This window comes from Sagittula sp. S175, assembly GCF_049800975.1.
Lineage (GTDB): Bacteria > Pseudomonadota > Alphaproteobacteria > Rhodobacterales > Rhodobacteraceae > Sagittula.
This window is the reverse complement of sequence record NZ_JBNAGB010000003.1, coordinates 109,286-222,333: the sequence shown is the minus strand read 5'-3', so window position 1 is coordinate 222,333 and position 113,048 is coordinate 109,286. Positions and strand designations below refer to the sequence as shown.

Here is a 113,048-nt window from a genome sequence, read left to right as displayed (position 1 = left end):
CCGCACCCCGCAAGGCCCAGTTGCGGTTTCGGGTGTGGCTTGGGCAAGGCCCACCGGCGCGTGCCCTGCAAGGGCACGCGCAAAGCGGCCTTTGGCCGCTTCGGAGGCTCTGCCTCCGAACCTCCGCGGTATTTGGGTCAAGATGAAGGAGAAGCGCCGCGTCGGCATTCTGACATCTCAAAAACTTCGCCACAAAACCGTCGCCACTTCCAGCCAAATCTACGTTCCCGCACACGAACGCCGCGCCTTACCTTCATCTTGATCCAAATACCCTCGGGGGTGAATTGGCCGAAGGCCAAGAGGGGGCAGCGCCCCATCCCTCAAATCAACGCCATGTAACGCCAGTGCTTCACCAGACTTCGTAGCGCACATGCGCGTCCAGCGATGCCGCGCGTGCCCACCCCCGCGCTTCCAGCTCCGGGCGATCGAACAACTCCGAGACATACCCCACACACAAGTATGCCACGATCTCCACATGATCTGGCAACCCGAGCACCGGCCTCAGCTCCGCCGGATCGAAAATGCTGACCCAACCGACGCCAACCCCCTCTGCCCGCGCTGCCAGCCACAGGTTCTGCACCGCGCACACGGTTGAATAGAGGTCCATCTCGCGCTGGTGCGTCCGCCCGAGGATCACGGCACCGCCCCGCGTCCGGTCGCAGGTCACCACGATGTTCAGAGGCGCCTTCTCGATCCCCTCCAGCTTCAGCGCCGCATAGGCGCTGCGCTGCTCCGCCGGAAACATTTCCTGCGCATCGGCATTCGCCCGGTCGAACGCCCGCTTCACCTCTGCCCGCCGCACCGGATCGCGCAGCAGAATGAAGTCCCAGGGCTGCGACAGCCCCACCGAGGGTGCCGCATGCGCCGCCCCGAGAATGCGCCGCAACACGTCCTCCGGCACCGGATCCGGCAGGAACTCGTTGCGCACATCCCGCCGGTGCGCGATCACGTCGTAAAGCGCTTGGCGCTCGTCTGTGGAAAAAACGCGCGCCACCACCGGCGCGCAGTCGGACAAAAGGGTCACCTCGGCCCTCCCATGGCAATCGGCGCGCCCCTGCTGTCCAGGCAGGAACGCCATGCCGTCAGGCCGGTCTTCTGGCTTCGGATCATCCGGCAGGGACGCCTTCCCGGTTGCCCAGTGGCCGTTTGTCCCTTCCGTCCCCGTCACAGCGGCGGGCCCGCGCCGGTTCCTCCCCGGCTTCCCGATTCTCCCCGTCGCCGGGGCACCTGACTCCACCCTGATGGCAAAGGAAAACCCCCGGCGCAAGGGCGCACGGGAGTCGTTTCGCGTAGGTCGGGGCTGTGCCCCGACTCCCTTGCGAGGTCAGCGCGACTTCAACGCGTCGCGGATCTCCAGTAGCACGTCCAGCTGCGACGGGCCTGCCGGGGTCGCCTCGGCCGCCTGGCCTTCCTCGCGCTCGCGGATCGCCGCCGCCTTGGCCCGGTTCACCATCTTCACCAGCATGAAGACGACAAAGGCGATGATGAAGAAGTTGATGACCGCCATGATGAACTTGCCGATGGCAAAGACCGGCGCGCCCGCATCCGTCGCCGCCGAAAGCGAGGCATATTCATTGCCGTCCAACGAATAGAACCAGCCGGAAAAATCAATCCCGCCGGTGAACAGCGCGATGATCGGGTTGATGATGTCACCCACCAGCGACTGCACGATCGCGGTAAAGGCCGCACCGATGATGATACCCACGGCCATGTCCATGACATTGCCCTTGGCGATGAAGTCCTTGAATTCGTTAATCACTGTCCTGTTCCCCACTGTGATCTGCACCGGCTCACCCGTCCGGCTGCGCGTTATAGTTAACGTGGTTTGCATTATCGCACAGTATTCTTTCTGTGCCTGCGGGAAAATCGGCGTAGCTTTCACCCCAACGCAACCGAAAGGCCCCCGCATGACCGATCTCGCGACCCATCCGATCACCGCCCGCTGGCCCGCGCAACACCCGGACCGCATCCAGCTCTACAGCTTTCCGACGCCCAACGGCGTGAAGGCCGCCATCATGCTCGAGGAAACCGGCCTGCGCTACGAGGCGCACCGCGTGACGCTCAACGACGCGGACGTCAAAAGCGACGCCTTCCTTTCCCTCAACCCCAACAACAAGATCCCCGCCATCATCGATCCGAACGGCCCCGACGGCCAGGCGCTGACGCTCTTCGAAAGCGGCGCGATCCTGCTCTATCTGGCAGAGAAGTCCGGCAAGTTCCTCGGCCAGACCGCCACGGACCGGCACCACATCACGCAATGGCTGATGTTCCAGATGGGCGGTGTCGGCCCGATGTTCGGGCAGCTGGGCTTCTTCTACAAGTTCGCCGGAGCCAAGGTCGAAGATCCCCTGCCCCGCGACCGCTACATCAACGAAGCCAAGCGCCTTTTGAACGTCGTGGAAACCGCACTCGACGGACGCGACTGGATTGCCGGCGACTATTCCATCGCCGACATCGCGCTTGCGCCTTGGTTGAATGCGCTCGACTTCTACGGCGCACGCGAGGTTGTCGGCTGGGCGGATCACCCGCGCGCCAACGCCTACGTCGCGCGCTTCATGGACCGCCCCGCCGTGCAACGCGGCATGAACATCCCGCCGCGCGAAGGCTGAACCAAGCGCCCGCGCCTCACCCGGGCAGGCGGCCGGTCAGAACGTAGTCAAGGATCTGAACCACCTGCTCGGGCGTCCGCGCCACCGCCAGCGCGGCGGCGTCGACCTCTTTCAGGGCGTGGTCATGCTCGGGCGGTTGCAGGATGATCAGCGACTTGCCCAGCGCCGCCGCCATGCCCGCGTCAAACGCCGCATTCCACTGCTTGTACTTGTCGCCAAAACGCACGACCACCACGTCCGCGCCCTCGATCCCGCGCCGCGTGCGGATCGCGTTCACCTGAGCCCCCTTGCGGTCGTGCCAGAACTTGTCCGCCTCCGCACCAAGGATCGCCACCCCGCAATCGTCGCTCGCCGCGTGATCCGTCACCGGCGCGTCAAAGCTCACGTCCAGCCCCGCGGCCCCCTGCATGATCTGCTCGCGCCAATCCGTGTGGATCTCGCCCGACAGGTACACTTTCAACGTCATCCGGTTTCCTCCGCTGTTTGCGTCGAACCTAAGCCCCGCATCCCCCGCCGCAACCGCAATCCCTGCGCCTGCGACCATTCCGCCATTCCCGAAGCGCCAGTTGCGCCATGCCGCCACTGGCGCATCAGCGCCGCCGGACACGCATGTCCCCTGTCACCCTCCGGCGTGTTGCCACCAGATGGCTCCGACACTTCAACAGGAGTTCCACCATGCAGATCCTCTCCGCCATTCCCCTCTGGGTCTTTCCCCTGCTCGCCGCCCTCATCGCCATCGGCCTGCGCACCAGCCGCGACCGCAGCGCGCCCGTCTGGCTGTATTACATCCTCCCCGCCCTTGCGCTTTTGTCGCTGCTGCGGGCCCTCGCACTTGGCCCCGTCGCCGTGACGGCCCTCGGCGTGGCCTGGCTTGCGGGCATCGCCCTCGGCCACAGGCTGCAACCCCGCTGGACCATCGCCCGCCAGGGAGCACGCGTAACCTTGCGTGGCGAATGGGTGACCATGGCCACCGTCCTCTCCCTCTTCCTCGCCAACTTCGCGGCCGGAATGACACAGGGCATCGCACCGGCCCTCGCCCAAGGCCCGACCTTCGGCCTGATCTACGGACTGTTTTGCGGCACGGTTTCAGGCAGCCTCGCCGGGCGCAGCCTCTCGCTTTTGCGGGCGTGACACAAAGGGAACAGCAGCACCGACGGAAAACACCTTCATACACGTTCAGCAATCAGAATGTTTACGGAGACCCCCAATGCCGAAACTGTTGAAATCCGCCCTCGCCGTCAGCCTCCTGTCGTTGCTGTCCACCCCGGCTGCGGCCATGACCCGCGATCAGGCCGTTCGGGCTGCGCTCGATGACGAATATGGCGCGCAGGCCACCTATCAGGCAACCATCGAGACCCACGGTGCCGCGCGCCCCTTCACCAATATCCTGCGGGCCGAAACGATGCACGAAGCGATGCTTAAGGACTACGCCGCCCGTCACGGCATCACGGTCCCGACGAACCCCTACATCGGCCAGCTCCCCGCTCCGGCCTCGCTGGCCGAGGCCTGCGCCACAGGCATTCAGGCCGAGATCGACAACGCCGGCCTTTACCGCAACCGCCTGCTCCCCGCAGCACAGGGCGACACCGAGCTGACCGCGATCTTCTCCAAGCTGATGACCGACAGCCAACAGAAACACCTGCAAGCCTTCCAGCGCTGCGGCGGCACTGGCGGCCAGCAAGCCCAAAGGCAACAACAGGGCAGAGCACAGGGCCGAACACCAGGCAAAGGCCACGGCCCCCGCTGGAAATCCTGAGCCGCACCGTCCCGACGCACGCCCCCTCCCTTCATCTTGATCCAAATACCCTCGGGGGTTTGGGGGCAGCGCCCCCATCCGTCAGGCCAGGCATGACAAACGACAGTGGGGTGCGGGCAACGCCCCACCCGTCACACAAGACCTGCCCCCCAGATCCCGGCCAAAGGCGCGGCCCGAAGGGACGCGCCGGTCGCTTTGGCGCAGCCAAAGCGAAACCCTTCCGAAACCCGCCGCGCTGCACTTGCAAACACCCCCGCACCGGGACTAGCGTGGGCCATGCAAATCTACCTGCCGATCTCCGAAGTCGCGGTGAACGCCTTCCTGCTGCTGGGCCTCGGCGGCATTGTCGGCATCCTCTCGGGCATGTTCGGCGTCGGCGGAGGCTTCCTGCTCACGCCGCTCCTGTTCTTCATCGGCATCCCGCCCGCCGTGGCCGTGGCCACCGGGGCCAACCAGATCGTCGCGGCCTCCTTCTCCGGCCTGCTCGCGCATCTCAGGCGCAAGACCGTGGACCTTCGCATGGGCACTGTCCTTCTGGCAGGCGGTCTCGTCGGGGCGGCAATCGGCGTCTGGCTGTTCAACTACCTTAAAACCCTGGGCCAGGTCGATCTGCTCGTCCGCCTCTGCTATGTCGTCTTCCTCGGCATCATCGGCGGGCTGATGTTCATCGAAAGCCTCAATGCCCTGCGCAAGGCCCGCCGCGGCGCGCCCCCGAAACGGCGCAAGCACAACTGGATCCACGCCCTCCCGCTGAAGATGCGCTTCCGCACCTCGGGCCTCTATATCTCCGTCATTCCACCCGCCATCGTCGGCTGCGCTGTGGGCGTCCTCGCCGCCGTCATGGGCGTGGGCGGCGGCTTCATCATGGTGCCCGCCATGATCTACCTCTTGGGCATGCCCACCAAGGTCGTCGTCGGCACCTCGCTCTTCCAGATCATCTTCGTCGCGGCCTTCACCACCCTGCTGCACGCCACCACAAACTACACCGTCGACGTCGTCCTCGCGGTGATGCTGATCCTCGGCGGCGTGGTCGGCGCGCAATTCGGCACCGCCCTCGGAACGAAGCTCAAGGCCGAACAGCTGCGCATCCTGCTGGCGGGCATGGTCCTGCTCGTCTGCGCCAAGATCGCGCTGGAACTGCTCCTCACCCCGTCCGAGCTCTACTCGCTCGCAACCGTGGCGCACTGACCATGCGCTGGCTCCTCGCGTTCGCCCTGCTCGCCCTCCCCGCCCAGGCCGAGGAAGTCGTGCTCGGCCTGTCCCACGACGCCGTGAACATCTCGACCGACTTCGACGGCTCCGAGATCCTGATTTTCGGCGCGATCAAGCGTGAAACCGCCCTCGACGCCGATCCCCTTCAAGTCATCGTCACCGTCGCAGGCCCGGACCTGCCCGTCACCGTACGCCGCAAGGACCGCCGCTTCGGCATCTGGATGAACACCGCCACGGTCGAGGTCGATGCCGCGCCGACCTTTTACGCCATCGCCACCTCGGCCCCGTGGGAAGACATCATCACCGACACCGAGGACCTGCGCCATCACATCTCGATCCCGCGCGCCATCCGCTCGGTCGGCGCGCCCATGTACGTGCAGGACAGCCAGTCCTTCACCGAGGCCGTGATCCGCATCCGCGAGAACGGCGGCACCTACCAACTGCTTGAAAACGCCGTCACCTTCCGCGAGCAGACGCTCTTCGACACCAGCATCTCCATGCCCGCCAACCTGACCGAGGGCGCCTACCCCACGCGCATCTTCCTCACCCGCAACGGCCGCGTCGTCTCCAGCTACGAGACAGAAATCGACGTGCGCAAGGTGGGCCTCGAACGCTGGCTCTACGTGCTCTCCCGCGAACAACCGCTGCTTTACGGCCTCATGTCGCTGGCGCTGGCCATCGCCGCAGGCTGGGGCGCCTCTGCCGCCTTCCGCGCCATCCGCTCGTCATGAGGAAACCTCCCGGCACCCGCGACCAGTACCGCGCCTTTCGCGCCATCCCGACGCGCTGGAAGGACAACGACGAATACGGCCACATGAACAACGCGGAATACCTGTCCTTCTTCGACACCGCCGTCTCGCTGTGGCAACTCGAACAGGGCATCCAGATCCGTGGCCCCGACGCCCACCGCTTTCTCGTCGTCGAAAGCGGCACCCGCTACCACGCAGAGGCAGGCTTTCCCGACATCCTCCACGCCGGCCTGCGCATCGGTCACCTCGGCTCCTCCTCGCTGCGTTTCGAAATCGGCCTTTTCCGCAACGATGACGCCACAGCCTGCGCCGAAGGCTTCTTCACCCAGGTCCTGACCGACACGGACGGTCGCCCCAAACCCATGCCCGAGCCTATCCGCGCAATCTTTGCCCAACTCCAGCTCTCGTAAAAATTGTGCGAATCCAGTGTCATCTGCTTGACAGGGAACGCCGCCACCGGAACACTGGACGCCTAGGGTCATGGTACTGTCACGACCAAAGGCATACGCCGTGCACCCCTGAACAGGGCGCGCCACGCCCGACAGGAGGATCGTTGGCCGAGGATCACCGGAAACCGTCGCCCGCTCCCCAGCCGTCAGGACTCAGGGGGCATCCATGATTTCGCACGACTTCCGCGAGGCTTTCGCGATCAATGTCGTCGACAAACCCGAAAACCTGCGCTGGAAGAAACGCAAGGTGCTACGTGCCCTGCGCGAAGTCTATGACATGGAGGTCGCCTTCATCTCGCGCTTCCGCGACAACGAGAGGGTCTTCGACGAGGTCGACATCTCTCCGGACGCCCCTCCCTTGCCGCTGGAACGCGGGGCGGCAAGTCCGCTGGCCTCCAGCTACTGCTACCGCATTTCCGAACAAACCGTCCCCAACGTCATCATCGACGCCCGGACACTCCCCGGCGTCGCCGACATTCCCGAAACCTTCTCCTGGCCCATCGGCGCCCATATCAGCGTCCCTATCGTCCTCTCGACAGGCGCGACTTACGGGATGCTCTGCGCCTTCTCGCGCAGGGTCGATCCGAACCTGTCGCGCCGGGACCTCGCCATGTTCACACTCTGCGCCGACCTGCTCGCGCGGGACATAGACGCCCGGACACCTCTCGTGACATCCGACGCCAACCTCCTGCAGGACGCGATCACCAAGGGCCGTTTCGACTTTTACCTCCAGCCTGTCGTCCAACTCCCCGATCGGCAGCTGATCGGATACGAGCTTCTGACCCGCTTCCCGCCCGACGTCGGCCGCACCGAGGAAATCTTTCAGCGCGCCAGATACCTCGACCTCGTCACCTCCATCGAAGAGGTCATCGCCCGCAAGGCCTCCATCGTTCTGGATCGCCTGCCCCCGGAGGTCATCCTCTCCATCAACTTTTCCGTGGCCTCCGTCGAGGATCTCGATTTCGCCGCCATCTTCCCTGAGGCAGAGCGCCATCGCATCGTCATCGAACTGACCGAGCACGAGCAGGTCAGCAACTACGAAACCTTCCTTCAGGCCATCGACGGGCTGCGACGGCTGGGCTTCCGCGTTGCCATCGACGACGTTGGCGCGGGCTATTCCTCGTTCCGCCACGTCATCCAGCTGAAGCCCGAAGTCATCAAGATCGACCGCTCCCTGATCGCGGGCATCGACCACAGCGCCGAACGCGGCAGCCTTGCCAACGCCCTGCGGGAGTATTCGGAAATCCACGGCGCCTGCCTGATTGCCGAAGGGGTGGAAACCGCCGACGAGCTCGCCAGGGTTCAGGCCCTCGGCATCCCCTATGCACAGGGCTATGCCATCGCGCGCCCGGCCCCCTTCGAGGCCCTACTCGGGCCGTCCCCTCAGGACTCGTGGAAGAACGCGTAAATCCGCTCGGCCAGCGCCTCTGACACGCCTTCCACGGCCTTCAGGTCGGCGAGGTTCGCGCGACTGACGGCTTTCGCCGATCCGAAATGCTGAAGCAGCGCGCGCTTGCGGGATGCACCCACACCGCTGATCTCGTCCAGCGGGTTGGCCATCTGGCTCTTGGCGCGTTTCGCCCGGTGCGTGCCGATGGCGAACCTGTGCGCCTCGTCCCGCAGCCGTTGAACAAAGTACAACACCGGATCGTTGTGGCGCAGCGCAAAGGGCCGCTCGCCGACACGGTGGAACTCCTCCTTGCCGTGGTCGCGGTCCACGCCCTTGGCCACGCCCACGAAGGGCACGTCATTCACGCCCTGCTCGCGCATGATCTCGGCCACCGCCGACACCTGCCCCGCGCCGCCGTCGATCAGCATCAGGTCGGGCCACAGCCCCTTGTCACGGTCCGGGTCGTCCTTCTTCAACCTTGTCAGGCGGCGCGTCAGAACCTCCTTCATCATGCCAAAGTCGTCCCCCGGCACCAGGTCCTCGCCCTTGATGTTGTACTTGCGGTACTGGTTCTTCATGAACCCGTCCGGCCCCGCGACGATCATCCCGCCCACGGCATTCGTGCCCTGGATATGCGAGTTGTCGTAAACCTCGATGCGCTGGGGCGGCCCGTCGAGGCCAAAGGCCTCCGCCAGCCCCGCCAGCAGCTTGGTCTGCGTCGCGCTCTCGGACATTTTGCGCGCCAGCGACTCCTTGGCGTTGCGCAGCGCACCATCCACCAGCTCGGCCTTCTCGCCCCGCTGCGGCACACTGATCTCGACCTTACGCCCAGCCTTCTCGGCCAACGCCGCGCACATCAGGTCCTCGTCCTCGATGCCGTTGGACAGCAGCAACAGCCGCGCCGGCTCCTTCTGGTCGTAGAACTGGCCAAGGAAGGCCTCCATGACCTCGGCCGCGCCCACGTCCTCGCCGACGCGCGGGTAAAAGTCCTTGTTCCCCCAGTTCTGGTTGGCGCGGATAAAGAACACCTGCACGCAGGCCTGCCCACCCTCCATGTGCAGCGCGATGACGTCCGCCTCGGCGGTGGTCTGCGGGTTGATCCCCTGCGCCGTCTGCACCTGCGTCAGCGCCCGGATCCGGTCGCGCAGGGCCGCCGCCCGCTCGAACTCCATCTCCTCCGAGGCCTTCATCATCTCGGCGCCCAGCTTCTCCTGGATCTCCGTCGACTTGCCCGACAGATACCGCCCGGCATCGCGCACCGCCCCGGCATACTCCGCCTCGCTGATGCGACCGACACATGGCGCCGAACACCGCTTGATCTGCGCCAGCAGGCAGGGCCGCGTGCGCCCGTCGAATTCCGCATCCGTGCAGTTGCGCAGCATGAAACCGCGCTGCAACTGGTTCAGCACCCGGTTCACCGCCCCCGCGCTGGCGAAGGGCCCGTAATACTGCCCCTTCTCCTTCTTCGCGCCGCGATGCTTCTTGATCTGAGGAAAGGCGTGGTCGGTGACGAGGATATTCGGGAACGACTTGTCGTCCCGCAGCAGCACGTTGAACTTCGGCTTCAGCTGCTTGATGAGGTTCTGTTCCAGGAGCAGCGCCTCGGTCTCGGTGCGCGTGGTCAGGAACATCATCGAAGACGTCTCGCGGATCATCCGCTCGATCCGGCGCGAGTGTCCGCCCAGCCGCGCGTAGTTCGACACGCGCGCCTTCAGGTTCCGTGCCTTGCCGACATACAGCACCCGGCTCTGGTCATCGAGCATCCGGTAGACACCCGGTGATCCGTCCAAAGTCCGCAGGTAGGACTGGATCACCTCGACGCCCTTCGGAGCGGCCTTATCCCCTGTCGTCTCGTCCATCTTCCGCCGTTTTGTTAACCATGGGTCGCCGTTTTGATTCCCGGTCTCGCTGCAATGCCGCAGCGCCGGATACAAGCGGGATTACATCCACCGTTTCTGTGGATAACTCTGCGGGCAAATAAGGGGCATCCTCAAATTTCCCTTGAATCTTGGCCACTTCGTGCCGATGCACAAAAATTATGCAGCCAAATAAGACACTGATTTCATTTAAGAAAATATTCAAAACAGCACAAGCCCTTGAGAGTCTTAGCCTTTTCGTAACGCTTTTGTTAAGACTTTGTGACCCGTGCAAAACCACCGCCGCAGACATCATTCAACCCCGATCACGTCCGGTGTTTGCCAGGTCAAGTGTTGGCCGCCATCCACACATATAAGCTGTCCCGTGACCGCCTTTGCACGCAAAAGGTAAACAAGCGCAGCGGTAATGTCCTCAGGGTCAGACCCGCGCCGGAGGACTGTCGCAGAGCGTTGCTCGGCGAAATCTTCCTCGCTCTGGCGCCCGCCCCGCAACGTCGGTCCAGGCCCGATCCCATTCACCCGCACACGCGGTGCCAGCGCCTGTGCCGCCGTCCGCGTCATGGTCCACAGACCGGCCTTGGCGATGGTGTAGGAGGCGAACTCCGGCGTCAGCTTGCGCACGCGCTGGTCGATCATGTTCACCACCACGCCCTGCGCCACCGGCTCGCCGCGCCCGTCGGTCAGCGGTTCCGGCACCTGCTCGGCAAACCGCTGCACCAGCACGAAGGGCGCCCGCAGGTTGCTCTCGATCGCGCGGTCCCAACTGTCCCGCGTGGCCGTGCCGTAATCGTCATGCTCAAAGATCGAGGCATTGTTCACCAGCACCGTCAGCGGCCCGCCCAACGCCTCGGCGGCGCGGCCCACAAGCCCCTGTACCTCGTCCTCGACCAGCAGGTCCGCCTGCACCGCCACGGCATCGCGGCCCATGGCGCGGATGCGCCCCGCCACCTCTTCGGCGGCCTCCTGCGAACCCGAGTAATGCACCGCGACGTCATGGCCCTCTTCGGCCAGCGTCAGCGCCATGGCGCGCCCCAGCCGCTTGCCGGCCCCGGTGACCAGTGCCCGTCCCTTGCTGCCCATGCCTGTCCTCGCGTGTCAAATCAGTACGAGGATAACATAGCCCACGTAGAGCGCGGACAATAGCACGCCCCAGACCTTGTTCAGGTCCCTCCTGAGGAACACGAAGGGGATCAGCAGCAGCGACGCCACCAGCATCACGCCAAGGTCAAAAGTCAGCTCCGGCAGGTCGAACGGCATGGGCGCGATCATCGAGGCGATGCCGATGATGGCCAACAGGTTGAACATGTTCGACCCGATCACGTTGCCCAGCGCCACATCCGCCTGCCGCCGGATCGCCGCCATCACGGTGGTCGCCAGTTCCGGCAGGGACGTCCCCACCGCCACCAGCGTCAGCCCGATCACCTCGTCCGAGACGTGGAACATCCGCGCGATCTCCGTCGCGCTGTCCACCAGCAGGTCCGCCCCCAGCGGCAGGCCGATCAGGCCCAGCACGATGAAGAAGCCGATCTTCCACCACGGCATGTCCGGGTCCGCGCCTTCGGGCTCTTCCAGTTCCGCGTCCGCTTCACCGGCACGCCGATGCGCCAGCGCATCGCGGATCTGGTCGAACAGGATGTAACTCAGAACGACCAGCAGCACGATCCCGGACTTCCAGTCAAAGGTCTCGCGCAGGGCCAGCGCGATGAACAGCAGCGTCGCGCCGATCATCTGGAGGTAGCTCTTGCGGGTATCATGCGCCGAGGTATGCAGCACCGTAATCAGCGCCGGAATGCCCAGCACCAGCAGCACATTGGCCGTGTTAGACCCGATCACGTTGCCCAGCGCGATGCCGGGCGCGCCACGCAGCGCCGCCTGTGTCGAGATCAGCAGCTCCGGTGCCGAGGTGCCAAAGGCCACGATGGTCAGCGACACGATCAGCGCCGGGATCCCCACGCGCAGCGACAGGTTCACCGCGCCCTTCACGAGGGCATCGCCCGCCAGCAGCAGGATCAGCAATCCGAGGACAGCATAGACAAAGACCATTCAGCGTTTCCCCTTGCGGCAGTCGCAAGGACCCTTGCCGATGTTGTACCGCCCGCAGTCCGGGCATTTCGCGGCACTCAGCCGGGTGGTCTTGCCAAGGTCGCGCAGTCGGCGGGCGGACTTGGTCTTCCAACCGCCCAACATGCCGATCACGCCCATGACGAGCAGGAAAAGGAGAACCAGCTTGGCGATCACGACAGGCCGAACCGCGCGTAATCTGCGCGCTCCTCGATTTCGTTCAGCGCGCCCTGCGCGATCTGCAGGCCAAAGCGCGGGAACAGCGGCTTTTTCGCCTCAAAGCGTTTGAAGGAGACCTTGTCGCCGTAAATCTGCTTCATCTTGGGCACCAGATGCGCCACACCGTCGGCCAGCCCCTGATCCACTGCGCCCTGCCCGATCCAGATTTCGCCGGTGAACAGGTCCGGGTTGTCGGCCAGCTTGTCCCCACGCCGAGCCTTGACCTGCGCAATGAAAGTCTCGTGCAGCTGCCCAAGCAAGCGGTCCAGACGCGCGACGTCTTCCTCGGTCTCGGGACGGAACGGGTCGAGCATCGACTTCGACTTGCCCGCCGTATGCACGCGGCGTTCGATCCCCTGCCGTTGCAGGAACACATGCGCCCCGAACCCCGAGGAGATCACCCCGATGCTGCCCAGCATCGACGAGGCATCGGCCCAGATGTGATCCGCCGCGCTGGCGATCCAGTAGCCCCCGGACGCCGCCACATCCTCGACAAAAGCGTGGACGGGCACCTCGTGCTCTTCGGCCAGCCGCCGGATTCGCGCGCCGATCAGCGAGCTTTGCACTGGCGAGCCGCCGGGCGAGTTGATCTCCAGCGCCACGGCATCGGGTTTCGAGCGGAATGCCTTTTCCAGCAATGGCGCGGCGGTGCGGTCACTGAGGTTGCCGCGCGCGGGAACGGAAATGGCACCCTGCAGGCGCACGACGGCAACCCGGGGCGGGGTTTTGACAAAGGGGATCCAGCGTCTCATGTCTAGGCATGTAGAGGCGCGCGTTGACGGGGACAAGCGGCGGCGAAGATTTCCCTTGCCGAGCGTGTGGTTTCGCCCTGCCTTCGGCCCGGCGACTGGCGCGCGGGCTGCGCCTGCGCGCCGAAAGCGGCCCATGGCCGCTGCGGAGGCTCTGCCTCCGGACCTCCGAGGGTATTTCGAAAACCAAAGAAGCAGGGGCGTGGGTCAGAAGAACGACTGCGGGTCGATGTCGATGGCGAGGCGCAGGTCGCCCTTGAGCTTTACGTTCCGGGTCCATTCCGTCAGGGCCGGTTGCAGCATCACTTCCTTCGGGCCCCGCACCAGCAGGCGCACCCTGTGTCGGCCCCGCACGCGGGCGACGGGCGCGGGTGCGGGCCCGTAGACCTGTGCGCCAACCCGGCGCAGCGGCCCGTCGTTGCGCGCCAGCCAGTTGCCGAGGTCAAAAATCTCTTGCACATCCGGCCCCGACAGGATGATCCCCGCCAGCCTGCCAAAGGGGGGCATCCCGCCAATGCGGCGCTCATCCGCCTCCGCCCGCCAAAAGGCCTCTTCGTCGCCCGCCAGGATCCCCCGGATCACCGGGTGTTCCGGCTGGTAGGTCTGCAAAAGCGCCTGCCCCGGTTTCTCGGCCCGGCCTGCGCGCCCCGCCACCTGCCGCATCAGCTGAAAGGTCCGCTCGGCGGCGCGCAGGTCCGATCCTTGCAGGCCAAGGTCCGCGTCGATCACCCCCACCAGCGTCAGGTTGGGGAAGTTGTGCCCCTTCGCCACCAGCTGCGTGCCGATGATGATATCGGCGCCGCCCTGCGCGATTGCCTCGATCTGCGCCTTCAACTCGCGCGCCGTGCCGTAAAGGTCCGAGGACAGCACGGCGACACGGGCCTCCGGAAAGGCCTCCTGCGCTTCCTCCGCCAGCCGTTCTACCCCCGGCCCCACGGCGGCCAGCTTGTCCTCGGCCTCGCAGCTGGGGCACTTGTCGGGCATCGGCTTGGTCTCGCCGCACTGGTGGCAGACGAGCCGTTTCAGAAAGCGATGCTCCACCATGCGCGCATCGCAATGGTCACAGCCGATCTGTTGCCCACAGGCCCGGCACAGTGTCACTGGCGCATAACCGCGCCGGTTCAGGAACAGCAGCGCCTGTTCGCCCCGCTCCATCCGCTGCTTCACCGCCGTCGCCAGCCGCGGCGAGATCCAGCGGTTCGACGGCAACTCCTGCGTGCGCATGTCGATGGTCTTCATCTCCGGCATCACCGCCGGACCAAAGCGCGAGGTCAGGATCAGCCGCTGGTACTTGCCCTGATCCGCGTTCACCCAGGACTCCAGCGAGGGCGTGGCCGAGGCCAGCACCACCTGCGCCCCAAGGATCGAGGCCCGCAGGACCGCCATGTCGCGCGCGTTATACAGCACGCCCTCTTCCTGCTTGTACGAAGTGTCGTGTTCCTCATCGACCACGATCAGCCCAAGCTGCTGGAACGGCAGGAACAGCGCCGAACGCGCGCCCACCACCACCTGCGCCCGCCCCTCGGCCACCATGCGCCAGACCCGTCGGCGCTCGGTCATGGTCACACCGGAATGCCATTCGGCGGGGCGCGCACCGAACCGCGCCTCCAGCCGTTGCAGGAACTCGCCCGACAGCGCGATCTCCGGCAACAGGACCAGCGCCTGCCGCCCCTGCCGCAGCGCCTCGGCCACCGCCTCCAGGTACACCTCGGTCTTGCCCGACCCGGTGACCCCCTTCAGCAAGACCGTGCCATAGCGCCCCGACCGCTGCCCTTCGCAGAGCACCGCCGCCGCGCCCGCCTGATCGTCGGTCAGCGCCTTGCCGCCATACTCCGGGTCCAGAACCGGAAAAGGCGAATCCTTCGGGCTTTCCTCCTCGACGATGGCCCCGGACTTCAGCAACCCCTTGACCACCGAGGACGTGACCCCCGCCGCCTCCGCCAACTCTCCAAGCGTCAGCGACAGCCCGCCCATCTCCTCCGAGGCATCCAGCACCCGCGCCCGCGCATCGGTCATCCGGTCCGGCTCACCCGTACCGCGCCGATACACCTTGCGCATCGACGGCGGATCACCCAGCCCCGGCGCCCGCGTCGCCAGACGCAGCATCGCCGCCATGGGCGTCAGCGTGTAGGCACCCGCCTTCTCGAGGAAAACCAGCATCTCCTCGCGCATCGGCGCGGCATCCAGCACCCGGATCACACTGCGCAGCTTCGACGCATCGAACCCGCCCGCCCCCGGCCCCCAGACCACCCCCAGAACCTTCCGCGGCCCCAGCGGCACCTCGACAAAGGCCCCGACAAAACAGCCCCCCTCCGGCGCGCGGTAATCCAGCACCCGGTCCAGCGGCTGTGTCGTCAGAACGCCAATGCGTTCGCCTTCGGCAAAGAACTCCTGCATCCTTCCCAGATGGCCCAAGCCGGGGGCGCGCGCAACGCCTCTGCTTCATCTTGATCCAAATACCCTCGGGGGAGTCGCTCCGCAGGAGCGGCGGGGGCAGCGCCCCCTTCCCTGAATCCGTTAGCGTTAACGCAACCCTTTCCGCGCAGGCCCCCTTGCGCTACAAGGCCCGCGAAGACTCACCCAGCCACAGGGGATCCTGATCCATGAAATTCTTCGTAGATACCGCCGAAATCGATGCCATCCGCGAGCTGAACGACCTCGGCATGGTGGACGGCGTCACCACCAACCCCTCGCTGATCAAGAAGTCCGGCCGCGACATCCTCGAAGTGACGAAGGAAATCTGCTCCATCGTCTCCGGCCCGGTCTCCGCCGAGGTGACCGCCACCGAGGCCGACAAGATGATCACCGAAGGCCGCAAGCTGCGCGAGATCGCCGACAACATCGCCGTCAAGGTGCCGCTGACCTGGGACGGTCTGAAGGCCTGCAAGGTGCTCTCCGACGAGGGCACCATGGTCAACGTCACGCTGTGCTTCTCCGCCAACCAGGCGGTGCTGGCGGCCAAGGCCGGCGCGACCTTCATCTCTCCCTTCGTGGGCCGCCTCGATGACCTGAACCTCGACGGCATGGAGCTGATCGGCGACATCCGCACGATCTACGACAACTACGGTTTTGAAACGCAGATCCTCGCGGCCTCGATCCGCTCCGCCAACCACATGAAAGACTGCGCCCTGATCGGTGCCGACGTCGCCACCGCGCCGCCCGCCGTCATCAAGGCCATGGCGAACCACGTCCTGACCGACAAGGGTCTCGACCAGTTCCTCAAGGACATCGCCGACGCGGGCATCAAGATCGTCTGACCCCGGACCCCACATCGGGCGGGGCCATCCCCGCCCGATACCCCAGTTCGCCGACCCAAGTACCCCTCTGCTTGCCAGACCACCGGCCCGATGGCACGCTCGACGCCATGGCCATCAAACACCCGGACCTCGATCAGCATTTCACGCCCCCCGCGACATGGGCCGGGGAACTCGCAGCCCTGCGCGCCATTCTCCACGACACAACCCTCATCGAGACGCTGAAGTGGAACAGCCCGGTCTACAGCTGGGACAACCGCAACGTCGCCATCCTCTGGGGGTTCAAGGAGGCCGCCACGCTGGGCTTCTTCAAGGGCGTCCTGCTGAACGACCCCGACAAGCACCTTCAGGCCCACGGCCCGAACTCCCGCTCCTCGCTGTCCCTGAAATTCCACGACACAGCCTCGGTGCACGCCGCTGAACCCCTCATCCGCGACTTCGTCGCTCAGGCGATCCAGCTGGAAAAGGACGGCAAACAGGTCCCGAAACCCGATGGCGACCCCGACTGGCCGCCAGAGCTGGAGGACCGCCTCGACGCCGACCCGGCCCTGCGCGAAGCGTTCGAGGCCCTCACCCCGGGCCGCCGCCGCGGCTACATCCTCCACATTGCCGGGGCCAGGCAGTCAAAGACCCGTCACGCCCGCATCGACAAGCATGCCCCGCGCATCCTGCAAGGCAAGGGAATGCACGACGATCCCTGAGCGCGGACCATACATCGGAACGACTCGCCGTCCAGCCACGTTTCCCCCCTGACACCAACCGGGAGAGAGAGACATGACCACCCTGCGCAGCCTCGTCACCACCACCGCCATCCTGTTCGCCGCAACCGGCGCCACGGCACAGCAAAACACCTCCAGCCTCGATTGCGATGCCATCGCAGAGGCCATTCAGCAGACCGAGAACCCCGAGAAACACGCAGCCATGATGCAGGACGCGGGCCAACCCGGTGACTGCGACGTGACGCTGTCACAGGCCAAAACCGCCGAAACCGTCAAGCCCGACGCCAATGACGCGGCTGACGAGGACGGCATCGACGACCAGCCCTATGTCACCGCCGGCGAAGCCGAGCCCCTGGCGCCGGGCGGCACCAACGACCCGCGCGCCGCCACCGCCGAGGCGAAGATGGTGACCCTGACCGTCGCGGAACTCACAGGCCTGACCGTGCAGGCCACAGACGGCGAGATCGGCACGGTCCACATGGTCTCTGCCGACGCCAGCGGTGCCCCGGAGGCCGCGCTGATCGACATCGGCGGCTTCCTCGGGATCGGCGAAACCACCGTCGCCCTGCCGCTCGACGACCTCACGGTCAGCCGCGACGGCGATGACATGTGGCTCGCCACGGACTACACCCGCGAGGCGCTGGAGCAGATGCCGCGCTTCTAACGCCGGGACCCGCTTTTAGACAACACCAGCGAGAAGCGTAGGTCGGGGCTATGCCCCGACTCACCCCTCAGACGTTCGGCTCGCCCTGCAAACCCAGAACCTTGCGGAACCCGGTCCAGTAGCCCGGCAGCTTCGGTGCCTCCGCCATGCCGGGCAGCGCCTCCTCGGCCCATGGCTTCATCTCACGCGCAACAAAATCGCGCCCCCAGGCCAGGTAGGCCTCCGCATCGTCAGGCCGCAGCCGGCAGGCCGAACCCACCATGCCCACCACCGTCTCGGCGGGCGAATACCATTCGTCCTGAATGCCCGTCACCTTGCGCTGCAAAAATGGCCCCACGACCCGCATCAGCCGCTTTTCCGAGAACTGAAGCAGCATCCGCCCCATCTCCTCGCGCGAATAATGGATCAGCGGCGGGAACGTGTCGAAGAACACCGCCTGCCCCTCCACGATCGCGAAATTCCGGATCGAGGGGTGAAAGCCGATGCGCCCGTCGAACCCCTCCGCCCAATGCCAGAAGCGCGCGATCACCTGCCCCGCCGCCTCCATCATCTCCAGCGTCTGCTCCACCGTCGAGCTTTGCATCAACGGACGCATCAGGCACCGCGCATCCAGCGCCTGCTGCACAACGACCGGCGTCACTTCCCCGGCGATCTCCACCAGGTGAAATTCCGTCTCGGGCATCGGCACGCCCGCATCCAGCAGCGCCTTGACGTAATCCGCGTGACATTCCGCCAGCCGGTCCGTCGCTGCACGTGATCCCGCGCCGCGATAGACCTTGATGACCCGGTCCGCCAAAGGCCCCGACGCAGGCCGGAATGGCGCGGTGAAATACCCCAGCTTTGAAATCGGCTGGCCCTCTGCACCGCGAAAGGCAGCAATCGCGGCGAGGATGTCGGCGTGGTCGGCGCGCTGGCTCATGGGTCACTCCCTTGGTTCAGGCCCGCCTTACCCCGCTTTCAGCCGCTCCGCCACCTCTGCGACCAGCGCCGTCACCTCGTCGCGCGCCGGACCCTTCGCCTCGACCGCGCCGCGCCCGTGGCCCATGGCCTCGGCATAGCCGACACGCTGCGCCAGCATGGCCTTGGCCACCGGCGCGCCCAGTTCCTTGGCCGCCTCGACCACCTCGGCCCCCAGCCGCGTGCCCGAGCGCGTCCGGTTCATCACCAGCAGCACGGGCTTGTCCTCCCGCGCGGCCAGATCCATGACCCCCTCGGTCGCCCACAAATCCATGTGACCGACCGAAATCGGCACAACCACCAGATGCGCCACCCGCAGCGCGGGCCGCAAATCGCTGTCCACCTTCGGCGGCGTGTCGACGATTACCACGTCGCACAGCCCCGCCATCTTGCGCACCTCCATCGAGATGCCCCAAGCGCTCGACGTGGCGAACTCCAGCCCCTGACAGGCGGCCTCGTCGCCTTCGAACCGCGTGACATACCAGCGCCCAAGGGACCCCTGCGGGTCCAGGTCGATCAGCCCGACCGTCTTGCCCTCTGCCCGGAACCCCAAGGCCATGTGCGCCGCCAGCGTGGTCTTGCCCGACCCGCCCTTCTGCTGCGCCACCGTGATCACTTTCCCTGCCATTTCCATCCCCCGGCAACTCACCCGCGATTGTGCACCTGCAGCATCGCAGACACCAGTCCTCTTGACGCGTGCGGAAACCATGTCGCGCCGCGCCGATTTTCTCCTGCCCTGTCCGAGGTTTAACCCTGTCTTAACCAAGACCGGGCCATGCTGGACGGGCCTCCCCAACCCCATTGTGCCCCGATGCGCGCCGTCCTGACAGCCCTTTTCCTCCTGACCGCCACGCTTGTCCCCTGTGCCGCACGGGCCGGGGCATGGCCGCGCGATGCCGGGTCGGGTTTCTTCTCGGTGGCCACGCGCCTCAGCTGGCCGCAGGAGATCGCGCAATGGACCTCGATCGAGCCGACCGAGGATTACCATACGCTTTACATCGAATATGGCATGACCGACCGGCTCACCCTCGGGCTGGACGTGGGGCGCTCCGTGTCTGGTGGTGGCAAGTCCGTGGCCTTCGTCCAGTTCCCCCTGCTGGACCGCGACACCGGGCCAAAGGTCTCGGCCCAGCTTGGCTTTGGCACCATCGCCGGTGAAAATATCCTCCGCCCCGGCCTTTCGGTGGGCTGGGGGATGCCAAACGGCTGGCTCGCCTTCGACGGCGTGGCCGAGATGCACCGCTCCGGCGATACCGACGTCAAACTCGACGTCACATGGGGCCGCAACCTGCCCAAGGGGCGCAAGCTGATCGTCCAGCTTCAGACCGGCCTGCAGGAAAACGACCCCGCCTTCGCCCGCCTCGCGCCCTCGCTCGTCTTTCCCATGCGAAAGAAGATGAACGCCGAACTTGGCGCCACCTACGGCCTGAAAGGCGACGACTCGATGGGGCTGAAATTCGGGCTCTGGCTCGACTTTTAGCCACTGGTCAGCGCCGCTTACGGGATTCCATACTTTCACCCCCCCGCTAAAACGCTACAACTTTGCAGGCAGCCAAAACGCATGCCTCATGATGTATCGTAACCTGGCCCGCGCCCTCTGCGCGGCCTTTCTGGTAATTGGACAGACGCCCATGGCCCGCGCCGAGGAATATCTCTGCTCGCCCATGACGGGCCAACTGGTGACGCCGCAGGGCGTGCCGGTGCCTGATACGCCTGTGCGCCGCGCGTGGTTCTGGCGTGGCAAGCGCGGCGAAAGCGCCACCACCACCGATGCCGAGGGGCGGTTCACCTTTCCTGCCGTGCCGCCGAAACGCGGCCTTTTCGAACGCATCCCCGCGCGCGAGGCCGTCATTCAGGACTTCTACGCCGACCTCCCCGACGGTCCGTTCCAGTTCCTCTACCTGTCGACGCGCGGCCTGTCGCTGAACGCCGAAACGCTGGGCAAGCCCTTCAACGTCCGCTGCCGTATCGGCGTCGAGCCCTACGCCGACGACATCCACTTCGGCACCTGCACCCTCATCGACCCGGAGGCGTCATGACCCTTCTGACCGCCTCGCAGGCCGCGACCTTCGCGGACCTGGCCTATGACACCGCCGCCTCGGGCGACACCGCCTCGACCACTTGGCGGGCCAAGGCATCCCTTGCCGCGCTCCAGAAAAACGGCCCCACCCCCGCCGACATGTCGGATTTCACCACCCTCTCGGGCTTCACCGGGGCCTCGGGGGCGTTCGGCCTGCGCGATGTCACGGGTTTCGGCGCGGCTTTTGAGCGCAAGTCGTCAAAACGCGAACTCATCATCGCCTTTCGCGGCACCGTCTCCGCCTTCGACTGGGTGTCGAACTTCAACATCGGGATGGAGCCGGGACCGGGCGGCGCCATCGTGCATTCCGGCTTCAACCGCGTCTACAACGCCCTTCAGGACGAGCTTTACGCCCTCATCGCCAAGGCCAACCCCGAAATCCTGCATTTCGTCGGCCATTCGCTGGGCGGCTCCATGGCGACGCTGGCCATGGCCGATTTCGGCCTCAGCGCCAATGGCCGCACCTGCCACCTCTATACCTTCGGCACCCCGCGCATCGGCGGTTTTGCCCTCAACAGCCAGCTGCGCAGCGTGCTGACACCGTCTTCCGTCCGCCGCGTTTATTCGGTCTCGGACCCGGTGCCGATGATCCCGCTGCTGCCGTTCCAGCACTTCACTGCCGGGGCCACGGGCCTCGACTTCGGCTTTGCCCTCATCACGCCCAAGGCGCATGACCGCATCACCTACCGCAACCGGATGCCCGCCGACGGCTGGCCCCCCATCACACCGCTGGCGGTGAAAAGCGACCCTGCCTACTGGCTGGGCATGGCGGAACGCGCACAGGGCTTCTCGACCATGGGCTACCACGCGCTCTCCATGGCGCTGGCCGGGATCATGTCCATGCTGAACATCGGCGGCCTCGCCCTGTCCGGCGGCATCACCGTGCTCGACCGCCTGGCCGAAGCCCTCGTGAACGCCGCCCACATCGCCCGCAACATGGCCGAGATGACCCTGCGCTTCGTCAAGGCCGCCCTGCGTCTTGTCAACCGCGCCGCCATCGGTGCCGCCGTCACCACCGCCGACCTGACACAGGACTTCCTGCGCCTCGTCCTCGACATGCTGATCGCCCCCATCCAGCGCGCCGCCCGACAGGCGCTGGCCTAAAGGCCGGCCCGAAAACCGGCCCGGAAACGCGCATGAAAAAGGGGCCCGAAGGCCCCCTTTCCCGTCACTTGTCCGACCGCATCGTCACGGCCACGTCACCCAGCATGGGCTCGGGCCAGATCAGCTGCACCTTGTCGCCATTCGACCCGATCTCGGCCTGCGTATAGGGCATGGCGTAATTCGACACGTTCGACGCATTGCGCGGCCGCGAGGTCGTCACCACGCTGTCCACCTGCATCGCCCGCCCGGCAAAGGGCAGCCGCTTGAGGCTGTCGATCTCCCAGACCTGCGCATGGGTGTTCTGGCTGTGCTTCACCACCAAGGGGTTCTGCGCACCGCTTTCGACGTTGTGATAGGTGTTCCCGGTAAAGGAAATCCCCCGGAACCCGTTCATCACCATCTGCGCATACGACGTATCCACCCGCTCGCCGCGCTGGATCACCAGCCCCACGGCGCGGAAAGTGTTCCCCGACACGTTCATCCCGTTGACATAGTGCCCCGAGCCATAGGGCTTCACCACGATAAAGCTGAACAGCGTCGACACGTTCGAACACAGCATCACGTTGTCGGTGATCGACAGGCCCGCGAACCCGAAGCCCCCGGTGAAATCCGGCTCCGGCTCGCGCTCGTTGGTCCACTCGATGTGGCAGTTGTCGATGTAGTTGCCGCTGATCTGCGTGTTGCAGGCGCGCAGCGCAATGACGATCCCCGCCGTGCGCACCCCCGCCGTCGCCGGGTCGCCCTGAAAGAAGTGGTTCCCCGTGATGACACTCTGCGCCCCCGAGATCACAGCGAAATGCCGGAACTGCGAGGCGCGGCAATTGCGGATCTTCACGTCGTTGGCATTGGTGACGATGGCCACCGTCTGGCGGTTCTGGCTCAGTTCGCCGCCCTCGTGGCTGATGAACTGGCAATGGTCGATCAGCGCGCCCTGACAGCCGTCGCCGATGGACACCAGCCCGCGATGGCCGGGCCGGTTGAACACGCAGTTGCGCACCACGTTCACCGTGCCATATGCGGGCCAGGCCATGCCGCTGGCCAACTCGTTGCACTGGAACTCGATGCCTTCCAGCTCAAAGACGTTCAGCCGCTCGAAGCCGGTGAAATCCAGCATGAACTTGAAGCGGGTAAAGGTATAGACCTGCTGCCCCACTGCGTCCGACAACGGCTGCGACAGGGTGATCTCGGCAGCACCGACATTGATCGCCCGCACATAGACCTCGCGCCCAACGCCCGAGGCGGTGATCAGCGAGCCCACCTTGATATTGGCGATATTGGTCACATTGGTCAGCTTCCAGCCGTTCGAGGCACTGTAGGTCGCGGTCGAGGTCACCGTCTCCGGCGCCCAGTTGCCGCTGTCCTCAGCCCGCAGCTGGCCGTTCCGGATGACCCGGCGCTGCGCATAGGACGTCCGGTTCGGTACAATCGCCGCCACGTCGATGGGGCTGAAAATCGACACGCGCCGCCCGCAAAGGTCGAGGCTCTCGTGATCCGCCCCGTTCATCAGCGACTGCACCGCCTTCTTGAACGCCATCTCCTCGTCGCCGCCAAAGGCATCGATATAGGTCGGCAGGTCGTAATCCTTGGTCAACGACAGGATCGCATCGACCGGCATGGTCACCTTGCCCTCAAAGGTCACGCGGCTCTCCAGCGTGACCGAGGATGCGAGGTGATATGTCCCCGCCGACACCAGCACACGCCGCCCGTTCGCGGCAGCATCCGCCGCAGCAAAGGCCGCCGTGTCATCGGTGACCCCGTCGCCCTTCGCGCCATAGTCGCGCACGTCGACCCAGTTCATCAGGTCGCGCAGAAACACCCCGGTGATGTCCTCGATCTCGATGTCATCGACCCGCACCACGCCGCCGTTCGGCCCTGTCAGGTCGATGCCGAAATGCCCGTAGACCGCCGTCGTGCCCCAGACGAGGTCCACCCCGCCCCGGTCGCCCGCGCCAACGATGGCCGAGACCTCGACCACCTCGCCGTAGTCCGTCAGCGCCACCGTCTCGCCCACGGTCGTGACACCGGCCACCGCCGTGCCATTCGCCTGCGCGGCATAGCCCGCCACCCGCACCGACGGCAGCGCGCCCGACACCGCCTTCACCCGCACGGTCACCCGCAGGTAACATCCCAGCGGCAGCGGCGTCTGGCCCATGTAGCGCAACTTCTGCGTGGCCTCGGTCTTCTGGATCTCCAGGCAGCCCGCGAAATCCTGATCCGCCGGAACGAAAGCCGCGCTGGCCAGCCCCGCGTAGGTGGTCGAGCCGGGCACCCCGTCGCCCTTCGCAAACAGACCAAGATTGTCCGCCGCAAACGCGGGCGGCATAAAGACCAGTCCGTCGGTGATCGCCTTGTTCATCGAGTTCCCTTTCAACACGAAGAGGCCTTCGGCCCCGCTCGGGAAAGGGAAGTATCAACGCCCGGTTAACGGTCTGGAACCGCAGCGTACGGTGGTCGGCGCGCGCAAAGGGGCTCCGCCCCCGCGCCTTCGGCGCTCCCCCGGAGGTATTTGGACCAAGAAGAAGCCCAAAGGGCCGCTCCCTGCTTCTTCTTGGGACAAATATCTCCGGGGGTCTGGGGACAGCGCCCCCAGTCATGCAAAGCATGACAAACGTCAGCTGGACAATGGAAGCAACAGGCCCGGCCTCGCCGTCAGACCCCCACGTCCGGCGCCGGGATCACCTGCACACCGGCGATGCGCCACTCGCCCAGCACCCGCTCCATCCGGTAGGCGAGCCCGAACCGCCGCCCCTGCTGGTCCTGTATCAGCACCTCCTGCCACAGCACGCCATCCTCGTCGTGCAGCCGTCCGAACCGCACGTCGCCAGGCCGCCAGACCATCGGGTAGCCGTTCTTCACCATCGCGCCAAAGCGGTCCGGCGTGCCGAACATCCCCTGTATCCCCGGGCTTGCGAACATGAACGCGGTCGAGAAATCGTCCACCCGGAACGCCGCGATCTGGTCCGAGATCGCTGCCTCGATCCCCGGTTCGCGCGGCACCTCCTCGGCGCGCAGCCCCAACCCCCAGACCATCAGCATCAAGACAAAGAAAAAGCGCATGGCGTGACCCTCCTCTGGTAACAGAAGTAAGCCACGTCCACGCGCCGTCAAAAGTTTCAGCCCCGGTCGATAAACCGGATCACCAGATCAGGCCGCCAAATCCCCGGCCAGCCCCTTCTCGATCAGCTCCACCGTCTCGGCCACGCCATAGAGCGCGATGAACCCGCCGAAGCGCGGACCCTGCGACTGCCCCAGCAGCACCTCATACAGCGCCTTGAACCAGTCGCGCAGGTTCTCGAACCCATGCTCCTTGCCCACGGCAAAAACCGCCGACTGCAAGGTCTCGTCGTCCGCCGGACCCTCCCAGGCCCGCAGCCGCGCCGCCAGGTCTTCCATCGCCGCCCGCTCCTGCGGCTCCGGCGCGCGGAACACCTTGGTCGGCTTCACGAAATCCTCGTAGTACTTCACGGCAAAGCCCGCCGCCGCGTCCACATCCGGATGCGTCTCGGGCGAGGCATCGGGTGCGTAACGGCGGATGAAGGACCACATCGCCGCCTTGTCCTCGGCATGGGCCGCGCTTGCCAGGTTCAGCAGCATCGAGAACGGCACCACCAGGGTGCTCTCCGGGACATCGCCGCCGTGGATATGCCACACCGGATTCGCCAGCTGCTGCGTCGCGTCCTGCGTCGGGTAGGCACGCAGCTGCTGGTGATATTCGTCCACCGCCTTGGGGATCACGTCAAAGAACAGCCGCTTGGCGGTCTTGGGCTTCTGGAACATGAAATACGACAGCGACTCAGCCGAGGCATAGGTCAGCCACTCGTCGATCGAGATCCCGTTGCCCGACGACTTCGAAATCTTCTGCCCCTTGTCATCGAGGAACAGCTCGTAGGTGAAATGCTCCGGCGCCTTCGCCCCCAGCGCCCGGCAGATGCCGTCATAGATCGGCGTGTTGGTCGAGTGATCCTTGCCGTACATCTCGAAATCCACACCCAGCGCCGCCCAGCGCGCGCCGAAATCCGGCTTCCACTGCAGCTTCACGTTGCCGCCGGTCACCGGCAGCGTCCACTCGCGCCCCTCTTCGTCGTCAAAGGTGATCTCGCCCTTCGCCGCATCGACGTTCTTCATCGGCACATACAGCACGCGGCCCGTCTCCGGGTGGATCGGCAGGAAGATCGAGTACGTCGCCGCCCGCTCATCCCGCAGCGACTTCAGCATGATCTTCATCAGGTCGTCATACCGCTCCGCCGCGCGCAGCAGCACCGCGTCGAACTGGCCGGACTTGTAGAACTCCGTGGCCGAGTAGAACTCGTACTCGAAGCCAAACGTATCAAGGAACCGCCGCAACATCGCGTTGTTGTGGTGGCCAAAGGACTCATGCGTGCCAAAGGGATCGGGCACCGCGGTCAGCGGCTTTTGCAGGTGCTCGCGCAGCATCTCCTGTTGCGGCACGTTGCCCGGCACCTTGCGCATCCCGTCCATGTCGTCCGAAAAGCAGATCAGCCGCGTCGGAATGTCGGAAATCTCGTGGAAGGCCCGGCGGATCATCGAGGTCCGCGCCACCTCGCCAAAGGTGCCGATATGCGGCAGGCCGGACGGGCCATAGCCGGTCTCGAACAGCACATAGCCCTTCTCCGGCGGCGCCTTCTCGTAGCGTTTCAGGATCCGGCGCGCCTCTTCGAACGGCCAGGCCTTGCTGTTCATGGCGGCTTCGCGCGTATCGGACATGTTCCGGACTCCTTGGTAAGAACGCAGCGCTTCCTATTGCGGCAACGGCCAAGCGTCAATAAATTGCGCTGCAACGCCGCATTAATGGACGGAAAGAGGCCCATGACCGAAGTTTCCCACCCGCTGAGCCCACAGGACTGCCTTGTGGCGGTCATGATCGCCGTGTCGATGTCGGACGAGAACATCCGCACCGCCGAACTGGTCAAGATTGATTCGGCGGTCAACATGCTGCCGATCTTCGCCGAGTATGACGGCGATCGCGTGCGCGTCATGGCCTCCATGGTCGCCGACCTGTTCGAGCAGGAGGACGGCCTCGACGCCCTGTTCGGCCTCGTGCGCGACAACCTCCCCGAGCGCCTGTTCGAAACCGCCTACGCGCTGGCCTGCGACGTGGCCGCCGCCGATGGCACGCTTCAGGAAACCGAACTGCGCCTGCTCGAAGAGATTCGCTACGAGCTGAACATCGACCGCCTGCACGCCGCCGCCATCGAACGCGGCGCGCGCGCACGTCACCTGTCGGTCTAAGCGCCAAGCGCCCGAAATCACCGAAGAAATCAAGCGATGTGGGGATTCCCTGCATCGCTTTTTCTTTAAATCGTTCAAAGGTCAGGATTACCGGACTCGCAGGTCGTTAACCCCGTTGTATCGTCCCGCAGGCACAATTTTGCCGATGCGCTGCCATAGCCATTTTCTGGAGGGACCCGATGAACCGCATTCTTTCCGCCGTATTTGCCACGGCGCTCAGCATTCTCACCCCGATTGCCGCCCTCGCCGCGCCGCTGGTGGCCAAGGTCGACATCTCAAGCCAGACCATGACCGTGATCTACAACGGCGAAATCGCCTACCAATGGCCGGTCTCCACCGCGCGCAAGGGCAAGTACACCCCGCGCGGCCAATGGTCGGCCAAGTGGTTGTCGAAGAACCACAAATCCAGCCTCTATGACAACGCGCCCATGCCCTATTCGATCTTCTTCAACGGCAATTACGCGATCCATGGCACCAACCAGATCTCGCGCCTCGGCCGCCCCGCCTCGGCGGGCTGCGTGCGCCTGCACCCGGAACACGCCGCCGTACTGTTCAACCTGACGCAGCAGGTGGGCAAACAGAACATGCGCGTCGTCATCCAGAACTGAAAAGGTCGGGGGGCAACCCCGACCTACGCCCTCTCACGGGTGCGCGCCCTGTCCAATCCGTAGGTCGGGGTTACACCCCGACTCCCCCGGTCGACGGATCACGCGGCGTACAGCACGCCCCAGCGTTCGATCAGCTTCTGCTGCAGGGTCTTCGCCCGCACGTTCCAGCTTGCGCCCCCTTCCGGGCTCTCGCGCTCGTCCATGCTCAGCGTCGCCCGCCGGTCCAGATCGGCGGTAAAGATCGCGAACACCAGCTCCGTCCCGTCCGGCAGATCGGCAAAGCCCGCCAGCCCGCTGACAAAGTTCAGCGTCCCCGTCTTTGCATGCACCTTGATCGGGTGGTTCTCGATGACCTTGCGGTTGGCGTCCCGCATGGTGAATTCCTTCAGGATCGGCTTCAGCATCCTGTCGCGATGCATCGCCGCCAGCGCCGCCATCATGTCCGAGGCCTTCACCCGGCTGCCGTCGCCCAGCCCCGAGTGATCCACCAGCGCCAGCCCGGGCACGCCCAGCGACTCCGCCGCCCATGTGTTCAGCTGCGCCGCGGACTCCGACAGCGAGGCCGGCATCCTGCCCAGCCGCCGCGAGGTCGCCGTCAGCCCGACAAGCTCTGCCGTCAGGTTGGTGGACCACTTGAGCATGTCGTGCAGCACCTCGCGCAGCGGCGCGCTTTCCAGCTTGGCCCATTCCTGTGCGCCCGCCGGCATGGCATCCACCACCTCCGGCGCCTTCAGCGTGATGCCGTTGGCCTTGGCAAGGCTCTGGAACACCTCGCCCGCATACAACTGCGGTTTGCGCACCGGCAGCCAGCGCGACCCTGCCTTGCCCAGCGCCGATTTCGCCACGGTCCATTCGTCCCGCCCGCCCGCGTCGGCATAGGTGTAGATCGGCAAAGACCGTGACGCGACGGCCATATGCGCCATGCGCACGCCCGGACGATAGGTCTCGGTCCGCGCCTCCATCGACACGTTGTACCCAGCCCCCGCCTGCCGCCATTCGAAATGCACGCGGTTGTAGTTCAGGTTCAGCCCCGAGACCGCCGGGTTGTAACCCACGTGGTCCGGCTGCTCGGCGTCGATGCCGCGCACGTAGGGGTATTTCCCGCCCCAGACCTTGAAACCGCCCTTGACCCCGGTGATCCCCACCTCGGCCAGACGCTTCGCCAGCACCGCCAGCCCGTCCGTGTCCAGCGCCGGATCACCGCCGCCCGCCAGCACAAGGTCGCCCTGCACCACGCCCTCGATCACGCCGCCGGTCGCCAGCACCCGCGTCTCGAACCGGAAGTCCTCGCCCAGATGCGCCAGCGCATAACCCGCCGTCAGCGCCTTGGCGACGCTCGCTGGCGGCAGCCCCTGTTCCGCGTCATGGCTCTCAAGCAGCTTGCCCGTGGCGGTGTTCGCGACACAAAAAGCCACCGTGCCGTTCAGCTTCGCCGCCGCGATCAGCTCCTCGATCGAAGGTTGCGATGACTTCAGCAGGTCATCCTGACGCCCCACGGGCCGCAGCGACACCTTCGGCGCGTTCGCCATGCCGTAGGATGGCACCAGCGCCGCAGCCGCCGCGCCCAGGAAAAACCGTCGTGAAATGCGTTTGGTCATGGCACCGATCTACTTGATTCCGCGCGCGCCCCGCAACAGGGCAATCTCCTTGCCCCGTTCACGTTTTCGCCGCCTCCGCAGCCCCTGCCCGCAGGGCCGAACTGCTGATCCGCCGCATCGGCATGTTGACGAAACACCAAGCCGGAGGCACCGCGCCCCCCAAGGCCCGCGCCTCCCGCGCCGGCAGCCGCGCATCGGCATAGACCCGCGCCGCCTTGGACCCCAGCGCGCGCCCGCGCACCTCGGGCCGGGCGAGCACGCCCACCGGCACCATCTCCATGATCCCGCGCCAGTTTTCCCAACGATGGAACTGCGCCAGGTTGTCCGCTCCCATCAGCCAGCAAAACCGCACCTGCGGGTACAGGCCGGTCAAAGCGCCGAGCGTTTCGGCAGTGTAGCGCGTGCCCAGCCGCGCCTCGATGTCGCTGACATGAATGTGCGGGTGATCGACCAGAGCGCGACAGGCGGCCATCCGCGCCTCCAGCGAGGCAGGCGCATGCGCCTTCAGCGGATTGCCGGGGCTCACCAGCCAGACCACCGCGTCCAGCCCAAAGCGCTTCAGCGCCTCACGCGACAGGTGCAGATGCCCCTCGTGCGGCGGATCGAAGGACCCACCGAGCAGCCCGATCCGTGCCCCCGGCCGGAACACGCGCCGATCACCGCCCCTGACATCACCCTCCACTTGCGTCTTCCTCCGCCGCGCAAATCCCCACGAAACCTAGAGTTTTCGCAGGGACAAGGCAAGCGGAGGGCCTTGGCGGCCTCAGAAATCCTGCCAGATCGTGACATCGCCGATCAGGGTCTCGGACCGCGCCGCGCCCCCTTGCCCTCCGGCAGCCGCCCCGACGACCTTACGCTCTGGCCGGGCCACGGGCGCTGCCGCGCGCGCGGCGATGGGCAGGGCGTCCGCGCTGTCCCACCCCAGATCCGAGGTATCGGCATGAACCTTCACCGAGGCCGGTTTTGCCGCCTCTGCCCGCTTCCGCCCTGCCACCCCGACAGCGGCAGTCACCGGCTCCGTGCGCCGCGTCGCCCCCGAGGACCCGTCCCCGGACTGCGCGCCCCTGCCGTCGGTGCGGAACTGCGCCACCAGATCGCGCAGCGACCCGGCCTTGCCCTGCAACGCCCGGCCCGCGGCGGCGCTTTCGTTCACCATGGCCGCGTTTTCCTGCGTGACCTTGTCCAGCATGGCGATGCCGTTGTTGATTTCGCCGATGCCCTGCGCCTGCTCGGACGCGCTGACAGAGATATCCTTGACCTGGTCCGACACCGACACGACTTCCTGCAGGATGCTTTCCATCGCGGTGCCCAGTTCGGACACCAGCCGCACGCCGTTCGACACATTGGCACCGGACTCGCTGATTAGCGTGCGGATCTCGGCTGCGGAATCCGAGGACCGCTGCGCCAGGGCCCGCACCTCGCTGGCCACCACCGCAAAACCCCGCCCCACGTCGCCCGCCCGCGCGGCTTCGACCCCGGCGTTCAGCGACAACAGGTTGGTCTGAAAGGCAATGTCCTCGATCACCTTGATGATCTGGGCGATCTTGCCGGATGACACCTCGATGGCGCTCATCGCCTCGACTGCGCGGCTGCGCACGTCTTCCCCGCGCTGCGCCTGGTCGCGGGCCTGCCCCATGGCGCCGACGATCTCCTTGGCGCCACGCGCCGTTGACGTCACGCTTTCCGAGATCTGGTCCATCGCGGCGGCCGTCTGTTCCAGCGTGGCCGCCTGGTTTTCCGTTCGTGACGACAGCGCATCCGTCCCGGCCCCAAGTGTGCGCGCATCGGTGTCGATCGCCTCGGCGCTTTCGCGCAATTCGCCGATGATTTCGCGCAGGCTGTCGACGGTGCGATTGAAGTGGGTGCGCAAGGGTTCGTACTGCTCGCCCAGAGGCTCGTCGATCCGGCAATCCAGGTCACCCCCGGCAAGGCGCACAAGGGCCGAGCGCAGGATTTCCACCACATGCGCCTGCTGGGCGGCTTCGCGCGCGGCGGCTTCCCGGTTGGTCTCGATCTGCGCCAGATCATCCTTGAACCGGTTGAGCGCCCGCGCGATGTCACCGATTTCGTCGCCCGTCTTCGTCTGGTCCACGGTCGTCTCGAAATCCCCCTGGGCGACGCGCTCCACGCTTTTCGCGAGTGCGGAAATCCGGCGCGTCAGCAGGCCCGACACGAAAACGCAGGTTCCCAGCACCAGCAATGTCACGAGCGAGGATTCCGCCAGCGTGCGCAACAGCAGCGCGGTTTCCTGCGCTTCGACCTCTTCCCGTGACCGTTCCAGCAGCAGGTGCCATTCCTGCCCTCCGTGCACCGCCTTCTTCACGAGGCTCTCCACCTGCTCTCCGTTCAGGCCCGGCACGTCGGACAGGTCAGCCCCGGCGGGCGAGATGGCCTCCCCGATCTGGGTCAGGCTCGGAAGCATGTCCAGAACCTCGTAATCCGTGATCCCGGGTGGCAGCGACAAGGCGCGACCATCCTCCCCTACGGCGTAGATATAGCCCGATCCCTGCAACAGCGTGCTGTCCGACAAGAACTGCGCCGGGGCGTCGATATTGATCTGCAACGCGGCGACCCCGATACGGTTGCCCATCGCATCAAAGACCGGGCTCGCCACGAAATTGGCCGGTGCCCCGGCGCTTGGTGCGTAGGCGGCATAGCCGGAATAGCGCACCTCGGACGCGTCCAGCGTCATCGCCTCGCGGTAGACCCTGCCAAGCCCGGAGGACGCATATGGCCCGTCGATGAAGTTGGTGGCAAAATCCGCTTCCTTGAAGACCGAGTAGACCAGGTTTCCCTTCAGATCGAACAGGAACAGGTCGTAGAATTCGCCAAGCCTCTGGAAACTGCGGAACCCTTCGTGGAACCGGGCGTGGTGCCGACTCCAGCCCGACGTATCCTTGGCATTGACCAACAGGTCCTTTTCACCGACCGGATTGGGATTGTCCGTGATGTAGAGCCGCGTCAGCGTCTCCCCCGCCGCAGGCCCCAGCGCGTCCCACCCGCCCGAAAAGGCCGCGATCGCCTCGCGTGCAGAGTTGCTGGTGGCGAGCTGAAGCATTTCCTTTTCGATGGACGCGAACCAGACCTCCAGCTCGTGCGTCTTTTGCACCAGCAAGGCACGGCTCGTGTCGGCCCGCGCCTGAAAGAACTCCTCCGACCCCTTCACGTAGCTGTACAGCGACAAGGCGATCGTCATCACGATGGTCGGGATCGCCACCATCACCGGCAGTTTCCAACGCAAGGTCAGCCTTTTCCACGGGTTCCGGAGGAACGTCTTCTTTGGCTGCGCGGTCATTCCTGCTCTCCGAAGGCATGCGGTCGGTCGGGCCTGCGCGCCAGACCCGACGTGCGGCGACCACAGATATCTGCAAGAGTTCTGAACATCCGATTAAAGCCGGACCCGACGAGGCGATCATCTCTCTACAGCCCTAACAAGCCGTCACCACGTCTGCGCATTGCACGCAGGCCCCGGACACTATATTTCGCAGCCAAACCGGCTTTTCCGAGGGAGCACTCGACATGGCATCTTACCAGTACGTTTATCACATGGACGGCGTGTCCAAGACCTACCCCGGCGGCAAGAAGTGCTTTGAAAACATCCGCCTCTCCTTCCTTCCGGGCGTGAAGATCGGCGTCGTCGGCGTCAACGGCGCGGGCAAATCCACGCTGATGAAGATCATGGCCGGCATGGACAAGGACTTCACCGGCGAGGCCTGGGCCGCCGAGGGCGCCAAGGTCGGCTACCTCCCGCAGGAGCCGAAACTGGACGAAAACCTCACCGTCCGCGAGAACGTCATGCTGGGCGTGGCGTCGAAAAAGGCCATCCTCGACAAGTACAACGAACTGGCCATGAACTACTCGGACGAGACCGCCGACGAGATGGCCAAGTTGCAGGACCAGATCGACGCCGAGAACCTCTGGGACCTCGACAGCCAGATCGACGTCTCGATGGAGGCGCTGCGCTGCCCGCCCGACGACGCCAATGTCGCCACCCTCTCGGGCGGGGAACGCCGCCGCGTCGCGCTGTGCAAACTGCTACTCGAAGCGCCCGACATGCTGCTGCTGGACGAACCGACCAACCACCTCGACGCCGAGACCATCGCCTGGCTGCAACAGCACCTGATCGACTACAAGGGGACCATCCTGATCGTCACCCACGACCGTTACTTCCTGGACGACATCACCGGCTGGATCCTCGAACTCGACCGCGGCCGCGGCATCCCCTACGAGGGCAACTACTCCGCATGGCTGGAACAAAAGGCCAAGCGACTGGAGCAGGAGGCCCGCGAGGACAAGGCCAAGCAAAAGACGCTGGAGCGCGAACTGGAATGGATGCGTCAGGGTGCGAAGGCCCGCCAGACCAAGTCCAAGGCCCGTATCGCCGCCTACAACGAGATGGCCTCCCAGTCCGAGCGCGAAAAACTCGCGCGCGCGCAGATCATCATCCCCAACGGCCAGCGCCTTGGCTCCAAGGTGATCGAGGTCGAGCATCTGACCAAGGCCATGGGCGACAAGCTGCTGATCGAAGACCTCTCCTTCTCGCTGCCGCCGGGCGGCATCGTCGGCGTGATCGGTCCGAACGGCGCGGGCAAGTCCACGCTCTTCAAGATGCTGACCGGGCAGGAACAGCCCGACTCCGGCACCGTCGAACTGGGCGACACGGTGCAGCTGTCCTACGTCGACCAGTCGCGCGACGACCTGAACGCCGACGACACCGTCTGGCAGGCGATCTCCGGCGGGGCCGAGATCATTAAACTCGGCGATGCCGAGCAGAACTCCCGCGCCTATTGCGGGGCGTTCAACTTCAAGGGCGGCGACCAGCAGAAGAAGGTCGGCCTGCTGTCGGGCGGTGAACGCAACCGCGTCCACATGGCCCGCCTGCTGAAGGAGGGCGGCAACGTCATCCTGCTCGACGAACCGACCAACGACCTCGACGTGGAAACCCTCCGCGCTTTGGAAGACGCCCTCGTCGACTTCGCCGGCTGCGCCGTGGTCATCTCCCACGACCGCTTTTTCCTCGACCGCATCTGCACGCATATACTCGCCTTCGAAGGCGAAGCGCATGTGGAATGGTTCGAAGGCGGCTTCACCGACTACGAAGAAGACAAGAAGCGCCGCCTGGGGGCGGATGCCCTGGAGCCCAAGCGCCTGAAGCACAAGAAGTTTACTCGGTGAGGACTAAGATACTATGGTCGGAACGAAGGCCGTGCCGCAGAACGTAACGCTTTGACAATGCGAGGACGTTCCCTTTGAACTTTCGCTCTCACAATACGCGCAAGAAAATCACATCTGGCACATTAACTAAAAACGCAACCTTTACGCCTTGTTGACAGTTTGCAACAATGCTACGGGCGCCTGCGTCTACAGGAATCGGGCGCAAACTGGAGGTATTTTTGTCGTGACTACATCATTCGCATGGGCTCAGGTTCTCGAAGCTAGACGACTAGCTTTAAAAAATCCTGAGTATAACCGTATAGGGTCTAACCGGGTTCCAGAAGATGATCCTTCGTACAAAGAAAATCCGAATGCCGTTGCTGCTCGGATAGAATTCATTGTTGCCAACTCAATGATGTGATACTGCAATCCATCGACTTCACTAGAATAGATAAACAGACAGAATGTCTGATGGATTGAAGACCCGTTTAAACATTTATCTGAACGATCCAGAAGCTCTCGGATACGAATTAAGTATGCGAGCGTCTCGCATTGCTTTGGCCACCGCAGACATCCCACTAATTGAGAATGAAGAGGGCTTGGCCGAAGCCGTCTCCAAGTTCCAGAGCACCTGTAAAAACTACTGGACTAAACTTGGAGTGGAGTCGCCGAGCCATCTCAAGATATTCGGCAGCCTGTTGCACAGCTTAACGCAAGCAAGGGGTTGCAATGGTCAACGCCCCGTATTTTGGGGCGTCTTGCCGAGCGCCAAGGACACTGTGGATGCTAAAAATCACATCTTAGTAGACTATTTTCATGAGTATTGCAGCTTTATTGTGGTCTACGAAATGCTCTGCAGCACTCAGCGTCAGAGGCGTGAGCCATTGAAATTTGACCCTCTTAAGCCCCCTAGCAATCCTCGCTTCACTCGGAGCATGGTGGACTATTTACGGGAGTGGCCTGCAGAGCCTTTGAAAGGCGACAGAACCCCATACGATTTCTACATGGTGTTTAAAGCTATGGATTTGTACGGAGTGGAAACAAATTACTGCTAGGATCGCGTCGGACCAAGCTGGATTTGGTGCATGACTGGTTCGGCTTGGACACTAAGAAGCAAATAGCCAACGCCGCCCCTTGCCCCGACTCGCCAAACCTGTCATACGCGCCCTCGCTACCGTTACCCAGACTCGCCTCCCTGTCTGCCTTTCCGGCGACAGAGCACCGATTTTGCTCTGACCTACGCCGCCCCGCAGCAATCCAGCGTGCGGATATTCAAGGAGACACACGATGGCCACTGGCACCGTGAAATGGTTCAACACCACCAAAGGCTACGGCTTCATTCAACCCGACGCGGGCGGCAAGGACGTGTTCGTGCACATCTCTGCAGTCGAGCGTTCCGGCCTGACCGGCCTGGCCGACAACCAGAAGGTTCAGTACGAGCTGCAGACCGGCCGTGACGGCAAGGAATCCGCAGGCAACCTCGAGCTGCTCTGAACCGCGCCACGGGCATCTGCCCGATGCGAAATCTTCGGATGGTCCGGTCCCGGTCCATCCCTCCCTCCGGACGGAGGCGCAGCCACGAGCGGTTTCCCGCGCTCACGGCGCTGTTAACACAACGTTAACGCAATCGTTCTTGCTCCGACTCACCGGACATGAGATAAACTGGGCCTGCTAAGTTACCACTATCGCTACCTGTCTGCCCCATACGGCGACAGAGCAACCCGATACTGCTCTGACCGACGCCGGGCCGCTGCACTTCCGCGAGCGGCAAATGACAGGAGTATCCACGATGGCCACTGGCACCGTGAAATGGTTCAACACCACCAAAGGCTACGGCTTCATTCAGCCCGAGGGCGGCGGCAAGGACGTGTTCGTCCACATCTCCGCGGTCGAGCGTTCGGGCCTGACCGGCCTCGCCGACAACCAGAAAGTCAGCTACGAGCTGCGCGAAGGGCGTGATGGCAAGGTTTCGGCATCGGACCTCGAGCTGCTCTGAGCGGTTCTCATACGGGGCGCAAGCCCGCGATCAGGGGCCTTTCCGGGCCCCTTTTTCATGCCTGATCGATGGCGGCGCGGCCAAAGGTTAACATGTGGCCACATTCCCCCCTGTTTGTGGTCACGACTCGGGTTAACAAATCCTTGCACCGCTTTGATTAACACACCGCTCGCCGCATTAATCCCTTGCGCAGACTCACCCTCTCGCGTTCACATGGCGGCATGCTCAGAAACATTCCTCCGATCCTCTCGCCCGACATCCTCCACAGCCTGCGCGCCATGGGGCACGGCGATGTCATCGCCATCGTCGATGCAAATTTCCCCGCCTATTCCGTGGATTGCACCCGCGTGCACCGGCTCGACGGCATCCCCGCAACCGACGTGCTGGAGGCCGTCCTGACCCTCATGCCGCTGGATACCTTCATCCCCGACCCGGCCTACGTCATGCAGGTCGTCGGTGACCCGGACGCCGTTCCCCCGGTTGTCGAGGAATTCCAAGGCATTATCGACCGCGTTAGCGACAACCCAACCAAGATTAACAGCTCCGAAAGATTCGCCTTCTACGACCGGTCGAAAAGTAGTTTCGCCGTGATTCAGACAGGGGAAACAAGGCTTTATGGCAATATCCTGCTGACCAAGGGCGTCATTCCGCCAAGCTAGGCAGGGTCTGGAAATCCCCCTCTGGCGGAACCATGCGGGCGAGCATTAGTTGACCTCATGAAGGAGGTGCCAACATGGCTCGCAAAACAACCAAACCCCGCCCGCAACACCCCATCGTGACGAAGCCGCAGAGCTGGCGTTTCACAGACTGGGCCATGCTGTAGACGCCCGTTAAAGACCGGCAAGCTCCTGGATCTTTTCGATAATCTGATCCGCTCCCTTGCCATCGCGCAGCGAGGTGAAAATAAAAGGCCGCCCCTCACGCACCCGTGACGCGTCCCTCTCCATCACCTCCAGCGACGCCCCGACATACGGCGCAAGGTCGGTCTTGTTGATGACCAGCAGGTCCGACCGCCGAATGGCCGGGCCACCCTTGCGGGGGATCTCTTCTCCGGCAGCAACATCAATGACATAGACGGTAAAATCGGCCAGTTCCGGGCTGAACGTGGCGCTCAGGTTGTCGCCACCGGATTCGATCAGGACGACCTCCACATCCGGGTGCCGCTCGACCATTTCCGCCACCGCAGCAAGGTTGATCGACGCATCCTCGCGGATCGCCGTATGCGGGCAACCCCCTGTTTCCACACCGATAATCCGGTCCATTGGCAGGATCTGCATGCGCATCAGCGCCTCGGCGTCTTCCTGCGTATAGATGTCGTTTGTGATGACGCCGACCGACCACCGCGCCTTCATCCGCTCCGCCAGCCGCGCGGTCAGCGTGGTTTTTCCAGCCCCCACAGGCCCACCAATCCCGACCCGCAGCGGCCCATTCATCTTTGTCACGATTGAAACACCCTCGTTTCCAGAATTTCATGCCGCATCGAGGCGATATCCGACATGTAAGCGTTTGAAAACACGTCGCTCTCTTCGGCGACAGCGGCCTGCGCGGACACCTCCGCACAGACCACGGAAAGCCGCGCCACGATGCCCTGCGCCGCCGTCTGCCCCAAGGGCATCAACCGCTGCGCCGCCGCAGCCAGGTTGGCCACAACCCCTTGCAAATACAGGGCAATGACCTGCTCAGCGTCGAGATCAAGCACCTGCGCGGCCTCTCCAACAGCGACCGGCAGCAAGCGCGCCGACAGGTCCAGCGCCCAGACATCCGAGGTGATGCGGGCAAAGGCCTCCCCCTGCCGCCGCGCCTCGCGCAGCCGCTCTCCCGAGGCCGCATAGGCACCGCACAAGGCATCCAGCTCCGTCACGGGCCGCGCCCCCCGCGCCGCCAGCCCGATCCAGACCGCATCAGACCAGCCTGAGCCCGATGTCAGAAGCGCCGACAACCAGTCCTCTAGCCCCTCGGTATCGACCACGCGACGCTCCGCGCAAGCAGCCTCAAGCCCATGGGAAAATGCAAAAGCTCCAATGGGATAGGCGGGCGAAAGCCATTGCGTCAGGATCAGCAGCCGGGGATCAATGGGCATGCGCCGTGTGTCCATGCTCGTGACTGTGCGTGCGCCCATGGCCATAGGCCCCGCCCTCAGGCGTGAAGGGACGAACCGCCTCTGTGACCTCCGCCCCGAGATGCTCCAGCATGTGCCGGATCACCGGGTCGCGCTGGATCACCAAGTGGTCCGCACAGACCTGACAGGGCGTATGGCGATTGCCAATATGCCATGCCAGCCGCGCCAGTGGACCGCGCACCTCCAACACATCTTCCGCCGCCGCCTGAACCGCCACGCGGGTGCCGTCAGACAATTCCAGCGCATCGCCATCGTCCAGCGAAGTCGTATGCTCCAGGTCCACGACAAAGGCCGCCCCGCCGGTCGTCACCAACCGCTTTCTGCGCAGGAACCGCCCCTCGTAATCCAGTACGACGGCATCCAAAGACTCGGATGCCCCGCCGCGGTGCACAGTCTGCGCCAGTGGCAATTCGCTCATTTCACGACCTCGATCGAATGGTAGGTATAGGTATCGGTCTGCCCGTTCGCCGTGCTTTCGGTGAAATAGGCCAGCCCAAGATCCGGCAAGTAATTCAACACGGTAAGCCCTTGCCCATTGTCCGGGGCATAGCGCACCTCGATGGGGATCATCGCGTAGCGACACTCCCCGAACGTGATCTCGGTGGCCTCGCCAAAGCTGTACATCTGCATTTCCTGTTCCAGCGTGCCGCCTGCATTGACCAACACGCCAAGATTGGCGAACCCGCCCGGCTCGGGCAGCGGCAAGGTTTCGGGCGTCATGGCAAAAGCGTAGACCGAACGGCTGTCCATATCCGGCTTGCCCTCCACGATGTCGGTCCATTCCAGAAGGTAGATGCCCTGCCCCAGAAGGTTGCGATATACGGTGCCATCAGCGGCAACAAACGTGCTTTCGATCACGCCCGGCCGCATCTGGCGGAACGTCTCGAAATCACCGTCATCCACGCCAAAGCGGATGCCCGTGGCGAGGTCACCACTGACCGGACATGCCAGCGCGGACTGAGTTGAGAGCAGCGAAATCGCCACAAAGTTGAAAACCTTCATCTTCGTCTCCCCTTTTCCGAAAATAAACTCCGGATGCACAGAATTTTTACCTTGGTTGCGCGCCCTGATAACCAATCATTTACCACGGAGAATTTACCAAGAGGACATGCCGAGCAAACTGAACATATCCCGCATCTCCGCGTCACTGGACTCCATCCGTTACCAGATGGACCTCCTCAAGGCGCAGCATGACTGACTGGCTGGAAGTGCCGCGATCATGCGGCACAACCGAAGCCTTGCCACGCACATCCCATTGACGGAGGAGGACCCCGACGAGCGGGCGACTCCCCTGACGCCGCCGCCGAAACACAAACCCAACTGACGGGTTCAGAACAGGAAATAGCGCTGCGCCATGGGCAATTCCGTCGCCGGCTGGCAGGTCAGCAGTTCTCCGTCTGCGCGCACCTCGTAGGTTTCTGGGTTCACCTCGATCTGCGGCAGCGCATCGTTCAGTTTCAGATCCCGCTTGCCGATGCCGCGCGTGTTGCGCACCGCAAGCGTCTCCTTCGCCAATCCCAAATGCCCGCGCACCCCTTCGGCCTGCGCCGCCTCCGAAACGAAGACCACGGCCGAGCGTTCGACATTGCGCCCATAGGCCCCGAACATGGGCCGCGAGTAGACCGGCTGCGGCGTCGGGATCGACGCGTTCGGATCGCCCATCTGCGCGCAAGCGATCGAGCCGCCGATCAGCACCATCTCGGGTTTCACGCCAAAGAAGGCCGGGTTCCACAGCACGAGGTCGGCGCGTTTGCCCACCTCGATGGACCCGATCTCGTGTGACAGGCCATGCGCGATGGCCGGGTTGATCGTGTACTTCGCGATATAGCGACGCACGCGGAAGTTGTCGTTTTCACCGGTTTCCTCGGCCAACCGCCCGCGCTGTTTCTTCATCTTGTCGGCGGTCTGCCAAGTGCGGATCAGTACCTCTCCGACACGCCCCATGGCCTGGCTATCCGACGCGATGATCGAAAACGCCCCCATGTCATGCAGGATGTCCTCGGCGGCAATCGTCTCGCGCCGGATGCGGCTTTCGGCAAAGGCCACGTCCTCGGGGATAGATTTATCAAGGTGATGGCAGACCATGAGCATGTCCAGATGCTCTTCGATCGTGTTCACCGTGAAGGGCCGCGTCGGGTTCGTGGACGACGGCAGCACGTTGGCGTCACCGCAGATCTTGATGATGTCGGGCGCATGACCGCCGCCTGCCCCCTCGGTGTGGAAGGCGTGGATCGTCCGCCCCTTCATCGCCGCCACGGTATTTTCGACAAAGCCACTCTCGTTCAACGTATCCGTGTGGATCATGACCTGCACGTCCCAGGCATCCGCCACCCCAAGGCAGCAGTCGATGGCGGCAGGCGTCGTCCCCCAGTCCTCGTGCAGCTTCAGCGCGCAGGCACCGGCGCGGATCTGTTCCTCCAGCGCACCCGGCAGCGACGCATTCCCCTTCCCGGCAAAAGCCAGGTTCATCGGAAAGGCATCCGCCGCCTGCAACATCCGCCCGATATGCCAGGGTCCGGGGGTGCAGGTGGTCGCCAGCGTGCCATGCGCCGGACCGGTGCCGCCGCCCAGCATCGTCGTCAGGCCGGAATGCAGCGCATCCTCGATCTGCTGCGGGCAGATAAAGTGGATGTGGCTGTCAAAGCCGCCCGCCGTCAGGATGCGCCCTTCGCCCGCGATGGCCTCGGTCCCCGGCCCGACGATGATGTCCACGCCCGGCTGCGTATCCGGGTTCCCCGCCTTGCCGATGGCCGCGATCCGCCCGTCCTTGAGCCCCACGTCCGCCTTGTAGATGCCGGTCCAGTCGACGATCAGTGCATTGGTGATGACCGTGTCCACCGCGCCTTGCGCCCGCGTCGTCTGCGCCTGCCCCATGCCGTCGCGGATCACCTTGCCGCCGCCGAATTTCACCTCTTCGCCATAGGTGGTGAAATCTTTCTCCACCTCGATGATGAGGTCGGTATCGGCCAGCCGCAGCCGGTCGCCGGTGGTGGGGCCGAACATCGCGGCATAGTCGGAACGTTTGATCCTTGCGGGCATCGGACGGTGTCCTCTTCAGCGTTTCTTCAGTCCGCGGCTGGCCAGCCTGCGGGAATTCGATCGTGTGGCAGAGCGGAACGGCACCACTGCAGCCGAGGCGATCTCGGCCGGAGCCTTGCCCCTCAGAAAGGCCTCCGTCGCCTCGCCGTTGGCACGGGTCAGGGCGCGGCTCTTTTCATCCACCATCTGCCAGGCCTCGCTGGGCGGGATCGACCAGACCCCGGCGAAACCCATCATGCGCATGGAAATGACGCTGGCCGCCTCGGCGGCCATCATCGCCATGTTGACCTGCAGGCTCATCAGCCCGGCCATGTCCCCCAAGGGGTCAAAGCGCTTCATAGCGCGCCCATGACCTGCTGGTTGAAGCCATAGATCTTCCGCGCCCCCGAGATCGGGATCAGGTTCACCTCGCGCCGCTGGCCCGGCTCAAAGCGCACCGCCGTGCCGGCGGCGATGTCCAGCCGCATCCCCCGCGCCGCGGCGCGGTCGAAATCCAGCGCCGGGTTGGTCTCCGCGAAATGGTAGTGCGAGCCCACCTGCACGGGCCTGTCGCCGGTATTGGCGACCATCAGCACCACCACCTCGCTGCCCTCGTTCAGGACCAGTTCGCCCTCGACCGGGAACAGCTCGCCCGGGATCATCGCTGCCTCCAGGCCACCAGCCCCGCCAGGGCCACCAGCCCGACCGCCAGCGCCATCCAGCCTTCGGAGCCATGCGGATGCACATGCACCCCGGCCTCATGCGCCAGCACGGGACCCGCCATCATCACGCCCGCAACCGCCAGAACAACCTTTTTCATCTTACGCACCTTTCTGCTTCTTCTTGGTCCAAATACTCGAATCCCAAGCCCGCCAGATCCGCGACTCTCCGGGCATCGCGTAGGTCGGGGCTGCGCCCCGACTCCCCCCGCCCGCCTCAGCGGATCGGGTTGTGTACCGTCACCAGCTTCGTCCCGTCCGGGAACGTCGCCTCCACCTGCACCTCGTGGATCATCTCGGGGATGCCCTCCATGCACTGCTCGCGCGTGATGACCTCGGCGCCCGCCATCATCATGTCGGACACCGACCGCCCGTCCCGCGCGCCCTCGACCACCGCATCGGTGATCAGCGCAATGGCCTCCGGGTAGTTCAGCTTCACGCCACGGGCCAGACGCTTGCGCGCCACCTCGGCGGCCATGGCCACCAACAGCTTGTCCTTTTCGCGTGGGGTCAGTTGCATCTCGTCACAGTCTCCATGATATCGGCAAACCCTGCCCGGACAGCCTGTCCAGAGCGGGCAAAAGCGTCTGACGAAGGGCAAAGCCATCCTCGGCCAGCACCCGCGCCACCAGCACGTCAGGGCGCAGCAGCGACGCGCCCCCGGTCTCGGGCAACACGGCCCGCAGCGGCGCCAGATGCGCCTCCGCATCCGCGCCCACGTAAACCACGCAAGCCATCGCCCCGGCCCCGCCGCCCAGCGCCGGGCGCGCCATCTGCGCGGCAAGGTCGCCCTCCATGCGCAGGGCATCGCAATACAGCGGCGCGCCATCGCGCCAGATCTCGATCCGGTCATGCAGGCCCGCGTCGCGCAGCACCTCGCCCATGGCCGCGCGGCCAAAGATCACCGGCTCCACCAGCAGCATCCGCGCGTCGCCGGTCAGGTCCGCCCGCAAGGACCGCATCAACCGCGCCCCCTCGAACAGGATCAACTCCTGCGGCAACCAGTCCAGCCGTGCGCCCTCGGCCACGGTCAGCCGCGTCTCGACCCGCGCCCAGCCGCCCGCCGAGCGATAGGCCCGTTCCGCCGCCTGCGTCGTCAGCACCAGCCGCGACCCCGCGCCCGCCGCGCCGCTCAGCGACAGACGGTCGCCGCCGGTCAATCCGCCCGAGGTATTGATGCAGATCGCCTCGACCCCGTCGGCGCGGCGCGGAAACAGCGCCTTCATGCAGCCTTGCGTACGAAACCCGTCAATACAGGACAGCGCGCCGCGCGCCTTGGACGACAACATCAGCGACCCGATCGCCCTCGGCTGGACGCCCTCGGCGGCCCCGGTCGTCAAGTCTTCTCGCTGGTGGAAGGTCACGCAGGTCCCCGTCGTCTTCTTGCTCAATTCCTAGACGCCCCACGCAGGACGGGACAGCGATTCCCGGCAAAATCGCCCAAAACCGCGCCCAAATGCACAAAAATTAAACATGCATTAAAAAATCAGCCCAATATTTAATCAAAACCGGTCACGCCCGGCAAAGGCCCCTCTGGTCAATTGACCCCACGACCATCTCGTTATCGTGATGTCGCTACCTGCTGCCAATGGTCGCCAACAGACCGAAGGCGGGTGTGTGACGACCCTTTCGACTTGGACCTCATCAGGGCCGCCACACGGGATGCAACAATAAGCTGCGGGGGAGGATCTATGCGTTTGTCCGATCACGAACAAGCACCCCGCGAGGAGACACGAATGACCCGTTTCACCAAACTGCTCACCGGTGCTGCCACCGCCGCCCTGCTCGCAGGGGCCGCGCACGCCGAGTGTGAAGCCCCCATCAAGGTCGGCGTGCTGCACTCGCTGTCGGGCACCATGGCGATTTCCGAGACCACGCTGAAGGACACCATGGAAATGCTGGTGGCCGCGCAGAACGAAAAAGGCGGCGTGCTGGGCTGTGAACTCGAAGCGGTCGTCGTCGACCCCGCCTCCGACTGGCCGCTCTTTGCCGAAAAGGCCCGCGAGCTGCTGACCGTGCACGAAGTCGACGTGATCTTCGGCAACTGGACCTCCGTGTCGCGCAAGTCCGTGCTGCCCGTGATCGAAGAACTCAACGGCCTGCTGTTCTACCCGGTGCAGTATGAAGGCGAAGAAAGCTCCAAGAACGTCTTCTACACCGGCGCCGCGCCGAACCAGCAGGCGATCCCCGCCGTGGATTACTTCCTGAACGAACTGGGCGTCGAGAAATTCGCCCTGCTCGGCACCGACTACGTCTACCCGCGCACCACGAACAACATCCTCGAGTCCTACCTGAAGGACAAAGGCATCGCCGCCGAGGACATCTTCGTGAACTACACCCCCTTTGGCCACTCCGACTGGGCGACCATCGTGTCGGACGTCGTGGCACTGGGTGAGGACGGCAAGCAGGTCGGCGTGATCTCCACCATCAACGGTGACGCCAACATCGGCTTCTACAAGGAACTGGCGGCTGCTGGCGTCTCTGCCGACGACATCCCCGTCGTCGCCTTCTCGGTCGGTGAAGAAGAGCTGGCCGGTCTCGACACCTCCAACCTCGTCGGCCACCTCGCCGCGTGGAACTACTTCATGTCCGCCGAAGGCGAAGCCAACGCCGAGTTCATCAAGCAGTGGCACGCCTTCATCGGTGACGAGAAGCGCGTGACCAACGACCCGATGGAAGCGCACTACATCGGCTTCAACATGTGGGTGAACGCCGTGACCGAGGCAGGCACCACCGATGTGGACGCCGTGCGCGAAGCGATGTGGGGCCAGGAATTCCCGAACCTGACCGGCGGCACCGCCGTGATGGGCGTGAACCACCACCTGTCCAAGCCGGTCCTGATCGGCGAAATCCGCGCCGACGGCCAGTTCGACATCATCTCGCAGACCGAGCCGGTTCCGGGCGACGCGTGGACCGACTTCCTGCCGGAATCCGCGGTGCTGAAGTCCGATTGGAAAGACCTCCAGTGCGGCATGTACAACACCGAGACCTCGACCTGCGTGCAGATCAAGTCGAACTACTAAGGGGATCGGCGGGGCGGTTCACCCGCCCCCCACACCCATGAACACGCAGGGCGGGATCATTCCCGCCCTGCCCTTGAAGACCCTCCAGACATAGGCCGTGCCATGCTCCGAACCCTTCTCGCGGTTCTCCTCCTTCTCGGGCCCCTCGCGGCCACCGCGCAGGAGAGCGACCTCCAGACCATCCTTCAGGAGCATCAGGCCGACATCGCCAAGCCCTCACGGTCCTCGGTCGGCCCCGCCCTCGACGCGCTGAAGGCCTCCGGCCTGCCCGAAGTGCCCGCCTTCCTCGAAGACTGGCGCGACAAGAACGTCTGGTACGACGCGGACGGGCTGTTCTACATCGTCGACCAGAAGAAGATCGCCGATGTCACCACCCGCGATCCGCTGCCTTCGGTCGAACTGGCCAGCCTCACCCAGATCAAGCCCAACGGCGGCGTCCGCAAGGTCATCTCCGAGGCGCTGGTGGACTTCCAGCTTTCCGATCCCGACATCACCCGCCGCACCGCCGCCCTGGACGCCATCGCGCGCAACCTCGACCCCGCGCAGGCCGGACCGCTGGCTGCGTCCATCGAGAATGAACCGGACGCCGCGCTCAAGCTGCGCAAGGAGCGCCTGCTGAACTACCTCACCGCCCGCTACGGCGACACCGAGGAGGCCCGCATCGCCGCCATCGAAAGCCTGTCCAACGACCTCTCCGTCGATGGCCGCGCCGTGCTGTCGCAGATCCTCTCGACCAAGACGCAGATCGCCCAGACCATCCCCGAGGGCGTCAACCTCGCCCGCGTGCTGAAGCCCGGCACCGACCTGCCCCGCGAACAGGCCTACGCCCAGATCGCCGCCGTCGCCGACCTGCCCCCCGTCCTCTCCGCCTCCGACCTCAAGTCCGCGCTGGAATCCCAGGTGCAGGACGGCAAGATCGCGGGCGTCTCGATCAACACCCTGTCCGAGGCCTCCGCCCGCGAAGCTGCCTACGACCGCCTCGCCGCCGAGGGCAAGCTGGCCCCTCGCGCCACCGAGGACAGCATCACCGCGACCCTCGCCGCCTATTCGATCTTCGACACCTACGACGAGCCGTCCACCGCCATCACCGACGCCGCCCGTGCCACGCAGGACGCGGTGAACACCCGCGTCGGTGCATCGCAAGCCGCCGACCTCGCGCTGGACGCCGTCTCACTGGCCTCGATCTACTTCCTCGCCGCCATCGGCCTCGCCATCACCTTCGGTGTCATGGGCGTCATCAACATGGCGCATGGCGAATTCATCATGATGGGCGCCTATACCGGCTTTGTCGTGCAGCAGTTCATTCCGAACTACACCGTCTCGCTGATCGTCGCCCTGCCGCTGGCCTTTGCGGTGACTTTCGCCGCAGGCGTCGCCATGGAGCGCCTCGTCATCCGCCACCTCTATTCCCGCCCGCTGGAAACCCTGCTGGCGACCTTCGGCATCTCCATCGCGCTGCAACAGCTGGCCAAGAACATCTTCGGCACGCAGGCTCGCCCGCTGACCTCTCCCGCATGGCTGGACGGCAACCTCGCCTTCAACGAGGTCATCTCCATCAGCTACATCCGCATCGCCATCTTCGTTCTGGCTCTGCTGTTCCTCGGCCTGCTGCTGTTCATCCTGAAAAAGACCCGCCTCGGGCTCGAAGTTCGCGCCGTGACCCAGAACCCGCGCATGGCGGCTTCGATGGGCATCAACCCGGACAAGATCAAGATGATGACCTTTGGCCTGGGCTCCGGCATCGCGGGCATCGCGGGCGTCGCCATCGGCCTTTATGCCAAAGTCACCTCCGAGATGGGCGCCGACTACATCGTCCAGTCCTTCATGACCGTGGTCGTGGGCGGCGTCGGCAATGTCTGGGGCACGCTGGCCGGTGCGGGTCTGATCGGCTCGCTGCAAAAGGGCATCGAGTGGCTGAACCCCTCGAACACCCTCGCGGCCCAGACCTACATGATCCTCTTCATCATCCTCTTCATCCAGTTCCGCCCCAAGGGCATCGTCGCCCTCAAGGGCCGCGCCGCCGGAGATTGATCCATGCAGATCGCCATCCTCCCCGCCCCCACCCCCGCTTTCGAAGACTTGGTGAACACCCACACCGACTTTTGCGACGGCACCGCCCCGGCAGAAAGCTGCCACCGCCTGCCGGTCTCGCGCCTTTTCACCCCCGATATCACCGTCTGGGTGGCGCATGAGGGCGACGCCCTCACCGGCATGGGCGCGCTCAAGGTCCTCTCCCCCACCGAGGGAGAGGTCAAATCCATGCACACCCGCGCCGCCCAGCGCGGCAAGGGCACGGCGCGGGCGATCCTGCGCACCATCATCGACGCCGCCCGCGCCAAGGGTCTCACCCGCCTCTCGCTGGAAACCGGCACCAACCCGCTGTTCGGGCCTGCCGTGGCGCTCTACCGCGCCGCAGGTTTCTCCGATTGTCCGCCCTTCGGCGACTACGTGCTCGATCCGCACAGCCTGTTCCTGACCCTCGAACTGACAACAGCAGAGGCCCCAGCATGACCAGAAGCATGAACCGCAGCTTCCTCGCCCGGAACCCGTCCGTCATGTGGTTCCTCGCCCTCCTCGGCCTGTTCACGCTGGTCGCCACGGTACTTTCACCCGGCCTAGGCGTCGGCTTCATCTCGACCTCCTTCGTCAAGACGCTGGGCAAGACCCTCTGCCTCTGCCTCATCGCCGTGGCCATGGACGTGGTCTGGGGCTACTGCGGCATCCTCTCGCTCGGGCATTTCGCCTTCTTCGGCATCGGCGGCTACGCCGTCGGCATGTGGCTGATGTATGCGCGCACCGAAACCATCGTCGAACGCTCGCTGTCGAACCAGGTGATCCCCGCCACGCCCGCCGAGGTCTCGGACGCCATCGCCACGCAGATCTTCGGCGTGGTCGGCGCGTCGGAATTCCCGCCGATCTGGGCCTTTGCCCACTCGCTGCCGCTGCAACTGCTGATGGTGATCCTCGTCCCCGGCCTGCTTGCACTGGTCTTCGGCTGGCTCGCCTTCCGCTCCCGCGTCACCGGCGTCTACCTGTCGATCCTGACCCAGGCCATGACGCTCGCCCTCTCGCTCTACCTCTTTCAGAACGACTCCGGCCTGCGCGGCAACAACGGCCTCTCCGGCCTGCAAAACATCCCCGGCCTCTCCGACGTGTCCCAGGGCGTTCTATCCGTCTGGTTTCTATGGGCCTCCGCCGTGGCGCTCGGCCTTGGCTACGTCCTCTTCGCCTTCGTCACCCAAGGGAAGATGGGCTCCGTGATCCGCGCCATCCGCGACGACGAACGCCGCGTGCGCTTCCTCGGCTACCACGTCGAAAGCTACAAACTGTTCGTGTTTACCCTCACCGCCATCGTCGCGGGCATCGCCGGCGCGCTGTATTACCCGCAGGCGGGCATCGTGAACCCCGCGGAAATCGCCCCCATCGCCTCGATCTACCTCGCGGTCTGGGTCGCCATCGGCGGACGCGGACGCCTCTACGGCGCGGTCCTCGGCACCGTCTTCGTCACGCTCATGTCCAGTTGGTTTACCGGCGGCAGTGCCCCCGACATCAACCTCGGCGTCTACACGATCCAATGGACCGACTGGTGGCTGGTGCTGCTGGGCGTGGCCTTCGTCGCCGTCACCCTCTTCGCGCCCCAAGGCCTCGGCGGCCTCGTCGACAAACTGACCAAGTCCAGGGAAGCCAAAGCATGAGCACCCTCCTCGAAATGTCCGGTGTCTCCGTCTCCTTCGACGGCTTCAAGGCGATCAATAATCTTTCCTTTCAAATCGGTGAGCCCGAGCTGAGGGCCATCATCGGCCCCAATGGCGCGGGCAAGACCACCTTCATGGACATCATCACCGGCAAGACCAAACCCGACGAGGGCCGCATCTCCTGGGGGGACAAGAACATCTCCCTCCTCGGCCTCTCGGAATCCCAGATCGCCCGCGAAGGCATCGGCCGCAAGTTCCAGAAACCCACCGTCTTCGAGGCCCAGACCGTGCGCGAAAACCTCGCCATGGCGCTGAAGAACCCGCGCGGCCCCTTCGACGTGCTGTTCTACAAGAAGACCCGCGAAGGCGCCGAGAAGATCGAGGCCATCGCCGAACAGATCGGCCTCACCGATGAACTGCCGCGCGTTGCGGGTGAACTCTCCCACGGTCAGAAGCAATGGCTGGAAATCGGCATGTTGCTGGCGCAGGAACCGCGCCTCCTGCTGGTGGACGAACCTGCCGCCGGCATGACCCCGGCAGAGCGCGAGAAAACCACCGAGATGCTGGTCAACGCCGCGAAAACCCGCGCCGTGGTGGTCGTCGAACACGACATGGAATTCATCCGCCGACTGAACTGCCGCGTCACCTGCCTGTGCGAAGGCTCCGTACTGGCCGAAGGCTCCATCGACCACGTGACCTCCAACCCGCAGGTCATCGACGTCTACCTCGGACGCTGACTCCCGGTTTCTTCTTGGTCCAAAACCTCAACTGCCCCGCCCGACAGGATCTCCCATGCTGACGCTCGAAAACCTCACGCTCCACTACGGCCACAGCCAGATCCTCTACGACATCTCGATGGAGGCCAGACCCGGTGCCGTGACCTGCCTCATGGGCACAAACGGCGTGGGAAAGACCTCGCTGCTGAAGGCAATCTCCGGCACCCATCCCCGCTCCGGCGGCACCATGGTGCTGAACGGCTCCGATGTGCCCGCCAACACCCCCGCCCATACGCGCGCCCGCGCGGGCGTGGGTTACGTGCCGCAGGGCCGCGACATCTTCCCGCTCATGACCGTGCGCGAGAATCTCCAGACCGGCTACGCCTGTATCCCAAAGGATGATTGGAAGATCCCGGACGAAGTCTTCGAGTTGTTTCCCATCCTCAGGGACTTCCTCAACCGCCGCGGCGGCGACCTGTCGGGCGGCCAGCAACAGCAGCTTGCCATCGCCCGCGCCATGATCGCGCAGCCGAAACTTCTGCTGCTGGATGAACCCACCGAGGGCATCCAGCCCAACATCATCAAGCAGATCGGCGAGGTCATCAAATACCTTCGGTCCAAGGGCGACATTGCCATCATCCTCGTCGAGCAATTCTTTGATTTTGCCTATGAACTTGGCGATCATTTCGTGGCGCTGGAACGCGGACGCGTGATCCACAACGCGCCCAAGGACCAGACCGCGCGCGAGGATCTGCTGGCAAAGGTCTCGGTCTGACGGCCGGCCTGGGGCGGTCCATCCAGAGAAAACGAAAATCTTTAGGCAATTCCTGCGTGGAAAATATCAGCCCCTGCCCCCACGGCAGGGGTCTATTAACTGCAAGGGCTCATTCTCCGGCGCAACCAGGCTGCCCTTGAGGATTGAACCCCCATGTCAGAGACAGACGATTTCGAAGCCAAGCTTATTGCGTACCATCTGAACGGAAAAAATCAGGAACTTTTGAAAAAGGTCGGCGAGCTGCTCTTGCCGGAACTCGATACCGTCCTGGAACATTTCTATGAACGGGCCACCGCAGACCCCGTCGCCGCCAGTTTTTTCGAAAGCAAGGAGCGGATGGATTACGCCCGCAGCGCGCAAAAACGCCATTGGGAACGGATCCTGCGTGCCGAATACGACCAGGGCTACTTCGACTCCGTCGAACGCATCGGCCGCGTGCACGCCCGCATCGAACTGCCACTTGCAACCTATATGTCAGCCTACACCATGGCGACATCAGAGCTGATTACGATTTTTCTGGAAAAATCGCGGCGCGGTTTCATCAGCAAGAACCTCGCCACCATCCGCGAACAGGTCTGCATCCTGACCCGCGCCTTCGCGCTGGACATCGAACGGGTCGTCGACATCACCTTCCGCGTGCAGGCAGAGGCGCAGAATATCGCCTTCGGGCATATCAACACCGTCATCGACAAAATGGCCGAGGGCGATCTGACCCAGTTCATCCCCAGCTCGAAGGAAAGCGATTTCCCCGCCAGCTTCGATCCCGTCCGGCGCAAGCTCAACACCGCCGTGGACAAGCTGGGTCAGACGCTGGGCCGTGTTTCCACCACCATGGACAAGCTGCTGATGATGATCGACGGCGTCGGCGGGTCCACCAATGACCTCTCGAACCGCACCGCCAGCCAGGCCGCCTCGCTCGAGGAAACCGCCGCCGCCATCCACGAACTCACGGAAAACGTGGCGCAATCCTCGTCCAACACCAACCGGGCCAAGACCGTCGCAGGCGATGCTGCCCGCACCGCCGAGGAAGGAGCGTCAACCGTCTCCGAAGCCTCCGAGGCCATGGGCCGCATCCAGACCTCGTCGGACCGCATCACCCAGATCATCGGCATGATCGACGACATTGCCTTCCAGACCAACCTGCTCGCCCTGAACGCCGGGGTCGAGGCCGCGCGCGCCGGCACCGCCGGACGGGGTTTCGCCGTCGTCGCCGAAGAGGTGCGCGTGCTGGCGGGCAACGCCTCGGATGCGGCCCGCCAGATCAAGGACCTGGTGACCGCCAGCTCCGGCGAAGTCGCTTCCGGTGTGGAACTGATCCAGAAGGCCGCGCATACGCTGGAAACCATCGTCAAGAACTTCGACCAAGTCGCCGACCTCTCGAACGAGATCGCTTCGGCCTCACAAGAGCAATCCACCGCCCTGTCCGAGGTCAACTCGGCCATCGCCCAGATGGACATCGTCACCCAGCAGAACGCCGCCATGGTCGACGACACCACTCAAGCGACCGAACAGATGCGGCAGGAGGCTCTCAGCCTGCAAACACTGCTCGAAGCCTTGAACGTACCGTCGGTCGGCTCCGCGTCAGAGGACATGGCCCCCCGGCAATCCCGCGTGGCCTGAGGCACCGCCGGGCAGAGCAGTGACGCCCCGCCCGGCACGACGCACTCAGGGCAGCCAGCTCTGATACAGCGGGAAATCCGCGCCCAGCGGCAGGTCGACCGCCTGCCCGCTGCGCGCCGACTGGTAAACGGCGCTCACGAACTCCAGCGACCGTCGCCCGTCCTGCAAGGTCACCTCGCGCCCGCCCTGCCCCGCCATCGCCTCGGCCACAGCCCGCAGGTAGCCGACGAAGCCGACGTCGTCCGCCCGCACCTCTGCCAGAACCGCGTCCAGCTGCGCAGGAGTCACGGGCGACCGCGCGGTAAAGGTCCAGCCCGTTGCAGCCGGGGAATAGGGCGCGGTCCCTGTCTCGACCGTGACCCCGTCGAACATCAACCGCATCCGCGTCGTGTCCGTCGCCGCTCCCAGGGTCACAGAGGACGTCAGCACCGCCCCGCTCTCCATCCTTAGCGACAGCGCAGCGCAGTCTTCGACCTCGATATCGTTCACCCGCGTTGCCAGCTCGGCGTAGACCCGCGCCACCGGACCGATGAACGCCGGCAGGAAGTCGTGGATATGGATCGCATGGCCAAGGATCGCGCCGCCACGTTCCCCCGCCCATGTCCCGCGCCAGTCCACCGCGTAATAAGCGGCGTCGCGGTTCCAGTGCGTCTCGATCGTCCCGGCAAACAAGTCGCCCGCCAGCCCCGCCTGCATCACCGCGCGCAGCTGCGCCGTGCCCAAACCGTAGCGATACTGGAACACCGGAAACACCTGCCGCCCCGCCGCCTCGGCTGCCGCGATAAGCTGATCCGCCTCCGCCAGTGACGCCACCAAAGGCTTCTCGCAGATCACGTGCTTGCCCGCGGCCAATGCCTTGAGGCAGGCCGACAAATGCAGATGCGGCGGCAGGCAGACGTCGATCAGGTCCACGTCTGACGCCAGCACCGCCTCGAAATCATCGCTGACCGCCACCCCATGCGGCGTCGCAACGGCCCGCGCGCGCTCGATGTTCAGGTCACACAGGGTGACTACCTCGAACAGCTGGGGCAATTGGACATAGGCCGCCAGATGCTCTGACCCGATGCCCGCCCCGACAATCGCAACGCGGATCATTTGCCCTCTGCCTTCATCTGCGCCGTGATGGCGATCTGCATGGTGCGGAACGTGTGCTCCTGCGGACAGGCCGTGTAACTGCGCGCCTTCACGTCCTCCGTCAACAGCCGGAAATACGGCAGTTCCACATCCCGGCAGTCGATGTATTCATTCCGTGTACCGTTCACCAGGTAGAGGTTGTCCGTCCGGTGCGGCTGTCCGATGTCTGTATACTTCCTGCATTCAATCGTGCCTTCGGTGCCGAGGATGAACAGCCGCCCATCCCCCCAGGTCGGCAAGCCATCCGGGGTGAACCAATCCAGCCGCAGATACCCGTGCCCGCGATCCCCCACGAGGGTCATCTCGCCAAAGTCCTGAAAACCGGGATGCTCGGGCATCGTCGTGTTCTCGACCATGGCGTGCGCCACCGAGACCTCGGTCGAGCCGGTGAAATGCAGGAACTGGTCCACCTGATGCGAGCCGATGTCCGTCAGGATCCCGCCGTAGCGTTCACGCTGGAAATACCAGTCGGGCCGCGTTTTCAGGTTCTGCTTGTGCGGTGCCAGCGTGACCACCTGGATCACCCGCCCCACGGCCCCCGCCGCCACCAGCTCGGATGCCTTCACGGCGGACCGCACCTCGAACCGTTCCGAGAAATTCACCGACCAGATGCGCCCCGTCCGTTCGACACAGGCCTGCACGGCCTCCAGCTGCTCCAGCGTGGTGCAACCGGGCTTGTCGACCATGACGTCCTTGCCCGCCTCCATCGCCTCGATGGCCAGCGCGGCACGGTCGGCGGGCACCGCCGAGATCAGCACCATGTCCACGTCCGCGTCCAGGATTGCGCGGCGATCAGCAACCCGCGCAACCTCCGGAAAAACCTCGTTGAACTTGGCCTCGGTCACCGCCGGACCGTCCGTCCAATACTGTGCACACACCGCGCCTTGCGCCTTCATGCCCGCGAGCATCCCGAAGATATGCCCGTGATCGATCCCCAATACGCCCAGTTTCAGGCCCATTTCATACGTCCTTCAGCGATACGGTTGTGCCGGTCTGACCCGACTGTTCCAGTGCGGCGATCAGGCGGTGCACCTCCAGCGCCTCCCGCCCGGACACCAACGGCGCGCGCCCGTCGTGCACCGCGTCCATGAAATCCTCGATGACAAAGCGGTGCCAGTCCGAGGTAAAGGCCATCGGGTCCGCCCCCGCCCCCGAGGACGCCGCCTGCCCGAAGACTTCCGACCGGCCATCCTGCCAGTCGACGCGCAGGACGCCCGCCTCGAGATGCGCGGAACCAGCCGCAAAGTGCAGCGTGATCGTCTCTCCCCGCCCCGGAAAGCTGGCGGTCGTGGCGAACAATTGCCCCACCGCGCCGCAGCGAAAGCGCAGCCCCGCGCAGACGAAATCCTCTGCCTCCATGTCGTGAAAGCCGGTGGTGGCCGACATCGCCGTCACCGCCGCGACCGGGCCGGTCAGCGACAGCATCAGGTCCATCGTATGGATCGCCTGCGAAATCAGCACGCCGCCGCCGTCGCGCGCATAGGTCCCGCGCCCCGGCTCGTCGTAATAGGCCTGCGCGCGCCACCACGGCACGTTGACCTCGGCCATGCGCAGCGCGCCGAGCGTCGGCAGCACCCGCCGCAGGTCCGCCACCACGGGCCGCGCGCGGTGTTGCAGCATGATGCCCAACGGCACGCCCGCCACCTCGCAGAGGTCCACGAGGTCCTCGGCGGCGGCAAAGGTCCGTTCCACCGGCTTTTCCATCAGCACGGGTTTGCCCGCGGCGACAAGCGTCTCGACGATCTCGCGGCGGGCATTGGGCGGCGTCGTCAGGATGACAAAATCCACGTCCGACTCGGCGATCTCCTCCACCGACCCCGCCGCCGCAGCCTGCAATTCCGGCCATTGCGACAGGAAGGCCAGCCGCGCGTCCTCGGACCGCGCATGGACCAGCGACAGCTCCAGCCCGTCGCAATTGCGGATCGCGTCGCCATAGGTCTTCGAGACCATCCCCAGCCCGATCAGGGCGCATTTCATCGTGACTTCTCCATGGCTTGGTCGTCCTCGCCGAACAGGTGAAAGGCCCCCGTGGGCAGCGTCACCCCGATCTCCTGACCACGTTTCAGCGGGATCTGGTGGGCATGCTGCACCGTCAGCTTTTCCCCGTTCGCAAAGGCGCCGTAGATGTAGGTCACGGCGCCCAGTTGTTCGTAATTCTCCACCCGGATCACCTCGTCGCCCTGCCCGTCGAGCGAGACGCCGATGGCCTCGGGACGGATGCCCAGCGTCACCTTCCCCGCGCTGCCAAAGGGCACATCGCGCACCAGACCGCAGTCGCAGGTCAGCACGCCCCCCGCCAGCGAGCCGGCAAGAAAGTTCATCTGCGGCGCGCCGATGAAACCCGCGACGAACTTGTTCGCCGGATGGTTATAGAGGTCCAGCGGCCTGCCCACCTGTTCGATCCGCCCGCCGCGCAGCACGACGATGCGGTCGGCCATGGTCATGGCCTCGATCTGGTCGTGGGTGACGTAGATCATCGTGTTGCCGAGTTTCGCGTGCAGGTCGGAAATCTCCACCCGCATTTGCAGGCGCAGCTCCGCGTCGAGGTTCGACAGCGGCTCGTCGAAGAGGAAGATCACCGGCTCGCGCACGATGGCCCGCCCGATGGCGACGCGCTGCCGCTGCCCGCCCGACAACTGCCCCGGACGCCGCCCCAGAAGGTGGTCGATCTGCAACATCTTGGCGGCATGTTCGATGCGCTCGGCGATCTCGGCCTTGGGCATCCGCAGGTTTTCCAACCCGAAGGACAGGTTCTGCTTCACCGTCATATGCGGGTAGAGCGCATATGATTGGAACACCATCGACAGGCCGCGTTCCGAAGCGGGAACGCCGTTCACCCGCTTGCCCTGCAACTCGATATCGCCGCTCGTCGGGTCGTCCAGCCCGGCGATCAGCCGCAGCAGCGTGGATTTACCGCAACCCGACGGACCGACGAAGACGACGAATTCGCCCTCCTCGATCTGCAGGTCGATACCGTGGATGACATGCACCGACCCAAAACTCTTGCGGATTTGTTTCAATTCCAATGCGTGGGTCATTTCAGTCCAGTCTCTTCAGGCCAGTCATTTCAGTCCTGTCGTCGCAATTCCGGTGGTGATGAAGCGTTGCAGCCAGACAAAGACCAGCGTGATCGGGATCAGCGTCACCACAGTCATGGCCAGGATGTAATGGAAGTCCGAGTTGAACTCGCCCGCGAACTGGGTCAGCCCCAGCTGCAAGGTGTGCTTGTTCGGGTCCGAGATCAGCACGATCAACGGCCAGAGGAAGTCGTTCCAGCGCCAGATCACGCTGAGGATCGCCAGCACCGACAGCGCGGGCAGCGACAGCGGGATGATGATCCGCCAGAAGATCCGCCATTCGCTGGCCGCATCCATGCGGGCGGCCTCCAGCAGTTCGTCGGGGATGGTCAGCATGTACTGACGCAGCAGGAACACCCCGGTGGGCGTGGCGGCGGCGGGGATGATGACCCCCCAAAGCGAGCCGAAGATGCCGAAGGACCAGACCACGAAGAAGAGCGAGACAAGGATGATCGAGGCCGGGATCAGCAGCGTGGCGACGATCAGGATGGTAAAGGTCAGCCGACCGCGAAAGCGGTACTTCGACAGGGCAAAGGCCGCCATGGCGTTGATCAGCAGCGTGATCAGCGTCGCCGCCACCGTCACGAAGACGGAATTCGCAAGGTAGGTGAAGAAGTTGAAGGTCTCCTGCCCGTTCCGTTTCAGGATCGGGTCGAGGTAGTTCTCCACCGCGATGCGCATTTCCTCATGCGGGGTCAGCGCCTCCTTGGGCACCTGGAACACCGCGTCGGGCGCATCCAGCGTGACCACATCGGTCATCTTGCGCGTCGGCCCCGCCTTGGTCACCAGCACCTCGGCGCCGTCCTCGGCGCGGTACACCCAGACGGGTTTTTCATCCCCGTCCACGACCGTTTCGACCTGGCTCATGGGTAGCAGGCGCGTGTCGAAATTGTCCACCGCCCGTTCGGACTTGATGGAGGAAAACAGCGTCCACAGAACCGGGACGAGGATCACCAGCACGCCAAGGACAAGGTAGCCATAGGCCAGCACGTCCTGGATGCCGAACCGCTCGGCCCGATCGGCACCGCCGCGGGTGCGGGACAGGAAAGTGCTCAGGCTCATGCGGATCGCTTTCGGCAGGCGCGGACCGGGGCTCTGCCCCGGACCCCGAGGGTATTTGGATCAAGATGAAGGCACAGGCGCGGCGATGCGGAGAGTTGGGCCGCCCGGAGGAAAGGAGATTTGTGCATCACAGGTCCGATTGCCTCCGTGTCAGCCAGAGCTGGAAGAAGGTGAAGACGGCGATCACCACCGCCATCAGGATCGACCCCGCCGCCGCCTGCCCGTAGTCGGGCTTGTCGCTGGCAAAGGCCACCTCGTAGATGTTCTGCACCACCATGAAGGTCTCGCGCCCCGGGCCGCCGCCGGTCAGCAGGTAGACCTCGTCGAAGATCTGGAACGAGCGGATGAGGCTCAGGACGATGACCACCGTCAGCGTCGGCATGACCAGCGGCAGGGTGATGCGGCGGAACGCGCGGAAGGGCGAGGTCGCGTCCATCTTGGCCGCCTCGTAGAGGTCCGAGGGGATTGCCTGAAGGCCCGCCAGCAGGATCAGCATGTAGAACCCCATATGCGACCAGCAGAAGACGAAGACCAGCCAGAAGAAGGCCCATCCGGTCTTGGGCGTGACCAGCCAGTTGACCGGCTTGTAGCGGTCAAAGGCAAAAACCGCGTCGAACTGGATCGACAGCAGCATCAGCGCCGCCAGCGCCGCCGCCGCATAGATCACGAAACGCGCCGCACGCTCTTGCGCCACGGCCCAGAGCATCACGGCGGCCAGCGCCAGCCCCAACCAGACACTGCCCGCATGGCCCAACAAACTCAGCGGGTTCGCCCACCAGGTCAGCAGCGCCAGCAGCACCGCGAACACCCCGGTCCAGGCCAGCGACGGCGCCTCGCGTCCGAGGCTGCGCACCACCACGACCATCAGCACCGCCGCCAGCACCACCGTCACGGCAATGTCGAACCCGGCCATCCCGGCCAGCGACGTCAGCCCTTCGGTCGTGCTGCCCAGCGCGGCGTTCAGCGCGCCTTTGCGGTGCAGGACCCAGTTCCAGATGTTCGCGATCACCACCGGCGACAGCATCACCGGGTAGAAGAACATCGCCCGCCAAAACCCGCGCCCCTTGATGTTGCGGTTCACCACCAGCGCCGTCAGCAGCGCCGCGCCCACCATCACCGGGACCTGCAAGACCACGAACCACAGCGTGTTGTACATGCCGGTCCAGAAGTTGTAGCCCGCGTTGGTGCAGGTCTTCGGCACCAGCAGGTTCTCGCAGTTGAACAGCTCGGCGTATTTCTCGAAGCCCACGAAGGGCCGGTCGAACAGCGCGATCGACGAGCCGCCCGTCATCGAGACGTAGAAATTCAGGATCATCGGGCTGAAGGTGAACAGTCCGAAAATCAGCATGTTGGGCAAGAGCAGCGCATAGGGCACGCCGCCCCGCCCGAACCAGCTTTGCGCCAGTTCCACCGGGAAGCCCAGCAGATCCATGAGGAACCGCGGCACCTGCGCCAGCGTGTAGCTGCGATGGCGCAAGAGCCAGACCGCGCCGCCCACGCCCCACAAGAGCGCAAGCGCCAGCATACCCATTCCTGCCGGTGTCATCCGGGTCCCCCGCTTGTTGCGTTGCGTAGGTCGGGGTTGACCCCGACCTACCCGCGTGGCTCAGCGCGCGTTGGTTTCCAGTTCTTCGGTGATCTTGGCCAGCGCCTCGTCCAGCGTCAGCTCGTCGTTCATCGCGGCGGCGAGATACTGCACCGTGGCGTTGTACATCACGAACCCGTACTGCGAGCCCTGCAGGTCATAGGCCTGCGGCGTCTGCTCGGCAGCGGCGGCAGCCATGGCGGTGAAGGCCTTCAAAGCCTCGGCCACCTGCTCGGATGCGCCCGCGCCTGCGTAGTCCAGCCCCTCGGCCTGCAAACCGGCATGCGCCGGAATCGCGTAGGTCCGGGTGTACCACTCGCGCGCCTGCTCGGTCTCGCCCATCCATGCGACAAAGGCCGCGGCGGCCTCTTCCTTCTCGGCCTCGCCCGATTTGAAGGCCACCAGACCCGCGCCGCCCGGCATCACGCCGCAGCCCGCCGGGCCACAGGGGACCGGGACCACGGCCCAGTCGAACTTGTCGCCGACGTTGTTCTGCACGTTCGAGGTGTTCCACGAGCCGGACATGTAGAACGGCGTTTCCGCGTTGAAGAACAGCTCGTTGCCGTTGGCGTATTTCGCGCCCGAGATGGCGGGCCAGATATCCGGCGGCATCAGGCCGGAGGCGTGCCAGTCCAGCATCAGTTGCGCAAAGGCCTTGTAGCCATCGTCCACGATGATCTCGCCCGCGTCGTTGAAGAAGGCCGCGCCGTAGGACATGGCCGGCCCGGCAAAGCGGTGGCCCGAGCGGTCCATCACCATGCCCGCGTAGCTGCCCGTCGCGTCCATCACCTGCTGCGTGGCCTCTGCCCAGTCCTCCCAGGTGGCCCCGGCGGCGGGCAGGTCGACGCCCGCCTCCTCGAACATGGTCAGGTTCACATAAGGTCCGGTGACCGTCATTTCCGTGTGGAACGCGTAAATCCCGCCTTCGGTGCCCGCGCGATACCACGGCAGCACGGCGCCATAGGCCTCTTCCCATGCGGCGGCGTCGACCGTCGGCGTCAGGTCCACGTAATAGGGGTGCATCCCGCCGAGGTTCGTCACGAAGGACAGGTCCGGCCCGGTGCCCGCCTCCAGCTGCAACGGCAATTGTTCGCGGATCACGTCGTAGCCGACCGCGTTCAGGGTGATCTGCACGTCGGGGTGGCTTTCCTGGTAGCGCTCGGCGAATTCCTGGATGATCGCGGCCTTGCCGTCGACATCCGAAATCATCAGGTCCAGCTCCACCGCGCCAGCGGACGTGGCCGCCATCAACGCCAGTGCCGAAACTGCAAGGCCGCGAATCGCGTAAACACGCTCACGAGTCATGTTCGTTTTCCTCCCATTTGTCTGCGCCCGTGCGCGCAATGGCCGGGTGCTGAGCCGGATAGTGGGTAAACGAAACCCATCGGTCAACCGGTATACCATTTGATCCTCACGCCACGCGCCCCGATTGTTACATGTTACACACATGATGTCCTGCGTTTCTTTCACACAGCGAAACGAAGCCTTTACCCGCCGCGCGTAAACCTTTGCGGCAAAAGCAAAGGACGCCTGCATGAAACTCGGCTTAGTTTCGGACAGCCTCGCCCATCTGTCATTCGAGGAAATGCTCGACCATGCGGCCCGGTTGGGCCTGGACGGGGTAGAGGTGAACATGGGCGGCTGGTCCGGCGCGCCGCATGTGGACCGGGCGCTGCTGCTGTCGGACAACGGGGCGCGCGACCGTTTCCTGCGCGATTTCGCCAGCCGTGGGCTGCAGATCCTCGCCCTCAACGCCATCGGCAATCCGCTGCATCCGGACGACCGGTCCCAGGCCGATTGCCTGGTCGACACGATCCGCCTCGCGGGCGCGCTGGGGATCGAAACCGTTGTGACGACCTCTGGCCTGCCCGCCGGGAATTCGACCGACACCTGCCCCAACTGGACGACCAATTCCTGGACCAGCGCAAACCGGAAAATCCTTCGGTATCAATGGGAGGACGTGCTCTTCCCGTTTTGGACCGGCATCGCCGCCCTCGCCCGAGAAAGCGGCGTGCGCCAGATTGCGATCACTCTCGGAGCCAACCAATGCGTGCACAACGTGCCGACCCTGCTGCAATTGCGCGAGGAGATCGGCCCGCAGATCGGTGCCAACCTCGACACGGCGCAACAGATGTTGATGGGGGCGGATCCCGTCCGCTCGGTCGGCGCGCTGCGCGACAGCCTCTACCATGTTCATGCCAAGGACGTGCTCCTGAACCAACCCGTGCTCGACGTCACCTCGCTCATCGACACCGGCAGCCTGCTCGACATCGACGAACGCGCATGGAGCTTCGTCACCCCCGGATATGGTCACAATTTCAACTGGTGGGCACGATTCTGCTACCAACTCGCCGCCGCCAGCTTCGAGGGGAACATCTGCATCGAACACGGCGACCTCGTCATGCCCCCGTTACAAGCGGTAAAGAAGGCCTCCTCCCTGCTCCGCTCGGTCATGCCCAATTCAGAGGCGCACGGATCGCAACAAATATTGCGAGATTGACTTTTTCACAACAATCGCAGAATCATCTTGAAACGACGTACCCAGCGTGCAACGCTTGGTATACCAAATCAATTTGACGCACGCCGGGCATGACCCGAAAACAAGGCGGCGCACATGGGAGGAAGACCAGAACCAACCAGGTTCCCTGGCCCGGTACGATTGTGCCGCGCACTTTTTCGCGCGACCGAAAATCTGCCAGCCACCAGCATCATTGCCCGGCCTGAACGGCCCGACAGAGGCCCCTCCGGGCAGGGGAGGAATACACTGCAATGAGCCTGCTCGAACTCCAGGGCATCACCAAAAGCTTCGGCGCGATCCACGCGCTGAACGGCATCGACCTGACCATCCGCCCCGGTGAGGCGGTCGGCCTGATGGGCGACAACGGGGCGGGAAAATCCACCCTGATGAAGATCATCGCCGGGAATTTCCCCCCGACAAGGGGCCAGATCGTCATCGAGGGCAAGCCGGTCCATTTCACCAAGCCCATCGACGCCCGCGACAACGGGATCGAGATCGTCTACCAGGACCTCGCGCTCTGCGACAATCTCACGGCCGCCGCCAACGTCTTCCTTGGCCGAGAAGAGCGCACCGGCATCTGGCCCTTCCGCAAGCTCGACCATGCCGCGATGACCAAACGCGCGGGCGAACTCTTTGCGGAACTCAAATCCGAAACCCGCCCCCGCGACCTGGTCAAGCAGATGTCGGGCGGTCAGCGGCAGGCCGTGGCCATCGCCCGCACCCGCCTCAGTGACCCGAAACTGGTGCTGATGGACGAACCCACTGCCGCGATCTCGGTCCGGCAGGTGGCAGAAGTCCTAAATCTTATCAAGCGCCTGAAGGACACCGGCCACGCCGTGATCCTCGTCAGCCACCGCATGCCCGACGTGTTCGACGTCTGCGACCGAGTCGCCGTCCTGCGCCGTGGCACCAAGGTCGCCGACAAGCACATCACCGACACGACCCCCGAAGAGGTCACCGGACTCATCATCGGAGCGATCGAAGCAGCATGACCGACACGACGCCTCAGCAAACCAAAGACCACGCGGCCATCGACGATTCCATCACCTCCCGGCAAGAGATCTCGGGCATTGGGGCGATCCTGCGCACCCAGCCCTTCTGGGTCTTCATCGCCATTCTGATGCTTGGTCTCGTCATGACATTCGTGTCGGACGCCTTCATGACCGAACGCAATATGTTCAACATTTCCCGCAACATGGCCTTTTTCGGCATCATGGCGCTGGGGATGTCGGCGGTGATCTGCACCGCCGGGATCGACCTGTCGGTCGGCTCTCTGCTGGGTCTCGCGGGCATCAACCTCGCATTGGTGCTGCAAGCGGGCTGGGGCGTGGAAATCGGCTTCCTCGCCTGCATCGGCACGGCCATCGCGGTGGGCCTCATCAATGGTATACTCATTGCATACCTGCGCCTCGCGCCCTTTGTCGTGACCCTCGGGATGCTCGCCATGGCGCGCTCCATCGCCATGGTCGTGTCCAACAACAAGATGGTCTACGAATTCGGCCCCGATCAGGAACTGTTCGAATCCATCGGCGGCGGCTCCATGCTCGGCGTGCCCAACGTGGTCTGGGTCCTGACCGTCATGACGCTCTTCTTCCTCTGGGTCTGGCGCTACACCCAGTGGGGCCGCTGGGTCATCGCGATCGGCGGCAACGCCCACGCGGCGAAGCTGTCGGGCATCCCGGTCGAAAAGGTCATCGTCTCGGTCTACGTTGTATGCAGCCTGTGTACGGGCATCGCCGCCTTCATGTTCATCGGCTACACCGGCTCGGCGACCAACGCCATGGGCGCGACCTACGAGCTGAACGTGATCTCGGCCACTGTCATCGGCGGCGCGAACCTGATGGGCGGCGTGGTCTACGCCCTCGGCGCGCCCATCGGCGCGGCCCTTGTCGAACTCATCCGCAATTCGCTGCTGTTGGCCGGCATCCCCGCGCTCTGGCAGCAATTCTTTGTCGGCCTGTTCCTCATCCTCGCGGTGCTCCTGGAACAGATCCGCAATCGAGGGGGCAAATAATCCCCCCGCACTTCATGAACCATGGGAGGTAAAATCATGAAGAAACTGCTGACGACCGCCGCCATTCTCGGCGCATTGACGACCCCGGCCCTCGCCGAAAGCCACGGAGGCTACACCTTCGCCCTCGTGCCCAAGGCGATGAACAACCCCTTCTTCGACCTCGCGCGCGACGGCTGCTACAAGGCGCAGGACGAGATCGAAGGCGTGACCTGCGAATACATCGGACCGGGCGAACATACGGAACTGGAACAGATTCAGATCGTTCAGGATCTCATCACCAAGGGTGTCGACGGCATCGCCGTATCGCCCTCCAACGCGCCCGCCATGGCCAAGGTGCTGCAGGAAGCCGAGGCAGCGGGCATCCCCGTGCTGACCTGGGACGCCGACCTGCTGGACGAGGACAAGGGCCTGCGCGCGGCCTTCGTGGGCACCAACAACTACGACATCGGCGTGGAGCTGGCAAAGCTTGTGCAGGCCCGCAACCCCGACGGCGGTACGATCTGCCTGCAGACCGGAGGCGCGGCAGCCGCCAACCACAACGAGCGTCTGAAGGGCGCGCGTGACACCCTCGCGGGCAAGGACATGGGCACCGCGCCGGGCGACGCGCTGACCGGCGAAGGCGGCTGGACCGAGATCTCGGGCTGCCCGCTCATCACCAATGACGACGGAAACGTCGCCGTCCAGGGCATGACCGACATCCTCGCGGCCAACCCCGACCTGACCGCCTTCCTGTCCACCGGTGCCTTCACGCAGTGGTTCGACAACGCCTATCGCGGCGCCGCAGAGCCCTACAAGGACAAGATGGCCGATGGCTCGCTGACCATCGTCGTGGCCGACACCCTTCCGATGCAGATCGCCCAGACCAAGGACGGCCTCGGCAACGGCCTCGTCGGCCAGCGTCCGTTCGAGATGGGCTACCTCGCCATGAAGATGCTCAAGGAGCTGAAGGAGGGCGCGACCCTGCAGGACCCGACCTTCACCGGTCTCGACGTCTGCTCGAACGACAATATCGACACCTGCGTGGAATAAACCCGCAGCAGGAACAGGCGGCGGCGCGGTCATGCGCCGCCGTTTCCTTTGAGGATACAAGATGAATACAGTCCGTATCGCCGTGGTCGGCGCAGGCTGGATCAGCCAGATCGCCTTCCTGCCCGCTGTCCACGCGGTGCCCAACGCCCGCGTCGTGGCCCTCGTCTCCGGCAACGCGCAGCGCACCCGCGAACTGGCGGACTTCCACGACGTTCCTGATGTCGTCCCCTACGAGGACTTCGACGCCTACCTCGCCGCCGGGAAGGCCGACGCAGTCTACATCGCCACGCCGAACTCGCTGCACGCCGACTACGCCATCCGCGCCGCCCGCGCCGGGTGTCACGTGCTTGTCGAAAAACCTCTGGCCACCACGGTTGCCGAATGCCAGGCCATGATCGAGGCCTGCGATGCGGCGGGCGTCCACCTCATGACCGCCTACCGCCTGCACCACGATCCGGGCACCGTCGCCTTCCTCGACCGCATCCGCGCGGGCGAAATCGGCGATCCCCGCGTCTTCACCTCGCTTTTCACCTTCCAGAGCGCGCCGGACAACCACCGCCTGAAAGGCACCCACTGGGGTGGGCCGCTTCAGGATATCGGTGTATACAGCCTGAATGCAGCGCGTCACATCTTCGGCGCTGAGCCGATCGAGGTGATCGCCATGTCCTCGCACGGCAACAACGATCCCCGCTGGACCGAAGTCCCCGAAACCACCGCCGTCACCCTGCGCTTTCCCGGCGGGCGGCTGGCGCAGTTCGTCTCCAGCTTTGGCACCGATGCGCGCGACACCTACACGGTCCTCGGGACGACCGGCACGCTGACCGCCGATCCCGCCTTCAAGTTCGACATCGACCTCGGCACGACCCTGCACCGCGAGGAACGGATCATCGCGCAGGACACCGCCCAACCCGTCGATGATTTCGCCTGCATGATCCAATACTTCGCCGATTGCATCCAATTCGGCCAACGGCCCGAGAACGACGGCCTCGAGGGTCTGGCCGACGTCGCGATCATGCGCGCCATAGAACAGGCTGCCGAGACCGGGCAAGCGCAGCGCCTTGACCTGCCCTCCCGCCCCTCACATCCCGATGCCACCACCCTGCGCCACCTGCCCCGCACCGACCGGAGACTCGTGTTTTGACCCTGACCGTCGACGCCCATCATCATTTCTGGCACCCGGCCCGCGGCGACTACGGCTGGATGCCCGAAGACGACCCGGTACTCAGCCGCCTCTACGGCCCGCAGGACCTCGCACCAGCCCTGCATACAACAAAAATACAAAAGACGATCCTCGTGCAGGCCGCGCCCACGACGCATGAGACCGAATACCTTCTCGGCATCGCCGACGCCACGCCGCACGTTGCAGGCGTGGTCGGCTGGATCGACTTCGAAGATCCCTCGCAGATCAAGACCCTCGAACGCCTCGCGAAGCATCCAAAATTCAAGGGTGTCCGCCCGATGATCCAGGATCTGCCAGACGACGAATGGATGCTGCGGACCGATATACAATGGGCATACAAAGCGCTCATCGACCTCGATCTGACCTTCGACGCCTTGGGCTTTCCCCGCCACATCCCGCATTTCCTGACGCTCCTGAACCGCTACCCGAACCTGCGCGCCGTGCTCGACCACTGTCTGAAACCGCAACTGCGGGCGCATACGCCCGACAGCCTCCTGCACTGGCAACGCGGCATGACGGAGCTCGCTAAAACAAATGCTTACCTGAAACTCTCCGGCCTCCTGACCGAGGCAGACTCCCCCATCACGGCAACGGACCTGCGCCCCTACACCGACCACGCCATCGCCGCCTTTGGCCCCGATCGTGTCATGTGGGGCAGCGATTGGCCGGTGTTGCGGCTGCGCGCGGAATACGCCGACTGGCACACGCTCGCGCAGCGCCTCACCGACCATCTGGACGCCGCCGCCAAAACCGCCATCTTCGGCACCACCGCCGCCACCTTCTACAGACTGGATTGACCATGGCCCGCTACGCTCTCGGCAAGACCGACCTCGAAGTCACCGACCTCTGCTTCGGCACCAGCGCCCTCGGCGACATGCCGGACACCTACGGCTATTCCGTCGATGAAGAGCGCGCATTGGACACCATCCGCGCCATATTCGACAGCCCCGTCAACTTCATCGACAGCTCCCGCAACTACGGCTTTGGCCGCTCCGAGGAACGCGTCGGACAGGTCATCAAGGAGCGCGGCGGCCTGCCGCAAGGCTTTGTTCTCTCTACGAAACTCGACCGCGACATGGAGACGGGGCGCTTTGATGCCGCCCGCGTCCGCCAGTCGGTCGAAGAAAGCCTGAAGGCCCTCAACCTCGACACCATCCCCCTGCTGCACCTGCACGACCCCGAACACGCGCGCGACCTCTCGGAAATCACCGGCGAAGGCGGCGCGCTCGACGAGCTCTTCAAGCTGAAAGACGAGGGCATCGCGCAGGCGGTCGGCCTCGCCATGGGGCGCATCGACATCATGTTCCCGATCCTGCGCGACCGGCCCTTCGATGCGCTGATTTCACACAACAGGTATACACTGCTGAATCGCGCAGCGGACGAGATGTTCGACTACGCCTACGACAACGACATCGCCATCCTGAACGCCGCGCCATTCGCCGGCGGCGTGCTGGCGAAAGGCGCGGACCAGATGAAGCAGATCACCTACCAGCCCGCGACGGACGAGGCGCTGGAACCCATCCGCGCCATCGAGGACATCTGCGTCCGTCACGGCATCGCTCCGGGCGCCGCCGCCTTGGGATTTTCCCTGCGCGATCCGCGCGTTACGTCGACGATCATCGGCGTGTCCAAGCCCGAGCGCGTCCAACAGACCCTCGACTGGGCCGCGACCAAAATCCCTGCGCATGTCTGGGATGAACTCGACGCGCTTCCCTTCGACACGACCGATCCCGAGGCCAACCGCGACTATCGTCCGGGTTGAAACCCGGGTCCGGGTCGGCGGGCGGGCGATGCGCTTCAGCGCGAGTCCCGTCCCCGACGCGGCCCGGCGGCACGGCGCAAATTGACATCGCCTTGCGACACGACCAAGCTTCCTTCGGACCCAAGCCCCCGCCCGAAACGGAGCCCCTCGTGATGAAACTCTTTACCCTCACCGCCCTGACCCTCTCCCTCGCCAGCGCCGCCGTGGCGCAGAACGACTGCGCTGCGGGCAAGACCCTGCACGACGGCAAGCTGACCATCGCCACCGGCAATCCCGCCTTCTTCCCGTGGGTGATCGACGATACCCCCGAATCCGGCCAGGGGTTCGAGGCCGCCGTCGCCTACGCCGTCGCCGCCAAGATGGGGTTTGAACCGGACGCGGTGGACTGGACGCGGTCCAGCTTTGACCAGGCGATCCAGCCGGGCGCGAAGGATTTCGACATCAATCTCCAGCAATTCTCCATCACGCCCGAACGTCAGGAAGTTGTCGATTTTTCAATTCCTTACTACAGCTCTGCCATGGCGGTCCTGACCACGCAGTCCGTCATCGACAAGGGCGCCGAGGCGACCCTCGACAGCCTCAAGACGCTCAAATGGGGCGCGGATGCGAACACCACCGCCGTTGCCATGCTGGCGCAGCTGATTGCGCCGAAGGTCGGGCCAAACCTTTACAACGACAACGTGGACGTGACCGCCGCCATGCAGGCGGGCCAGATCGACGCCGCGCTTTTTGACTTGCCGACGGCGTTGTACCTGTCCGCCGTGGTGGTGCCCGATGGCAAGATCCTCGGCCAATTTCCGGCGGATCGCACCGAGAACCCCGACCAGTTCGGCCTGCTCATGGCCAAGGACAGTCCGCTGAAGCCCTGCGTCGACGCTGCCCTGCAGCAGCTGATCGACGCCGGCACCCTCGCCGAGATCGAGAAAGCCTGGCTCTCCGAAACCACCGGCGTTCCGGTCATCGAATAACCCGCGCGCTCGGGTATTCAGCTTGTATACAGGCGCAACAGCCGCCCGAGCCGCTTCATCCCCTCGTCGATCTGCGCATCCTGCGCGCAGGAGAACGACAACCGCAGCGTGTTCTTCCCGGACCCATCCGGGAAGAACGCACCTCCCGGCACAAAAGCCACCTTTTCCTCGCGGAGCGACCGCGCCAGAACCTCGGCGGCATCCAGCCCCTTGGGCAGCGTCACCCAGACGAACATCCCGCCCTCGGGCCGCGTCCAAGTCACCCCCTCCGGCATTTCCCGCGCCAGCGCCGCCAGCATCCGATCCCGCCGCGCGCCGTAAACCGCGCGCAGCCGCGCGACATGGCGGTCGAACAACTCCCGCGCCACCCGTTCCGTCGCCATCTGGTTCAGCGTCGGCGAATGCAGGTCGGCAGCCTGTTTCAGCAGCACCAGCCGCTCGATCACCGGGCTGGCCGCGCAGACCCAGCCCACCCGCAGCCCGGGCGCCAAAGTCTTGGAGAACGACCCGCAATAGATCACCCGCGACGACTCGATCCCGCCCGAGCGCGCGACATCCGTCGCCAGCATGGGCGGCACTGCTTGGCCGTCATAACGCAGCGCCTGATAGGCCCCGTCCTCGATCACCGCGATCCCCAGCGCCTCGGCCCGCTCCAGCAGACGCAGCCGCCCCGCCGCATCCAGCGTCTCCCCGGTGGGGTTGGCGAAATCCGGCGACAGGTAGGCCATTTTCACCCGTCCGCCCGCCGCCTCGGCCTCGGCCTGCACCGCCTCGGGCGCCGCGTTCGACCAGACATCCAGCGGCACATACCGCGGCTCGCAGGCATTGAACGCGCCCAGGGCCCCAAGGTACGTCGGCCAGCCGACCATCACCGTATCCCCCGGCGTCACCAGCAATTTCCCAAGGTAATCAAGCGCCTGCTGCGATCCGGACGTGATCAGGATGTTCTCCGGCCCGCAGGGCACGCCGATGGTGCCCATGTGCCCGGCCAGCCATTCGCGCAACGGGCGATAGCCCTCCGAAACGGAATACTGCAACGCTTGCCCCGCGCCCGCGCCGGACAGCGCCTCGGCCATGGCGCGCGCGTAATCCTCTGCCGGGAAGAGCGCCGGATCGGGGATGCCGCCCGCAAAGGACAGGATATCGGGCTGATCCAGCAGCTTCAGCAACTCGCGGATTTCCGAAGCCTTCATCCGCTCCATCCGCCGCGCCAACAGGTCCGTCCAATTCATCGTAACCGCTCCTCCGAAGACCGCCGTCAAGGGCTACGCCCGCGCAATTAGGTCTGCAATACTTACCTATCTGTGAAACACAATCGTGAACCATTTGACAGCCCCGCCCCGCGCGGCAAAAGTCACCCCGATGACCACACGCCGCCAGATCTACGAGACCCGCCAGCGCCGCCGCGCCAACCTGATCGCCGCCGCCTCCACCGGTGCGGTCATCCTTGCGCTCGTGCTTCTCGTCCCCCTCGCCCCGGGGTGGGAAGCGGTGCAACGCGCCTTCTTCAACGGCGCGATCTTCGCCAAGACCTTTCCCGGCCTGCTCAACGCCTTCCTGCTGGATGTGGCGATCTTCGCGTGGTGCGCGCCGCTCATCGCCGTCCTCGCGCTGGCCCTCGCCATCGCCCGCGACCTGCGCAACCCTGCGTTCACACCGCTGCGCCTCGCCGCGACGCTCTTCATCGACGTGTTCCGCGGCCTGCCCGTGATCCTCGTGATCTACCTCGTGGGCTTCGGCGTTCCTGGCCTCGGCCTGCCGCGCCCCTGGAACTCGCCCTACATCTGGGGCTCGCTCTCCCTCATCCTGGTATACGCCGCGTATACAGCCGAGGTCATCCGCTCAGGCATCGACTCCATCCACGCCAGCCAGCGCTCTGCCGCGCTCTCGCTTGGCCTGTCGAACGCCGACACGCTGCGCTACGTGATCCTGCCACAGGCCATCCGCCGCGTGATCCCGGCCAACATGAACCTCTTCATCGCCTTGCAAAAGGACGTGGCGCTCCTCAGCTTCATCGGCCCGGTCGAGATCTTCCGCCAGGCGGGCGTCTACAAATCCCTCATGGCGAATTTCACCCCCTACGTCGGCGCGGCGCTGATCTTCCTCGTCATCACCATCCCCGCCACCCGCTACGCCGACCACCTCATGTCCCGGCAGAAACGCGACCGCACATGACCCGCCTGACGCTGGAAAACATCCGCAAGTCCTTTGGGTCCAACCAGGTCCTGAACGGCATCGACCTCACCGTGGACACCGGCCAGATGGTCTGCCTGATCGGCGCGTCCGGCTCGGGCAAATCCACCCTGCTGAAATGCCTCAACCTGCTGGAGCCCATCGACAACGGGCGTATCCTGCTGGACGGACAGGATATTTCCGAACCGGGCCTCGACCCGCAACCGATCCGCCAGCGCATCGGCATGGTGTTCCAAAGCTTCAACCTTTTTCCCCACATGACCGCGCTGGACAACGCGCTGCTCGCGCCGCGCCGCGTCCACCGCTTACCGCGCTCCGACCTGCTCCCCCGCATCCAATCGCTCTTCGACCGCTTCGGCCTCGCGGACCGGATGCACCACTACCCCGACCAGCTCTCCGGCGGCCAGCAACAGCGCACAGCCATCGTCCGCGCCCTCGCCATGCAGCCCGAGATCATGCTCTTTGACGAGATCACCTCCGCCCTCGATCCCGAGCTGGTGGGCGAAGTCCTGGACGTCCTGCGCCAACTCCGCACCGAGGGCATGACCATGATCCTCGCCACGCATGAAATGGCCTTCGCCCGCGAACTGGCCGACACGGTCTGCTTTCTCGACGCGGGCCGCATCCTCGAACAGGCCCCACCCGCCGAGCTGTTCACAAACCCCAAACACCCCCGCACCCGCGCCTTCCTCGCCCGCGTCCTGTAACCGCCCCCGCCATTCACCCGCGGTCTGGCCCCACATCGTGTTGGTCTGCTTCGAGCCCCAGTTGCTTGATTGCACCAGTGCAGCGAACGACCGCTTTCGTGTGGTGAAAAGATGCTATAGCCGATAGTTGATTAGGTCACGAAACCAAGGGCTTGCAGCTTTCCAAAGTGAATGCCGAGAGCGTCGAAGTTTCTGCGAAATCCCGAGCGATCAGTGCCGTTTGGCAGTCCCGTGGTATCGGCCCCGCATCGGTATTGGCGACAAACACGTAAATCCTGACAGTGGAGCCGTCTTCTCGCATGAAGTCGACGCGTCGCGCGATCAGTTCGGGATCAAAGGCAGGTTCCAGGTTGTTCCAGTTTTGCTGATCGCCACGACGTTCAAAGTATGACTTCGCAGCATCCCAGTCTTGCGCAAGCAGGGCGACAATCTCTGGCCCTGTCTCCGGCCCGGGCGAGCTATTGAGATCCACCGACTGCAACCGGCCTGATGAATCCAACGCCATGGCGTCATCTATGAAAGACCGGTCATCTTTGAAAAATGAATTGAAGTCCCCCATGACCATCATTCGAAAACGCCCCTCGGCGGCCGCAGCCGTCTCCACGCAGAGCAAGGCGGCGACTATCGCCAGAACTCGATAGATCATTGGGTGCACACTTTACCAGATAGGGGCTTTGCGCCAAATCTCTGGCACAAAAGCCTTCTGCCGCCAAGACCGCTCGGTCTTGAAAAAGCAGGACCAAAAATTCCGCAAGAACGGCAGTGGGGCCGCACGCACCGTAAGCATCGAATTCGAAAGCAGCCTACATTGCTTTGCCGATCAGCGCCCGCCATTCCTCCGCGGTCTGTCCTCACATCGTGCTGGTCCGCTTCGAGCCCATGTTGCCAGATGCTGCGCTATGCATGAAAGTCGGCAACGCGAATTGAACGCCCCTCCCTTTGCCCATATACAAAATACATGTATTATGTTGTTTCCGTCTTTATTTTAGTTCTGGCTGCAAATGCCCTCGTAGCATTTGGGATCGCCTTCTATTGGCAGGCAAAGGTCATCTTCACATTGTTCGGGGTCGCGAACTGGAACCATGCGTCTGTTCCGTGGAAAGATTTAGCCAACCCAAATGGCGTCAACAATACCTTCGGTCGTTTCATCGCAGGTGAGATTTTTCCCGAGTTACGGCGAAAATGGTCTAAAGCTGTTGGATATGTGGCGGTGAGTTTCTTGACGCTGTTTTTGGTGGGCGGTTTTGTACAGATAGTCGCCCCAGAATACCTTCCGTGAAAGCAGTTCCAGGGGACATCGCAAACAAAGCAGCCGTTCAACTTCTGTGATCCAACGGCGGTTTCGTCCCGCTTGGCCGACCACGTCGCTGTGCCCCTTCATCTTGATCCAAATACCCTCGGGGGTGTGGGGGCAGAGCCCCCACCGGCGTAGCCGAAGCGACGCCGTTCACAATCTCAGCGTCACCGCCGCCGCCCAGTCCACCACCTTGCCACGCAGCCCGCGAAACGCCACCGCCTCTGGCCCGGTCAAGGGCAGCGGCAAGGCCCCGCCGCCCCCCGCCAGCATCCCCGCCAGCGCCCGGCCAAAGACCGTCCCCGTCGTCACGCCGCGCCCATTGTAGCCCACCGGGCAATACAGCCCCTCGTCCAGCTGCAGGATGCGCGGCAAGTGGTCCGGCGTCATGGCAATCTGCCCGTCCCAGGCCGCCTCGAACCGCACCTCGGCCAATTCCGGATACCACTTGCGCAGCACCCGCCGCGCCCAGTCCACGCTGGCCCCGGCCTCCGCCGTGCCCTCGAGCCGCCCCATCGTTCCCAGCACCAGCCGCCCCGCCGCATCCTTGCGCAGGGACTTCATGACCAGCCCGGTGTCCCACAGCCCCTGCCGCCCTGGCAGCACATGCGCTGCCGCCGCGCCCAAGGGCTCCGTCGCCAGCTGCTGATAATGAATGACCGAGAAGCACCGCGCCACCTCGGGCCGCAATTCGGCGGAATAGGCGTTGGTCGCCAGCACCACCGCGCCCGCCTGCGCCGCGCCGCCGTCAAAGGACACGACCCAGCCCGCCCCGTCCCGGCGCAGCCCCGTCACCGGCACGCCTTCGGAAATCGCCGCCCCCGCCGCCGTCGCCGCCCAGGCCAGCCCGCGCGCATAGCCCAGCGGGTTCACCGTGCCCGCCCGCCGATCCAGCAGCCCGCCCGGAAAGGCCCGACACCCCGCTGCAGCATACATCTCCTCTGCGCCCAGCATCTCGACCGGGGCGCCGCGCGCGGTCCAGGCCGCGTGCCGTCCGCGCAGTCCTTCCAGCCCGCCCGCCGAATGCGCCGCGTGTAGCGTGCCCTCGCGCGTCGCCTCACACCGGATCTGGTGCTTCTCGATCAGTTCGAACACCAACCCCGGCGCGTCGGCGAACAGGTCGAGGAACGCCCGCCCCGCCGCCGCCTCCAGTTCCGCAGGCGGCAGCCACAGCCCGGCATTCACCAGCCCGACGTTGCGCCCCGACCCGCCCGCGCCGATCTCGCCCGCCTCCAGCACCTGCACCGACAGCCCCGCCTCGGCGGCGAACAGCGCGGTCGCCAGCCCGGTATAGCCGCCGCCCACGACCACCACGTCACAGCGCGACGCGACCTCCCCGGCAAAGCGCCCCGCCTCCGCCGTCTTTCGCCATAGAACCGCATTTCCCATCTGGTCGGGTTTTCCCTCGTTGACTGATGACGCGCCGTCACCGAACATGATCCCTGTTGTAGACAAAGTCTTTTTCGGAGGGGAAGCCTGTGCGTGCATTGTCCATCCTCGCGGCCCTCGTCCTGCCCACGCTGGTGCAGGCGCAGGAATTCGTCGGCTTCGACAAGGAAAGCTTCGGCCGCGTCGTGCTGAAACGCAACCAGGTCGTGGTGATCGACCGCGAGGACGGCTCGACCCCGGCCCTCACGCCCACCGCCAGCGAGGAACTGAACGAGCCCATCACCAACTACGCCCCCGAAAGCGCCTTTGCCCAGATGGGCCGCTCGGTCGGCCGCCTCGACATCCTCACAGACGCGGGCGTCTTTCCCTGCACCGCCTTCATCGTCGACGCCGACCACATCCTGACCAACTACCACTGCATCCCCGGCGTGACCGAGGACTCCCGCGTCGGCGCCACCCGCATCGACGCCGCGCTCTTCTGGGCGGGCTACACGCAACAAGGCGTCGAGGAAGGCGCCCGCAGCTACACCGTCCTGCCCACCCCCGTCGAGGCCAGCGAGAAACTCGACTACGCCGTCCTGCGCGTGATTGGCGATCCCTCCGAGGACTACGGCTTCCTCGAACTCGCCTCCGCTCAACCCGTTGACGGCGCGCCCTATTTCGTCGTCGGCCACCCCCTGGGCGAGGCGCAGCGCATTTCCCGCGACAAGTGCCGCGCCAACCGTCCCGCCGTCTCGGGCGGGCGTCTGCTGCACACCTGCGCCACGCTGCCCGGCAACTCCGGCTCGCCGGTGATCGACAACGACGCCCGGCTGGTGATCGGCCTGCACAGCTCCGACTCCGGCAGCGACGCGGTCAACATGGCCGTCCCCATGGCCGAGATCCTCGCCAATTCGCAGGTGCTCAAGGCCGCCATGCGCAGCGGCGTCGTCACCCCGACGCAGCCCCCTGCCCCCGGCCCGCAAGCCAACCTCATTTGCGACAAGCTGTATGAAAAGGCCGAGGCGCTCGACCAGTGCTACGCCTACGAGGCCTACCTCGCCACCTGCGCTGACCACCCCTTTGCCGTCCTGGCAAAGGGCTACGTGGACAACCAATGCGCGGACGCCCCCGCCACGCCGCCAACCCCGGTCGTCACACCTCCTACACCGACGCCGACACCGACTCCCAGCGTCCAATGGCCATCATGGTGCAGCGCCAGCCGCCTCAACCCGACCGAGTCGACGATCTGCTCCGACCCCTACCTCGCCGGACTCGATTCCGACCTGAACGCCGCCTACAGCCGTCCCGCCCGCAGCGTCACCTCGCAAAATCAGGGCGCTTGGCGCACCGGCACCCGCGACGCCTGCGGAGCGGACGCCAGCTGCATCGCCCGCGTCGTGCTGGACCGCATCAGCTACCTGCGCACCCCCGCCCCCTCTGGTGGGTCAACAGGCGGATCATCGGGCGGCTCCACCGGCACCGTCCCCGGCAACTACGAACTGTCGACCTCCTGCTACATCGTCACCGCCTCCCGCCCCTCCCTGTCCGAGGCCAAGGCTTTCATCCAGCAATGGTTCGGCAACGGCGCGGGCGTGCGCGTGTTCAAATCCTCGAACGGCTACTACGGCATTGCCGTGGAAACCGTGTCGAAATCCTCCGCCGACAGCCGCATCGCGCAACTGAAATCCGCAGGCCGCATCCCCGGCGACAGCTATTGCTCCACCGGCTCCCGCTTCGTCGAAGAAGTCCTGTGGAACGGCGGCACCTCTGGCAACACCGGCGGCGGCTCTGGATACACGATGTATATCGACAATACCTCGTCGCTGAACGTCCGCGCCGGACCCGGCACCGAATACGGCCGCATAACCGCCGTCGATCGCGGCACGCAGGTGACCGTGATCGGCTCCAGCGGCGACTGGGCCAACATCCGCGTGGGCGGTACAACCGGCTGGGTCTCGGCCAAGTACCTCAGCAGTTCGAAACCCTCCGCGCAGCGCCAGTGCTACGCCACGGTGACCAACCTCAACCCCTACAGCAGCCGCACCCGCGCCGATGGCTCGGGCTACCTCAACGTCCGCTCCCAGCCCTCGACACGGTCCGCCATCGTGTCGGAAACCTACCTCGGCGACACCATGCGCGTGTACGCCCAATCGAACGGCTGGGCGCAGGTCAGCTGCGTGCAGGGGCAATGCCTGCGCCCCTACAACGGCTCCGGCTCGGCCACGGGCTGGGCCTCGGCCAAGTACCTCGCCGTGCGCTGCAACTAAGGCCCAAAAGGAGACCCGCCATGAAGATCCTCAAGACGGCCACCATCCTCGCGACACTGGCGACACCGCTCGCCGCACAGGACCCCTCGATCCTGATCGACCTCGACGTCTCCCTGAACGGGATGCCCCTGCCCAACGATGCCACGCACGCCGAAAGCGAAGCCTACGCCGTGCTGGAAAAATACTGCGCGGGCTGCCACCAGCAGGGCGCATTGAAGGACGGGCTGACCAACCCGAAATCCGGCTTCGGCCATGTCCTCGACACGCGCCGCCTTGCGCAGGACCCGAAATTCATCGCCGCGGGCGACCCGGCAAAATCCAAGCTGTATCAAGTCATTGCCGGTGGCGCCCCCGCCATGCCCGACAATTGCTGGGACCCGTCCTGCACCCCCACAGCCGACGAGCTGGCCGCGTTGGAAACATGGATCACCGCGCTGGGTGAGGCCGCGCCCGAGGCGCGCAAGTTCGTCTCGCTGACGCAGACCTATGAGGCCGCGCTGAGGGACCTCGAAACCCAGCCTACCAACCGCCGCGAACGCATCCGCTATGTCTCCATGCGCCCGCTGTGGAACGATTCCGAGGTCACGCAGGAAACCTACGACGCCTATCTCGCCGCCACGGTGAAACTGCTCAACGCCCTGTCCTTCAACCCGAACGTCTACCGGTTCGAGAAGGTCGAGGATCAGGGCTTTCTCCTGCGTGTCTTCCTGCCCGACCTGAACTGGACGCCCGACACATGGACCCTGCTGGAGGACGCCTATCCCTACGGCATGATGTCCGACACCGATCCGCATCTGTCGACGCTGCAAAGCCTCACCGGCGCGCGCATTCCCGTCCTGCGCGCCGACTGGCTGGCGGCGAACGCCTCTGCCGCGCCTTTGTACTATGACGTCCTCGGCCTTGCGGACACCTTGCAAGGCCTGCAACAGCAGCTTGGCTTCAACATGCGCGACAACATCCTGAACGAACAGGTGGTGCGCGCGGGCTTTCAGGATTCGGGCGTGTCCACCAACAACCGCCTGATCGAACGCCACCCCCTCGGGACGGGCATGTTCTGGACATCGTACGATTTTTCCGGCTCCAAGGGGCGGCAAAGCTTCTTTGAATACCCGCTCGGCCCCGTCTCGGCCCATGGCGAGGAGCTGTCCTTCCACGAAGACGGCGGCGAGTCGATCTTCACCCTGCCGAACGGCTTTCACGCCTATTACCTGAACACCACCGACGGCACGCGCCTGAACGTCGGCCCGACCTCCATCGTGCGCGACACCGATTACCCGGACGGCACGGGCGAGGTCATCAACGGCATCTCCTGCATGTCCTGCCATTCCAAGGGGATACGCCTGAACGACGACCACGTCCGCGAAGTCGCCCTGAACAACCTCGCCCTGCCGCCCTCGGTCCGCCAGACCGTCGACGCGATCTACCCGGGGCGCGAGGTGGTGAACGACTACTTCCAGAAGGACATGGACGCCTTCTTTGCCACTTTGGAAAAGGCGGGCATCCCGGCGGATACCAAGGCCGCCGGGCTGGAGCCAATCCGTGGCCTCTTTGTATACCACGTCGATTACTTCATCGACTTCGAGCAGGCCGCGAACGAGCTGGGACTGACGGCAGAGGAAATGCGCGCCCGCATGGCCTTTGCCGGGTCGGAAAATGCCTCCCTGCTGACCCGCCTTGACGTCTCGCCCATCGCGCGCGACGAATGGACCGCCGTCTACCCGGTGCTGCTGGAAAAGCTGACCGACTACCGCCCGATGCAGACCGGCCACCGCACCACGGCGGCCCTGTCGCATTCGGTGAAGCAGGTGGTCCAGGGCACGCCCTATGACACCACCGGAACGGCGCAGGCGACGCCCATCGTCACCCATGCCGACGCCCGAATAGCGGGGCAAACCTATGATCCGCAACAGCATTCCGTCGCCACCCGCAGCCACCTGACCGTCTACACGGACAAGCCCACCTACAAGGTCGGCGACCCCCTCCGCGTCTTCATCGAACCGCGCCACGACTGCCGCCTGACGCTGATCTCCATCGACGACGACCACGATTCATGCGTTTTGTACCCCTTCCCCGGGCTGCCCGATGTGGTGATCCCGGGCGGTACACAATATGTATTCCCGCCGCAGGGGGCGCTGCGCACCTCCGAACCGGGGCTGGAGACCATCCTCGCAATCTGCAACGGCTCCGACGCCGCCATCAAGGCCGAGCGCAGCGGCACCAACACCGTCTCCTGCTCCGCCTCGCACCAGCCGCTGTCCAAGGAAACCTACACCGGCCTCGTCACCGAGACGCTGATCCTCGACCTCAACCCCGGCGGCGGCGACGACCTGAAAACCGCGTCCGGCGCCGACTACCGCGCCGTCTCATCCCACAACCCCGACGTGACAAAGGCGCAGATCAGCGTCACCGTCACCTCGAACTGAGGGCCCCGCCATGCGCCTCGCGACCCTCCTCCTCGCCCTCGCCCTCCCCGCCACCGCGCAGGAGGCCGAGATCTTCATCCCCGGGCGCACCACCCTCGCGCCCGCGCCCCAGCAACAACAGCCGCAAAACGCCCTCGCCCGCTGCCTCGCCAATCCCGACGCCACCACCTGCGCCGGGGCCACCCTCGCCCCCGATGGCGTCGTCACGGAATCCACCGCCTCGGACGTGCAGTTCGAAACCCTCGTGCTGGACCTCAACGCGGGCACCGTGACCTCGACCCCGACACCGCCCGCGCAGCCCACCAACTACACGACCCAGCCGACCACCGGCACCACCGCCCTCCCCTCCGTCGCCATCACGATCGAGTTCGACTTCGACTCCGACCGCATCCGCGCCGACCAGTCGGGCAAGCTGTCGACGATCGTCGCGGCCCTCTCCGACCCGGCCCTCGCGGGCACCTCCTACGCCGTCATCGGCCACACCGATGCAAAGGGCAGCGCAGGTTACAACTGCGACCTCTCGCTCCGCCGCGCCGCCTCGGTCACGCGCGCCCTCGACGCCGCCTATGTCACCCTGCCGCTCTACCCCGTGGGCTTCGGCGAGCACGTCCTCAAGGACGTCTACAACCCCAACGCCCCCGCCAACCGCCGCGTCACCTTCATGCGGTTGCCCGACCAGCCGGGGGCCGTTCTTCAGACCACCGCCGCCGTCTGCCGCTATTGATGCAACAACCTGTTTGCGCACCGCCCAGTTGACAAGACAATCATAAGGCGTTGATCTTCCCGGACGAAAAACAACCAGTGAAAGGGGTAGACATGAGCGCGATGGATCGCACCTTCGAAGAGCAATCGAATACCGCACCGGGCCGCTTCCTGACCTTCCGTCTTGCCCGTGTTCAGGCCAAACTGAACGCCCAGTCCTCGCGCATCCTCAAGGAACACGCCGGGATCACCCTCACCCAATGGCGCCTGATCTCGCTGATCGGGGCAGCCGGGCGCACCACCGCCGCGCATCTGTCGCGCGAAGTCGCCATGGACAAGGGGCTGATCTCCCGCAATATCAAGACGATGGTCTCTGACGGCTGGGTCCGCATCACCGTCGACCCCGAGGACAACCGCGCCCAGCATCTCGAACTGACGGACACGGGCATGGCCATCTTCCTCGACACGCTGCCCCGGATGCGCGCGCGTCAGGACCAGCTGCGCGCCCTCTTCGATCACGAGGAAGAGGCCATCTTCAACCGCGCCCTGGACAAGCTCGACCGCGTTGCCGACGACCGCGACTATGGCTGAGGCGACACATTAACCTATTTTTCTGCGCCCTGCCGAAAACGGTTAACAACCGGCCGGAAAACCACGTGAAACCGGCCGGTTCTGCCCTTAACGGGCGGAAACCCTGGTAAATATCTCCTGAAACCCTTGTGCACACACCGCCGCGCACCCCCACCAATGGTAGGCGCGCGTTGCGTAAACCCTTGCGAACGCTGCATTAATTTCAAAAATCTTAACGCTGGATTGCAAGAGTCGCGCCGCAAATGCGCATCGCCGCTTGCGGAAATCCTTGCAAAACACATCATCGTCACCCATCAAGCCAAGACAGCTATTCGGGAAATGACGCCATGGCCAGCCGTCCCACCATCACCGACCTCGCCCGCGAGGCGCAGGTTTCCGTCGCAACCGTCGACCGCGTGTTGAACGGGCGCGCCAAGGTGCGCGAGGAAACCGCCCGCCGGGTCTACGAGGCAGCGCAGCGCATCGGCTACCACGCCGCCGCGCTGATCGGGCAACGCATGATGGCCGACCTGCCGGAAATCCGCTTCGGCGTCGTCTTCAACAAGGAACGCCAGCCCTTCTATCAGGACTTCCGCGACCAGATGGAGGCCGCCATCGCCCGCGCCACCGGCATCCGGGGCCGCATGATCGTCGAATTCGCGCCGTCGCAAAGCCCCACGGATTTCGCCGAACTGATCGAGAAAGTCTCGCACCGCGCCGACGCCATCGCCGCCACGGCCGTCAATCACATGCAGGTGACCGACACCATCACCCGCATTCAGGAACGCGGCGTGCCCTGCTTCTCGCTGCTCAATGACTTCGCCCAGGGCGTGCGGCAATCCTACATTGGAATCAACAACATGAAGGCCGGTCGCGTGGCCGGTCACATGCTGGCAAAGTCGATTTCAAAGCCCGGAAAGATCGCCGTTTTCGTCGGCGGCTTCCGCTGGCACGGCCACGAACTGCGCGAGACCGGCTTCCGCTCCTACTTCCGCGAACACGGGCCGGACTTCCAGATCCTCGACACTTTGGTGAACCTCGAAACCCGGCAACTGACCTACGAGGCGACGCTGGAACTGCTGCAACGCCACCCCGATTTGCGCGGTCTTTACTGTGCCGGGGGCGGGATGGAGGGCGCCATCGCCGCCCTGCGCGAGGCGCGGCAACCGGGCGAGGTTTCGCTCGTCGTGCATGAATTCACCGCCGAAAGCCGCGCCGCGCTGGCAGATCGCTTTGCCGAGATGGTCATCGCCACGCCGCTGCAACAGCTCTGCGAGGCCTGCGTCGGGCTGGTCACCGAGACCCTGCAATCCGGCGCGCCCTCCACGCCCGGCCAGCTTTTCCTGCGCCCCGATCTTTACCTCCCGGAGTCTGTCTAGCGCTATCAGATCCGCCCTCGCGCATCTCTCATACATGAGAGGAAACGCCCGGGTGCCGTTGACCGGAGGCCTCATGATCCGTCAGGTATCCCGTCAATGAGGCGGCTCCCCCGGGATGCTGCGGGAGATTCTGTTTCAAGGGCTATGACATGACCAAACCCCTCGACGTCATCACGATCGGGCGGTCCTCGGTGGACCTTTACGGCGCGCAGGTGGGCGGCCGGCTCGAAGACATGGCCAGCTTCAACAAGTACATCGGCGGCTCGCCCACCAACATGGCGGCAGGCACCGCGCGGCTGGGTCTGAAATCGGCCCTCATCACCCGCGTCGGGGACGAGCACATGGGCCGCTTCATCACCGAGCAACTGGCCCGCGAAGGCGTCGACACGCGCGGCATCGTGACCGACCCCGAGCGTCTCACTGCGCTGGTGATCCTCGGCATCCGCGATCAGGAACAGTTCCCGCTGATCTTCTACCGCGACAACTGCGCGGACATGGCATTGTGCGAGGATGACATAGACGAGGCCTTCGTCACGCAGGCCCGCTCCGTCGTGGCGACCGGCACGCATCTGTCGCATCCCCGCACCGAAGCCGCTGTTCTCAAAGCACTTAACATCGCCCGCGCGAACGGGATGCAGACCGCGCTGGACATAGACTACCGTCCGAACCTCTGGGGTCTGTCGGGACACGGCGACGGCGAGAACCGCTTCATCGCCTCGGACAAGGTCACGGCAAAGCTGCAATCGACCCTGCATCTCTTCGACCTCATCGTCGGCACCGAAGAGGAATTCCACATCGCGGGCGGCACCACCGACACGATTCAGGCGCTGCGCAATGTCCGCGCTGTTTCGGGCGCGACGCTTGTCTGCAAACGGGGCCCCATGGGTGCCGCAGCCTTCGAAGGCGAGATTCCGGAGTCTCTGGACGACGGCCAGACCGGACCCGGCTTCCCCATCGAGGTGTTCAACGTCCTCGGCGCCGGGGATGGCTTCATGTCCGGCCTGCTGAAGGGCTGGCTGGACGGCGAGGACTGGCCCACGGCGCTGACCTACGCCAACGCCTGCGGCGCCTTCGCCGTCTCCCGCCACGGCTGCGCGCCCGCCTACCCCTCCTGGACCGAATTGCAATTTTTCCTCTCACGCGGCGTGAAGGAAAAAGCCCTGCGCAAGGACAAGGCCCTGGAACAGATCCACTGGTCCACCAACCGCAAAGGCGATTGGTCCACCATGCGCGTCTTTGCCTTTGACCACCGTATGCAACTCGAAGACCTCGACGGCGCGACCGACGCCAAGATCGACGCATTCAAGTCGCTCTGCCTCGACGCGACGCACAAAGTTGCGAACGGCCAGCCCGGCTACGGCATCCTCTGCGACGGCCGCTTGGGTCAGCAAACCCTGTTCAAGGCAGCGGGCACCGGTCTGTGGATCGGCCGCCCGGTAGAATGGCCCGGCTCGCGCCCCCTGACGCTGGAACCGCAGATCGGCCCGGACTACGGTGGGTTGAACGAATGGCCGCTGGAACACGTGGTGAAATGCCTCGTCTTCTATCACCCCGATGACAGCGCAGAACTGAAGGCCGAGCAGGAGGCGACCGTTACCCGCCTTTTCCACGCCTGCCGCCGCAACAACCTTGAATTCCTGCTGGAAATCGTGGCGTCGAAAAATGGCGACCTGACCGACACCACAACCTCGGACGTGATCCAGCGCTTCTATGACATCGGCATTTACCCGGACTGGTGGAAGCTGGAGCCGCTGACCACCGACACCGCCTGGCAGAATGCCTGCGTCGCCATCGAGCGCAACGACATGTATACACGCGGGGTCGTCGTGTTGGGCCTCGGCGGCAGCATCGACAGCCTGTCTGCGTCCTTTGAAGAGGCCGCGAAGTTCCCGCTGGTGAAAGGTTTTGCCGTGGGACGCACCCTTTTCGCGGACGAGGCGAAACAATGGATGACTGGCGCGCTGGACGACGCCACCGCCGTGCAGCGGATGCAGGACAAATACGCACAACTGTGCAAGATCTGGGACGACGCGCGCGCCAAGGCGTAAGCGGTCGAGGGAGGAATAAATGGCAACGATCCGACTGACCGCCGCACAGGCAATGGTCCGCTACCTGTCGAACCAGATGACCGAGGGCGGCGAACGCTTCCTCGAAGGCTGCTGGGCGATTTTCGGTCACGGCAACGTCGCGGCACTGGGCGAGGCGCTGTACCACGCGCAAGACGACTTCCCCACGTGGCGCGGCCACAACGAACAGACCATGGCGCACACCGCCATCGCCTACGCCAAGCAGCTTGGCCGCAAGCGCGCCATGATGGTGACGTCCTCCATCGGCCCGGGCGCGCTGAACATGGTGACCGCCGCCGCATTGGCGCATGTGAACCGCCTCCCGGTGCTGTTCGTCCCCGGTGACGTGTTCGCCAACCGAGGCCCCGACCCGGTGCTGCAACAGATCGAGGATTTCGAGGACGGTTCCATCAGCGCCAACGACTGCTTCAAGCCCGTTTCGCGTTATTTCGACCGCATCACCCGCCCCGAACAGCTGCTGACCGCCCTGCCCCGCGCCATGGCAACCATGACCGACCCGGCGCAATGTGGTCCCGTCACACTGGCCTTTTGCCAGGATGTGCAGGCCGAAGCCTACGATTGGCCCGCAGCCTTCTTCGAGCTGCGGGTCTGGTACACACGTCGTATACGCCCGGATCATCACGAACTGCACCGCGTGGTGCAGGCGATCAAGGCGGCGAAGAAACCGCTGATCGTCGCCGGTGGCGGCGTGCATTACTCCGGCGCCTGCGATGACCTGCAACGTTTTGCCGAGAGCCACAACATTCCCGTCGTCGAGACGCAGGCAGGCAAATCCGCCCTCGCTTGGGATCACCCTCTGAACCTCGGTCCTGTGGGTGTGACTGGTGCCGCCAGTGCCAATATCGCCTGCGCCGAGGCCGACCTCGTGCTCGGAGTCGGCACAAGGTTCCAGGATTTCACCACCGGCAGCTGGACTGTATTCAACTCGAATACAACGCTGGTCAGCCTGAACGTGAACGCCTACGACGCGGTGAAACACGGCGCGCTGCCGCTGCAATCGGACGCCCGCACCGGCCTGACCGAACTGGCGCTGGAACTCTCCGGCTACGACGGCCACGCTCCTGACCCCAGCCTGAAGGCCGATTGGTTCGCCTTGGTCGACCCGCTGACCGAAGCGCCCACCGACGGCAACCAGCTGCCGACCGACCAGCAGGTCATCGGCGCGGTGCAGCGTGCCTCTGGCCCCGACACCGTTGTAATGTGCGCCGCAGGCACCATGCCGGGCGAGCTGCACAAGCTGTGGAAGGCCCCGCGCCCCGGTGCCTACCACATGGAATATGGTTTCTCCTGCATGGGTTACGAGGTGGCCGGCGCCATCGGCATCAAGATGGCGCAGCCCGAGCGGGACGTGATCTGCATGGTCGGCGACGGGTCCTACATGATGGCCAACAGCGAACTGGCAACCGCCGTCGCCATGGGCATCAAGATCACCCTCGTCATCACAGACAACCGCGGTTATGGCTGCATCAACCGGCTCCAGATGGGCACCGGCGGAGCGGAGTTCAACAACCTGCTCGACCACTCCTCGGCGGCGCAGACCAACATCGACTTTGCCGCCCACGCCGGGTCGATGGGTGCAGCTTCGGTGCATGTCGGCACCATCGCGGAACTCGAAGACGCGCTCGCACGGGCCAAGGACGCCACCGGCCCCTTCGTCGTGGTGATCGACACCGACCCCTACCCCAGCACGCCACACGGCGGGCATTGGTGGGATGTCGCCGTGCCGGAAGTGTCTGAGCGCAAACAAGTAAACGACGCCCGCAAGGGCTATGAAACCGCGCTTAACCAGCGCAACCAGGGATAACACCATGACCGTCAAGATCGGCATCTCCCCCATCGCGTGGCAGAACGACGACCTGCCCGACCTCACCGCCGCCTACACCATGGAGCAGGCGTTGAAGGAAAGCCGCGAGATCGGCTACACCGGCGTCGAGCGCGGCCAGCGCATGCCACATGACACCGAGGGCCTGCGCAGCTACCTCGACAAGTACGACATCGCGCTGTGTGGCGGCTGGTGCTCGGGCAACCTGCACGTCTCTCCGGTCGATCAGGAGATCGCGGCGGTCACCCAGCAGGTCGACCAGTTCATCGCGCTGAACAGCCCCTGCATTGTATACGCAGAGTGTTCAAACACGGTGCAGGGCATGATCAATACCCCCGTCAACGCCCGCCCCAACCTCGGGCGCGACGAGGTGCTGGGCTACGCGGCAAAGCTGTCGGAGGTCGCCAAGTGGATGCAGGATCGCGGCATGCAGATGGCCTATCACCATCACATGGGCTCGATGATCGAGTCCGAGGATGACGTGAACTGGCTGATGGAAGGCTCGTCCGACGAAGTCAAACTGTGCTTTGACACCGGCCACCTGCTGTTCGGCGGCGGCGATGTGATGGCGACCATGGACCGCTGGGCACACCGTATACACCATGTACACTTCAAGGACATCCGCCCCGACGTGGTCAAGGACGTGCGCGCCAACGACCGTTCTTTCCTCGACGCAGTTATCGCGGGCGCCTTCACCGTGCCCGGCGATGGCTGCATCGACTTCCAGGCGGTCGCAACAAAGCTCAAAGCCATGGACTACAGCGGCTGGATCGTCGTCGAGGCCGAGCAGGACCCGGCAAAGGCCCCGCCCTTCGAGTATTCGCAGAAGGGCTACCAGCACATCCTCGACGTCTGTGCCCAGGCCGGCCTGACGGTCGAAGCCTGAGATGGCGCGGCTCCTCGACGTTCACCATGTGTGGTTCAAACCCGTCTGGCGACGCGTCGTCACCGTGGGCGCGTGCCTTGGCTGGGCGGTGCTGGAGCTGAGCTGGGGCAACCCGGGCTGGGCGCTGCTGTTCGGGTCCATCGGCCTGTACTGCGCGCACCAGTTCTTCATCGCCTTCGATCCCAAGGAGCCGGGCGACCCGGCAGACAAACCCTAGGTCGGGGACAACCCCGACCTACGCACATTCACAGGAGCCCGCCATGACCCACCTGCTGCGCAAGCCCTCCGGCACCTCTGGCCAGGTGCACAACGTCACCATCGAGAACGCCAAGACGCCTGACAGCCCCGCGTGGAGCTATGTCGGTTTTGACCTCTGGCGGCTGGCGCCTGGCGAAACGGCGCAAGGCGCGACCGGCGACCTCGAGGTCATCCTCGTGCTGGTCGAGGGCAAGGCCGAGATCTCGGGCGCCGGGCAGGACTTTGGCGAAATGGGCGAGCGGATGGATGTCTTCGAGAAGATCCCGCCGCATGCCGTCTACATTCCGCGCGGTGCGGAGTGGACCGCCACCGCGACCACCAATTGTACGCTGGCTGTATGCAGCGCCCCCGGCATCGCGGATTACCCCGCTGCCAAACTCGGCCCCGATGGCATCGCCATGGTGCAACGCGGCAAGGACGCCAACACGCGCTACATCCACAACGTGGCGATGGAGGACCGGGACGTCGCGTCCTCCCTGCTGGTGACCGAGGTCTACACCCCGGCGGGCAACTGGTCCTCCTACCCGCCGCACCGTCATGATGAGGACGATTTCCCCAACATGACCTACCTCGAAGAGACCTATTATCACCGCCTGAACCCGGGACAGGGTTACGGCCACCAGCGGGTCTTTACCGAGGACGGCTCGCTGGATGTGACCATGTCGGTGTCGAACCACGACGTCACATTGGTCCCGAAAGGGCATCATCCCTGCGGTGCACCCTATGGATACGAGATGTATTATCTCAATGTCATGGCCGGACCGATCCGCAAATGGCGGTTCAAGAACCACCCCGATCACGACTGGATCGCCAAGCGGGATGCATAAGGGAAAGGCCGGGGACACACCCCGGCCTTTTCAGTTGCGGAAAGCTCCGGGGCGCTGCCCTTGGGCCAGGGCTTCGCCCGTTCGGCCCTCGGACCGTCCCCAAAACGGTCCGCCGCGCAAAGCGCGGAACGGTCCTCACCCCCGGAGGTATTTGCACCAAGCAAAAGCCAGTATTAGGCAGGTGGCACGGTCTTGCCCGGATTCAGGATGCCTTTTGGATCGAGCGCCTGCTTGATCGCACGCATCATGTCGAGGGCCACGGGATCCTTGCGGCGCGCCATGCTGGGCAGTTTCGACGTACCGATGCCATGCTCGGCCGAGAAGCTGCCCCCGAGCGACAGCACCACGTCCTCGACGGCCTGCATCACCGGGTCCTTGAGCCCGGCATCGGAAATCCACACCACGTAGTGCAGATTGCCATCGCCGAGGTGTGCGACAGTCATATCCTGCGCCTGCGGGTCGATTGCGGCGACACGGTCGCGCGCCGTGTCGAGGAAGCGCGCCACGTAATCCAGCGGCACCGCCACGTCGTTCACCACCGCAGGGCGGCGCGACAGGGACACCTCGGCGGCGGCCTCGCGGCGCGCCCAGAAGGCTGAGCGCTGCGCGTCGGACTGGGCGACGACGGCGTCCATTACCAACCCCTCTTCGAAGAGCGTGGCGAGCACCTCCTCAAGGTAGCTGGCCAGCGGCACTTCGCCATCCGGGCCGGGGGTCACGTCGCGGGGTGCGGTCGCCCCCAGTTCCACCAGGATATTCACGTCGTATACATCGTCGAAGGGCGCGCGGGCCTCGGGATGCATCGCAGCATAGGCTTCCATGTAGGCGCGGGGCATGAACTCGAAGGCCTCAACCGCGCCGCCGGTCATCTCTTGCAGGCGGTTCAGCAGCACCAGCGCCGCGTCCAGCGTCTCGGCGGCGACCATGGCCGTGGCAAAGGCCTTGGGCGCAGGCACCAGTTTCAGCACTGCACGGGTGATGACGCCCAGCGTGCCCTCGGACCCGATCAGCAGGTGGCGCAGGTCGAAGCCGGTGTTGTTCTTGTGCAATTCCGACATGAGGTCGACCACGCGGCCATCGGCAAGAACAGCCTCCAACCCCAGCACCAGATCACGGGTGTTGCCATAGCGCAGCACGTTTGACCCGCCCGCGTTGGTTGCAAGGATACCGCCGATCCGGGCCGAGCCCTTGGCGCCGAAGGTCATCGGAAAGCACAGCCCGTGCGCTGCCACCGCGTCATGCAGGTTGGACAGGATCACCCCCGCCCCCACCCGCGCCAGCCGCGCCTCAGGGCGGATTTCCTCGATCTCGTCCAGCCGATCCAGCGACAGCATCACCGCGCCCTCGGCTTGCGTGCCACCGGAAAGCCCCGTGTGCCCCGATACCGGTACAACCGCTACGCCCGCCGCATGGGCAAGGCGCATCACCGCCGCGACCTCCTCGGTCGACCGGGGGCGCACCACGCACAGCGGCGTCCACGCATACTGCCCGGTCCAGTCTTGCGACCACGGTGCCATGTCCGCGCCAGTCAGCACCGCGCCATCGCCCAGCGCGCGTTTGAGATCTTCGATCATTCAAGTCACTCCGGAACCGCGAAGGTCAACGAGGCCCATCGGCTTTGCCATGCCGGACCGTCGCCCTTGACCGGAACTTCCAGCATCTTCACCGCATCCACGAGGTAGGCGTGGCCCGGTGTCACCTCCAGCATCGCGCGCCCCGCGTCGTCGGTACGGTAAAGACGCACCTCCACCGTGCCGTCGGGGGCCTTGTCGAACAGTTCCACCTGCACGTCAGCACGCGGCGCCCCCTCATACATCACGCGGACCGGAAAGCCCCCGGACAGGTCGTCGGTATAGGGGTTTGCCTCTGCCACGATCTCGGTCTCGAGGCCCAGTTCCACGTCCGATCCCACGCCATCACCCAGCGCCACGAGGCTCTTGGCAAAGCGTGTATACATCTCGCGCACAACGTCCGGGTCCAAGCCGCGCGTGTCATGCGCCCGGCAGGCCCATTCGATGTCCTTGTGCTTACAGAACCGCTCGAAGGTCGCGCGGTCCTTATAGGTCAGGTTGTAGTCCTTGGTGACATGCACCACCGTGGCCAGCCCTTCGCGGTCCACCACCATGTTCAGCGCGGGCTTGTCGCCTGCGCGGCCCTCGACCGCGATCACCTCGCCATCAACCACCACGTCAAAGCGCCGGAAATTCGGCGGCACATAGGCAAAGGTCGCGCCCTGCAGCTTGTCCCCGACCTTGATCTCGGCCACCAGCGGCGCGTCGGGGGCCACCTGATAGTCCAAAGGCTCGATCCAGAACTCATGCGCCGAAGCCGCGACGGCCACCGTCATCCACAAGGCCGCTCCGGCGACCAGTCTCCCCCAGCGCATCATGCGTCTCCCTTCAGGCGTTTGCCTGCAGCTTGCGTTCCAGATCGCGCGCCAACCCCTTCATCCGATCGCGAAAGCGGCGATCCATGCCGCCCTTGGCCAGCTTCAGCGATTGCACCAGCAGGCGGGCGGACAGGGTTGTCGGCATCATCTCGACGGTGACACCTATCCTCGTTCGCGTCCGGGACAAGGCCACGACGTCCAGAACCATCTGCACTTTCAGCCCGCCACTGACCGAGTCGAACACCATGCGTTCCGGCGGCTGGAATTCCGCCAGCTGGATATCCGCCTCACGGCTCTTGCCGCGAAAGCCGAAGGTTGCGTGCCAGGTCATGCCCTCGGCGGGGCCGGTCGCCGGGCCACTGGTGCGCTGCACGTCCAGCCCGCGCCGCAGCGCCTGCCGTTCGACGCTGTCGAAATCCGACAAGGCGGCAAAGACCCGGTCCAGCGGAGCCTCGATATCCTCGCGCGCTGTCAGTTGCATGATGGTGCCCTATCCTCTGTGCCGCCTCGCGGCTTCATTTTCGTTAACGTCAGGGACCATACCCGAAGAGGGGCGTCAATCCAAACGGTCCGTCAGCCAGGCGTTCAGCAGGAAATGCGCAATCGCCCCCTTGCGCGCGGGCAGGATGTCGGTGCGCAGCCCCGCCGCCGCATCGGCCACCTCCTCACGCGACAGCCAGCGGGCATCTTCCAGCTCGTTCGGGTCGATGGTGATGTCGTCCGTCAGCGCTTCGCCATGGCAGCCCAGCATCAGCGAGGACGGAAACGCCCAGGGCTGCGAGGCGAGATAGCGCACCGGGCCGACCTTGATCCCTGCTTCTTCAAAGACCTCGCGACGCACGGCGGCCTCGATGGTTTCGCCCGGTTCCACAAACCCCGCGAGGCAGGAATACATCCCCTCGGGCCAGCCCGGAGACCGCCCCAGAAGGCAGCGATTGCCGTGCGTTATCAACATGATGACCACCGGATCGGTGCGCGGGAAATGCGGCGCGTTGCAGGTGACGCAGTTGCGCTGCCAGCCGCTTTGGCTGACTTCGGACACCGACCCGCAGCGCGCGCAGAACCCATGGGTGTCATGCCAGCCGTGGATCGCCTTGGCCGTGGCCGCCAGTTCCGCATCGCGCGCAGAGAGCTGCGTCATGATCCGGCGCAGCTCGGCAAAGCGCCCCTCCGGGCAGGCCGGATGCACCTGCTCGGAGGGATCGACGAAGGAGCCCATGCGTTCGTCCAACTCCGCGGGCTGCCAGCGCGACACGTCCACCGCCCAGATCAGCACATCCTCGCGGCCCAGCAGCACCGGGTCGCGCACGGCATCGGCCATCACCGGATGATCCAGCGGCAGGCGCAGCAGCGCTCCGTCCGCGCCGATCAGCGGCTTGCCCCGCCACAGCACCACGGCCCGCGCGGTGCCTGCCAGCAGCGCAAGGTCCTCGGGCCGCCCGCGCAGCTCTGCCGCCCGGTCCAGCCCGGACCCGCCAAATGTCACCGTTTCCGCATGTCGCATGTAGCATCCTCCGCGCGTGCATTCCTGCGGCACGCCCATCCGAAAGGCAAGCCATCGGCCAATCCCCGCCCTTCCGCAAAGTCACCACAGGAATTGTCACACGGCTGTCGGGAAAGCGTGCAAGCTGCATGGAAACAACAGGGAGCGACTCGATGACCCAGAAATTCAACCGCCGCCAGTTCCTCGCCACCACCGCGGGCGCCTCGCTGATCGCGCTGCACCCCTACTCGGCCCGCGCACGGGCCGGGCAGGCCCACCTGCGCATCCTGGAAACCACCGACCTGCACGTGCATGTCTGGCCCTACGACTATTACGCGGACAAGCCCGTCGACACGGTCGGCCTGTCCCGTACGGCCTCACTCATCGACGCCATCCGCGCCGAGGCGACCAACACGCTGACCGTCGACAACGGCGACTTCCTCCAGGGCAACCCGCTGGGCGACTACATCGCCTACGAGCGCGGGATGAAGGAGGGCGACATGCACCCCGTCATCACCGCCATGAACACCCTGGGCTTCGACGCGGGCACCATCGGCAACCACGAGTTCAACTACGGCCTCGATTTCCTGATGAAATCCACCGCGGGCGCGGACTTCCCCATCGTGCTGGCGAACATCGCCAAAACCGAAGGCAGCGATCCCACCAAGGACGAAACGCTGTTCAAACCCTACGTCATCCTCGACCGCGAGCTGACCGACGGCTCAGGCGAAAAGCACCCCATCCGCATCGGCATCATCGGCTTCACCCCGCCGCAGGTGATGAACTGGGACCGCAAGCACCTCGACGGCAACGTCACAGCCCGTGACATCGTCACCACCGCGCAAGCCTACGTGCCGCAGATGCGCGAAGAAGGGGCCGAGATCATCCTCGCCCTCTCGCATTCCGGCATCGGCTCTGCCGACCACGAAGACGGGATGGAGAACGCCTCGGTTCCCCTCGCCGCCGTCGACGGCATCGACGCGCTGGTGACCGGCCACTCGCACCTCGTCTTCCCCTCGCCCACCTACGAAGGCTTCGCCGCCGTGGACGCGGAAAAGGGCCTGATCCACGGCAAGCCCGCCACCATGGGCGGCTTCTGGGGTTCGCACATGGGGCTGATCGACCTCCTGTTGGAACGCGACGGCAACACCTGGCGCGTCGTCTCCTCGACGACCGAGGCGCGCCCCATCTCGCAGCGCAACGAGGACCGCTCCATCACCCCGCTGGTGGGCGACTACCAGCCTGTGCTGGACGCCACGCAAACGGACCACGAGGCAGCGCTGGCCTATGTGCGCACCGCCGTGGGCAAGACCGACGCGCCGCTCTATTCCTACTTCGCGCTGGTGGCCGATGACCCCTCGGTGCAGATCGTGTCCAACGCGCAGGAATGGTACATTGCCCAGATGCTCGCAGGCACGGAATACGAGGGCCTGCCCATCCTCTCCGCCGCAGCGCCGTTCAAGGCCGGTGGCCGCGGTGGCCCCGAGTATTACACCGACGTGGCCGCCGGTGACGTGGCGATCAAGAACGTCGCCGACCTCTACCTCTATCCCAACACCGTGCGCGCGGTGAAGGTGAACGGCCAGCAGCTGAAAGACTGGCTGGAACGCTCCGCGGGCATGTTCAACCAAGTCGAACCGGGATCGACCGACGCCATCCTGCTGAACCCCGACTTCCCCAGCTACAACTTCGACGTGATCGACGGGGTGACCTACCAGATCGACCTGAGCCAGCCGTCGAAATACGGCCCCAAGGGCGAACTGGAAAACGAAGCGGCCAACCGCATCGTGAACCTGCAATACGACGGCCAGCCCGTGACGCCCGAGATGGAGTTCGTCATCGCCACCAACAACTACCGCGCCTCGGGCGGTGGCAGCTTCCCCGGCACCGGCGACACCATCATCTTCGAAGCCCCGGACACGAACCGCGACGTCATCGTGCGCTACATCGTCGAACAGGGCACCATCAGCCCCTCGGCAGACTCCAACTGGTCCTTCGCGCCGATGGACAAGGACACCACGGTCCTGTTCGAGACCGGCCCCAAAGCGCGCGACTACATGGGCGACGTGAAGGGCGTGGCCATCGAGGACGCAGGCGATGGTGCGGACGGCTTCGCTGCCTTCCGCATCAAGCTCTGACGCTTCGTCCCAACCTCCCGCCGGTGGCACCGACAGGACGCCTCCGGCGGGAGTACTTGGACCAAGAAGAAGCAGGGCGCGTGCCTGTGGTTCTTCTTGGCGCAAATACTCCTATCCTCCCTGTCCATTCACGCACCGCCTGCAACGACATGCAACCGCATGTGATTGGCCTCTTTTCCTGCAATGCCCTAGATCCAGTCACCAACTCACGGGATGGTGGGCGGGGCGATCCGGCGCAGCCGGGAGCGCCGTGCCGCCATCCCCGCCAAGGAAATGCAGATGCGCTACGACGCCGTGATCTTCGACCTCGACGGAACCCTGCTGGACACCGAGAGCCTCGCCCTCGCTGCGGGCCAGCGCGCGGCGGAGCGCATCGGCCAGACCATGTCGCGCGACTTCTTCCTCACTCTCGTCGGCGGCGACAAGGCGGGGGGCGATACCAAGCTGGCGGCAGCCTTCGGAGCCGATAACCTCGACGCCTTCAACACCGCCTGGCACGAGGAACACCTCACGCTCATGGCCTCCGGTATTGCCCTGCGTCCCACAGTTCTCGAATTGCTCGACCATCTGGACGCTCGCGGATTGCCACAGGCCATCGCCACGTCCTCGCACCGCAAAGGGGCCGGGCTGAAAATGGCCGCTGCCGGTTTGACCGGTCGTTTCACCACCATCGTCACCCGCGATTGCGTGCAGAATCCCAAACCGCATCCCGATCCCTATCTCACCGCCGCCGCGAAGCTCGGTATTGCGCCGGAACGCTGCCTCGCCTTCGAAGACAGCACGCCGGGCGTCCGCGCCGCCCGCGCAGCGGGCATGACTGTCGTCCTCGTGCCCGACCTCGCCCCTGTCGAAGACGGCCAAGCGCATTACACCGCACCCGACCTGATGACCGGCGCGCGTATGGCGGGGCTGGCGGTCTTCTGACCTGAAAGCGCTGAAAAACCGGGCAATCCGCCGAGATTTCCGCTTTTTCCGCAGGCGACGCTGCAACGCAGAAAAAACCGCCTCACAAGGGGAACCCATCCAGCGCTCCTGCGTTACTGTGCCAAAAGCGCACCCAACAGCGCCCGAAGTATCGCGCAACCCGCACGATCGGCAGAAGGACAGATGGAGCCCCCTATCAAGGATACCGCCCAAACCCCCGCCTCACCCTACACCCGCGTCGCCGTTCTGGGGGCCGGAAGCTGGGGCACTGCCCTTGCGACCGTCATCGCCCGCAATGGTCACGATGTCGCCCTCTGGGCCCGCCGCCCTGACCAGGCGCAGGCCATCAACGAGACCCGGCAGAACGCCGACTATCTCGACGGCCTTTCCCTCCCCGCCCGCATCACCGCGACTTCCGACCTCGCTGTAGCCCTCGACGATGCGCAGGCGGTCCTGCTGGTCACCCCCTCTTCGACACTGCGCGCCATGTGTCAGGCCATCGCACCGCATATCCCCGACCTCATTCCCCTCGCCCTCGCCTGCAAAGGCGTCGAGAAACGCACCGGCCTGCTGCTGTCCGAAGTGGTCAGCGACGAACTCCCCGGCCATACCGTCGGGGCCGTCTCCGGCCCGACCTTCGCCCGCGAAACCGCACTGGATCATCCGACCGCCGCCACAGTGGCCTTCCCCTTCAGCTACGCCGATCGCCTGTCGCCCGACCGCAGCCCCGCCGCGCGCATGGCACTCACCCTGTCGGGTGGCGGCTTCCGTCCCTACGTCTCCGACGACCTCGTCGGCGTCGAAGTCGGCGGCGCGGTCAAGAACGTCATCGCCATCGCCTGCGGGATCATGTCCGGCGCGGGCTTTGCGGAGAACACCCGGGCCGCGCTCATCACCCGGGGCATCGACGAGATGAAGCTCCTTGCCACAGCCCTTGGTGGCCGCCGCGAAACGGTCACGGGCCTTTCCGGCGCAGGCGATCTGACACTCACCTGCTCGTCCACCACCTCGCGCAACATGTCGCTGGGATACCAGCTTGGACAGGGCGTCCCGCGCCCCAACTGCTTTGAAGGCCGCAACACCGTGGTCGAGGGCGAGGTCAATGCGGTCTCCGTGACCGATCTTGCCCGCCGCGTCGGCGTGCCCATGCCGATCTGCGAGACAGTCAACGCCGTCCTGCACCATGGCGCCGACATCCAAGAGGCGTTCAGCGCCCTCTGGGCCCGCCCGATCGAGGCTGAGCCTTTCGCGCTGGACCTGTCCTTTGACCACCCCGCGCCGCAGACCCTGCAATTCGGAGGCACGTCATGAACGTCCACACCGCCCCCCGCCCCGCCATGTCCGACCGCCGCTTCACGCTGGCCACCGACCTTGACGGCACCTTCCTTGGCGGCAGCCAACAGGACCGTGACCGCCTGTACGGCTGGATCGAGGACAACCGGCACACCATCGGACTGATCTTTGTTACCGGGCGCGACCCGGAGTTCATCATGCAGATGTGTCGCCAGAACGGCCTGCCCTGGCCGGAATACGTTGTTGGCGACGTGGGGACAACGATTGCCGAGGTCACTGCCGACGGCCATGTCACCCCTATCGCGGCACTGGAACAGGACATCGCCGACCGCTGGGGCGACCGGGGCGAGGTAGTCCGCACCGCCCTGTCGGACCACCCCGGCCTGACTTTGCAACCGACGCCCTTCCGTTACCGCGTGTCCTACGATCTGGACCCGCAGATCTTTGATCCGGCAGCGAAAAACCGGGTAGAGGAACTGGGCGCGGACTGGCTGATCTCGGACAACCGCTTCTTCGACGTCCTGCCCAAGGGCGTCTCCAAGGGCCCGTCGATTCGACGTCTCGTGGATCATCTTGGCCTGCAACAGGACACCGTCCTGTGCGCCGGGGATACGCTGAACGACCTCAGCATGCTGGTCTCTGGCCTGCCCGCCGTCGCGGTGGGCAATTCCGAACCCGACCTGGTCGCCCGGCTGGATGGTCACGAGGTCTACCGCGCGGACGCCCATGGCGCTGCCGGTATCCTCGAAGCCATCGCCGCGCTCGACCTGCACCCCACGCCGAAAGGATAACCCATGCCCTCTGACGTCCAGAACCGCTCCGACCTCGTGATCGTCTACCACCGCCAGCCGTATGAAGAAGTCGAGGTAAACGGCAAGATCGAATACCGCGAGAACAAGTCGCCGAACGGCATCGTCCCGACACTGAAATCCTTCTTTGGCCGGGTGGACAAAGGCGCGTGGATCGCATGGAAACATGCCGAAGACCCGTCGAACCCCGGCTTTGAGCGCGTCGTCGAAATCGACGATCCGCACGGAAAATACACCGTGTCGCGGCTGCCCCTGACGCCGGAACAGGTCACCTCCTTCTACCATGTTTCGTCCAAGGAAGCGTTCTGGCCGATCCTGCATGGCTTCAAGGAACGCTACAATTACGACCCGGTCGACTGGTCGACGTTCCGCGAGGTGAACTGGGCGTTTGCCGAAGCCGCAGCAGCCGAGGCCGCGGACGGCGCGACCGTCTGGGTCCACGACTACAACCTGTGGCTGGTGCCGGGCTATCTGCGCACGCTGCGACCGGATGTGAAGATCAGTTTCTTCCACCACACCCCCTTCCCCGGCGCGGATATCTTCAACGTGCTGCCGTGGCGGCGCGAGATCCTTGAATCGCTGATGGCCTGCGACGTGGTGGGCTTCCACATCCCGCGCTACGTGAACAACTTTGTCTCCGCAGCGCGCTCGCTGCTGGAGGTGGACACGCAAAAGCGCGAAAAGGTCAGCCCCGAACTGAACGCCCAGACCTCGGCCCTGTCGGAGCAGTCCGTTGTCACCGAACTGGCGTACGAAGGCCGCACGGTGCGCCTGCAGGCCAGCCCGGTGGGCGTTGACGTGGACTACATTGAAACACTGGCCACCTCGGACCGCACCCTTCAGCGGTTCGAGCAGATCATGTCCGACTTGGGCGACCGCCGCCTGATCCTGTCCGTTGGCCGCACCGACTACACGAAGGGGGGCATCGAACAGCTGGAATCCTATGAGCGTCTGCTGGAGTCCCGCCCGGACCTTCGGGGGCGCATCCAGTTGATGCATGTCTCCGTCATGGCGAACGAAAACATGACCGCCTACCGCCAGATCCAGGAGGATCTGGAACATATGGCAGGCCGTATCAACGGGCGTTACGGCAGCTTCGACTGGCAACCCTTGGTGCTGATCTCACGACCCGTGCCCTTTGCCGACCTCGTCGCCTACTACCGTGCCGCAGACATCGCATGGATCACCCCGCTGGCGGATGGCATGAACCTCGTGTGCAAGGAATACGCCGCTGCCCGCACCGACGGCGACGGAGTGCTTGTTCTGTCCGAATTCGCCGGCGCGGCGGTCGAACTTGCCACGGCGGTTCCCACCAACCCGTTCAGCCACAAATCCATGGACTCGGCCCTGCAATTCGCGCTGGACATGCCCGAGGACGAGCGCCGCGGCCGCATGAAGCTGCTGCGCCACTTGGTCCGTCTCCATGACGTACGATTCTGGGCCGAAGACCAGATGCAGGCCTTTGGCAAAGGTACGCCGCAGGCGTTGACGACCGCCGCCTGAGGAAACCGCCGCCTGCGCGCTATCAGTCGCGCCAATTTGAGTATTTGGACCAAGAAGAAGCAGGGGCGCGTCCTCTGCTTCTTTGGTTTTCAAAATACCTCGGCGCTGACACCGCAGCTCGCGCGACGCCTGTTCAGATCTCCGCCTGATACAGTTTCACGGTCAGCCCGCCAAAGGCCACCGGCGGCCCCGCCTTCAGATCCAGCCCCGTCGCCTTGGCCAGCCCGCCGTCCGAGGTCACCATCCCTAGCCGCCAGCCCTTGAACCGCTCCTGCAGGACCGCGCCAAGCGAGCCGTAAAGCCCGAACAGCAGTTTGCGATCGCCGATGCGGGCGCCGTAGGGCGGGTTCACCATGACCAGTCCCGGCGGTCCATCCGGGCGTTGCAGATCGCTTACCGCCGCGCGGGTAAAGACGCTCAGATTGCCCACGCCAGCACGCGCCGCATTTGCCAAGCTGCCACGGATCGCGCCGTCATCACGGTCCGAGCCGTAGAACCGCAGATCGGTTTCCCGGGACGTCAGTCCCGCTTTCATCGCCGCAAAGGCCGCCGCATCGAACGTCGGCAGCGTCTCAAAGGCGAAGGCCCGCGCCCGTCCCGGTGCCAGACCGGCCGCCCATTCCGCCGCCTCGATTACAAAGGTCCCCGAGCCGCACATCGGGTCAACCACAGTCTCCATGCCCGCATAGCCACAGCCGCGCAGGAACAGCGCCGCCAGCGTCTCGCGCATGGGGGCCTTGCCTACGGCCTCCTTGTAGCCGCGCCGATGCAGCAGCTCGCCCGAGGTGTCCAGCGAGAAGGTCACGAGGTCGTCCTCGATACGCACCATCACCCGCAACGCGCCCTCGGCGCTGACCTTGCATCCCGCCGCCTCGATGGCGCCCGCGACACGTGCCCGCGCCGCGCGGTCGTGGTAGATCTTGGAATTCCGACAGGTCACCTCGACGCGCACTTCCGCCCCCTCGGGCAGCACTGCGCGCCAGTCGAGCTTCTTCGACCGCTTGTCCAGCTGCGCCAAATGGAACGCCCGGAACTCGGCAAAGCGCACCAGCACGCGCCCCGCGCCGCGCAACACCAGGTTGGCGCGCCAGACGTCAGGCCAGCCGCCGCGCGTCACCACGCCGCCCGGGGCCACAGCGAGCGCGTCGAAGCCCGCCTCGGTCACCTCCTGCAGCAGGATCGGCTCCAGCCCCGGCGGGGCGCTCAGGAATATCTCGAATGTCTCCATGCCCCCGCTCATACCCGAACCGTTGACCACGTCCAGTGGCCCCCTTGCAATCCGGCGTCCCAGCCCCTAAATACCGCCTCGAGAGGTTGTGCGGGCAGGCGCTTCGCCAACCCGGTCAGGTCCGGAAGGAAGCAGCCGTAACGATTCCCGCCTGGGTCGTTGCAATCTCTCACCTAAAAAGGCCGGGGCGTTGTCCCGGCCTTTTTGTTTGTCCGGGATTTGACTGCCTGCAGCGGCGGGGTTCTTTTCAACCATTGAAAAATCGAACATTGTCAACATTGCCGGGCATTCCGCCTCAGCGTACCGGGTGACGAACAAAGGTCACCGCACCGCGATCGGCCCGCATGGCCCAGGCCATCTGTTCCTCTGACCCGATCGTCTCGGGGCAGACCGCGCTAAGGCGGTCCAGGGCCTCATCCGGGGCCTCGCCCGCCTCGATCATCAGCCGCAGGGCCACCATGCCGCAGCGCCCCTGCCCCTTCGGCGAATGCAGCAGGACGCGCCCGCCTCCCAGCAATGCACGCCGCGCCTGTTTCGACACATCGGGCCAGGTCGTCTCGAGCACCGCGGTAGGCCCCGAGCCGCGCGGCATCGCGACGTGCACCCAACGCGCACCCTTGTCCTGGATGTGCTGACCCAGCAACTGCGCGCCGCCGTCGACCAGCTCCGCCTGCGTGGCAATCGAGATCACCATCGCGGGCCGCCAGCTGGCGAGGTGGTCAAGGTCGCCGCGATAGTCGCCCCCCGCCCCGGGCAGAGGCGACAGGGCGAGGATCCCGCCGCCGACCGGCAGGGCATGCATCACCACCGCTGTGGAATATCCTGACAAGGACACGGACTCCGCCTGCCTGAAATTCGTTCACTCACCAAAACACGTGCAAAATACAATCCGCGCGATCCTTGCATGGGTGGCACCCCCTGCATAGCGATTCGATGGTCGGTGCCCGGGGGACGCCTGTCAGCCTCCCCCGGGCGTGGTTCAGACCACCTGACCGGGCCGCGCCTCGGCCCAGTCGGACAGGAAATCGCGCAGATCGGCGCGCCCGGTCGAGCGGATGGCACGGCGCGGCAGCGCTACCCCTGCCTCCAGCACCAGTTGCAGGCAGGCGCGGTAGTCGCCTCTGTCGCGGGTCGGGCAGCTCTCGGCCCCGTGCAGGATCGTGGTCAGCAGCGTGCCGCCGTAGTCGTTGACGTGGCTCAGGTCTGGGCGCAGGGCCAGCAGTCCCTCTACCACCTCGGCCAGCCCGTGGTAGCCCGCCAGTTGCACCGGGGTAACGCCCTGCGCATCAGGCGCGTCCCACGGCAGGCCCAGCGCCACCAGCGCGCGGACATGCGCCAGCCCGCCGGGCCGCGTCAGCACCTCGTGCACGAGGTTGGCGTAGGGCGCGGGCAGCGCGTTCGGGTCAAGGTACTTGCCGGGGCTGGCCTGCCGCTCGGCGGCCTGCGCCAGCAGCGTTTCCTGAGGCGTCAGCGGGGTTGGATCCAACCTATCGACCAGCGCCCCCGCTCCGTGAACCCGGGCAAAAGCATAAGCCGACACGCCTTGCCACGGACGGTCGGGATCGGCACCGGCCTGCAACAGCAGGTCGACAATCTGGGCAGAACAGCCCCGCCGGGCGGCGTGGTGCAGGACGGGAATTTCTGCGCTCGCCAGTTCCTCGGACGCATCCGGGGCGGCCAGCAGCGCCGCGACCTTGGCCGCATCGTCGAAATCCATCGCCCGATGCAGGGCATTGGTCCCCGCGATCCGCGCCCCGGCCTGTAACAGCAGGTCCAGCGCCGTGCCATCCGCAAGTTCCGTCGCGTGGTACAGCGCGTCGCCCTCGGGCGCGGCACCGTGGTCCAGCAGCCAGCGCAACAGCGCCACGTTGCCCGCCGAGACCGCGCCGAACAGCGGCGTGACGCGCCAGCCGGGCGTGTCCAACGGTGCCGAGATATCCGCCCCGGCGGCGTGTAGCGCATCGGCGACGCCCAGCATGTCTTCAGCCAACTCAGGCCGCATCGTGATCCACTTCGAAAACGCGAGGTGCTGAAAAGCCGTACGCGGCCCGAAGGGTTTCACCGCCAAAGACGTATCGCGCGCCAGCGCCGACTCCACCGCCGCGCGCCGGTACAGCGCGCATTCCAGCCCGAACAGCCCATCCGCCAGGTCGGGCCGCCCCTCCAGAAGCTGCGCCACGATCCCGGTCTGGCCGTGCACCAGCGCGATCTTCAGCCGCTGCTGCGCCTCGGCCCGGTCGAACCCTTGCCGCGTGGCCTCGGCCTTCAGCACGGGCCAGCTGGAGAATCCATTTTCCTGCGCGACGACATGCAGGAAATCGGCGCGCAAAAGGTCGCCGCGCTTGTGGGGCAGGTATTGGCGGATGCGCTCCACGGCCCACGTATCGCGGGCGATCCAGGCGCGTTGCATCCTCTTGGCCTCGAGCCGCAGGCGGTCAAGGGCATCATCGTTCGTAGACTCAGGGTGTGAAAGGTCGGTCATCCGGCTTCCTCCATCAACGCCCGCGATCCGCTGTGTCGGGCCAGAGAAATCCGAAATGTCATCGAACTTCGACAGATGAAGCAGGTGCAATGGCTTTCCGCGGATCAGGCGGCCCCCTGCGAAGGGCCGCCCTCATCCTACACGCGAAACGCGCCGCGCCGCAAGATCACAGCTTGCGCGCCGAGAAGGTATCACAGCTTTCCGGGTCGCCCGACTTGTAGCCATTGGTGAACCAGCGCTGCCGCTGTTCGGATGTGCCATGGGTAAAGCTGTGCGGATTGGGCACCCGACCCGCACGCCGCGCGAGGTAGTCGTCGCCAATGCGCTGCGCCGCGTTCAGCGCCTCGTCGATGTCGCCCGGCTCCAGCAGGCCGCTGACGTGCTGCGCCCAGACGCCCGACAGGCAGTCGGCCTGCAATTCCAGCCTCACGGTCAGCGCATTGGCATCCTTCTCGGAGGACCTCTGCCGCAAGGCGTTGACCTCCGGCAGTATGCCGATCTCGTTCTGCACGTGATGCGCGACCTCGTGGGCGATCACATAGGCCTGCGCGAAATCGCCCTCCGCGCCCAGTTCAGACCGCATGAAGGCAAAGAACGCCGTGTCGAGGTAGGCCTTTTCATCCACCGGGCAGTAGAACGGACCCGTCGCGCCCGACGCGCCGCCGCAGGACGATTGCGTCACCCCCGAGAACAACACCAGCACCGGCGGCGTATAAGCCTTGCCAAAAGCCTCGGGGAAGACCTCGGTCCAGACGGCCTCGGTCGTGCCCAGCACCTGCGCGCTGAAGTCGCCCGCCTGCACCTCGGCCTGCGTCAGCTCGCGCGGCTCGGAAGTCTGCGTGCCGCTGCCGGTCAGCAGGGGCGTCACGTCGATGCCAGTGAAATAGCCGATCGCCAGCACGATCAGCAGGCCGCCGACACCCAGTCCACCGCCCATCGCCACGCCGCCGCGGCCGCGACGATCCTCGATGTTCCGGCTGCCTCTCACGTTTCTCAGTCGCATCTCACAGTCTCCCGATCACTTGATCACCAACACCTCACGCGCCCGAGAGGTTCCCCCGCCCGTCCGCACGCCCCTTGCGATCCCGCGCCCCGGGCAATAGCTTGCCCCGGACCCGGAAGCCCGGCCCGGAAGGAATCCAGATGTCAGACCAGCCCGCCTACCAGGTGCTCGCCCGCAAGTACCGCCCCGAGACCTTTGCCGATCTCGTCGGTCAGGACGCCATGGTGCGGACGCTCAAGAACGCCTTTGCAGCGGACCGCATTGCGCAGGCGTTTATCATGACCGGCATCCGGGGCACGGGGAAAACCACCACGGCGCGCATCATCGCCAAGGGGATGAACTGCATTGGTCCGGATGGCACGGGCCAGCCGACCACTGAACCCTGCGGCCAGTGCGAGCATTGCGTCGCCATCATGGAAGGCCGCCACGTCGACGTGATGGAGATGGACGCGGCCTCGCGCACCGGGGTCGGCGACATCCGCGAGATCATCGAGAGCGTGCACTACCGGGCGGCCTCGGCCCGCTACAAGATCTACATCATCGACGAAGTTCACATGCTGTCCAAAAGCGCCTTCAACGCGCTCCTGAAGACGCTCGAGGAACCGCCGGCGCATGTGAAGTTCATCTTTGCCACCACCGAGATCCGGCAGGTGCCGGTGACCGTCCTGTCGCGCTGCCAGCGCTTTGACCTGCGGCGGATCGAGCCGGAGGTGATGATCGCGCTCCTGCGCAAGATCGCGACCGCCGAGAATGCCGAGATCACCGACGAGGCGCTCGCCCTCATCACCCGCGCCGCCGAGGGGTCGGCGCGCGATGCGACCTCGCTGCTGGATCAGGCGATTTCCCATGGTGCCGGAGAGACCACCGCCGATCAGGTGCGCGCCATGCTGGGCCTCGCTGACCGGGGCCGGACCATGGACCTGTTCGAACGCATCATGCGCGGCGACGGGGCTGGCGCGTTGAACGAGCTTTCGGCGCAGTATTCCGACGGGGCCGATCCCCTTGCCGTGCTGCGCGATCTGGCGGAACTGACGCATTGGATTTCGGTGGTCAAGATCACGCCCGAGGCCGCCGAAGACCCCACCATCTCGCCCGACGAACGGGCGCGCGGGCAGGCCTTTGCCGACGGGCTGGGGCAACGGTCTCTGGGCCGCGCGTGGCAGATGTTGTTGAAAGCAATCGAGGAAGTGTCGTCGGCCCCCTCGGCCATCATGGCCGCCGAGATGGCCATCATCCGCCTGACCCATGTGGCAGACCTTCCCTCGCCCGAGGAACTCATCAAGCAGCTCCAGAACAGCACCCCGCCGCCGATGCCCGGTGGTGGGGGCGGTGGCGGGATGCACCACCAGGGCGGGCATTCCGGCGGTCAGGCGCATACCAATGCCTACGGCGGCCCTGCGCCGACGCACCCCGGCCCCTCCGGCCCCGTAGCCTCGGCGGGCGGCGCGGCGCTGGCAGTGGCCAGCGCGCAGGCTCTGGCCCATTACCCGACCTTCGAACATGTCCTCGACCTGATCCGCGCCAACCGCGACGTGAAGCTGCTGGTCGAGGTGGAGGGCTGCGTGCGCCTCGCCGCCTATCAGCCCGGCCGGATCGAGTTCACGCCCACCGACGACGCCGACCCACAGCTGGCGTCCAAGCTGGGCACCGCCCTGCAACGCATGAGCGGCTCGCGCTGGGCGGTGACCGTGGTCAATGACTGCAAGGCCGCGACCGTGGTGGAAACCCGCGACGCCGCCAAGCGCAAGCTGGAGGAAGAGGCCAGCCAGCACCCGCTGGTGCAGGCCGCGCTGATGGCCTTCCCCAAGGCCAGGATCGCCAACATCCGCACCCACGCCGAGGCCGCCGCACAGGCGCAGGCCGAAGCGCTGGAAGAGGTCGAGGACGAATGGGACCCCTTTGATGAAGACTAGGGTCCTGCGCGCCCCCCGCAGCCTTTGGGCGGTGGCGGTCATGCTGCTTTGTGGGCTGGTGAATCCCGGTGGATACACGGTCATGTGGCTGGCCGACCTGCGTATTGCGCGCGAAGGCTGGGCCGAGCAGGACCTGTTTGACATGGTAATCTTCTTCGCCGTCTACACCTTGCCCTGCCTCATCATGACCGGCAGCGCGCTCTGGCGGTTCCGCGCGGGACGCGGCGCGCGGCCCCTCGCGGCGAGCCTCACAGGCTTCGGCATCGCCAGCGCCACGATGATCGCCTGCGCGACACTGGGTCTATGGGTCATGGCGACATTTTACGACGCCCCGCCCGACCTGTTCGGGCTGATGCGGGCGCCGCTGGACATCATGCAGATGCTCGTATCCGTTCTGTATGTCGCGGCCATCTATGCGCTGGCCATCGGGCTGCCTTGCTGCCTCGTCACTTGGCTGTTGCTGCGCCTCGCCACCCGCCGTGACGACGGCGGGGTCGGGAATACCTGACCCTGCGACAGCTTTGACCATATGGTCTAAATCCATACGGAAAGACACAAGGGATTATCCATGAAACATTTTCTTGCCCTGCCGCTGTTGGCGCTGGCCTCTCCGCTGATGGCCGGAGAATTCTGCACGCTGGACGGCACGGAACGCTTTTCCTGCACGCTTAAGAACGGGACGAAGGCCGTCGAGGTCTGCGACGCGCTCTGGCTGGACGTGGACACGGCCAGCTATGGCTTCTTCACCCCGGGACAGGAGCCGGAGATGGAGATCGCGCAGGAGATGACCGGAATGCTCTACGAGCCGTGGGGCGGCGTGGGCACGCCTTGGGGCTCCGTCACCTTCAACGCGCCCGACGACGTGCACAGCTACACCGTCTGGTATCAGGGCAACGATGGCGGCATCACCGTGCAGAAGAACGGCGAGGACATCGCCATGCTGGAGTGCGACCACGGCACGCTGACCCACGATCTCGACGCGCTCATCGAACGCATCGAGACGGCGCAGATCTCTCCGTAAGCTTGCCCCTGACGCCCGCCCCTGCGATACTTGCGGCCAACGCGCCCCGCCGGGGCCACCACAGGAGACACGCGAATGTTCAAGGGATTGGGCCAGCTTGGCGACATGGCCAAGATGATGCAGGCCGCGAAGGAGATGCAGGGCAAGGTGACCCAGCTTCAGGAAGACCTGAAGACCATCATGGTCACCGGCGAAAGCGGCGCGGGCCTGGTCAAGGCCACCGCGACGGCCAAGGGCGAACTGACCGCCATCGACATCGACCCGTCGATCTTTGTCCCGTCCGAGAAAGAAGTGGCCGAGGACCTGATCCTCGCCGCGATCAAGGACGCGCAGGCCAAGGCGCAGGCGCGGTCGGAGCAGGAGATGAAGAAGCTCACCGACGAGCTGGGCCTGCCCGCCGACATGAAGCTGCCGTTCTGATACGGCCATGGTAGAGGCGATGGATCAAACCGGACGCCTCTACCACACACCCCGCGCCTGGGTTCGGTTCGGGGGGATTTTCGTCGCCGCGACCATCGCCTCCGGGCTGATTTACATGGCCGCGCGCTACCGGATGACCGGCGAAGTGAGCGACGCGCCTCTGGTGGTTCTGGTCACCCTCAATGCCATTGTTGTCTATTGCTCTGCGTGGCTTATCGCGCCGAGGCTTGGACAGACGCTGGACCACCTCCCACATCCTGCGGAGGCCTCGACGCAGGCTTGGCTGGAACGCGTCATCTTTGGCCGTGGCACGCTGCTCATGTCCTGCGCCTGGGGCGCAATGATCGCCTGCGGCCTCTTCGCCCTGAAACCCCTTGGCCCGGATCAGCAGGACTGGCTGGCCGCGTACAGGGCGGTTTTCGGTGCAGCGGAGCATCTGCAAGCGATGACCATGACTGCGCCCCAAACGCCTGCTGCGCCCCCCGACGCCCTGCCTGACTTCGTCGCCAATCTCTTCCCGGACCCTCTGCTGGCAAAACTCCTGGCCCTTTTCGTCTTTTCAGGAAACCTCATCATCGGCGCCGCCATCGCCTTCATCGGGCGGTTCTGGTGGACTGTCCTGAAACGGCTGGACGACATCGACTTGCGCATCCTCAACCTGTCACGCGAACCATTACCCGCGCTTCTCCGCACCAACAGCCTGGTCGTCACGATCACGGCGCTGGTCTCCTCGCTGTCGATCCTGGCACTTATCCTTGCCGGCTTTGCGTTCGAGCTCACCGCCATGGTGTTCTCCCTGTCCAGCATGATGCTTGTGGTCGCAACCTACGCGGTGCCGATCCTTCCGCTTTCCAATCGCCTCCGCGAGGTGAAGTCCGCCGAACTGAACGCCGTCGAACAACGTATCGAAGCCATCCTGCGCACCCGCAGCGGCCTGCCGCAACGTGCGGACGGACCGCTCACCGGACCAAACGGAGAAGTTTTGCCGCCAGAAACCTTGGGAGAGCTGTCGGATTTGCTTGAAACCCGCAAGATCATCCATGACATACAAACCTTACCGCCCGGCGGGCAGGTGTCAGTTTCGGCAGCGGGTATCGTGACGTTCCTGTCATTCCTGCCGACCCTGATCGACTTCATTCTGAAGAATCAAGGCGGATGACGTGCGCGACCCGAATTCCATCGAGCAACTTATCGACCTCATGGCGCGATTGCCCGGCCTCGGGCCGCGCTCGGCGCGACGTGCGGTCCTGCACCTGATCCGCAAGCGCGGTCAGCTGCTGAGCCCCCTGGCCGAGGCCATGGCCGAGGTCGCCGCCACCGCGCGCGAATGCCTGAACTGCGGCAATGTCTCCACCGCAGACGTCTGCCCGATCTGCACCGACGAGGCGCGCGCCAACGGCATCCTCTGCGTGGTCGAGGATGTGGCCGATCTATGGGCGATGGAACGGTCGGGCACGTTCCGGGGCCGCTATCACGTGCTGGGCGGTACGCTGTCGGCGCTGGACGGCATCGGCCCCGAGGAACTGCGCATTCCACGGCTGAAGGACCGGCTGGCCACGGAACGCGTGAGCGAGGTCATCCTTGCGTTGAATGCCACCATCGACGGCCAGACCACGGCGCATTACATCGCCGACCAGCTGGAGGGCCGTGTTGCCTTGTCCAGCCTCGCGCAGGGCGTGCCCATCGGTGGCGAACTGGACTACCTCGACGATGGCACGATCACGGCGGCGCTGAATGCGCGCAAGCGCCTCTGATCCGCAATCGCCCAAGAAACCGTCCCCGACCTGTTGCCCAAAGCCCGCATTCCCGGCAGAGATCGGACCATTTTCGGCCTCGCGGAATGACGTCCTTGCCTTGGCGCCCCAAGTGCCGCAGGTGAAGGTATGGCCACTTGGCCGACCGCTGCCCCGGATTCACCCCATGCGCCTCATTGCTCTCGCCACGGCTGTGCTGTTGCCCTTGACCACTCACGCGCAAGCGCAAGGGATCGACCCTGCGCCTTTGACGCAAAGCGACCTGCTCGGTCGCGAGATCGGCTTTGGGCTGGCCTCCGAAGTCCTCGACGCGCAGGGACGCGGCCAATGGAGCGCGGGCCGCTACAGCCTCGGCCGGTCCGACCCGGACGGCGCACAATCCTCCAGCTATGCCACGCGCAACGCCGTGGCTGGCTTTGGCTTCGGCGACACCGGCCTCTCGGCCTTCCTTGGCTACGGACAGGGCGCCTCTGACCTCGCCGACGACCGCCAGCAGGCACGCATCCGGTCTTATTTCTTGGGCCTTGCCTATGCCGGAACCGCTGGCCGCTTCGACTACGGCGCCGCTGTCTACGCCGGGCGCAGCCATAACGTCACCGATGCGCCCGACACGCTGACTGGCACCTCCGATCACGATGGCCGCCTGCTCGGCCTCAGCTTGCGCGCCGCGACGTCCCTGCCGAACGACATCAACCTGAGCCTTCAGGGCGATGTCCTGCAACATGAAACCCGGGATTTCCCGCTCAGCGGCTACGGCGGCACCACCGTTGACGCCCGCAGCAGCACCGCCACGCGCCTGCGGGCCGAGGTCAGCCGCCCGACGCAGATGCACGGCTGGACCCTGTCCCCCTTCGCCGCCCTCGCCGCGAATGCAGGCGATCAGGACGACTTCGTCATCGGAGGCACCACTGTCGGCGCCGCCGATATCCTGAGCGGCCCGCAATTCAGCCTTGGCACCGGCTTCACCGCGCCCGGCGGCCTGAATGGCCGGCTCGAGGTTTCGACCGACGACGACGGCAACACCGGCGGCACGCTCGGCCTGTCCCTGCGTTTCTGAGCCCACCGCCGAAACGAGCCCAAAACCCCCAAACGAAAAGGGCGGCCCCGCAGGACCGCCCCGGTTCCGTTTCCCGGACCCGCCTCAGCGACGATCATCCTCGTCGTCGTCATCCTTGTCGCCCGGCAGGTTAAAGAAGCTGTCGGCATCCAGGTAGTTGTTGTCGTCCTTGTCGTCGTCATCATCCTCGCCGCGCGGATCGGACAACGAGAAGCTTTCCAGCCCCTCCATGTTCGACGGCAGACGCGGTTCGTTGGAATCCATGCCAAGGCTCTGCTCTGTCGACACCAGCTTGCGACGCTCGTCGTCGGACATGACGGCCGCGTCCTTGGCAGCCTTGGCCACGGCGGCGTCCAGCTCCGACTGCTTGCACAGCCCCAGTGCAACCGGGTCGATGGGCTGCATGTTCTGGATGTTCCAGTGGGTGCGCTCGCGGATCGCAAGGATCGTCGGCTTGGTGGTGCCGACCAGCTTGGCAATCTGCCCGTCGGTCAGTTCCGGGTGGAACTTCACCAGCCACAGGATCGAGTTCGGACGGTCCTGGCGCTTCGACAGCGGCGTGTAACGCGGGCCACGGCGCTTTTCCTCGTCAACGGCGGCAGCGTTGTACTTGATCTTCATCCTGTACAGCGGGTCCTTCTCGGCCTTGTCGATCTCGGCCTGCACCAGCTGGTTGTTGGCGATCGGGTCAAAGCCCTTCACGCCCACCGCAACGTCACCGTCGGCGATGCCCTGGATCTCCAGCTCGTGAAAGCCGGTGAAATCGGCGATCTGCTTGAAGCTCAGCGTCGTGTTGTCCACCAGCCAGACGGCGGTCGCCTTGGGATGCAGCAGCTTGGACATCTCTCAATTCTCCTGTGATCGGACGAACGGCAAATCTTCCCCGCCCCCCAAAACCACCCTGTCGGGGGCCTCGGGATGCCTCGGATCAACTCCGGGGCGGGTTACCGTTGTCGGGAAACTCGGGGCGTATATAGTGCCGCCTGACCCAAAAGGAAACGGAAAAAATGCGCCCCCTGTTGCTTGCTGCCCTTGTATCCACCACTTTCGCGCCGATCCCCGCCACCGCCGACGGCGAAAAATCCGGCGTCTTCGATTACTACGTCATGGCCCTCAGCTGGTCGCCCAACTGGTGCGAACTCGAAGGCGACGCCAGAAACTCCGAACAATGCGACGAAGATTTCGGCTGGACCCTTCACGGCCTCTGGCCGCAATACCACCGCGGCTGGCCCGCCTACTGCCCCACGGTGGAACGTGCCCCCTCGCGCGGACAGACGGGCGAGATGGCGGACATCATGGGCAACGGCGGCCTCGCGTGGCACCAGTGGAAGAAACACGGCGTCTGCTCGGGCCTCTCGGCCACGGCCTATTACGACCTCTCGCGGCAGGCCTACGCCTCGATCACCCGGCCGGAGGTCTTCCGCAAGCTCGACAAGACTGTGAAGCTCCCCGCCTCCGTCGTCGAAGAAGCCTTCATCAAGGCCAACCCCACGCTGGAAAAGGACATGATCACTGTCACCTGCATGGACGGCTACATCCAGGAGGTCCGCATCTGCCTGTCCAAAGACCTCTCCCCCGTGCCCTGCGGCCGCGACACGGTGCAGGACTGCAAGATGAAGGACGCGCTCTTCGAGCCCATCCGCTAGGCGGCCCACGCAGGGCACAAGCGCCGCCCCCTGCCCCACTTGCTGCCGAACACCCCGGGGGGGGGCCCGGGGGGACCCCGCGCGCCCCCCCGCTTCTGTATGCGGGAAGCAGAGCTTCCCCCGCTTCTGCCAAACGGGAAGCAGCGCTTCCGCCGCTTCCGCCCTGTGGGAGGCAGCGCTTCCGCCGCGTCTGCCGAACGGAAAGCCGTACTTCCTACGATGCGCGCGGCCCGCAGGGACGCGCGCCGGTCGCCGCCGCCAGGCGGCGAAACCCCTCGCCCGACATCAGAACCGATACCCAAAGCGCATCACGTCCTCGCGGCAGATGCGCCCCACGACCTCTGCCGTCTCGTCCGTGTAATAGACCCGGTAATTCGGGTTCCTGACCGAACGGTTCAGATGCGCGATCCCCGGCACGAACCCCAGGTGTGCCTCCAGCAGGTCCATATCATTCCGCCAGCTTTCCAGGCGGATGAACAGGTTACAGCGATCCTCACCAAACCAGTCCTGCGTGTAGCTGGAATAAGGGTTCAACATCATTGCCTGCGCGGTCATGGGATGTTTCACGAAGTTCGCAAAGTCCATCATCTGCGCCAGCCGCACCTGCCCGTGGTCGAAAGTCTGCGCCCGCAGCCAGTGATAATAGCTGACCATCCGGTCCCACGGGTTGCGCACGAAGGAAAACACGAAGAAATCCCGCAACTCGTCCTCGCTGACGACCCCCTCGATGTCCTTCAGCGTCGAATGCTTCCACAACCGACCCGCCGCCTTTTCCTGCAGCTTCTTCACGCGCGGGCGCCGCTTCTTGGCCTTGGGCGTATCGCCGATCAGGATATCGCCGCGCATGGCGCGATCCTCCAGCGCCGCTGCCATCGAGGTGCCGCCCGTCTTTGGAATATGGACAAAGATATATCGCCGCCCCGGGGAAATAATCATATGAAAATGGCTCCTTCTGTCGCGGTTACGAAATCCCTCTTTTCCTTCCCCGTCAACTCACGCAATAAACTTGCGTGGTGCAATCAGGGAGGACCCCATGGGCTGGCTGAAGGACGAAACCGGACTGGAACGCAACGCGGCGAATTATGTCGCCCTCACGCCCCTCTCCTTCCTGCAACGCGCCGTGCAGATCTGGCCCGAACATACGGCCATCGTTTACGGTCAAACGCGCCGGACCTACGCCGAATACACGGCCCGCATCACCCGTCTGGCCTCTGCGCTGGCCAGGTCCGGCGTGAAGCCGGGTGACGTGGTCGCGACGATCCTGCCGAACATCCCTGCCCAGGCCGAGGCGCATTTTGGTGTGCCTGCCTGCGGGGCGGTGCTGAACACGATCAACACGCGGCTCGACGCCGATACCGTCGCCTATATCCTCGATCACGGCGAGGCAAAAGTCGTCCTGGTAGACCCGCAGTTCCTGCCGCTTCTTGCCACCGCACTCGATCTGATGGAGGGTGAACAGCCCATCGTGATCGAGGTGGCCGACGACGCCGCAGGTGTCCACGCGGGCGGGCACTACACCGAATACGAGGCCTTCCTCGCCACCGGCGACGCCGATTTCCAGTGGATCCTGCCCGAAGACGAATGGGAGAGCATCGCGCTCAACTACACCTCCGGGACCACAGGGCGGCCCAAGGGCGTCGTCTACCACCACCGCGGCGCCTACCTGAACGCGATGGGACAGGTGCTGTCATGGCGGATCGGGCTGCACCCGATCTACCTGACCATCGTGCCGCTGTTCCACTGCAACGGCTGGTGCCACACTTGGATGATGCCCGCAGTCGGCGGAACCGTGGTGTGCTGCCGCGACATCCGCGCCGACGCGATCTTTGATGCCATTGCAGATGAAAAGGTCACTCATTTTGGCGGCGCGCCCATCGTGCTGAACACGCTCATCAACGCTCCGGCCGGCCAGAAACGCAGCTTCGACCATGTGGTCGAAGTCTTCACAGCCGGCGCACCGCCCGCCCCCGCCACGCTGGCGGCGATCGAGCCCATGGGCTTCAACATTACCCATGTCTACGGCCTGACCGAGACCTATGGCCCCGCCACCGAATGCACCTGGCAGTCCCAATGGGACCACATGCAGGGCGACGAACGCGCTGCGCAGAAATCCCGTCAGGGCGTGGCCATGCCCTTCCTTGAACCGATGGACGTCTGGGATGACGCCGGTCAGCCGATCCCGCGCGATGGCGAGGCACGCGGCGAAATCGTCTTCCGCGGCAATGGCGTGATGAAAGGCTACCTGAAGAACCCCCGCGCCACGCGCGAGGCGTTTCAGGGCGGGGTCTTCCATTCCGGCGACATCGCGGTGATGTTCCCGGACAACTACCTGAAAATCGCCGACCGGGCGAAAGACATCATCATCTCGGGCGGCGAGAACATCTCCTCGGTCGAGGTAGAGTCCACCCTGATGTCACACGAGGCCGTGCTGCTGTGTGCCGTCGTGGCCAAGCCGGACGAGAAATGGGGCGAGGTGCCCTGCGCCTTCGTCGAGCTGAAGGACGGCCACAGCGCCACCGAAGAAGACCTGATCGCCCATGCCCGCCACCGGCTTGCCGGATTCAAATGCCCCAAGACGGTGGTGTTCCAGGAACTTCCCAAGACATCGACCGGCAAGATCCAGAAGTTCGAACTGCGCAAGCTGGCGGCAGAGATCTGAGCGGTTTCGGATCGCTGCGCGATCCCACCCCCGGGGGGGGGGCCCGCGGCCCCGCGCCGGCGGCGGCGTCA

The 113,048-nt window shown here is 64.9% G+C and carries 109 protein-coding genes, 1 other RNA gene and 1 riboswitch; of the genes, 63 read left to right on the top strand and 47 right to left on the bottom strand.

Annotated elements, in window-relative coordinates; genetic code table 11:
- Positions 1–349: 349 nt before the first annotated feature.
- Together bluB and mscL are read right to left on the bottom strand one after the other, a co-directional pair.
- On the bottom strand, positions 350–1,015 hold the full coding sequence (bluB, locus tag ACP16H_RS05925) for a 5,6-dimethylbenzimidazole synthase (protein WP_425071445.1): 666 nt from the start codon (positions 1,013–1,015) through the stop codon (positions 350–352).
- Positions 1,016–1,068: 53 nt separating this feature from the next.
- Positions 1,069–1,246, bottom strand: a riboswitch (cobalamin riboswitch).
- Positions 1,247–1,324: 78 nt separating this feature from the next.
- On the bottom strand, positions 1,325–1,759 hold the full coding sequence (gene mscL / locus ACP16H_RS05920; RefSeq protein ID WP_425071340.1) for a large conductance mechanosensitive channel protein MscL: 435 nt from the start codon (positions 1,757–1,759) through the stop codon (positions 1,325–1,327).
- Positions 1,760–1,907: 148 nt separating this feature from the next.
- Here mscL and ACP16H_RS05915 point away from each other — a divergent pair, with 148 nt between their 5' ends.
- Positions 1,908–2,609 (top strand): glutathione S-transferase family protein, encoded by a 702-nt coding sequence (locus ACP16H_RS05915; protein WP_425071339.1) that lies wholly within the window; start codon positions 1,908–1,910, stop codon positions 2,607–2,609.
- Between the two features lie 16 nt (positions 2,610–2,625).
- Here the strand turns inward: ACP16H_RS05915 and ACP16H_RS05910 are convergent, their stop codons facing one another.
- Complete coding sequence (locus ACP16H_RS05910; protein ID WP_425071338.1) at positions 2,626–3,075, bottom strand: YtoQ family protein; 450 nt, start codon at positions 3,073–3,075, stop codon at positions 2,626–2,628.
- A 209-nt stretch (positions 3,076–3,284) separates the two neighbouring features.
- Between ACP16H_RS05910 and ACP16H_RS05905 the strand changes: the two genes are divergently transcribed.
- The 6 genes from ACP16H_RS05905 to ACP16H_RS05880 all read left to right on the top strand — a co-directional run bounded on the left by ACP16H_RS05905 (position 3,285) and on the right by ACP16H_RS05880 (position 8,183).
- A complete protein-coding gene (locus ACP16H_RS05905) occupies positions 3,285–3,740 on the top strand; it encodes a hypothetical protein (protein ID WP_425071337.1) in 456 nt (151 codons plus the stop codon).
- 76 nt (positions 3,741–3,816) lie between these two features.
- Complete coding sequence (locus tag ACP16H_RS05900) at positions 3,817–4,365, top strand: ferritin-like domain-containing protein (RefSeq protein ID WP_425071336.1); 549 nt, start codon at positions 3,817–3,819, stop codon at positions 4,363–4,365.
- A 276-nt stretch (positions 4,366–4,641) separates the two neighbouring features.
- On the top strand, positions 4,642–5,553 hold the full coding sequence (locus ACP16H_RS05895) for a sulfite exporter TauE/SafE family protein (protein WP_425071335.1): 912 nt from the start codon (positions 4,642–4,644) through the stop codon (positions 5,551–5,553).
- Positions 5,554–5,555: 2 nt separating this feature from the next.
- Positions 5,556–6,308, top strand: a complete 753-nt coding sequence (locus ACP16H_RS05890; protein WP_425071334.1) for a TIGR02186 family protein — start codon at positions 5,556–5,558, stop codon at positions 6,306–6,308.
- Positions 6,305–6,736 (top strand): acyl-CoA thioesterase, encoded by a 432-nt coding sequence (locus ACP16H_RS05885; RefSeq protein WP_425071333.1) that lies wholly within the window; start codon positions 6,305–6,307, stop codon positions 6,734–6,736. Before ACP16H_RS05890 ends, ACP16H_RS05885 begins: the two co-directional genes overlap by 4 nt.
- A gap of 205 nt (positions 6,737–6,941) precedes the next feature.
- On the top strand, positions 6,942–8,183 hold the full coding sequence (locus ACP16H_RS05880) for a sensor domain-containing phosphodiesterase (protein WP_425071332.1): 1,242 nt from the start codon (positions 6,942–6,944) through the stop codon (positions 8,181–8,183).
- Here the strand turns inward: ACP16H_RS05880 and uvrC are convergent.
- The 6 genes from uvrC to ACP16H_RS05850 form a co-directional block, all read right to left on the bottom strand.
- A complete protein-coding gene (gene uvrC, locus ACP16H_RS05875; RefSeq protein ID WP_425071331.1) occupies positions 8,159–10,024 on the bottom strand; it encodes an excinuclease ABC subunit UvrC in 1,866 nt (621 codons plus the stop codon). The two genes, ACP16H_RS05880 and uvrC, sit on opposite strands and share 25 nt — an antisense overlap.
- Before the next feature lie 309 nt (positions 10,025–10,333).
- Positions 10,334–11,122 carry an SDR family oxidoreductase gene (locus ACP16H_RS05870; RefSeq protein WP_425071330.1) on the bottom strand — a complete coding sequence of 263 codons (789 nt, stop codon included), beginning with the start codon at positions 11,120–11,122 and terminating at the stop codon, positions 10,334–10,336.
- Positions 11,123–11,137: 15 nt separating this feature from the next.
- Positions 11,138–12,085 carry a calcium/sodium antiporter gene (locus ACP16H_RS05865; protein WP_425071329.1) on the bottom strand — a complete coding sequence of 316 codons (948 nt, stop codon included), beginning with the start codon at positions 12,083–12,085 and terminating at the stop codon, positions 11,138–11,140.
- Positions 12,086–12,280: a hypothetical protein gene (locus tag ACP16H_RS05860; RefSeq protein ID WP_425071328.1), complete on the bottom strand. Its 195-nt coding sequence runs from the start codon at positions 12,278–12,280 to the stop codon at positions 12,086–12,088. It lies immediately after the preceding gene.
- A complete protein-coding gene (locus tag ACP16H_RS05855) occupies positions 12,277–13,074 on the bottom strand; it encodes a S49 family peptidase (RefSeq protein WP_425071327.1) in 798 nt (265 codons plus the stop codon). The genes ACP16H_RS05860 and ACP16H_RS05855 overlap by 4 nt, the downstream gene beginning before the upstream one ends.
- Positions 13,075–13,278: 204 nt before the next feature.
- Positions 13,279–15,468, bottom strand: a complete 2,190-nt coding sequence (locus ACP16H_RS05850; RefSeq protein WP_425071326.1) for a primosomal protein N' — start codon at positions 15,466–15,468, stop codon at positions 13,279–13,281.
- A 206-nt stretch (positions 15,469–15,674) separates the two neighbouring features.
- On the opposite strand from ACP16H_RS05850, the gene fsa reads away from it, so the two are divergent.
- From fsa to ACP16H_RS05835, 3 genes are all read left to right on the top strand, one after another.
- The gene (gene fsa / locus ACP16H_RS05845) at positions 15,675–16,328 is read left to right on the top strand and encodes a fructose-6-phosphate aldolase (protein ID WP_425071325.1); all 654 of its coding nucleotides are present in this window, start codon (positions 15,675–15,677) and stop codon (positions 16,326–16,328) included.
- A gap of 71 nt (positions 16,329–16,399) precedes the next feature.
- On the top strand, positions 16,400–17,026 hold the full coding sequence (locus ACP16H_RS05840; protein ID WP_425071324.1) for a YdeI/OmpD-associated family protein: 627 nt from the start codon (positions 16,400–16,402) through the stop codon (positions 17,024–17,026).
- A gap of 73 nt (positions 17,027–17,099) precedes the next feature.
- A complete protein-coding gene (locus tag ACP16H_RS05835; RefSeq protein WP_425071323.1) occupies positions 17,100–17,708 on the top strand; it encodes a PRC-barrel domain-containing protein in 609 nt (202 codons plus the stop codon).
- Positions 17,709–17,775: 67 nt separating this feature from the next.
- Here ACP16H_RS05835 and ACP16H_RS05830 read toward each other — a convergent pair whose 3' ends face one another.
- Entirely contained in the window at positions 17,776–18,627 is an 852-nt protein-coding gene (locus ACP16H_RS05830; RefSeq protein ID WP_425071322.1) for a DUF6206 family protein, read from the bottom strand.
- Positions 18,628–18,654: 27 nt separating this feature from the next.
- Positions 18,655–19,293, bottom strand: coding sequence for a ParA family partition ATPase (gene parA, locus ACP16H_RS05825; protein WP_425071321.1), 639 nt, complete (start codon positions 19,291–19,293; stop codon positions 18,655–18,657).
- A gap of 147 nt (positions 19,294–19,440) precedes the next feature.
- On the opposite strand from parA, the gene ACP16H_RS05820 reads away from it, so the two are divergent.
- From ACP16H_RS05820 to ACP16H_RS05810, 3 genes are all read left to right on the top strand, one after another.
- Positions 19,441–20,145 carry a hypothetical protein gene (locus tag ACP16H_RS05820; protein WP_425071320.1) on the top strand — a complete coding sequence of 235 codons (705 nt, stop codon included), beginning with the start codon at positions 19,441–19,443 and terminating at the stop codon, positions 20,143–20,145.
- Positions 20,146–20,233: 88 nt separating this feature from the next.
- On the top strand, positions 20,234–20,704 hold the full coding sequence (locus tag ACP16H_RS05815) for a DUF6795 domain-containing protein (protein WP_425071319.1): 471 nt from the start codon (positions 20,234–20,236) through the stop codon (positions 20,702–20,704).
- A complete protein-coding gene (locus tag ACP16H_RS05810) occupies positions 20,701–21,849 on the top strand; it encodes a lipase family protein (RefSeq protein WP_425071318.1) in 1,149 nt (382 codons plus the stop codon). The genes ACP16H_RS05815 and ACP16H_RS05810 overlap by 4 nt, the downstream gene beginning before the upstream one ends.
- 64 nt (positions 21,850–21,913) lie before the next feature.
- On the opposite strand, the gene ACP16H_RS05805 is transcribed toward ACP16H_RS05810, so the two are convergent.
- The 3 genes from ACP16H_RS05805 to ACP16H_RS05795 all read right to left on the bottom strand — a co-directional run bounded on the left by ACP16H_RS05805 (position 21,914) and on the right by ACP16H_RS05795 (position 26,574).
- Positions 21,914–24,205, bottom strand: coding sequence for a right-handed parallel beta-helix repeat-containing protein (locus ACP16H_RS05805; RefSeq protein ID WP_425071317.1), 2,292 nt, complete (start codon positions 24,203–24,205; stop codon positions 21,914–21,916).
- Between the two features lie 293 nt (positions 24,206–24,498).
- On the bottom strand, positions 24,499–24,906 hold the full coding sequence (locus tag ACP16H_RS05800) for a DUF4864 domain-containing protein (RefSeq protein WP_425071316.1): 408 nt from the start codon (positions 24,904–24,906) through the stop codon (positions 24,499–24,501).
- An 87-nt stretch (positions 24,907–24,993) separates the two neighbouring features.
- Positions 24,994–26,574, bottom strand: a complete 1,581-nt coding sequence (locus ACP16H_RS05795) for a lysine--tRNA ligase (RefSeq protein ID WP_425071315.1) — start codon at positions 26,572–26,574, stop codon at positions 24,994–24,996.
- 102 nt (positions 26,575–26,676) lie between these two features.
- Here ACP16H_RS05795 and ACP16H_RS05790 point away from each other — a divergent pair, with 102 nt between their 5' ends.
- Positions 26,677–27,099 carry a tellurite resistance TerB family protein gene (locus ACP16H_RS05790; protein WP_425071314.1) on the top strand — a complete coding sequence of 141 codons (423 nt, stop codon included), beginning with the start codon at positions 26,677–26,679 and terminating at the stop codon, positions 27,097–27,099.
- A gap of 179 nt (positions 27,100–27,278) precedes the next feature.
- The gene (locus ACP16H_RS05785; protein WP_425071313.1) at positions 27,279–27,707 is read left to right on the top strand and encodes a L,D-transpeptidase; all 429 of its coding nucleotides are present in this window, start codon (positions 27,279–27,281) and stop codon (positions 27,705–27,707) included.
- A gap of 98 nt (positions 27,708–27,805) precedes the next feature.
- Here the strand turns inward: ACP16H_RS05785 and dacB are convergent, their stop codons facing one another.
- The 3 genes from dacB to ACP16H_RS05770 all read right to left on the bottom strand — a co-directional run bounded on the left by dacB (position 27,806) and on the right by ACP16H_RS05770 (position 32,600).
- Positions 27,806–29,305 carry a D-alanyl-D-alanine carboxypeptidase/D-alanyl-D-alanine endopeptidase gene (dacB, locus tag ACP16H_RS05780; protein WP_425071312.1) on the bottom strand — a complete coding sequence of 500 codons (1,500 nt, stop codon included), beginning with the start codon at positions 29,303–29,305 and terminating at the stop codon, positions 27,806–27,808.
- A gap of 58 nt (positions 29,306–29,363) precedes the next feature.
- A complete protein-coding gene (locus ACP16H_RS05775) occupies positions 29,364–29,987 on the bottom strand; it encodes a nicotinate-nucleotide adenylyltransferase (protein WP_425071311.1) in 624 nt (207 codons plus the stop codon).
- 81 nt (positions 29,988–30,068) lie between these two features.
- Positions 30,069–32,600 (bottom strand): methyl-accepting chemotaxis protein, encoded by a 2,532-nt coding sequence (locus ACP16H_RS05770; RefSeq protein WP_425071310.1) that lies wholly within the window; start codon positions 32,598–32,600, stop codon positions 30,069–30,071.
- Positions 32,601–32,824: 224 nt separating this feature from the next.
- On the opposite strand from ACP16H_RS05770, the gene ettA reads away from it, so the two are divergent.
- From ettA to ACP16H_RS05745, 5 genes are all read left to right on the top strand, one after another.
- Positions 32,825–34,480 (top strand): energy-dependent translational throttle protein EttA, encoded by a 1,656-nt coding sequence (gene ettA / locus ACP16H_RS05765; protein WP_425071309.1) that lies wholly within the window; start codon positions 32,825–32,827, stop codon positions 34,478–34,480.
- Between the two features lie 443 nt (positions 34,481–34,923).
- A complete protein-coding gene (locus ACP16H_RS05760) occupies positions 34,924–35,514 on the top strand; it encodes a hypothetical protein (protein ID WP_425071308.1) in 591 nt (196 codons plus the stop codon).
- Between the two features lie 232 nt (positions 35,515–35,746).
- The gene (locus ACP16H_RS05755; RefSeq protein WP_425071307.1) at positions 35,747–35,953 is read left to right on the top strand and encodes a cold-shock protein; all 207 of its coding nucleotides are present in this window, start codon (positions 35,747–35,749) and stop codon (positions 35,951–35,953) included.
- A 295-nt stretch (positions 35,954–36,248) separates the two neighbouring features.
- Entirely contained in the window at positions 36,249–36,455 is a 207-nt protein-coding gene (locus ACP16H_RS05750) for a cold-shock protein (RefSeq protein WP_425071444.1), read from the top strand.
- Between the two features lie 221 nt (positions 36,456–36,676).
- Positions 36,677–37,114: an RbsD/FucU family protein gene (locus ACP16H_RS05745; RefSeq protein ID WP_425071306.1), complete on the top strand. Its 438-nt coding sequence runs from the start codon at positions 36,677–36,679 to the stop codon at positions 37,112–37,114.
- 171 nt (positions 37,115–37,285) lie between these two features.
- On the opposite strand, the gene ureG is transcribed toward ACP16H_RS05745, so the two are convergent.
- The 10 genes from ureG to ACP16H_RS05695 all read right to left on the bottom strand — a co-directional run bounded on the left by ureG (position 37,286) and on the right by ACP16H_RS05695 (position 43,702).
- Positions 37,286–37,888: an urease accessory protein UreG gene (gene ureG, locus ACP16H_RS05740; RefSeq protein WP_425071443.1), complete on the bottom strand. Its 603-nt coding sequence runs from the start codon at positions 37,886–37,888 to the stop codon at positions 37,286–37,288.
- A gap of 5 nt (positions 37,889–37,893) precedes the next feature.
- A complete protein-coding gene (locus ACP16H_RS05735; protein ID WP_425071305.1) occupies positions 37,894–38,535 on the bottom strand; it encodes an urease accessory protein UreF in 642 nt (213 codons plus the stop codon).
- On the bottom strand, positions 38,525–38,992 hold the full coding sequence (locus ACP16H_RS05730; RefSeq protein WP_425071304.1) for an urease accessory protein UreE: 468 nt from the start codon (positions 38,990–38,992) through the stop codon (positions 38,525–38,527). Before ACP16H_RS05730 ends, ACP16H_RS05735 begins: the two co-directional genes overlap by 11 nt.
- Complete coding sequence (locus ACP16H_RS05725) at positions 38,989–39,576, bottom strand: hypothetical protein (RefSeq protein ID WP_425071303.1); 588 nt, start codon at positions 39,574–39,576, stop codon at positions 38,989–38,991. The genes ACP16H_RS05730 and ACP16H_RS05725 overlap by 4 nt, the downstream gene beginning before the upstream one ends.
- 327 nt (positions 39,577–39,903) lie before the next feature.
- Positions 39,904–41,613 carry an urease subunit alpha gene (gene ureC / locus ACP16H_RS05720; RefSeq protein ID WP_425071302.1) on the bottom strand — a complete coding sequence of 570 codons (1,710 nt, stop codon included), beginning with the start codon at positions 41,611–41,613 and terminating at the stop codon, positions 39,904–39,906.
- A 15-nt stretch (positions 41,614–41,628) separates the two neighbouring features.
- Positions 41,629–41,952: an antifreeze protein gene (locus ACP16H_RS05715; RefSeq protein WP_425071301.1), complete on the bottom strand. Its 324-nt coding sequence runs from the start codon at positions 41,950–41,952 to the stop codon at positions 41,629–41,631.
- Entirely contained in the window at positions 41,949–42,254 is a 306-nt protein-coding gene (locus tag ACP16H_RS05710) for an urease subunit beta (RefSeq protein WP_425071300.1), read from the bottom strand. Before ACP16H_RS05710 ends, ACP16H_RS05715 begins: the two co-directional genes overlap by 4 nt.
- Positions 42,251–42,412 carry a hypothetical protein gene (locus tag ACP16H_RS05705; RefSeq protein ID WP_425071299.1) on the bottom strand — a complete coding sequence of 54 codons (162 nt, stop codon included), beginning with the start codon at positions 42,410–42,412 and terminating at the stop codon, positions 42,251–42,253. The genes ACP16H_RS05710 and ACP16H_RS05705 overlap by 4 nt, the downstream gene beginning before the upstream one ends.
- A 116-nt stretch (positions 42,413–42,528) precedes the next feature.
- A complete protein-coding gene (locus tag ACP16H_RS05700) occupies positions 42,529–42,831 on the bottom strand; it encodes an urease subunit gamma (RefSeq protein ID WP_425071298.1) in 303 nt (100 codons plus the stop codon).
- Between the two features lie 4 nt (positions 42,832–42,835).
- Positions 42,836–43,702 (bottom strand): urease accessory protein UreD, encoded by an 867-nt coding sequence (locus ACP16H_RS05695; RefSeq protein ID WP_425071297.1) that lies wholly within the window; start codon positions 43,700–43,702, stop codon positions 42,836–42,838.
- A gap of 345 nt (positions 43,703–44,047) precedes the next feature.
- Here ACP16H_RS05695 and urtA point away from each other — a divergent pair, with 345 nt between their 5' ends.
- From urtA to ACP16H_RS05660, 7 genes are all read left to right on the top strand, one after another.
- Positions 44,048–45,334, top strand: a complete 1,287-nt coding sequence (gene urtA / locus ACP16H_RS05690) for an urea ABC transporter substrate-binding protein (RefSeq protein WP_425071296.1) — start codon at positions 44,048–44,050, stop codon at positions 45,332–45,334.
- 102 nt (positions 45,335–45,436) lie between these two features.
- Complete coding sequence (gene urtB, locus ACP16H_RS05685; protein ID WP_425071295.1) at positions 45,437–47,365, top strand: urea ABC transporter permease subunit UrtB; 1,929 nt, start codon at positions 45,437–45,439, stop codon at positions 47,363–47,365.
- Between the two features lie 3 nt (positions 47,366–47,368).
- Positions 47,369–47,845: a GNAT family N-acetyltransferase gene (locus tag ACP16H_RS05680; RefSeq protein ID WP_425071294.1), complete on the top strand. Its 477-nt coding sequence runs from the start codon at positions 47,369–47,371 to the stop codon at positions 47,843–47,845.
- 8 nt (positions 47,846–47,853) lie between these two features.
- Positions 47,854–49,029 carry an urea ABC transporter permease subunit UrtC gene (urtC, locus tag ACP16H_RS05675; RefSeq protein ID WP_425071442.1) on the top strand — a complete coding sequence of 392 codons (1,176 nt, stop codon included), beginning with the start codon at positions 47,854–47,856 and terminating at the stop codon, positions 49,027–49,029.
- On the top strand, positions 49,026–49,766 hold the full coding sequence (gene urtD, locus ACP16H_RS05670) for an urea ABC transporter ATP-binding protein UrtD (protein WP_425071293.1): 741 nt from the start codon (positions 49,026–49,028) through the stop codon (positions 49,764–49,766). The genes urtC and urtD overlap by 4 nt, the downstream gene beginning before the upstream one ends.
- A 55-nt stretch (positions 49,767–49,821) precedes the next feature.
- Positions 49,822–50,520: an urea ABC transporter ATP-binding subunit UrtE gene (gene urtE / locus ACP16H_RS05665; protein WP_425071292.1), complete on the top strand. Its 699-nt coding sequence runs from the start codon at positions 49,822–49,824 to the stop codon at positions 50,518–50,520.
- 153 nt (positions 50,521–50,673) lie between these two features.
- Positions 50,674–52,140, top strand: coding sequence for a methyl-accepting chemotaxis protein (locus ACP16H_RS05660; protein ID WP_425071291.1), 1,467 nt, complete (start codon positions 50,674–50,676; stop codon positions 52,138–52,140).
- Between the two features lie 45 nt (positions 52,141–52,185).
- On the opposite strand, the gene ACP16H_RS05655 is transcribed toward ACP16H_RS05660, so the two are convergent.
- From ACP16H_RS05655 to ACP16H_RS05625, 7 genes are all read right to left on the bottom strand, one after another.
- A complete protein-coding gene (locus tag ACP16H_RS05655) occupies positions 52,186–53,235 on the bottom strand; it encodes a Gfo/Idh/MocA family protein (protein WP_425071290.1) in 1,050 nt (349 codons plus the stop codon).
- Positions 53,232–54,233 carry a Gfo/Idh/MocA family protein gene (locus ACP16H_RS05650; RefSeq protein WP_425071289.1) on the bottom strand — a complete coding sequence of 334 codons (1,002 nt, stop codon included), beginning with the start codon at positions 54,231–54,233 and terminating at the stop codon, positions 53,232–53,234. The genes ACP16H_RS05655 and ACP16H_RS05650 overlap by 4 nt, the downstream gene beginning before the upstream one ends.
- 1 nt (position 54,234) lies before the next feature.
- A complete protein-coding gene (locus tag ACP16H_RS05645) occupies positions 54,235–55,251 on the bottom strand; it encodes a Gfo/Idh/MocA family protein (protein WP_425071288.1) in 1,017 nt (338 codons plus the stop codon).
- Positions 55,248–56,312 (bottom strand): ABC transporter ATP-binding protein, encoded by a 1,065-nt coding sequence (locus tag ACP16H_RS05640; protein WP_425071287.1) that lies wholly within the window; start codon positions 56,310–56,312, stop codon positions 55,248–55,250. Before ACP16H_RS05640 ends, ACP16H_RS05645 begins: the two co-directional genes overlap by 4 nt.
- Positions 56,313–56,336: 24 nt before the next feature.
- Entirely contained in the window at positions 56,337–57,413 is a 1,077-nt protein-coding gene (locus tag ACP16H_RS05635; protein ID WP_425071286.1) for a carbohydrate ABC transporter permease, read from the bottom strand.
- A gap of 127 nt (positions 57,414–57,540) precedes the next feature.
- Positions 57,541–58,959 carry a carbohydrate ABC transporter permease gene (locus tag ACP16H_RS05630; RefSeq protein WP_425071285.1) on the bottom strand — a complete coding sequence of 473 codons (1,419 nt, stop codon included), beginning with the start codon at positions 58,957–58,959 and terminating at the stop codon, positions 57,541–57,543.
- Between the two features lie 60 nt (positions 58,960–59,019).
- A complete protein-coding gene (locus tag ACP16H_RS05625) occupies positions 59,020–60,303 on the bottom strand; it encodes an ABC transporter substrate-binding protein (RefSeq protein WP_425071284.1) in 1,284 nt (427 codons plus the stop codon).
- A 229-nt stretch (positions 60,304–60,532) separates the two neighbouring features.
- On the opposite strand from ACP16H_RS05625, the gene ACP16H_RS05620 reads away from it, so the two are divergent.
- The 8 genes from ACP16H_RS05620 (at position 60,533) to ACP16H_RS05585 (ending at position 68,469) form a co-directional block, all read left to right on the top strand.
- A complete protein-coding gene (locus ACP16H_RS05620; protein ID WP_425071283.1) occupies positions 60,533–61,498 on the top strand; it encodes a sugar phosphate isomerase/epimerase family protein in 966 nt (321 codons plus the stop codon).
- A gap of 269 nt (positions 61,499–61,767) precedes the next feature.
- Complete coding sequence (locus ACP16H_RS05615; protein WP_425071282.1) at positions 61,768–62,508, top strand: ATP-binding cassette domain-containing protein; 741 nt, start codon at positions 61,768–61,770, stop codon at positions 62,506–62,508.
- Positions 62,505–63,530 carry an ABC transporter permease gene (locus ACP16H_RS05610; protein ID WP_425071281.1) on the top strand — a complete coding sequence of 342 codons (1,026 nt, stop codon included), beginning with the start codon at positions 62,505–62,507 and terminating at the stop codon, positions 63,528–63,530. Before ACP16H_RS05615 ends, ACP16H_RS05610 begins: the two co-directional genes overlap by 4 nt.
- Positions 63,531–63,566: 36 nt before the next feature.
- On the top strand, positions 63,567–64,559 hold the full coding sequence (locus ACP16H_RS05605; protein WP_425071280.1) for a sugar-binding protein: 993 nt from the start codon (positions 63,567–63,569) through the stop codon (positions 64,557–64,559).
- Between the two features lie 61 nt (positions 64,560–64,620).
- Positions 64,621–65,700, top strand: a complete 1,080-nt coding sequence (locus tag ACP16H_RS05600; RefSeq protein WP_425071279.1) for a Gfo/Idh/MocA family protein — start codon at positions 64,621–64,623, stop codon at positions 65,698–65,700.
- Complete coding sequence (locus tag ACP16H_RS05595) at positions 65,697–66,536, top strand: amidohydrolase family protein (protein WP_425071278.1); 840 nt, start codon at positions 65,697–65,699, stop codon at positions 66,534–66,536. The genes ACP16H_RS05600 and ACP16H_RS05595 overlap by 4 nt, the downstream gene beginning before the upstream one ends.
- A 2-nt stretch (positions 66,537–66,538) precedes the next feature.
- Positions 66,539–67,501 carry an aldo/keto reductase gene (locus ACP16H_RS05590; protein ID WP_425071277.1) on the top strand — a complete coding sequence of 321 codons (963 nt, stop codon included), beginning with the start codon at positions 66,539–66,541 and terminating at the stop codon, positions 67,499–67,501.
- Positions 67,502–67,650: 149 nt separating this feature from the next.
- Positions 67,651–68,469 (top strand): ABC transporter substrate-binding protein, encoded by an 819-nt coding sequence (locus tag ACP16H_RS05585; protein ID WP_425071276.1) that lies wholly within the window; start codon positions 67,651–67,653, stop codon positions 68,467–68,469.
- A gap of 17 nt (positions 68,470–68,486) precedes the next feature.
- Here the strand turns inward: ACP16H_RS05585 and ACP16H_RS05580 are convergent, their stop codons facing one another.
- Positions 68,487–69,701 (bottom strand): PLP-dependent aminotransferase family protein, encoded by a 1,215-nt coding sequence (locus ACP16H_RS05580; RefSeq protein ID WP_425071275.1) that lies wholly within the window; start codon positions 69,699–69,701, stop codon positions 68,487–68,489.
- A 130-nt stretch (positions 69,702–69,831) separates the two neighbouring features.
- Between ACP16H_RS05580 and ACP16H_RS05575 the strand changes: the two genes are divergently transcribed.
- Both ACP16H_RS05575 and ACP16H_RS05570 read left to right on the top strand, forming a co-directional pair.
- Positions 69,832–70,644 carry an amino acid ABC transporter permease gene (locus ACP16H_RS05575; protein ID WP_425071274.1) on the top strand — a complete coding sequence of 271 codons (813 nt, stop codon included), beginning with the start codon at positions 69,832–69,834 and terminating at the stop codon, positions 70,642–70,644.
- Complete coding sequence (locus tag ACP16H_RS05570; RefSeq protein ID WP_425071273.1) at positions 70,641–71,369, top strand: amino acid ABC transporter ATP-binding protein; 729 nt, start codon at positions 70,641–70,643, stop codon at positions 71,367–71,369. Before ACP16H_RS05575 ends, ACP16H_RS05570 begins: the two co-directional genes overlap by 4 nt.
- Before the next feature lie 136 nt (positions 71,370–71,505).
- Here ACP16H_RS05570 and ACP16H_RS05565 read toward each other — a convergent pair whose 3' ends face one another.
- A complete protein-coding gene (locus ACP16H_RS05565; protein WP_425071272.1) occupies positions 71,506–72,015 on the bottom strand; it encodes a hypothetical protein in 510 nt (169 codons plus the stop codon).
- Positions 72,016–72,327: 312 nt separating this feature from the next.
- On the opposite strand from ACP16H_RS05565, the gene ACP16H_RS05560 reads away from it, so the two are divergent.
- Positions 72,328–72,648: a hypothetical protein gene (locus tag ACP16H_RS05560; protein WP_425071271.1), complete on the top strand. Its 321-nt coding sequence runs from the start codon at positions 72,328–72,330 to the stop codon at positions 72,646–72,648.
- A gap of 168 nt (positions 72,649–72,816) precedes the next feature.
- Here ACP16H_RS05560 and ACP16H_RS05555 read toward each other — a convergent pair whose 3' ends face one another.
- Positions 72,817–74,052, bottom strand: a complete 1,236-nt coding sequence (locus tag ACP16H_RS05555) for an NAD(P)/FAD-dependent oxidoreductase (protein ID WP_425071270.1) — start codon at positions 74,050–74,052, stop codon at positions 72,817–72,819.
- Between the two features lie 89 nt (positions 74,053–74,141).
- Here ACP16H_RS05555 and ACP16H_RS05550 point away from each other — a divergent pair, with 89 nt between their 5' ends.
- From ACP16H_RS05550 to iolB, 10 genes are all read left to right on the top strand, one after another.
- Positions 74,142–76,301 carry an SH3 domain-containing protein gene (locus ACP16H_RS05550; RefSeq protein WP_425071269.1) on the top strand — a complete coding sequence of 720 codons (2,160 nt, stop codon included), beginning with the start codon at positions 74,142–74,144 and terminating at the stop codon, positions 76,299–76,301.
- Between the two features lie 20 nt (positions 76,302–76,321).
- The gene (locus ACP16H_RS05545; protein WP_425071268.1) at positions 76,322–78,724 is read left to right on the top strand and encodes a DUF4384 domain-containing protein; all 2,403 of its coding nucleotides are present in this window, start codon (positions 76,322–76,324) and stop codon (positions 78,722–78,724) included.
- 10 nt (positions 78,725–78,734) lie between these two features.
- Positions 78,735–79,448, top strand: coding sequence for an OmpA family protein (locus tag ACP16H_RS05540; protein WP_425071267.1), 714 nt, complete (start codon positions 78,735–78,737; stop codon positions 79,446–79,448).
- A 92-nt stretch (positions 79,449–79,540) separates the two neighbouring features.
- Complete coding sequence (locus tag ACP16H_RS05535; RefSeq protein WP_425071266.1) at positions 79,541–80,017, top strand: MarR family winged helix-turn-helix transcriptional regulator; 477 nt, start codon at positions 79,541–79,543, stop codon at positions 80,015–80,017.
- A gap of 326 nt (positions 80,018–80,343) precedes the next feature.
- Entirely contained in the window at positions 80,344–81,375 is a 1,032-nt protein-coding gene (locus ACP16H_RS05530; protein WP_425071265.1) for a LacI family DNA-binding transcriptional regulator, read from the top strand.
- Positions 81,376–81,524: 149 nt separating this feature from the next.
- A complete protein-coding gene (locus ACP16H_RS05525; protein ID WP_425071264.1) occupies positions 81,525–83,423 on the top strand; it encodes a bifunctional 5-dehydro-2-deoxygluconokinase/5-dehydro-2-deoxyphosphogluconate aldolase in 1,899 nt (632 codons plus the stop codon).
- 19 nt (positions 83,424–83,442) lie between these two features.
- On the top strand, positions 83,443–85,266 hold the full coding sequence (gene iolD / locus ACP16H_RS05520) for a 3D-(3,5/4)-trihydroxycyclohexane-1,2-dione acylhydrolase (decyclizing) (protein WP_425071263.1): 1,824 nt from the start codon (positions 83,443–83,445) through the stop codon (positions 85,264–85,266).
- Positions 85,267–85,270: 4 nt separating this feature from the next.
- The gene (gene iolE / locus ACP16H_RS05515; protein WP_425071262.1) at positions 85,271–86,170 is read left to right on the top strand and encodes a myo-inosose-2 dehydratase; all 900 of its coding nucleotides are present in this window, start codon (positions 85,271–85,273) and stop codon (positions 86,168–86,170) included.
- A gap of 1 nt (position 86,171) precedes the next feature.
- Positions 86,172–86,387, top strand: coding sequence for a hypothetical protein (locus ACP16H_RS05510; protein ID WP_425071261.1), 216 nt, complete (start codon positions 86,172–86,174; stop codon positions 86,385–86,387).
- Between the two features lie 43 nt (positions 86,388–86,430).
- The gene (gene iolB, locus ACP16H_RS05505) at positions 86,431–87,255 is read left to right on the top strand and encodes a 5-deoxy-glucuronate isomerase (protein ID WP_425071260.1); all 825 of its coding nucleotides are present in this window, start codon (positions 86,431–86,433) and stop codon (positions 87,253–87,255) included.
- 173 nt (positions 87,256–87,428) lie between these two features.
- On the opposite strand, the gene ACP16H_RS05500 is transcribed toward iolB, so the two are convergent.
- The 4 genes from ACP16H_RS05500 to nudC all read right to left on the bottom strand — a co-directional run bounded on the left by ACP16H_RS05500 (position 87,429) and on the right by nudC (position 91,148).
- A complete protein-coding gene (locus ACP16H_RS05500; protein ID WP_425071259.1) occupies positions 87,429–88,829 on the bottom strand; it encodes an FAD-binding oxidoreductase in 1,401 nt (466 codons plus the stop codon).
- A 5-nt stretch (positions 88,830–88,834) separates the two neighbouring features.
- Entirely contained in the window at positions 88,835–89,644 is an 810-nt protein-coding gene (locus ACP16H_RS05495) for a DUF4198 domain-containing protein (RefSeq protein ID WP_425071258.1), read from the bottom strand.
- A gap of 10 nt (positions 89,645–89,654) precedes the next feature.
- Positions 89,655–90,125, bottom strand: a complete 471-nt coding sequence (locus tag ACP16H_RS05490; RefSeq protein ID WP_425071257.1) for an SRPBCC family protein — start codon at positions 90,123–90,125, stop codon at positions 89,655–89,657.
- Between the two features lie 75 nt (positions 90,126–90,200).
- A complete protein-coding gene (gene nudC, locus ACP16H_RS05485; RefSeq protein ID WP_425071256.1) occupies positions 90,201–91,148 on the bottom strand; it encodes an NAD(+) diphosphatase in 948 nt (315 codons plus the stop codon).
- Between the two features lie 152 nt (positions 91,149–91,300).
- Here nudC and ACP16H_RS05480 point away from each other — a divergent pair, with 152 nt between their 5' ends.
- The 5 genes from ACP16H_RS05480 (at position 91,301) to ggpS (ending at position 97,794) form a co-directional block, all read left to right on the top strand.
- Positions 91,301–93,265 (top strand): bifunctional 2',3'-cyclic-nucleotide 2'-phosphodiesterase/3'-nucleotidase, encoded by a 1,965-nt coding sequence (locus tag ACP16H_RS05480; protein ID WP_425071255.1) that lies wholly within the window; start codon positions 91,301–91,303, stop codon positions 93,263–93,265.
- A gap of 279 nt (positions 93,266–93,544) precedes the next feature.
- A complete protein-coding gene (locus ACP16H_RS05475) occupies positions 93,545–94,189 on the top strand; it encodes an HAD family hydrolase (RefSeq protein WP_425071254.1) in 645 nt (214 codons plus the stop codon).
- 183 nt (positions 94,190–94,372) lie between these two features.
- The gene (locus ACP16H_RS05470; RefSeq protein ID WP_425071253.1) at positions 94,373–95,500 is read left to right on the top strand and encodes an NAD(P)H-dependent glycerol-3-phosphate dehydrogenase; all 1,128 of its coding nucleotides are present in this window, start codon (positions 94,373–94,375) and stop codon (positions 95,498–95,500) included.
- Positions 95,497–96,273: an HAD-IIB family hydrolase gene (locus tag ACP16H_RS05465; RefSeq protein ID WP_425071252.1), complete on the top strand. Its 777-nt coding sequence runs from the start codon at positions 95,497–95,499 to the stop codon at positions 96,271–96,273. Before ACP16H_RS05470 ends, ACP16H_RS05465 begins: the two co-directional genes overlap by 4 nt.
- A 3-nt stretch (positions 96,274–96,276) precedes the next feature.
- Complete coding sequence (gene ggpS / locus ACP16H_RS05460; RefSeq protein ID WP_425071251.1) at positions 96,277–97,794, top strand: glucosylglycerol-phosphate synthase; 1,518 nt, start codon at positions 96,277–96,279, stop codon at positions 97,792–97,794.
- Between the two features lie 133 nt (positions 97,795–97,927).
- On the opposite strand, the gene ACP16H_RS05455 is transcribed toward ggpS, so the two are convergent.
- Positions 97,928–99,022 (bottom strand): THUMP domain-containing class I SAM-dependent RNA methyltransferase, encoded by a 1,095-nt coding sequence (locus ACP16H_RS05455; protein ID WP_425071250.1) that lies wholly within the window; start codon positions 99,020–99,022, stop codon positions 97,928–97,930.
- Between the two features lie 77 nt (positions 99,023–99,099).
- Here ACP16H_RS05455 and ffs point away from each other — a divergent pair.
- Positions 99,100–99,199, top strand: an RNA gene (ffs, locus tag ACP16H_RS05450) — signal recognition particle sRNA small type.
- A gap of 118 nt (positions 99,200–99,317) precedes the next feature.
- Here ffs and ACP16H_RS05445 read toward each other — a convergent pair.
- The 3 genes from ACP16H_RS05445 to ypfJ all read right to left on the bottom strand — a co-directional run bounded on the left by ACP16H_RS05445 (position 99,318) and on the right by ypfJ (position 102,507).
- Complete coding sequence (locus tag ACP16H_RS05445) at positions 99,318–99,857, bottom strand: protein-tyrosine phosphatase family protein (RefSeq protein WP_425071249.1); 540 nt, start codon at positions 99,855–99,857, stop codon at positions 99,318–99,320.
- Between the two features lie 144 nt (positions 99,858–100,001).
- Positions 100,002–101,504, bottom strand: coding sequence for a hypothetical protein (locus ACP16H_RS05440; RefSeq protein WP_425071248.1), 1,503 nt, complete (start codon positions 101,502–101,504; stop codon positions 100,002–100,004).
- Between the two features lie 166 nt (positions 101,505–101,670).
- On the bottom strand, positions 101,671–102,507 hold the full coding sequence (gene ypfJ / locus ACP16H_RS05435) for a KPN_02809 family neutral zinc metallopeptidase (protein ID WP_425071247.1): 837 nt from the start codon (positions 102,505–102,507) through the stop codon (positions 101,671–101,673).
- Between the two features lie 140 nt (positions 102,508–102,647).
- On the opposite strand from ypfJ, the gene ACP16H_RS05430 reads away from it, so the two are divergent.
- The 7 genes from ACP16H_RS05430 (at position 102,648) to ACP16H_RS05400 (ending at position 108,672) form a co-directional block, all read left to right on the top strand.
- A complete protein-coding gene (locus ACP16H_RS05430) occupies positions 102,648–104,420 on the top strand; it encodes a DNA polymerase III subunit gamma/tau (RefSeq protein ID WP_425071246.1) in 1,773 nt (590 codons plus the stop codon).
- A complete protein-coding gene (locus tag ACP16H_RS05425; RefSeq protein WP_425071245.1) occupies positions 104,410–104,928 on the top strand; it encodes a hypothetical protein in 519 nt (172 codons plus the stop codon). Before ACP16H_RS05430 ends, ACP16H_RS05425 begins: the two co-directional genes overlap by 11 nt.
- 60 nt (positions 104,929–104,988) lie before the next feature.
- Positions 104,989–105,441, top strand: coding sequence for a hypothetical protein (locus ACP16H_RS05420; protein ID WP_425071244.1), 453 nt, complete (start codon positions 104,989–104,991; stop codon positions 105,439–105,441).
- Positions 105,442–105,516: 75 nt separating this feature from the next.
- Positions 105,517–105,861, top strand: a complete 345-nt coding sequence (locus tag ACP16H_RS05415; RefSeq protein ID WP_425071243.1) for a YbaB/EbfC family nucleoid-associated protein — start codon at positions 105,517–105,519, stop codon at positions 105,859–105,861.
- A gap of 7 nt (positions 105,862–105,868) precedes the next feature.
- The gene (locus tag ACP16H_RS05410; protein ID WP_425071242.1) at positions 105,869–107,020 is read left to right on the top strand and encodes a hypothetical protein; all 1,152 of its coding nucleotides are present in this window, start codon (positions 105,869–105,871) and stop codon (positions 107,018–107,020) included.
- Position 107,021: 1 nt separating this feature from the next.
- The gene (gene recR / locus ACP16H_RS05405; protein WP_425071241.1) at positions 107,022–107,615 is read left to right on the top strand and encodes a recombination mediator RecR; all 594 of its coding nucleotides are present in this window, start codon (positions 107,022–107,024) and stop codon (positions 107,613–107,615) included.
- Positions 107,616–107,781: 166 nt separating this feature from the next.
- Positions 107,782–108,672, top strand: coding sequence for a hypothetical protein (locus ACP16H_RS05400; RefSeq protein WP_425071240.1), 891 nt, complete (start codon positions 107,782–107,784; stop codon positions 108,670–108,672).
- 84 nt (positions 108,673–108,756) lie between these two features.
- Here ACP16H_RS05400 and ACP16H_RS05395 read toward each other — a convergent pair whose 3' ends face one another.
- Entirely contained in the window at positions 108,757–109,515 is a 759-nt protein-coding gene (locus tag ACP16H_RS05395) for a DUF1013 domain-containing protein (protein WP_425071239.1), read from the bottom strand.
- 164 nt (positions 109,516–109,679) lie between these two features.
- On the opposite strand from ACP16H_RS05395, the gene ACP16H_RS05390 reads away from it, so the two are divergent.
- On the top strand, positions 109,680–110,318 hold the full coding sequence (locus tag ACP16H_RS05390; protein ID WP_425071238.1) for a ribonuclease T2 family protein: 639 nt from the start codon (positions 109,680–109,682) through the stop codon (positions 110,316–110,318).
- A 285-nt stretch (positions 110,319–110,603) separates the two neighbouring features.
- Here the strand turns inward: ACP16H_RS05390 and ACP16H_RS05385 are convergent, their stop codons facing one another.
- Complete coding sequence (locus tag ACP16H_RS05385; protein WP_425071237.1) at positions 110,604–111,254, bottom strand: sulfotransferase family 2 domain-containing protein; 651 nt, start codon at positions 111,252–111,254, stop codon at positions 110,604–110,606.
- 97 nt (positions 111,255–111,351) lie between these two features.
- On the opposite strand from ACP16H_RS05385, the gene ACP16H_RS05380 reads away from it, so the two are divergent.
- A complete protein-coding gene (locus ACP16H_RS05380; protein WP_425071236.1) occupies positions 111,352–112,977 on the top strand; it encodes an AMP-binding protein in 1,626 nt (541 codons plus the stop codon).
- Positions 112,978–113,048: the final 71 nt, after the last annotated feature.

Excerpts from the sequence above, each read along its gene's own strand:
- ACP16H_RS05915 (WP_425071339.1), top strand. The coding sequence starts at position 1,908 with ATGACCGATCTCGCGACCCATCCGATCACCGCCCGCTGGCCCGCGCAA.
- ACP16H_RS05910 (WP_425071338.1), bottom strand. The coding sequence starts at position 3,075 with ATGACGTTGAAAGTGTACCTGTCGGGCGAGATCCACACGGATTGGCGC.
- ACP16H_RS05905 (WP_425071337.1), top strand. The coding sequence starts at position 3,285 with ATGCAGATCCTCTCCGCCATTCCCCTCTGGGTCTTTCCCCTGCTCGCC.
- ACP16H_RS05900 (WP_425071336.1), top strand. The coding sequence starts at position 3,817 with ATGCCGAAACTGTTGAAATCCGCCCTCGCCGTCAGCCTCCTGTCGTTG.
- ACP16H_RS05895 (WP_425071335.1), top strand. The coding sequence starts at position 4,642 with ATGCAAATCTACCTGCCGATCTCCGAAGTCGCGGTGAACGCCTTCCTG.
- ACP16H_RS05890 (WP_425071334.1), top strand. The coding sequence starts at position 5,556 with ATGCGCTGGCTCCTCGCGTTCGCCCTGCTCGCCCTCCCCGCCCAGGCC.
- ACP16H_RS05885 (WP_425071333.1), top strand. The coding sequence starts at position 6,305 with ATGAGGAAACCTCCCGGCACCCGCGACCAGTACCGCGCCTTTCGCGCC.
- ACP16H_RS05880 (WP_425071332.1), top strand. The coding sequence starts at position 6,942 with ATGATTTCGCACGACTTCCGCGAGGCTTTCGCGATCAATGTCGTCGAC.
- uvrC (WP_425071331.1), bottom strand. The coding sequence starts at position 10,024 with ATGGACGAGACGACAGGGGATAAGGCCGCTCCGAAGGGCGTCGAGGTG.
- ACP16H_RS05870 (WP_425071330.1), bottom strand. The coding sequence starts at position 11,122 with ATGGGCAGCAAGGGACGGGCACTGGTCACCGGGGCCGGCAAGCGGCTG.
- ACP16H_RS05865 (WP_425071329.1), bottom strand. The coding sequence starts at position 12,085 with ATGGTCTTTGTCTATGCTGTCCTCGGATTGCTGATCCTGCTGCTGGCG.
- ACP16H_RS05855 (WP_425071327.1), bottom strand. The coding sequence starts at position 13,074 with ATGAGACGCTGGATCCCCTTTGTCAAAACCCCGCCCCGGGTTGCCGTC.
- ACP16H_RS05850 (WP_425071326.1), bottom strand. The coding sequence starts at position 15,468 with ATGCAGGAGTTCTTTGCCGAAGGCGAACGCATTGGCGTTCTGACGACA.
- fsa (WP_425071325.1), top strand. The coding sequence starts at position 15,675 with ATGAAATTCTTCGTAGATACCGCCGAAATCGATGCCATCCGCGAGCTG.
- ACP16H_RS05835 (WP_425071323.1), top strand. The coding sequence starts at position 17,100 with ATGACCACCCTGCGCAGCCTCGTCACCACCACCGCCATCCTGTTCGCC.
- ACP16H_RS05830 (WP_425071322.1), bottom strand. The coding sequence starts at position 18,627 with ATGAGCCAGCGCGCCGACCACGCCGACATCCTCGCCGCGATTGCTGCC.
- parA (WP_425071321.1), bottom strand. The coding sequence starts at position 19,293 with ATGGCAGGGAAAGTGATCACGGTGGCGCAGCAGAAGGGCGGGTCGGGC.
- ACP16H_RS05820 (WP_425071320.1), top strand. The coding sequence starts at position 19,441 with ATGCTGGACGGGCCTCCCCAACCCCATTGTGCCCCGATGCGCGCCGTC.
- ACP16H_RS05815 (WP_425071319.1), top strand. The coding sequence starts at position 20,234 with ATGATGTATCGTAACCTGGCCCGCGCCCTCTGCGCGGCCTTTCTGGTA.
- ACP16H_RS05810 (WP_425071318.1), top strand. The coding sequence starts at position 20,701 with ATGACCCTTCTGACCGCCTCGCAGGCCGCGACCTTCGCGGACCTGGCC.
- ACP16H_RS05805 (WP_425071317.1), bottom strand. The coding sequence starts at position 24,205 with ATGAACAAGGCGATCACCGACGGACTGGTCTTTATGCCGCCCGCGTTT.
- ACP16H_RS05800 (WP_425071316.1), bottom strand. The coding sequence starts at position 24,906 with ATGCGCTTTTTCTTTGTCTTGATGCTGATGGTCTGGGGGTTGGGGCTG.
- ACP16H_RS05795 (WP_425071315.1), bottom strand. The coding sequence starts at position 26,574 with ATGTCCGATACGCGCGAAGCCGCCATGAACAGCAAGGCCTGGCCGTTC.
- ACP16H_RS05790 (WP_425071314.1), top strand. The coding sequence starts at position 26,677 with ATGACCGAAGTTTCCCACCCGCTGAGCCCACAGGACTGCCTTGTGGCG.
- ACP16H_RS05785 (WP_425071313.1), top strand. The coding sequence starts at position 27,279 with ATGAACCGCATTCTTTCCGCCGTATTTGCCACGGCGCTCAGCATTCTC.
- dacB (WP_425071312.1), bottom strand. The coding sequence starts at position 29,305 with ATGACCAAACGCATTTCACGACGGTTTTTCCTGGGCGCGGCGGCTGCG.
- ACP16H_RS05770 (WP_425071310.1), bottom strand. The coding sequence starts at position 32,600 with ATGACCGCGCAGCCAAAGAAGACGTTCCTCCGGAACCCGTGGAAAAGG.
- ettA (WP_425071309.1), top strand. The coding sequence starts at position 32,825 with ATGGCATCTTACCAGTACGTTTATCACATGGACGGCGTGTCCAAGACC.
- ACP16H_RS05760 (WP_425071308.1), top strand. The coding sequence starts at position 34,924 with ATGTCTGATGGATTGAAGACCCGTTTAAACATTTATCTGAACGATCCA.
- ACP16H_RS05755 (WP_425071307.1), top strand. The coding sequence starts at position 35,747 with ATGGCCACTGGCACCGTGAAATGGTTCAACACCACCAAAGGCTACGGC.
- ACP16H_RS05750 (WP_425071444.1), top strand. The coding sequence starts at position 36,249 with ATGGCCACTGGCACCGTGAAATGGTTCAACACCACCAAAGGCTACGGC.
- ACP16H_RS05745 (WP_425071306.1), top strand. The coding sequence starts at position 36,677 with ATGCTCAGAAACATTCCTCCGATCCTCTCGCCCGACATCCTCCACAGC.
- ureG (WP_425071443.1), bottom strand. The coding sequence starts at position 37,888 with ATGAATGGGCCGCTGCGGGTCGGGATTGGTGGGCCTGTGGGGGCTGGA.
- ACP16H_RS05735 (WP_425071305.1), bottom strand. The coding sequence starts at position 38,535 with ATGCCCATTGATCCCCGGCTGCTGATCCTGACGCAATGGCTTTCGCCC.
- ACP16H_RS05730 (WP_425071304.1), bottom strand. The coding sequence starts at position 38,992 with ATGAGCGAATTGCCACTGGCGCAGACTGTGCACCGCGGCGGGGCATCC.
- ACP16H_RS05725 (WP_425071303.1), bottom strand. The coding sequence starts at position 39,576 with ATGAAGGTTTTCAACTTTGTGGCGATTTCGCTGCTCTCAACTCAGTCC.
- ureC (WP_425071302.1), bottom strand. The coding sequence starts at position 41,613 with ATGCCCGCAAGGATCAAACGTTCCGACTATGCCGCGATGTTCGGCCCC.
- ACP16H_RS05715 (WP_425071301.1), bottom strand. The coding sequence starts at position 41,952 with ATGAAGCGCTTTGACCCCTTGGGGGACATGGCCGGGCTGATGAGCCTG.
- ACP16H_RS05710 (WP_425071300.1), bottom strand. The coding sequence starts at position 42,254 with ATGATCCCGGGCGAGCTGTTCCCGGTCGAGGGCGAACTGGTCCTGAAC.
- ACP16H_RS05705 (WP_425071299.1), bottom strand. The coding sequence starts at position 42,412 with ATGAAAAAGGTTGTTCTGGCGGTTGCGGGCGTGATGATGGCGGGTCCC.
- ACP16H_RS05700 (WP_425071298.1), bottom strand. The coding sequence starts at position 42,831 with ATGCAACTGACCCCACGCGAAAAGGACAAGCTGTTGGTGGCCATGGCC.
- urtA (WP_425071296.1), top strand. The coding sequence starts at position 44,048 with ATGACCCGTTTCACCAAACTGCTCACCGGTGCTGCCACCGCCGCCCTG.
- urtB (WP_425071295.1), top strand. The coding sequence starts at position 45,437 with ATGCTCCGAACCCTTCTCGCGGTTCTCCTCCTTCTCGGGCCCCTCGCG.
- ACP16H_RS05680 (WP_425071294.1), top strand. The coding sequence starts at position 47,369 with ATGCAGATCGCCATCCTCCCCGCCCCCACCCCCGCTTTCGAAGACTTG.
- urtC (WP_425071442.1), top strand. The coding sequence starts at position 47,854 with ATGAACCGCAGCTTCCTCGCCCGGAACCCGTCCGTCATGTGGTTCCTC.
- urtD (WP_425071293.1), top strand. The coding sequence starts at position 49,026 with ATGAGCACCCTCCTCGAAATGTCCGGTGTCTCCGTCTCCTTCGACGGC.
- urtE (WP_425071292.1), top strand. The coding sequence starts at position 49,822 with ATGCTGACGCTCGAAAACCTCACGCTCCACTACGGCCACAGCCAGATC.
- ACP16H_RS05660 (WP_425071291.1), top strand. The coding sequence starts at position 50,674 with ATGTCAGAGACAGACGATTTCGAAGCCAAGCTTATTGCGTACCATCTG.
- ACP16H_RS05655 (WP_425071290.1), bottom strand. The coding sequence starts at position 53,235 with ATGATCCGCGTTGCGATTGTCGGGGCGGGCATCGGGTCAGAGCATCTG.
- ACP16H_RS05650 (WP_425071289.1), bottom strand. The coding sequence starts at position 54,233 with ATGGGCCTGAAACTGGGCGTATTGGGGATCGATCACGGGCATATCTTC.
- ACP16H_RS05645 (WP_425071288.1), bottom strand. The coding sequence starts at position 55,251 with ATGAAATGCGCCCTGATCGGGCTGGGGATGGTCTCGAAGACCTATGGC.
- ACP16H_RS05640 (WP_425071287.1), bottom strand. The coding sequence starts at position 56,312 with ATGACCCACGCATTGGAATTGAAACAAATCCGCAAGAGTTTTGGGTCG.
- ACP16H_RS05635 (WP_425071286.1), bottom strand. The coding sequence starts at position 57,413 with ATGAGCCTGAGCACTTTCCTGTCCCGCACCCGCGGCGGTGCCGATCGG.
- ACP16H_RS05630 (WP_425071285.1), bottom strand. The coding sequence starts at position 58,959 with ATGACACCGGCAGGAATGGGTATGCTGGCGCTTGCGCTCTTGTGGGGC.
- ACP16H_RS05625 (WP_425071284.1), bottom strand. The coding sequence starts at position 60,303 with ATGACTCGTGAGCGTGTTTACGCGATTCGCGGCCTTGCAGTTTCGGCA.
- ACP16H_RS05620 (WP_425071283.1), top strand. The coding sequence starts at position 60,533 with ATGAAACTCGGCTTAGTTTCGGACAGCCTCGCCCATCTGTCATTCGAG.
- ACP16H_RS05615 (WP_425071282.1), top strand. The coding sequence starts at position 61,768 with ATGAGCCTGCTCGAACTCCAGGGCATCACCAAAAGCTTCGGCGCGATC.
- ACP16H_RS05610 (WP_425071281.1), top strand. The coding sequence starts at position 62,505 with ATGACCGACACGACGCCTCAGCAAACCAAAGACCACGCGGCCATCGAC.
- ACP16H_RS05605 (WP_425071280.1), top strand. The coding sequence starts at position 63,567 with ATGAAGAAACTGCTGACGACCGCCGCCATTCTCGGCGCATTGACGACC.
- ACP16H_RS05600 (WP_425071279.1), top strand. The coding sequence starts at position 64,621 with ATGAATACAGTCCGTATCGCCGTGGTCGGCGCAGGCTGGATCAGCCAG.
- ACP16H_RS05590 (WP_425071277.1), top strand. The coding sequence starts at position 66,539 with ATGGCCCGCTACGCTCTCGGCAAGACCGACCTCGAAGTCACCGACCTC.
- ACP16H_RS05580 (WP_425071275.1), bottom strand. The coding sequence starts at position 69,701 with ATGAATTGGACGGACCTGTTGGCGCGGCGGATGGAGCGGATGAAGGCT.
- ACP16H_RS05575 (WP_425071274.1), top strand. The coding sequence starts at position 69,832 with ATGACCACACGCCGCCAGATCTACGAGACCCGCCAGCGCCGCCGCGCC.
- ACP16H_RS05570 (WP_425071273.1), top strand. The coding sequence starts at position 70,641 with ATGACCCGCCTGACGCTGGAAAACATCCGCAAGTCCTTTGGGTCCAAC.
- ACP16H_RS05565 (WP_425071272.1), bottom strand. The coding sequence starts at position 72,015 with ATGATCTATCGAGTTCTGGCGATAGTCGCCGCCTTGCTCTGCGTGGAG.
- ACP16H_RS05560 (WP_425071271.1), top strand. The coding sequence starts at position 72,328 with ATGTATTATGTTGTTTCCGTCTTTATTTTAGTTCTGGCTGCAAATGCC.
- ACP16H_RS05555 (WP_425071270.1), bottom strand. The coding sequence starts at position 74,052 with ATGGGAAATGCGGTTCTATGGCGAAAGACGGCGGAGGCGGGGCGCTTT.
- ACP16H_RS05545 (WP_425071268.1), top strand. The coding sequence starts at position 76,322 with ATGAAGATCCTCAAGACGGCCACCATCCTCGCGACACTGGCGACACCG.
- ACP16H_RS05540 (WP_425071267.1), top strand. The coding sequence starts at position 78,735 with ATGCGCCTCGCGACCCTCCTCCTCGCCCTCGCCCTCCCCGCCACCGCG.
- ACP16H_RS05535 (WP_425071266.1), top strand. The coding sequence starts at position 79,541 with ATGAGCGCGATGGATCGCACCTTCGAAGAGCAATCGAATACCGCACCG.
- ACP16H_RS05530 (WP_425071265.1), top strand. The coding sequence starts at position 80,344 with ATGGCCAGCCGTCCCACCATCACCGACCTCGCCCGCGAGGCGCAGGTT.
- ACP16H_RS05525 (WP_425071264.1), top strand. The coding sequence starts at position 81,525 with ATGACCAAACCCCTCGACGTCATCACGATCGGGCGGTCCTCGGTGGAC.
- iolD (WP_425071263.1), top strand. The coding sequence starts at position 83,443 with ATGGCAACGATCCGACTGACCGCCGCACAGGCAATGGTCCGCTACCTG.
- iolE (WP_425071262.1), top strand. The coding sequence starts at position 85,271 with ATGACCGTCAAGATCGGCATCTCCCCCATCGCGTGGCAGAACGACGAC.
- ACP16H_RS05510 (WP_425071261.1), top strand. The coding sequence starts at position 86,172 with ATGGCGCGGCTCCTCGACGTTCACCATGTGTGGTTCAAACCCGTCTGG.
- iolB (WP_425071260.1), top strand. The coding sequence starts at position 86,431 with ATGACCCACCTGCTGCGCAAGCCCTCCGGCACCTCTGGCCAGGTGCAC.
- ACP16H_RS05500 (WP_425071259.1), bottom strand. The coding sequence starts at position 88,829 with ATGATCGAAGATCTCAAACGCGCGCTGGGCGATGGCGCGGTGCTGACT.
- ACP16H_RS05495 (WP_425071258.1), bottom strand. The coding sequence starts at position 89,644 with ATGATGCGCTGGGGGAGACTGGTCGCCGGAGCGGCCTTGTGGATGACG.
- ACP16H_RS05490 (WP_425071257.1), bottom strand. The coding sequence starts at position 90,125 with ATGCAACTGACAGCGCGCGAGGATATCGAGGCTCCGCTGGACCGGGTC.
- nudC (WP_425071256.1), bottom strand. The coding sequence starts at position 91,148 with ATGCGACATGCGGAAACGGTGACATTTGGCGGGTCCGGGCTGGACCGG.
- ACP16H_RS05480 (WP_425071255.1), top strand. The coding sequence starts at position 91,301 with ATGACCCAGAAATTCAACCGCCGCCAGTTCCTCGCCACCACCGCGGGC.
- ACP16H_RS05475 (WP_425071254.1), top strand. The coding sequence starts at position 93,545 with ATGCGCTACGACGCCGTGATCTTCGACCTCGACGGAACCCTGCTGGAC.
- ACP16H_RS05470 (WP_425071253.1), top strand. The coding sequence starts at position 94,373 with ATGGAGCCCCCTATCAAGGATACCGCCCAAACCCCCGCCTCACCCTAC.
- ACP16H_RS05465 (WP_425071252.1), top strand. The coding sequence starts at position 95,497 with ATGAACGTCCACACCGCCCCCCGCCCCGCCATGTCCGACCGCCGCTTC.
- ggpS (WP_425071251.1), top strand. The coding sequence starts at position 96,277 with ATGCCCTCTGACGTCCAGAACCGCTCCGACCTCGTGATCGTCTACCAC.
- ACP16H_RS05455 (WP_425071250.1), bottom strand. The coding sequence starts at position 99,022 with ATGGAGACATTCGAGATATTCCTGAGCGCCCCGCCGGGGCTGGAGCCG.
- ACP16H_RS05440 (WP_425071248.1), bottom strand. The coding sequence starts at position 101,504 with ATGACCGACCTTTCACACCCTGAGTCTACGAACGATGATGCCCTTGAC.
- ypfJ (WP_425071247.1), bottom strand. The coding sequence starts at position 102,507 with ATGCGACTGAGAAACGTGAGAGGCAGCCGGAACATCGAGGATCGTCGC.
- ACP16H_RS05430 (WP_425071246.1), top strand. The coding sequence starts at position 102,648 with ATGTCAGACCAGCCCGCCTACCAGGTGCTCGCCCGCAAGTACCGCCCC.
- ACP16H_RS05425 (WP_425071245.1), top strand. The coding sequence starts at position 104,410 with ATGAAGACTAGGGTCCTGCGCGCCCCCCGCAGCCTTTGGGCGGTGGCG.
- ACP16H_RS05420 (WP_425071244.1), top strand. The coding sequence starts at position 104,989 with ATGAAACATTTTCTTGCCCTGCCGCTGTTGGCGCTGGCCTCTCCGCTG.
- ACP16H_RS05415 (WP_425071243.1), top strand. The coding sequence starts at position 105,517 with ATGTTCAAGGGATTGGGCCAGCTTGGCGACATGGCCAAGATGATGCAG.
- ACP16H_RS05410 (WP_425071242.1), top strand. The coding sequence starts at position 105,869 with ATGGTAGAGGCGATGGATCAAACCGGACGCCTCTACCACACACCCCGC.
- ACP16H_RS05400 (WP_425071240.1), top strand. The coding sequence starts at position 107,782 with ATGCGCCTCATTGCTCTCGCCACGGCTGTGCTGTTGCCCTTGACCACT.
- ACP16H_RS05395 (WP_425071239.1), bottom strand. The coding sequence starts at position 109,515 with ATGTCCAAGCTGCTGCATCCCAAGGCGACCGCCGTCTGGCTGGTGGAC.
- ACP16H_RS05390 (WP_425071238.1), top strand. The coding sequence starts at position 109,680 with ATGCGCCCCCTGTTGCTTGCTGCCCTTGTATCCACCACTTTCGCGCCG.
- ACP16H_RS05385 (WP_425071237.1), bottom strand. The coding sequence starts at position 111,254 with ATGATTATTTCCCCGGGGCGGCGATATATCTTTGTCCATATTCCAAAG.
- ACP16H_RS05380 (WP_425071236.1), top strand. The coding sequence starts at position 111,352 with ATGGGCTGGCTGAAGGACGAAACCGGACTGGAACGCAACGCGGCGAAT.